The sequence below is a fragment of the Psychrosphaera sp. 1_MG-2023 genome (assembly GCF_030548245.1).
Taxonomy (GTDB): Bacteria; Pseudomonadota; Gammaproteobacteria; order Enterobacterales; family Alteromonadaceae; genus Psychrosphaera; species Psychrosphaera algicola.
Genome location: NZ_JAUORW010000003.1, coordinates 1 through 115,343 on the forward strand (window position 1 = coordinate 1; position 115,343 = coordinate 115,343).

General features: G+C 40.1%; 105 protein-coding genes (1 of these 105 running past the window's edge). 28 read left to right on the forward strand and 77 right to left on the reverse strand.

Annotation, left to right across the window (positions count from 1 at the left end; translation table 11 throughout):
• Positions 1 to 157: 157 nt before the first annotated feature.
• Positions 158 to 4,360, reverse strand: coding sequence for an Ig-like domain-containing protein (locus Q4575_RS02945; RefSeq protein ID WP_303521280.1), 4,203 nt, complete (start codon positions 4,358 to 4,360; stop codon positions 158 to 160).
• Between the two features lie 206 nt (positions 4,361 to 4,566).
• Between Q4575_RS02945 and Q4575_RS02950 the strand changes: the two genes are divergently transcribed.
• A complete protein-coding gene (locus Q4575_RS02950) occupies positions 4,567 to 5,913 on the forward strand; it encodes a dicarboxylate/amino acid:cation symporter (RefSeq protein ID WP_303521282.1) in 1,347 nt (448 codons plus the stop codon).
• A gap of 130 nt (positions 5,914 to 6,043) precedes the next feature.
• Here Q4575_RS02950 and Q4575_RS02955 read toward each other — a convergent pair whose 3' ends face one another.
• Positions 6,044 to 6,433, reverse strand: a complete 390-nt coding sequence (locus tag Q4575_RS02955) for a DUF3192 domain-containing protein (RefSeq protein WP_215962094.1) — start codon at positions 6,431 to 6,433, stop codon at positions 6,044 to 6,046.
• Positions 6,434 to 6,607: 174 nt separating this feature from the next.
• Between Q4575_RS02955 and Q4575_RS02960 the strand changes: the two genes are divergently transcribed.
• Positions 6,608 to 6,889, forward strand: coding sequence for a hypothetical protein (locus Q4575_RS02960; RefSeq protein ID WP_303521283.1), 282 nt, complete (start codon positions 6,608 to 6,610; stop codon positions 6,887 to 6,889).
• A 132-nt stretch (positions 6,890 to 7,021) separates the two neighbouring features.
• On the opposite strand, the gene Q4575_RS02965 is transcribed toward Q4575_RS02960, so the two are convergent.
• Positions 7,022 to 7,450 carry a DUF4124 domain-containing protein gene (locus Q4575_RS02965; protein ID WP_215962096.1) on the reverse strand — a complete coding sequence of 143 codons (429 nt, stop codon included), beginning with the start codon at positions 7,448 to 7,450 and terminating at the stop codon, positions 7,022 to 7,024.
• A gap of 83 nt (positions 7,451 to 7,533) precedes the next feature.
• Between Q4575_RS02965 and pssA the strand changes: the two genes are divergently transcribed.
• Together pssA and Q4575_RS02975 are read left to right on the forward strand one after the other, a co-directional pair.
• Positions 7,534 to 8,313, forward strand: coding sequence for a CDP-diacylglycerol--serine O-phosphatidyltransferase (pssA, locus tag Q4575_RS02970; protein ID WP_303521284.1), 780 nt, complete (start codon positions 7,534 to 7,536; stop codon positions 8,311 to 8,313).
• A gap of 137 nt (positions 8,314 to 8,450) precedes the next feature.
• The gene (locus Q4575_RS02975) at positions 8,451 to 9,242 is read left to right on the forward strand and encodes a TIGR00266 family protein (protein ID WP_215962098.1); all 792 of its coding nucleotides are present in this window, start codon (positions 8,451 to 8,453) and stop codon (positions 9,240 to 9,242) included.
• 88 nt (positions 9,243 to 9,330) lie between these two features.
• Here the strand turns inward: Q4575_RS02975 and Q4575_RS02980 are convergent, their stop codons facing one another.
• The 9 genes from Q4575_RS02980 to glyA form a co-directional block, all read right to left on the reverse strand.
• Complete coding sequence (locus Q4575_RS02980; RefSeq protein ID WP_215962099.1) at positions 9,331 to 9,819, reverse strand: phosphatidylglycerophosphatase A; 489 nt, start codon at positions 9,817 to 9,819, stop codon at positions 9,331 to 9,333.
• Positions 9,820 to 9,825: 6 nt separating this feature from the next.
• Positions 9,826 to 10,797, reverse strand: coding sequence for a thiamine-phosphate kinase (gene thiL / locus Q4575_RS02985; protein ID WP_215962100.1), 972 nt, complete (start codon positions 10,795 to 10,797; stop codon positions 9,826 to 9,828).
• 26 nt (positions 10,798 to 10,823) lie between these two features.
• The gene (nusB, locus tag Q4575_RS02990) at positions 10,824 to 11,243 is read right to left on the reverse strand and encodes a transcription antitermination factor NusB (RefSeq protein ID WP_215962101.1); all 420 of its coding nucleotides are present in this window, start codon (positions 11,241 to 11,243) and stop codon (positions 10,824 to 10,826) included.
• Between the two features lie 9 nt (positions 11,244 to 11,252).
• Positions 11,253 to 11,717, reverse strand: coding sequence for a 6,7-dimethyl-8-ribityllumazine synthase (gene ribE, locus Q4575_RS02995; RefSeq protein WP_215962102.1), 465 nt, complete (start codon positions 11,715 to 11,717; stop codon positions 11,253 to 11,255).
• A gap of 96 nt (positions 11,718 to 11,813) precedes the next feature.
• Positions 11,814 to 12,923, reverse strand: coding sequence for a bifunctional 3,4-dihydroxy-2-butanone-4-phosphate synthase/GTP cyclohydrolase II (gene ribBA, locus Q4575_RS03000; protein ID WP_215962103.1), 1,110 nt, complete (start codon positions 12,921 to 12,923; stop codon positions 11,814 to 11,816).
• Positions 12,924 to 12,942: 19 nt separating this feature from the next.
• The gene (locus tag Q4575_RS03005; protein WP_272179912.1) at positions 12,943 to 13,587 is read right to left on the reverse strand and encodes a riboflavin synthase; all 645 of its coding nucleotides are present in this window, start codon (positions 13,585 to 13,587) and stop codon (positions 12,943 to 12,945) included.
• 10 nt (positions 13,588 to 13,597) lie between these two features.
• Positions 13,598 to 14,737, reverse strand: a complete 1,140-nt coding sequence (ribD, locus tag Q4575_RS03010; protein WP_303521285.1) for a bifunctional diaminohydroxyphosphoribosylaminopyrimidine deaminase/5-amino-6-(5-phosphoribosylamino)uracil reductase RibD — start codon at positions 14,735 to 14,737, stop codon at positions 13,598 to 13,600.
• Positions 14,738 to 14,748: 11 nt separating this feature from the next.
• On the reverse strand, positions 14,749 to 15,249 hold the full coding sequence (gene nrdR, locus Q4575_RS03015; RefSeq protein ID WP_215962106.1) for a transcriptional regulator NrdR: 501 nt from the start codon (positions 15,247 to 15,249) through the stop codon (positions 14,749 to 14,751).
• Positions 15,250 to 15,350: 101 nt separating this feature from the next.
• A complete protein-coding gene (glyA, locus tag Q4575_RS03020; protein ID WP_215962107.1) occupies positions 15,351 to 16,607 on the reverse strand; it encodes a serine hydroxymethyltransferase in 1,257 nt (418 codons plus the stop codon).
• 568 nt (positions 16,608 to 17,175) lie between these two features.
• Here glyA and ettA point away from each other — a divergent pair.
• Entirely contained in the window at positions 17,176 to 18,849 is a 1,674-nt protein-coding gene (ettA, locus tag Q4575_RS03025; protein ID WP_303521287.1) for an energy-dependent translational throttle protein EttA, read from the forward strand.
• Between the two features lie 119 nt (positions 18,850 to 18,968).
• Positions 18,969 to 19,337: a PilZ domain-containing protein gene (locus Q4575_RS03030; protein ID WP_303521288.1), complete on the forward strand. Its 369-nt coding sequence runs from the start codon at positions 18,969 to 18,971 to the stop codon at positions 19,335 to 19,337.
• Between the two features lie 76 nt (positions 19,338 to 19,413).
• Here Q4575_RS03030 and radA read toward each other — a convergent pair whose 3' ends face one another.
• Positions 19,414 to 20,778, reverse strand: a complete 1,365-nt coding sequence (gene radA / locus Q4575_RS03035) for a DNA repair protein RadA (protein WP_215962110.1) — start codon at positions 20,776 to 20,778, stop codon at positions 19,414 to 19,416.
• A gap of 274 nt (positions 20,779 to 21,052) precedes the next feature.
• On the opposite strand from radA, the gene Q4575_RS03040 reads away from it, so the two are divergent.
• Positions 21,053 to 23,596, forward strand: a complete 2,544-nt coding sequence (locus Q4575_RS03040; RefSeq protein ID WP_303521289.1) for a PilZ domain-containing protein — start codon at positions 21,053 to 21,055, stop codon at positions 23,594 to 23,596.
• A 198-nt stretch (positions 23,597 to 23,794) separates the two neighbouring features.
• Here Q4575_RS03040 and Q4575_RS03045 read toward each other — a convergent pair whose 3' ends face one another.
• The 4 genes from Q4575_RS03045 to rluD form a co-directional block, all read right to left on the reverse strand.
• Positions 23,795 to 24,034, reverse strand: coding sequence for a hypothetical protein (locus tag Q4575_RS03045; RefSeq protein ID WP_215962112.1), 240 nt, complete (start codon positions 24,032 to 24,034; stop codon positions 23,795 to 23,797).
• A gap of 131 nt (positions 24,035 to 24,165) precedes the next feature.
• Positions 24,166 to 26,763 carry an ATP-dependent chaperone ClpB gene (gene clpB, locus Q4575_RS03050; protein ID WP_215962113.1) on the reverse strand — a complete coding sequence of 866 codons (2,598 nt, stop codon included), beginning with the start codon at positions 26,761 to 26,763 and terminating at the stop codon, positions 24,166 to 24,168.
• Positions 26,764 to 26,876: 113 nt separating this feature from the next.
• A complete protein-coding gene (gene pgeF, locus Q4575_RS03055) occupies positions 26,877 to 27,626 on the reverse strand; it encodes a peptidoglycan editing factor PgeF (RefSeq protein WP_215962114.1) in 750 nt (249 codons plus the stop codon).
• Complete coding sequence (gene rluD / locus Q4575_RS03060) at positions 27,607 to 28,590, reverse strand: 23S rRNA pseudouridine(1911/1915/1917) synthase RluD (protein ID WP_215962115.1); 984 nt, start codon at positions 28,588 to 28,590, stop codon at positions 27,607 to 27,609. Before rluD ends, pgeF begins: the two co-directional genes overlap by 20 nt.
• A gap of 121 nt (positions 28,591 to 28,711) precedes the next feature.
• Between rluD and Q4575_RS03065 the strand changes: the two genes are divergently transcribed.
• A complete protein-coding gene (locus Q4575_RS03065) occupies positions 28,712 to 29,467 on the forward strand; it encodes an outer membrane protein assembly factor BamD (RefSeq protein WP_215962116.1) in 756 nt (251 codons plus the stop codon).
• Positions 29,468 to 29,553: 86 nt separating this feature from the next.
• Here Q4575_RS03065 and Q4575_RS03070 read toward each other — a convergent pair whose 3' ends face one another.
• The 5 genes from Q4575_RS03070 to Q4575_RS03090 form a co-directional block, all read right to left on the reverse strand.
• Entirely contained in the window at positions 29,554 to 29,856 is a 303-nt protein-coding gene (locus tag Q4575_RS03070; RefSeq protein WP_215962117.1) for a metalloregulator ArsR/SmtB family transcription factor, read from the reverse strand.
• The gene (locus tag Q4575_RS03075) at positions 29,853 to 30,233 is read right to left on the reverse strand and encodes a response regulator (RefSeq protein ID WP_303521290.1); all 381 of its coding nucleotides are present in this window, start codon (positions 30,231 to 30,233) and stop codon (positions 29,853 to 29,855) included. The genes Q4575_RS03070 and Q4575_RS03075 overlap by 4 nt, the downstream gene beginning before the upstream one ends.
• Positions 30,234 to 30,383: 150 nt before the next feature.
• The gene (locus tag Q4575_RS03080; protein WP_303521291.1) at positions 30,384 to 30,752 is read right to left on the reverse strand and encodes a hypothetical protein; all 369 of its coding nucleotides are present in this window, start codon (positions 30,750 to 30,752) and stop codon (positions 30,384 to 30,386) included.
• A gap of 296 nt (positions 30,753 to 31,048) precedes the next feature.
• The gene (locus tag Q4575_RS03085; RefSeq protein ID WP_303521292.1) at positions 31,049 to 31,789 is read right to left on the reverse strand and encodes an enoyl-CoA hydratase-related protein; all 741 of its coding nucleotides are present in this window, start codon (positions 31,787 to 31,789) and stop codon (positions 31,049 to 31,051) included.
• Positions 31,790 to 32,059: 270 nt separating this feature from the next.
• Positions 32,060 to 32,839 carry a HupE/UreJ family protein gene (locus Q4575_RS03090; protein WP_303521293.1) on the reverse strand — a complete coding sequence of 260 codons (780 nt, stop codon included), beginning with the start codon at positions 32,837 to 32,839 and terminating at the stop codon, positions 32,060 to 32,062.
• A gap of 163 nt (positions 32,840 to 33,002) precedes the next feature.
• On the opposite strand from Q4575_RS03090, the gene Q4575_RS03095 reads away from it, so the two are divergent.
• Positions 33,003 to 36,320, forward strand: a complete 3,318-nt coding sequence (locus tag Q4575_RS03095) for an amidohydrolase family protein (RefSeq protein ID WP_303521294.1) — start codon at positions 33,003 to 33,005, stop codon at positions 36,318 to 36,320.
• A 125-nt stretch (positions 36,321 to 36,445) separates the two neighbouring features.
• Here the strand turns inward: Q4575_RS03095 and Q4575_RS03100 are convergent, their stop codons facing one another.
• The 6 genes from Q4575_RS03100 to Q4575_RS03125 all read right to left on the reverse strand — a co-directional run bounded on the left by Q4575_RS03100 (position 36,446) and on the right by Q4575_RS03125 (position 43,757).
• The gene (locus Q4575_RS03100) at positions 36,446 to 37,135 is read right to left on the reverse strand and encodes an outer membrane beta-barrel protein (RefSeq protein WP_272179929.1); all 690 of its coding nucleotides are present in this window, start codon (positions 37,133 to 37,135) and stop codon (positions 36,446 to 36,448) included.
• A 191-nt stretch (positions 37,136 to 37,326) separates the two neighbouring features.
• A complete protein-coding gene (fba, locus tag Q4575_RS03105) occupies positions 37,327 to 38,361 on the reverse strand; it encodes a class II fructose-bisphosphate aldolase (protein WP_303521295.1) in 1,035 nt (344 codons plus the stop codon).
• Positions 38,362 to 38,791: 430 nt separating this feature from the next.
• Positions 38,792 to 39,955, reverse strand: a complete 1,164-nt coding sequence (locus Q4575_RS03110; protein WP_215962124.1) for a phosphoglycerate kinase — start codon at positions 39,953 to 39,955, stop codon at positions 38,792 to 38,794.
• A 40-nt stretch (positions 39,956 to 39,995) separates the two neighbouring features.
• Positions 39,996 to 41,093, reverse strand: a complete 1,098-nt coding sequence (gene epd / locus Q4575_RS03115) for an erythrose-4-phosphate dehydrogenase (RefSeq protein ID WP_303521296.1) — start codon at positions 41,091 to 41,093, stop codon at positions 39,996 to 39,998.
• Between the two features lie 129 nt (positions 41,094 to 41,222).
• Positions 41,223 to 43,214, reverse strand: coding sequence for a transketolase (tkt, locus tag Q4575_RS03120; protein WP_303521298.1), 1,992 nt, complete (start codon positions 43,212 to 43,214; stop codon positions 41,223 to 41,225).
• A 192-nt stretch (positions 43,215 to 43,406) separates the two neighbouring features.
• On the reverse strand, positions 43,407 to 43,757 hold the full coding sequence (locus Q4575_RS03125; protein ID WP_215962127.1) for a VOC family protein: 351 nt from the start codon (positions 43,755 to 43,757) through the stop codon (positions 43,407 to 43,409).
• Between the two features lie 67 nt (positions 43,758 to 43,824).
• Between Q4575_RS03125 and add the strand changes: the two genes are divergently transcribed.
• Positions 43,825 to 44,829, forward strand: a complete 1,005-nt coding sequence (gene add, locus Q4575_RS03130) for an adenosine deaminase (protein ID WP_303521299.1) — start codon at positions 43,825 to 43,827, stop codon at positions 44,827 to 44,829.
• A 21-nt stretch (positions 44,830 to 44,850) separates the two neighbouring features.
• Here add and Q4575_RS03135 read toward each other — a convergent pair whose 3' ends face one another.
• Both Q4575_RS03135 and Q4575_RS03140 read right to left on the reverse strand, forming a co-directional pair.
• Positions 44,851 to 46,101: an MFS transporter gene (locus tag Q4575_RS03135; RefSeq protein WP_215962129.1), complete on the reverse strand. Its 1,251-nt coding sequence runs from the start codon at positions 46,099 to 46,101 to the stop codon at positions 44,851 to 44,853.
• On the reverse strand, positions 46,098 to 46,619 hold the full coding sequence (locus tag Q4575_RS03140) for a GNAT family N-acetyltransferase (RefSeq protein ID WP_303521300.1): 522 nt from the start codon (positions 46,617 to 46,619) through the stop codon (positions 46,098 to 46,100). Before Q4575_RS03140 ends, Q4575_RS03135 begins: the two co-directional genes overlap by 4 nt.
• A 121-nt stretch (positions 46,620 to 46,740) precedes the next feature.
• Here Q4575_RS03140 and Q4575_RS03145 point away from each other — a divergent pair, with 121 nt between their 5' ends.
• A complete protein-coding gene (locus Q4575_RS03145) occupies positions 46,741 to 48,363 on the forward strand; it encodes a response regulator (protein ID WP_215962131.1) in 1,623 nt (540 codons plus the stop codon).
• 37 nt (positions 48,364 to 48,400) lie between these two features.
• Here Q4575_RS03145 and Q4575_RS03150 read toward each other — a convergent pair whose 3' ends face one another.
• Together Q4575_RS03150 and Q4575_RS03155 are read right to left on the reverse strand one after the other, a co-directional pair.
• Positions 48,401 to 48,856, reverse strand: a complete 456-nt coding sequence (locus Q4575_RS03150; RefSeq protein ID WP_215962132.1) for a DUF2919 family protein — start codon at positions 48,854 to 48,856, stop codon at positions 48,401 to 48,403.
• Between the two features lie 54 nt (positions 48,857 to 48,910).
• Positions 48,911 to 49,696, reverse strand: a complete 786-nt coding sequence (locus tag Q4575_RS03155) for a flagellin (protein WP_215962133.1) — start codon at positions 49,694 to 49,696, stop codon at positions 48,911 to 48,913.
• Positions 49,697 to 49,983: 287 nt separating this feature from the next.
• On the opposite strand from Q4575_RS03155, the gene fliS reads away from it, so the two are divergent.
• From fliS to Q4575_RS03200, 9 genes are all read left to right on the forward strand, one after another.
• Positions 49,984 to 50,400, forward strand: coding sequence for a flagellar export chaperone FliS (gene fliS / locus Q4575_RS03160; protein ID WP_215962134.1), 417 nt, complete (start codon positions 49,984 to 49,986; stop codon positions 50,398 to 50,400).
• A 165-nt stretch (positions 50,401 to 50,565) separates the two neighbouring features.
• The gene (locus Q4575_RS03165) at positions 50,566 to 50,901 is read left to right on the forward strand and encodes a hypothetical protein (RefSeq protein ID WP_215962135.1); all 336 of its coding nucleotides are present in this window, start codon (positions 50,566 to 50,568) and stop codon (positions 50,899 to 50,901) included.
• A gap of 63 nt (positions 50,902 to 50,964) precedes the next feature.
• Positions 50,965 to 51,966, forward strand: coding sequence for a UDP-N-acetylglucosamine 4,6-dehydratase (inverting) (pseB, locus tag Q4575_RS03170; RefSeq protein ID WP_215962136.1), 1,002 nt, complete (start codon positions 50,965 to 50,967; stop codon positions 51,964 to 51,966).
• On the forward strand, positions 51,963 to 53,114 hold the full coding sequence (pseC, locus tag Q4575_RS03175; protein WP_303521302.1) for a UDP-4-amino-4,6-dideoxy-N-acetyl-beta-L-altrosamine transaminase: 1,152 nt from the start codon (positions 51,963 to 51,965) through the stop codon (positions 53,112 to 53,114). The genes pseB and pseC overlap by 4 nt, the downstream gene beginning before the upstream one ends.
• Positions 53,111 to 53,812 carry a pseudaminic acid cytidylyltransferase gene (gene pseF, locus Q4575_RS03180; protein WP_215962138.1) on the forward strand — a complete coding sequence of 234 codons (702 nt, stop codon included), beginning with the start codon at positions 53,111 to 53,113 and terminating at the stop codon, positions 53,810 to 53,812. The genes pseC and pseF overlap by 4 nt, the downstream gene beginning before the upstream one ends.
• Before the next feature lies 1 nt (position 53,813).
• A complete protein-coding gene (locus Q4575_RS03185) occupies positions 53,814 to 54,842 on the forward strand; it encodes a hypothetical protein (RefSeq protein ID WP_215962139.1) in 1,029 nt (342 codons plus the stop codon).
• Positions 54,839 to 55,738, forward strand: coding sequence for a DapH/DapD/GlmU-related protein (locus Q4575_RS03190; protein ID WP_303521303.1), 900 nt, complete (start codon positions 54,839 to 54,841; stop codon positions 55,736 to 55,738). Before Q4575_RS03185 ends, Q4575_RS03190 begins: the two co-directional genes overlap by 4 nt.
• Positions 55,728 to 56,765, forward strand: a complete 1,038-nt coding sequence (gene pseI, locus Q4575_RS03195; RefSeq protein ID WP_303521304.1) for a pseudaminic acid synthase — start codon at positions 55,728 to 55,730, stop codon at positions 56,763 to 56,765. Before Q4575_RS03190 ends, pseI begins: the two co-directional genes overlap by 11 nt.
• Positions 56,766 to 56,969: 204 nt before the next feature.
• A complete protein-coding gene (locus Q4575_RS03200; RefSeq protein ID WP_303521305.1) occupies positions 56,970 to 57,950 on the forward strand; it encodes a sulfotransferase family 2 domain-containing protein in 981 nt (326 codons plus the stop codon).
• A gap of 55 nt (positions 57,951 to 58,005) precedes the next feature.
• Here the strand turns inward: Q4575_RS03200 and Q4575_RS03205 are convergent, their stop codons facing one another.
• Both Q4575_RS03205 and Q4575_RS03210 read right to left on the reverse strand, forming a co-directional pair.
• Complete coding sequence (locus Q4575_RS03205; protein WP_303521306.1) at positions 58,006 to 59,304, reverse strand: DUF4910 domain-containing protein; 1,299 nt, start codon at positions 59,302 to 59,304, stop codon at positions 58,006 to 58,008.
• 2 nt (positions 59,305 to 59,306) lie between these two features.
• Complete coding sequence (locus Q4575_RS03210; RefSeq protein ID WP_303521308.1) at positions 59,307 to 60,062, reverse strand: phosphosulfolactate synthase; 756 nt, start codon at positions 60,060 to 60,062, stop codon at positions 59,307 to 59,309.
• 605 nt (positions 60,063 to 60,667) lie between these two features.
• Here Q4575_RS03210 and Q4575_RS03215 point away from each other — a divergent pair.
• The 5 genes from Q4575_RS03215 to Q4575_RS03235 are packed head-to-tail and all read left to right on the forward strand — an operon-like array spanning position 60,668 to position 65,860.
• Positions 60,668 to 62,359: an L-aspartate oxidase gene (locus Q4575_RS03215; RefSeq protein WP_303521309.1), complete on the forward strand. Its 1,692-nt coding sequence runs from the start codon at positions 60,668 to 60,670 to the stop codon at positions 62,357 to 62,359.
• Positions 62,352 to 62,711, forward strand: a complete 360-nt coding sequence (locus Q4575_RS03220) for a 2Fe-2S iron-sulfur cluster-binding protein (RefSeq protein WP_215962146.1) — start codon at positions 62,352 to 62,354, stop codon at positions 62,709 to 62,711. Before Q4575_RS03215 ends, Q4575_RS03220 begins: the two co-directional genes overlap by 8 nt.
• Before the next feature lies 1 nt (position 62,712).
• Positions 62,713 to 64,188 carry an argininosuccinate lyase gene (locus tag Q4575_RS03225; RefSeq protein ID WP_303521310.1) on the forward strand — a complete coding sequence of 492 codons (1,476 nt, stop codon included), beginning with the start codon at positions 62,713 to 62,715 and terminating at the stop codon, positions 64,186 to 64,188.
• A gap of 4 nt (positions 64,189 to 64,192) precedes the next feature.
• Positions 64,193 to 65,596 (forward strand): class I adenylate-forming enzyme family protein, encoded by a 1,404-nt coding sequence (locus tag Q4575_RS03230; protein WP_303521311.1) that lies wholly within the window; start codon positions 64,193 to 64,195, stop codon positions 65,594 to 65,596.
• 24 nt (positions 65,597 to 65,620) lie between these two features.
• Positions 65,621 to 65,860: an acyl carrier protein gene (locus tag Q4575_RS03235; protein ID WP_215962149.1), complete on the forward strand. Its 240-nt coding sequence runs from the start codon at positions 65,621 to 65,623 to the stop codon at positions 65,858 to 65,860.
• A gap of 83 nt (positions 65,861 to 65,943) precedes the next feature.
• On the opposite strand, the gene Q4575_RS03240 is transcribed toward Q4575_RS03235, so the two are convergent.
• From Q4575_RS03240 to fliE, 43 genes are all read right to left on the reverse strand, one after another.
• The gene (locus Q4575_RS03240; RefSeq protein ID WP_303521312.1) at positions 65,944 to 66,738 is read right to left on the reverse strand and encodes an AAC(3) family N-acetyltransferase; all 795 of its coding nucleotides are present in this window, start codon (positions 66,736 to 66,738) and stop codon (positions 65,944 to 65,946) included.
• A gap of 1 nt (position 66,739) precedes the next feature.
• On the reverse strand, positions 66,740 to 68,752 hold the full coding sequence (locus Q4575_RS03245; RefSeq protein WP_215962151.1) for a 6-hydroxymethylpterin diphosphokinase MptE-like protein: 2,013 nt from the start codon (positions 68,750 to 68,752) through the stop codon (positions 66,740 to 66,742).
• 238 nt (positions 68,753 to 68,990) lie between these two features.
• The gene (locus Q4575_RS03250; RefSeq protein ID WP_303521313.1) at positions 68,991 to 69,680 is read right to left on the reverse strand and encodes a phosphoadenylyl-sulfate reductase; all 690 of its coding nucleotides are present in this window, start codon (positions 69,678 to 69,680) and stop codon (positions 68,991 to 68,993) included.
• A 31-nt stretch (positions 69,681 to 69,711) separates the two neighbouring features.
• Positions 69,712 to 71,442 carry a flagellar filament capping protein FliD gene (fliD, locus tag Q4575_RS03255; protein ID WP_215962153.1) on the reverse strand — a complete coding sequence of 577 codons (1,731 nt, stop codon included), beginning with the start codon at positions 71,440 to 71,442 and terminating at the stop codon, positions 69,712 to 69,714.
• Between the two features lie 102 nt (positions 71,443 to 71,544).
• On the reverse strand, positions 71,545 to 71,994 hold the full coding sequence (locus tag Q4575_RS03260; protein ID WP_272179959.1) for a flagellar protein FlaG: 450 nt from the start codon (positions 71,992 to 71,994) through the stop codon (positions 71,545 to 71,547).
• Positions 71,995 to 72,076: 82 nt separating this feature from the next.
• Complete coding sequence (locus Q4575_RS03265) at positions 72,077 to 73,822, reverse strand: flagellin (protein WP_215962155.1); 1,746 nt, start codon at positions 73,820 to 73,822, stop codon at positions 72,077 to 72,079.
• A gap of 239 nt (positions 73,823 to 74,061) precedes the next feature.
• The gene (locus tag Q4575_RS03270; protein WP_215962156.1) at positions 74,062 to 75,819 is read right to left on the reverse strand and encodes a flagellin; all 1,758 of its coding nucleotides are present in this window, start codon (positions 75,817 to 75,819) and stop codon (positions 74,062 to 74,064) included.
• Positions 75,820 to 76,108: 289 nt separating this feature from the next.
• The gene (locus tag Q4575_RS03275; protein WP_215962157.1) at positions 76,109 to 76,720 is read right to left on the reverse strand and encodes a 3'-5' exonuclease; all 612 of its coding nucleotides are present in this window, start codon (positions 76,718 to 76,720) and stop codon (positions 76,109 to 76,111) included.
• Between the two features lie 325 nt (positions 76,721 to 77,045).
• Positions 77,046 to 78,869: a flagellar hook-associated protein FlgL gene (gene flgL / locus Q4575_RS03280; RefSeq protein ID WP_303521315.1), complete on the reverse strand. Its 1,824-nt coding sequence runs from the start codon at positions 78,867 to 78,869 to the stop codon at positions 77,046 to 77,048.
• Positions 78,870 to 78,879: 10 nt separating this feature from the next.
• Complete coding sequence (gene flgK, locus Q4575_RS03285) at positions 78,880 to 80,910, reverse strand: flagellar hook-associated protein FlgK (RefSeq protein WP_215962159.1); 2,031 nt, start codon at positions 80,908 to 80,910, stop codon at positions 78,880 to 78,882.
• Between the two features lie 11 nt (positions 80,911 to 80,921).
• Positions 80,922 to 82,022, reverse strand: coding sequence for a flagellar assembly peptidoglycan hydrolase FlgJ (gene flgJ / locus Q4575_RS03290; protein ID WP_303521316.1), 1,101 nt, complete (start codon positions 82,020 to 82,022; stop codon positions 80,922 to 80,924).
• A gap of 238 nt (positions 82,023 to 82,260) precedes the next feature.
• Entirely contained in the window at positions 82,261 to 82,671 is a 411-nt protein-coding gene (locus tag Q4575_RS03295; RefSeq protein ID WP_215962161.1) for a hypothetical protein, read from the reverse strand.
• Positions 82,672 to 82,704: 33 nt separating this feature from the next.
• Positions 82,705 to 83,799: a flagellar basal body P-ring protein FlgI gene (locus Q4575_RS03300; protein ID WP_215962162.1), complete on the reverse strand. Its 1,095-nt coding sequence runs from the start codon at positions 83,797 to 83,799 to the stop codon at positions 82,705 to 82,707.
• 8 nt (positions 83,800 to 83,807) lie between these two features.
• Positions 83,808 to 84,485, reverse strand: a complete 678-nt coding sequence (flgH, locus tag Q4575_RS03305; RefSeq protein WP_215962291.1) for a flagellar basal body L-ring protein FlgH — start codon at positions 84,483 to 84,485, stop codon at positions 83,808 to 83,810.
• Between the two features lie 65 nt (positions 84,486 to 84,550).
• Positions 84,551 to 85,339: a flagellar basal-body rod protein FlgG gene (gene flgG, locus Q4575_RS03310; protein ID WP_215962163.1), complete on the reverse strand. Its 789-nt coding sequence runs from the start codon at positions 85,337 to 85,339 to the stop codon at positions 84,551 to 84,553.
• 13 nt (positions 85,340 to 85,352) lie between these two features.
• Entirely contained in the window at positions 85,353 to 86,120 is a 768-nt protein-coding gene (gene flgF, locus Q4575_RS03315; protein WP_215962164.1) for a flagellar basal-body rod protein FlgF, read from the reverse strand.
• Between the two features lie 199 nt (positions 86,121 to 86,319).
• On the reverse strand, positions 86,320 to 86,769 hold the full coding sequence (locus tag Q4575_RS03320; protein ID WP_215962165.1) for a DUF2802 domain-containing protein: 450 nt from the start codon (positions 86,767 to 86,769) through the stop codon (positions 86,320 to 86,322).
• A 99-nt stretch (positions 86,770 to 86,868) separates the two neighbouring features.
• The gene (locus Q4575_RS03325) at positions 86,869 to 87,363 is read right to left on the reverse strand and encodes a chemotaxis protein CheW (protein ID WP_215962166.1); all 495 of its coding nucleotides are present in this window, start codon (positions 87,361 to 87,363) and stop codon (positions 86,869 to 86,871) included.
• A gap of 27 nt (positions 87,364 to 87,390) precedes the next feature.
• On the reverse strand, positions 87,391 to 88,281 hold the full coding sequence (locus tag Q4575_RS03330; RefSeq protein WP_303521317.1) for a chemotaxis protein CheW: 891 nt from the start codon (positions 88,279 to 88,281) through the stop codon (positions 87,391 to 87,393).
• A 4-nt stretch (positions 88,282 to 88,285) separates the two neighbouring features.
• Positions 88,286 to 89,053, reverse strand: coding sequence for a ParA family protein (locus Q4575_RS03335; RefSeq protein ID WP_215962167.1), 768 nt, complete (start codon positions 89,051 to 89,053; stop codon positions 88,286 to 88,288).
• Between the two features lie 209 nt (positions 89,054 to 89,262).
• The gene (locus Q4575_RS03340) at positions 89,263 to 90,438 is read right to left on the reverse strand and encodes a chemotaxis response regulator protein-glutamate methylesterase (RefSeq protein ID WP_303521318.1); all 1,176 of its coding nucleotides are present in this window, start codon (positions 90,436 to 90,438) and stop codon (positions 89,263 to 89,265) included.
• A gap of 9 nt (positions 90,439 to 90,447) precedes the next feature.
• Positions 90,448 to 92,583 (reverse strand): chemotaxis protein CheA, encoded by a 2,136-nt coding sequence (locus Q4575_RS03345; protein WP_303521319.1) that lies wholly within the window; start codon positions 92,581 to 92,583, stop codon positions 90,448 to 90,450.
• A gap of 17 nt (positions 92,584 to 92,600) precedes the next feature.
• Positions 92,601 to 93,344 (reverse strand): protein phosphatase CheZ, encoded by a 744-nt coding sequence (locus Q4575_RS03350; protein WP_215962170.1) that lies wholly within the window; start codon positions 93,342 to 93,344, stop codon positions 92,601 to 92,603.
• A gap of 18 nt (positions 93,345 to 93,362) precedes the next feature.
• Entirely contained in the window at positions 93,363 to 93,746 is a 384-nt protein-coding gene (gene cheY, locus Q4575_RS03355; RefSeq protein WP_215962171.1) for a chemotaxis response regulator CheY, read from the reverse strand.
• Between the two features lie 127 nt (positions 93,747 to 93,873).
• Positions 93,874 to 94,596, reverse strand: a complete 723-nt coding sequence (locus tag Q4575_RS03360; RefSeq protein WP_272179967.1) for an RNA polymerase sigma factor FliA — start codon at positions 94,594 to 94,596, stop codon at positions 93,874 to 93,876.
• Between the two features lie 11 nt (positions 94,597 to 94,607).
• On the reverse strand, positions 94,608 to 95,462 hold the full coding sequence (locus Q4575_RS03365) for a MinD/ParA family protein (RefSeq protein WP_215962173.1): 855 nt from the start codon (positions 95,460 to 95,462) through the stop codon (positions 94,608 to 94,610).
• A complete protein-coding gene (flhF, locus tag Q4575_RS03370) occupies positions 95,455 to 97,044 on the reverse strand; it encodes a flagellar biosynthesis protein FlhF (protein WP_215962174.1) in 1,590 nt (529 codons plus the stop codon). Before flhF ends, Q4575_RS03365 begins: the two co-directional genes overlap by 8 nt.
• 27 nt (positions 97,045 to 97,071) lie before the next feature.
• Positions 97,072 to 99,174: a flagellar biosynthesis protein FlhA gene (flhA, locus tag Q4575_RS03375; RefSeq protein ID WP_215962175.1), complete on the reverse strand. Its 2,103-nt coding sequence runs from the start codon at positions 99,172 to 99,174 to the stop codon at positions 97,072 to 97,074.
• A gap of 127 nt (positions 99,175 to 99,301) precedes the next feature.
• The gene (gene flhB / locus Q4575_RS03380; RefSeq protein WP_303521320.1) at positions 99,302 to 100,432 is read right to left on the reverse strand and encodes a flagellar biosynthesis protein FlhB; all 1,131 of its coding nucleotides are present in this window, start codon (positions 100,430 to 100,432) and stop codon (positions 99,302 to 99,304) included.
• A 14-nt stretch (positions 100,433 to 100,446) separates the two neighbouring features.
• Positions 100,447 to 101,220, reverse strand: a complete 774-nt coding sequence (gene fliR / locus Q4575_RS03385; protein ID WP_215962177.1) for a flagellar biosynthetic protein FliR — start codon at positions 101,218 to 101,220, stop codon at positions 100,447 to 100,449.
• A 6-nt stretch (positions 101,221 to 101,226) separates the two neighbouring features.
• On the reverse strand, positions 101,227 to 101,496 hold the full coding sequence (fliQ, locus tag Q4575_RS03390; RefSeq protein ID WP_215962178.1) for a flagellar biosynthesis protein FliQ: 270 nt from the start codon (positions 101,494 to 101,496) through the stop codon (positions 101,227 to 101,229).
• 8 nt (positions 101,497 to 101,504) lie between these two features.
• Positions 101,505 to 102,257, reverse strand: a complete 753-nt coding sequence (fliP, locus tag Q4575_RS03395; RefSeq protein WP_215962179.1) for a flagellar type III secretion system pore protein FliP — start codon at positions 102,255 to 102,257, stop codon at positions 101,505 to 101,507.
• A gap of 4 nt (positions 102,258 to 102,261) precedes the next feature.
• Complete coding sequence (gene fliO, locus Q4575_RS03400) at positions 102,262 to 102,762, reverse strand: flagellar biosynthetic protein FliO (protein ID WP_215962180.1); 501 nt, start codon at positions 102,760 to 102,762, stop codon at positions 102,262 to 102,264.
• The gene (fliN, locus tag Q4575_RS03405) at positions 102,722 to 103,120 is read right to left on the reverse strand and encodes a flagellar motor switch protein FliN (protein ID WP_215962181.1); all 399 of its coding nucleotides are present in this window, start codon (positions 103,118 to 103,120) and stop codon (positions 102,722 to 102,724) included. Before fliN ends, fliO begins: the two co-directional genes overlap by 41 nt.
• 30 nt (positions 103,121 to 103,150) lie before the next feature.
• Complete coding sequence (fliM, locus tag Q4575_RS03410; protein ID WP_215962182.1) at positions 103,151 to 104,221, reverse strand: flagellar motor switch protein FliM; 1,071 nt, start codon at positions 104,219 to 104,221, stop codon at positions 103,151 to 103,153.
• Between the two features lie 27 nt (positions 104,222 to 104,248).
• Positions 104,249 to 104,785, reverse strand: a complete 537-nt coding sequence (gene fliL / locus Q4575_RS03415) for a flagellar basal body-associated protein FliL (RefSeq protein WP_303521321.1) — start codon at positions 104,783 to 104,785, stop codon at positions 104,249 to 104,251.
• Positions 104,786 to 104,960: 175 nt separating this feature from the next.
• Positions 104,961 to 107,054, reverse strand: a complete 2,094-nt coding sequence (locus Q4575_RS03420) for a flagellar hook-length control protein FliK (RefSeq protein WP_303521322.1) — start codon at positions 107,052 to 107,054, stop codon at positions 104,961 to 104,963.
• 242 nt (positions 107,055 to 107,296) lie between these two features.
• Positions 107,297 to 107,746 (reverse strand): flagellar export protein FliJ, encoded by a 450-nt coding sequence (gene fliJ / locus Q4575_RS03425; protein ID WP_215962185.1) that lies wholly within the window; start codon positions 107,744 to 107,746, stop codon positions 107,297 to 107,299.
• A gap of 14 nt (positions 107,747 to 107,760) precedes the next feature.
• A complete protein-coding gene (gene fliI / locus Q4575_RS03430; protein WP_303521323.1) occupies positions 107,761 to 109,089 on the reverse strand; it encodes a flagellar protein export ATPase FliI in 1,329 nt (442 codons plus the stop codon).
• On the reverse strand, positions 109,089 to 110,216 hold the full coding sequence (locus Q4575_RS03435) for a flagellar assembly protein FliH (protein WP_303521324.1): 1,128 nt from the start codon (positions 110,214 to 110,216) through the stop codon (positions 109,089 to 109,091). The genes fliI and Q4575_RS03435 overlap by 1 nt, the downstream gene beginning before the upstream one ends.
• A 41-nt stretch (positions 110,217 to 110,257) precedes the next feature.
• Positions 110,258 to 111,298, reverse strand: coding sequence for a flagellar motor switch protein FliG (fliG, locus tag Q4575_RS03440; RefSeq protein WP_215962188.1), 1,041 nt, complete (start codon positions 111,296 to 111,298; stop codon positions 110,258 to 110,260).
• A complete protein-coding gene (gene fliF, locus Q4575_RS03445) occupies positions 111,291 to 112,988 on the reverse strand; it encodes a flagellar basal-body MS-ring/collar protein FliF (protein WP_272182521.1) in 1,698 nt (565 codons plus the stop codon). Before fliF ends, fliG begins: the two co-directional genes overlap by 8 nt.
• Before the next feature lie 62 nt (positions 112,989 to 113,050).
• Positions 113,051 to 113,404 (reverse strand): flagellar hook-basal body complex protein FliE, encoded by a 354-nt coding sequence (fliE, locus tag Q4575_RS03450; RefSeq protein WP_303521326.1) that lies wholly within the window; start codon positions 113,402 to 113,404, stop codon positions 113,051 to 113,053.
• A 244-nt stretch (positions 113,405 to 113,648) separates the two neighbouring features.
• Here fliE and Q4575_RS03455 point away from each other — a divergent pair, with 244 nt between their 5' ends.
• The 3 genes in view from Q4575_RS03455 to Q4575_RS03465 are tightly spaced (at most 44 nt apart) and all read left to right on the forward strand, a layout consistent with a single transcriptional unit that may run on beyond the window.
• On the forward strand, positions 113,649 to 114,143 hold the full coding sequence (locus Q4575_RS03455) for a peptidylprolyl isomerase (protein ID WP_215962190.1): 495 nt from the start codon (positions 113,649 to 113,651) through the stop codon (positions 114,141 to 114,143).
• A gap of 44 nt (positions 114,144 to 114,187) precedes the next feature.
• Complete coding sequence (locus Q4575_RS03460; protein ID WP_303521327.1) at positions 114,188 to 114,922, forward strand: UDP-2,3-diacylglucosamine diphosphatase; 735 nt, start codon at positions 114,188 to 114,190, stop codon at positions 114,920 to 114,922.
• A 37-nt stretch (positions 114,923 to 114,959) separates the two neighbouring features.
• A protein-coding gene (locus tag Q4575_RS03465; RefSeq protein ID WP_303521328.1) for a Zn-dependent hydrolase crosses the window boundary here: on the forward strand, positions 114,960 to 115,343 show its 5' portion. It continues 1,293 nt past the right edge of the window; 384 of the gene's 1,677 nt are visible here — the first part of the coding sequence; the start codon lies at positions 114,960 to 114,962; its stop codon lies off the right edge, out of view.

The following is a 115,343-nucleotide window of genomic DNA, read 5'->3' on the forward strand; positions in this document are numbered from 1 at the left end:
GTTAATTTGTTAATTTGTTAATTTGTTAATTTGTTAATTTGTTAATTTGTTAATTTGTTAATTTGTTAATTTGTTAATTTGTTAAAACAATAAAGTCACAAACAAAAAAATCCCTGCAACTGCAGGGATTTTTATTTGTAAAAACGTTGTCCAACTTTTAATTGACCGTGGAGCAAACTCCATCACTACCAAACAAATTAGGTGTCGGAGGTGAATCCTCGTTTGTCACATCGCCAGATGAATAAGGTAATACAAGCGGAACGGCTTGCATATATTCGGTCCCACCCACTTTCGCTTTGACGACCAAATTAATCTTAACCCAAGCACCATAGCTTTCTGCGTAGCGGATGTTGACGGTCGTTGCACCGTTTTCATCAGTAATTAGATCCCCTAAAACGGTAACAACATTACCAGGCTCAAGAGTACCATTTTGATTTCTATCTTCTGTAATACCATTGGTGTCAGAAATACCGTCGTGATTAAAATCATGTTCAACAACATCTAAATTTCCATCGCCGTCGATATCTTCAAAAAGTCCAACTTCAATTCCTTCAATTTTTTCATTTCCATCGAGATCTCGTCCAGCAATACCATCATAATAGTCTGGGTAGGTGTCTAGATAACCATCGCCATCTTTGTCTTCCGCTCCATCCGGCACACCATCGCCATCTAAATCAAGAATACCGTCCAATTTGCCATCACCATCGACATCTTCATTAACTCGATCAAAACGACCATCACCGTGATTACCGCCATTATTTACGTGAGCAATAGCATCTGCCAATGTTGCAGTAGTCGCTTCGTTAATATCAATATCATAATCCTGATGGCCTGCATCGCCTGTCACTCGTTTAGTATCCAGATCTTCAGTTAAATCCAACAATCCGTCGTTGTCTCGATCTTCACCGTCATCAAGTTTACCGTTACAGTTTACATCTTCGCCTGTATCTAAATTACCATCGTTGTTCAAATCGATATTACGGGCATCATCTAATGAACATACCCCTGCAACATATTCGTAAAATAAATCATGGTTATTATCGCCATCAATATCTTCATCGACGTCAATGTTAAGGTCTCCATCAAGATCTTCGGCAATATCCAACACTCGGTCACCATCAACATCTTCGTTAAATGTATCTAAACGACCATCACCGTCTATATCTTCTTTATACAGATCAAATTTGCCATCACCATCAATGTCTTCAATCTGATCTAAATAGCCATCTCGGTCAATATCTTCATTTGGACACTCTCCAGCAGCAAACGGAACGTACTTATCAAACTCCCCTTCATCATTATATGCAATTGCCCAAAAACCTTCGATATATGACTCCGGTACAGCCGAAACCGATAGTTCGACCCCTTCTACAGGATTAGACTCAACATCAGTTACAATAACCGAGAATGACTTTTGATATTCTATATCACTAGCTGAATCCAAAGTATTGCCAGCACCGACCGCAATAAACAACTCTCTATCAGCGACAGTGAGTTTAACCTCATCGTGAACACAACTATCACTTTCTTCGCAGTGAAAAATATCATTTCTACGATTTTGGTCAGTAATATCATTCGGCTCAGTTAATACATTTAAGCAATCCCCAGAATCTTTGGCAACATCCGTACATGCCGCGACCACCACGCCGTCCAGCGCAGAGATACCATTTGAGGTATATACCGTTGTTGCAAGTCCATTGCTGTCTGTAATATCAGACTGTCTTGAAATCGACCCATTACTCACATCATAAAGCGTAAAGTTAACGATTTTATTTTTAACAAAGTTACCTAAGTCATCTACAACAACAGCACTAACCGTCGATTTTTGACCATTTGGACCTAATGAGAATGGCGAAGCCTGAACTTGCAATAAGTGCGCGATTTCAGCCACAAACTCCACATTAAAACTCGCTGATAATCCGTCAGCTTTTGCCGTTATAATAGCAGGGCCGGCGTCAGTAGAAGTCATATTAACGCAAATTTGACCAGACGCATTTGTCGTATTAGATGCAGTTGTATCGTCTGCACAATCAACTGCGACTATATTACCGCGTGTTGAAGAAAACAAAACGTTGCCTACATTTGGCACATCATCTTTCTGCCAAGTTAGGGTTAATTGCCCACCACTAAGAGGAACTTCATTCGTACTGTTATTTGCAACATACGCGGCGCCATCAAATACTTTCAAATCTGAAATGACAAAACTATCTGGCGATACCGACAATGCAAGCTGTCCTGACTCGCCAAGTGCCTCTGCCGTTAACGTATCTAAACCACTATTATCTGCCGTCAATCTAAATGTCGCACTACCTGTAGAGTCAGTCGTGACATATTGGCTAACGGTTCCGTCCGCATTGTCTATTTGATTTAAAACGTTGCCGTCACTTTTAGTAAACGTATTACCAGCTTGTGAACTAATTATAATGTTTCGTTGTGCTATGCCATTCCCGTCTGAGTCAAGCATAACTACCGTCATATCTACTGTGTCACCAGTAACGATAGAGTTATTGCCAACAATTTTAATTGTAGTGCCTGATACTTCAATTGTGACTGACGCACTTTTATCGCCAACAAAAGCTGAAGCACTGATGGTTCGAGATTCTGGGTTATTTAATGTTTTTAATAATGCGGTTGCCACACCGTTCGCTGCCGTACTAGGCTCGGTTACCTGGATAACCCCAGTATCCGAACTAAAGGAAACTTGAATATCTTCCATCAAGTTGTTTTGACGATCTTTAACTAACGCTAATAATTCAATTACATCTGAACCAGAAGAAGCTAATTGCACACTACTAGCCAACAACTCAATACTACCAATTTCTTTTACCGGCTCTTGATTACCGTCACCCAATGACTCAAAAGCAATAAGTGATGTCTTACCGTCATCAAAAGTCACTTGAATATAACCGGCTCCACTTACGTCTGTGGCGATTAAGTTGATAGACGCAAAACCATTGCTGTCTGTTAAATCTGAACCTAAGTCATTACTTAACGTTGCCAATCGATTTGCATCACCAACAAGGCTAATTGTTACTAAGCTACGTGAAATAGGAGTGCCATCCGCTTGCGCCAGCTTTATTAAGATTGTTCCCGGTTGAGCAGATGAAATCGTTGTTATACTCGACACTGATACACCCGCATATAACTCATACGTTGTACTAGAAGGAATTAAAAAGACACCGTAACTGATTTCATCACTACCTGAATTAATTACACCTAGTGACGTAAAACCTAAATTAACTTTATTTACGGAGATATTGGATGCCGGTACATCTACGGTTATTGTTCCCGTCCCTGCTACATTTGCACCTGTGAGTGTTATAGTGGCGACACCTTGATCGTTCGTCGTAATACTCGTACCTGACAATGAGGCAAAGTTATTATTAGTCGAAGTAAATGTGACGACCTCACCCGCAAGAGCAACACCATTATTAGTTAACGTTGCATTTACGATCAGGTTTTCGCCAGAGGACAAAGTGGAATCAACTTCGTTATTAGTATTGACCATAGATACGATTAGACTGTAATTTGCCGCTTCACCTGAGTTACCTTGACCAATTGATTTAAAAGTAATTAGGGTTTCGACGCCATCATCGAAGACAACTTTTAGATAACCAGCCCCGCTTAATTCTGTTGCATTAATTTTAAAGAATGCAAAACCGTTATCATCTGTTAAATCTTTTCCAAGATCGTTACTTAAAGTTGCAATTTTTTCTGCATCGTCCACTAATTGCAATTCAACTAAACTATTTGAAATTGCATTCCCATCTGCATCTGAGTATTTAATTAGTAACGTTGCAGCTTGAGTCGTAGATATTGTGTTTAAAGAAGAGCTTGTGATATTTGCATAATCGGCATAAACCGTCGTGGCAGGAACCAAATAAACGTCGTGGTTAAACTCACCATTACGAACCGTTTCACGTCCTTCACTAGAAAAGTTAAGCGCAACATCTGCAACGTTTAGGGTTGAGTCATTTGCTGATACAGTAAGAACCCCTTCACCGGCTGTTACTAAACCAACAATTTCAATTTCGGCAATACCGTCACCGTCAGTAACTGCAGAGCTGCTCGACAAAGAAGCTAATAAACTGTTAGAGCTGCTGAAGTTAATTGTTTTTCCGGAAACTACTTCACCACTGTTCGTTAGTGTCGCTCGAACAATGAGTGTCGACCCCTCAGTCAAATTTGAATTTGCAGTTTCAGATGAAGTGATTAATGTCGCCACTAACGTATAATCATCAGTCGTTGTTTCATCAGTGTCGTCTATAATATCGCCACCGCCTGAACAAGCAGCCCCAACCAACGAAAATAATCCAATCAAAAATAATTTTGAAAGGCGCTTGAATAAGGTGGGTACCATGCAACTTCTCCCTAAAGTCAAAAACTATACAGTTATGTGGTTTTCACACACGTTAGGTGTACGTTAATAAATATCAAATTATTTAACAAACCTTTTCTTCAAAAATTAGGTGTTATTTCCAGTAATGACAAGGTTTTATGATGAATTCAACAGAAAAATAGGTATATACTTATGTTTATATAAAATAACGATAAGAACTAATAGTAATGTCAACGAACTCTTCAAATCGAAAACTCGGGCTCACAGCTCGCATATTAATAGGTTTATTTGCCGGTATCGGTACTGGTCTTTTGTTAAAACTCATTTTTGGTGAACAGGGTGATTTAATTATCCCATTGGGCTTTACCTCTCTATCGATCAAATCGCTTTTTGTCGATGGATTATTCCATGTCGGTGGAAGTGTTTTTGTCTCAAGTTTAAAAATGATTGTCGTGCCTTTGGTTTTTGTTTCCTTGGTAGTGGGCACCTGTTCATTAAATGACGCCAGCAAATTGGCTAGATTAGGCGGCAAGTCTATTTCTATGTATCTACTAACAACGGCAATTGCCATTACGCTAGCAATATTGTTTGCGTTATTTGTCGGGCCAGGCACTGGCGTAGATATTCCAACAAACCAAGTATTTGAAGCCAAACAAGCCCCAGGGTTTGCTCAAGTCCTGATCGACATGTTCCCAACCAACCCATTTAAATCAATGGCCGAAGGCAAGATGTTGCAGGTTATTGTTTTTGCGCTTTTATTTGGTGTCGCTATGGCACTATCTGGAAAACCGGGTGAGCGACTCGCAAGTGTTTTTTCAGACTTAAACACCGTAATTATGCGACTCGTTGTTATCTTAATGAACTTAGCACCGTACGGTGTGTTCTGTCTTTTAGCTAAGCTATTCACAACACTTGATGGTGGCACCATATTTAGCCTTATAAAATATTTTGCACTCGTTATATTTGTTTTATTACTGCACGGGTTTGTAGTTTACGGTTCACTATTAAAACTGTTCACAGGCTTGAGCCCGGTTATCTTTTTCAAAAAAATGCGCGATGCAGCGTTATTTGCATTTAGTACATCGAGTTCAGGTGCAACGTTGCCGGTAACAATGGAAACAGCCACCAAAAAGTTGGGAGTTAAAAATTCAATCGCTTCTTTCACCTTGCCAATGGGCGCCACATTAAACATGGATGGCACAGCAATTATGCAAGGTGTAGCAACCGTCTTTATTGCTCAAGTATTTGGAGTCGACTTGTCTATCTCTGATTACCTAATGGTCATTCTCACCGCAACACTAGCTTCAATCGGTACAGCTGCAGTGCCAGGTGTTGGCCTCATTATGCTAGCTATGGTTCTGCAACAAGTTAACTTGCCAGTTGAAGGCATAGCATTGATTATCGGTGTTGACCGTTTATTGGATATGACACGCACCGCTGTTAACGTTACGGGCGACTGTATGGTGAGTTGTGTTGTCGCAAAATCAGAGAAAGAACTTGATGTTGATATGTTTAATGACGTTAACGCAGGCATCGATATGGAAAATGTCGACATCCATAATTTGAAAAGTTAATAATTGAGATAAGTTTTTTCTTTATCTATTCCGCCTGAAATTTTTTTACACTTTTGGATTGGGAAAATTTAACATTAAAAAAGGGCCATTTGAATTGGCCCTTTTTATATTTTAGATCGTAACTTTACTACTACAGCTTGTGGTAGGCTTTTTGACCCCAAGAAGTCAACAATCCATCGACAAAAATAAGTGGTGTGCATTCATCCTTTGTTGTCTCACCATCAGAGTGTTGGTGATTTGTCCGGTAGAATATAACCTGTACTTCTTTGCCTTCACTTTTAAACGCTTCGTTAAACTCAGGTGTTCCCATCAACTCACGTACATTGGAATAAGTCGCACCAACTTTTAGATCAGCAATTTTTTGTTTATTAATACGTTGCTCTTTTTTCCAAGAGCTTGTTCGGTCTGAACTTCCTATCCAATCAGCTTCACGACCTTCATCGGTAGAAACAATAATGCAGCCAGTAAGAGAAAATGTTAGGGGAATTGCGATAAGAGCCATTTTAAAAGTACGGTTCATGATAACCTCGTCGTTGTTGTAAATTATGTTATATAATATTTTGCAAAGAATAAGGCAAGTTGAGTTCCAATGTTACTAACTTATTGTTTTAATTAGCAATAAATAACAAAGGCTTGATTTTCGCCCGTTTTGAAGTCGTCAAATAAAACAAATTATAGTGAGAATAACTAAATAATGAGTAGCTCCGAGATCGCCCGTATTTGTGCCAAGCTTGTAGCCGATGGTAAAGAGCCAACGGTCGCTTTAATAAAAGGGAAGCTGTCGACCAAAACAGCATTACCACTAATTATTGATGGCCTAAAGCGTTGGAAAAATAATCCAAACGCCTCACTAGAGCCAGAAACAACTGAACAGAAACAGCAACAACCAATAAGTTTGGACCAAAGAGTTAGCGACTTAGAAGCATTGGTTGGGCAATTAACAAATGAAATTAGTGAACTGAAGAAACGGCTTTAATTGTAGAATAAGTTTTAAATTTAAGCTTATTAAGTTATGCGCGATTGTCTCGATCGAGGATGCTGGAAAGGTCTATACTGCCAAGTGTATTTCGAATAACACTTGGCATTAAATGAGGTTTGGCTTTTTACGCTATTCGTTACAAAAAAGTTCGACTTGGCGCATTGCCAATCGTCTTTGTTCCATTACATCTTTTTTGTCTAAAACTGTAGGTTGGCCTGCTTCATTAAGCACCCGAACATTTTTAAATGTTTCTAACACATTGAGGTTATGTTTGGCCTTTTTACAATATTCATTCGCTTTTTCATTTAATTCTTGCACAACATTATCGTCAACTTGTTTTCGACCTAAAGTCGATAAGTTGTAATCGACTTTGCCACTTTTACCACCAACGACTCTATCGCCTTCAATCTCTAGCTCGACATAGTCATCTTGAGACGGGCGATATTCACTAAATGTAACGACACCATTCTTATCAACCCACTTGTAAACCTTTATTTTACTGGCGTTGGCTTGATTAGCAACGACCATCAAAATGGCGATTGCAATTAAATTCTTCATCAAGTCTCCCCTTTTTTGTTTCTTTGCTCTATGGTATTTAACTGTTATATCCTGATTTTAATAGAAAATAAAAAGAAAACTACATGAGCCTTCAAAAAAATCAAAATCAAAACACGAATCGTGGCATTTATTTACTGCCAAACTTATTAACAACCGCCGGACTTTTTTCCGGTTTTTACGCCATTATTGCGTCGATAAACGGCGCATTTGAACCGGCAACCATCGCAATTTTTGTCGCCATGATATTCGATGGGCTTGACGGCCGAGTCGCTCGAATTACCAATACACAAAGTGCTTTTGGTGCTGAATATGACTCTATGGCCGACATTGTATCATTTGGTGTGGCACCTGCACTACTTGCTTTTAGTTGGGCATTGTCTAGCTTAGGTAAATTGGGTTGGTTAGCAGCCTTTATCTATGTTGCCTGCGCAGCTCTTCGACTAGCACGTTTTAATGTACAAACTTCCACCGCAGATAAGCGCTATTTCCAGGGACTTGCATCTCCGGCCGCCGCGGCTCTAGTTGCCGCAACAGTTTGGGCCGGGGTTGATTTTAATATTGATGGGCATGAGTACAATATTGTAATGGCTATACTCATGGCGTTATCCGGTTTATTAATGGTAAGTAATTTTAGATACAGTTCGTTTAAAAGTATCGAATGGAAAGGTAAAGTTTCTTTTATCATGATCCTCGCTGTCGTTTTAATATTTGTTTTTGTTGCGGCTCAACCAGCTCAAGTATTATTCGCTGTATTTTTGGGATATGCATTGTCGGGGCCAATAACGACGTTTAAAGTCGAAAAAGAAATTAAATTGGAACACGTCATTGGTGACGATTCAGATGCAGATTTTGATGATAAATGAACGGTATAAATACATTGGTTCAAAAGTTTAAACACGATAGTTTATTTTACTAATACTCAAAGAACGATTTTTAGAGCAACTCAAATTAGAGCGACTCGTTTGTGGCAAAGCAAATAAAATTGATAAGGACTAAATAAATGAAATGCGACGAAATTGATTACGAAATCATTGGTGAAAGCATGCAGATGGTTGAAGTAGAACTTGACCCGTCAGAGGCTGTTATCGCCGAAGCTGGCGCAATGAACTATATGGAAGATGACATTGAATTTGAAGCCCGTATGGGGGATGGTTCAAACGTTGACCAGGGTTTTATGGGGAAATTATTTAGCGCCGGCAAACGAATGATCACTGGTGAGTCCCTCTTTATGACTCATTTCACTAACCGAGGAAATAGTAAACGTCGATTAACCTTTGCTGCACCTTACCCTGGGTCAATTATCGCTTTAGATTTAGCAACGCTCGGAAATGAAGTCATTTGTCAGAAGGATTCATTTTTGTGCGCCGCAATGGGAACAAAAGTTGATATTGCATTTAATAAAAAGCTTGGCAGTGGATTTTTTGGTGGTGAAGGATTTATTCTTGAGAGGCTCGTAGGCGACGGAATGGCATTTGTTCATGCTGGCGGAACAGTTGTAGAGAAGAAATTGAATGGCGAGACGTTAAGGCTCGATACGGGCTGTTTAGTGGCAATGGCTGGAGATATAGATTACGACATTCAAATGGTTAAAGGTTTTAGAAGTATGTTTTTTGGTGGCGAAGGATTATTTCTTACAACGATAAGCGGCCACGGTAGCGTATGGATCCAAAGCTTACCATTCTCGAGATTGGCTGACCGCATAATCCAACATGCGCCATCGGTAGGCGGCAAACGTCAAGGTGAAGGTTCTGTTTTAGGTTCGATTGGTGGGTTAATAGACGGCGACAGATAAAACGTTTTATTGAATCGTTGTCGCGTCTTAATATATGTTGAGGGTTTTAATGAAAGGCTAGGAGCTTCTGCTTCTGGCCTTTTTTAATTTACAAAGGCAATGTCGCCAGAGTTGGCAACAATAAATATAAACATAATCCAGCAAATAGACCTGCAACAACATCATCAATCATGATCCCTAGACCACCATGCACGTATTTGTCTAAATAAGATATTGGCCAAGGTTTAACAATATCAAAAAACCGAAACAAGACAAAACCCGCAAGCACATTTACGAAACTAAATGGCACAAAACACATCGTGATAAAGAAACCAGCAAACTCGTCCCAAACAATCGCTTTATGATCGTGGACACCAATATCTTCAGCGGCCTGTCCACATATTTTTGGACCAACCAAACAAACGAGTGCGGTAAAAATAAAAAACCAAATAGATGGGCTATAAACAAACATCAAATAAAACGGGATCGCTGCAATTGTGCCAAATGTTCCCGGCGCAAATGGCGCTAGACCACTACCAAAACCGGTAGCCAGTAAGTGCCATTTATTACATAGATTAAATTGCGCAGGTTTTGTCATTGTGTGTTACTCATTGCCAAAATGTTGATAACCCGATGTTATAACGTCAGTATAACACTCGCCATTTTTCAGCATTTTTATGCCTTGCCCTGACTTTCTAATTTGACCAACTTTAGTAAATTTAATTCCCATTGCCGTCGCATTTTGTTCGATATAACCTTTCTTTTCTTCAGGCACGGTGAATATCAACTCGTAATCTTCTCCACCCGTCAACGCTAATCTTTCAGCTTCTAAACGGTCAACTGACGCTAAAACGTTTTCATCAATCGGCAATTTATCGATATACAATTCAGCACTCATATTCGACGCCGTTAATATATGTTGAAGGTCCTGTAAAAAACCATCCGATACATCAATTGCTGAAGTTGCTGCGTGTCGTAAAACTTGACCTGCCGCTAAACGAGCAGATGGAAAATTAAATCGCTGTTCAATGTTTCTTAAATAAGGGTTATCGAGTTTAAAACCGTCAATTTTTGATTTAACAGCAAGTGCCGAAGCTCCCAATTGCCCAGTAACACAAATCCAATCACCTGCTTTCGCGCCACTGCGCTTCAACGCTTTTTCTTCCGTCACGAATCCTTTCAAACTAATGGTAACTGAGAGCGGTCCGCGGGTCGTATCGCCGCCAATGATCTGCACATTATAGTAATCCGCAATTTCAAATAGGCCGTCGGAAAAACCTTGCAGCCATTCTTCATTAATTTCAGGGATTGTTAAAGCAACTGATGCCCAAGCGGGTTCTGCGCCCATAGCAGCAAAATCGCTTAGATTTACTGCTAATGCGCGATGGCCAATTGAACGAGGAGATGAGTCTGGAAAAAAATGTACATTTTCAACCATAGTATCTGTCGCCACAACCAATAATTGGTCCTGTGGTACTTTTGTCAAAGCCGCGTCGTCGCCAACACCTAAAATCACGTCCTTGCGCTTAGGCCCACGCCCAGCGAAATAGGTTTGAATTAATTCAAACTCTTTCATATTTTGCCTATAGAGGTAAAGTATTTTTACTGCAGTGGGATCCGCAAGTCTTTAACAGCTTTGTCTAACACACCATTCACAAATTTATGACTGTCATCTGCGCCGAACTTTTTCGCCAGCTCAATGCCTTCATTAATTGCAACTTTATACGGTACGTCGATGCGAAATTTTAATTCAAATGCAGTTAAACGCAAAATTGCACGTTCAATATGATCTACATCGTCATAAGGTCGTTCAGTATACGGCGTTAACGCTGTATCGAGTTCTTTATAATGTCCTGCAACACCGCGTAGTAATTCTCTAAAAAATTCCACGTCAATTTTACTTACATCATTATCTAACAACATTTGTTGTTCAATGTCGCTGATATGATTTTGGCTCATCTGCCAGGAATAAATTGCCTGTACTGCCAATGCTCTTGCTTTTCTACGCGCTGCTGGTTTCATCGTCAATACCTAAAGCTGTGCCATTACATTAACCATTTCCAATGCACCTAAAGCCGCTTCAGCGCCTTTATTTCCTGCTTTGGTTCCTGAACGCTCAATTGCTTGCTCTATTGTATCCGTTGTAATAACACCAAATGCAACTGGGATATCAAACTCTAACGATACATTAGCTAATCCTTTGTTACATTCGCCTGCAACAAAATCAAAATGAGGTGTGCCGCCACGAATTACCGCGCCAATTGCGATTATCGCTTCATACTGACCTGATTTTGCAATCTTTTTAGCGGCCAAAGGCAACTCATATGCACCTGGTACATAAACAATGGTGATATCGTCTTGATTGACTTCACCATGACGCTCTAATGCGTCAACCGCGCCTTCCAATAAGCTGTCTACAACAAAATGGTTGAAACGAGAAACAACAATTGCGAATTTTTTGCCAGTGGCTCGGAAGTTACCTTCAACGACGTTCATTCAAAAACCTTTCTTTAAATAAAATGGATGATAAAAATTTTGCGCGATAATACCACAAGATTTTAATAGTTGTTAGGCCAAGTTGTTTGCTCAGCCCTACTCACTTACATATTCTGTTACTTCTAAACCGAAGCCAGACAGTGCATGATAATTTTTAGGTGAGCTTAATAAACGCATTTTAGTTACACCTAATTGAGCCAATATTTGACTACCAATACCGACATTACGAGACGTACCCTGCCATTTTGCCGGCGCTTGATGTTGACCCGAGTCTTCAGCTTCAAATCGTTTCACTAAATTAATCAGATCTGACGTTTGTTCCTGTTTCCCTAAAAGCACAAAAACGCCACCGACTTCAGCAATTCGGCTTAACCCGTCATCGATAGAAAAGCTGCGGTTCACAGAGCGGTCAGAACCAAGTAAATCAGAAAAGGTGTTCTGTAAATGCACGCGAACAAGTGGTTGTTCAAGTTTAGCTAAATCACCTTTTACTAACGCAAAATGAACTTGTCCATCTATCGTATCTTTAAATGTATGTAAATCAAAATCACCATGTTGAGTTGGTAACTTACATTGTGCAACAAGCTCGACCGTTGTTTCGTTATGATTTCTGTATTCTATTAAATCGGCGATAGTGCCAATTTTTAAATCGTGCTTCTTAGCAAAGATTTCTAAATCTGGGCGACGCGCCATTGAGCCATCATCATTAAGTATTTCAACAATAACACCTGCGTCAGTTCTACCTGCTAAACGGGCTAAATCGACTGCTGCTTCAGTGTGGCCTGCACGTGTTAAAACACCGCCTTTTTTTGCCACTAACGGAAAAATATGCCCTGGTTGAACGATATCGGCCGCGACCGCATCTTTTGCAACGGCAGCTTGAATGGTTCTGGCTCGGTCTGCCGCACTTATCCCTGTTGTCACTCCCTCAGCCGCTTCAATAGAAACCGTAAAGTTAGTGGCAAATTGGGCATTATTATTATCGACCATTAACGTAAGATTTAGTGCTTCTGCACGTTCAATTGTCATCGGTAAGCAAACTAATCCACGAGCATGCGTTACCATGAAATTAATATGCTCAGGTGTTAGCATATCCGCGGCCATAATAAGGTCACCTTCATTTTCGCGGTCTTCATCGTCCATCAAAATCACCATTTTTCCATGGCGGATGTCTTCGATTATCTCTTCTGGCGTATTCAATTTCATTTTACAGACCCACTAATTCTTATTTCAAAAAGCCACTGCGCGCGAGCAGTGACATAGATACGCCTTCATTAGAAGACGGATTTGCCAATTTTTCTAGATATCTGGCTATGATATCAATTTCAATGTTAACAGACGAGCCTGTAACCGCATTTGAAAGTGTCGTTTGCGATGCCGTATGTGGCACAACTGTCAATTTAAATTGACCCGCTTCTACGTTGTTTATGGTCAAGCTGATGCCATCGACTGTAATCGAACCTTTTGTAATGACATATTTTAATAAAGCTGCTGGGGCATTTATCCAAATGTCTTTGGCTCGTCCATTGTCAATTATCGCAGCGATCGTAGCAATACCATCGACATGCCCACTAACTATATGACCGCCAAAACGAGATGTTGCCAGCATGGCTTTTTCTAAATTAACTGCTTGCCCTATTTGGTAATGTCTAAAACCGCTGTTGGTGATCGTTTCATTTGAAACGTCGGCAACAAAACCATTTGATAATTTCTCAACAACCGTTAAACAAACGCCATTGGTAGCAATACTGTCACCTAATTTTACGTCAGACATATCCAAATCAGAACTTTCGATGGTGACTTTTAGATCTCCTCCCAGTTTAGACAAAGACTTTATTTTTCCTGTAGCTTCAATAATTCCGGTAAACACGTGCCCTACCTTAAATTGTATTAGACAATATGACTTTTAGATCCGAGCCAACGGTCATTGTTGACTGCACCTGTAGTTCTTTAACATCCACCATCGACTCAAATGGACCAATGGGTAATAATTCTTGTGCGCCCGCGCCCATTATTTTTGGGGCAATATAAACAACTAATTGATCAAATAAATCTTGTTCGATGAAACTTGCTGACAATCTGCCGCCTGCTTCTATCCACAAATTATTTATTTCGTTCGCGCCACACCAAGAGACAAGCTCAGATAAATGAAACCCGTCAACATCGTCGTAACTTATGACTAACTCAGTAACATAATCGACGTTGGAAAAGTCATTGGATTTCGATGGTCTAACAATAATCACGTCTGTTTTGCCGTCAAATAACGCTAATTGAGCAATTGATTTTGCAGTAATCCGATTTTTGCCATCTAATATGATCTTAATCGGCTGTCTAATTTCACCGTCGTATTGATCTAGTGGGTAATCAAAGTTCAATTGTTCACTACGTACGTTCAACTTGGCGTTATCACGGATAACGGAAACGGCAGAACTGAGTATGGCGCAACTCTGCGCTCGAAACGTTTGAACGTCACTGCGGGCTTTAGGCCCCGTAATCCACTTACTTTCGCCATTTTTCAATGCCGTTTTACCGTCTAATGACGAGGCTAATTTAACGCTGATAAACGGCCTGTTTTTTTCCATTCGGGATAAAAAACCTAAATTAAGCTGACGAGCTTGAGACTCTAATAAGCCGGTTTTGACTTTAATCCCTGCTTGTTCAAGCAGTGCAACCCCTTTTCCTGCCACTAAGGGGTTGGGATCTAACATAGCTATTACTACGGTTTTAATACCAGCTTCGATTAATTTTCTGGCACATGGTGGTGTTCGCCCAAAATGACTACAAGGCTCCAATGTTACATAGGCCGTTGCGCCTGAACTTTGTTCAATATCAAGATCAACTAAAGCATTTACTTCTGCATGGCCGGTGCCGGCTTTTTTATGCCACCCCTGGCCTAAAATTGTGTTGTTTTTGACAATAACACAACCAACATTAGGATTAGGTGTCGTTGTAAATCGACCTCTAGCCGCTAATTCAATGGCGAGTGTCATATATTGATGATCAGATTCTGTAAACAACATAGATCAAATTCTTATTCAAACAACTTGGATTGTCTGGTGGTGATTTCTTTTTTCTTATCAGCTTGTTGACCAATTTTGGCAATTTCTTCACCAAATTCTTTAATGTCTTCAAAAGAGCGATATACAGAGGCAAAACGAACATAGGCCACTTTATCGTATTGTACTAGTCCATCCATTATAAGATTACCAATAAACTCTGAACTAACTTCACGTTCACCCGTCATTCTAATTTCTTTTTTGATTGCCAATATAAGTTGGTCAATTTGTTCAGTACTCACAGGTCGCTTTTCTAGCGCCCGCAAAATACCGGCAGACATTTTGTCTTCATTAAATGGTTCACGTTTACCGTCTCGTTTTACCACTTTTGGCATAACAAGTTCGGCACCTTCAAAGGATGTAAAACGTTCGTTACATTGATTACACTCACGCCGACGCCTAACTTGAGAGCCGCCACCGACAAGTCGTGAATCTATTACCTTCGTTTCAGTTGCTGAGCAGAATGGGCAGTGCATAAAAAATGTCCGTAAACTAGTTAACTAAAAAAGCCGCGATAAACGCGGCTTTCGATCTTATCATAATTCTGCTAATGCTAGCGAGAACAAGATTTTACAGTTTAAGCATAAACAGGGAAACGTGCACAAAGTGCTTTGATTTGTTGCTTAACGTTTTCAATATTAGCATCATCTTCAATGTTGTCTAATACGTCACAAATTAAGTTAGTTAATTCAACCATTTCAGCTTCTTGCATACCACGACGCGTTACCGCAGGTGTACCTAAACGCAAACCAGAAGTCACAAACGGTGAACGTGGGTCATTTGGCACAGAGTTTTTGTTTACTGTGATAAATGCTTTTCCTAACGCAGCGTCTGCATCTTTACCTGTAATGTCTTTGTCGATTAGATCAACTAAGAATAGGTGATTTTGAGTGCCATTTGATACAATTTTGTATCCGCGTTCTTGCATGACTTCACACATTTTCTGAGCGTTTTTAACAACTTGTTGTTGGTAAACTTTAAACTCAGGTTGTAATGCTTCTTTAAATGCGACCGCTTTAGCAGCGATTACGTGACATAAAGGACCACCTTGACCACCTGGGAATACCGCACTGTTTAGTTTTTTATAAACGTCTGCGTCACCGCAGCCAGAAATAATTAAACCGCCACGAGGACCCGCTAGAGTTTTGTGTGTCGTAGTAGTAACAACATGAGCATGTGGAACAGGGTTTGGATATACGCCAGCTGCAATTAGACCAGCAACGTGCGCCATGTCAACAAACAAGTAAGCACCAATTTCATCCGCAATTTTGCGGAAACGAGCCCAATCAACAATACCAGAGTATGCAGAGAAGCCAGCAATGATCATCGCAGGTTTATGTTCACGTGCCAAAGATTCCATTTGCTCATAGTCAAGCAAACCAGTTTCTTCATTTAGTCCGTACTGGATAGCATTGTAGATTTTACCAGAAAAACTAACGCTAGAACCGTGAGTTAAGTGACCGCCGTGCGCTAAGCTCATACCAAGTACAGTATCACCTGGTTTAACTAAAGCTTGGAATACCGCAGAGTTTGCTTGTGATCCAGAGTGTGGCTGAACGTTTGCATAATCTGAACCGAATAGTTCGTTTGCACGGTCAATTGCTAATTGCTCAGAGATATCAACATACTCACAACCACCGTAGTAGCGTTTTTGCGGATAACCTTCAGCATATTTATTGGTTAACTGAGTGCCTTGAGCTTCCATAACTCGTGGACTTGCGTAGTTTTCAGACGCAATTAACTCAATGTGTTCTTCTTGACGAATTGTTTCTTGTTGAATTGACGCCCATAGTTCTGGATCGAAATCAGCGATGTTCATATCACGCGTTAACATATTTGCACCTCGGCACTCTGACTAAATTATTAAAAAAAGAAGGCCGTATAATACGCGTTTATTATGTAAAATCCTATATCAAATCTGCGTTAGTTAGTGAAATTTAGCATTAGAAATATTTATAAGTTAGTTAATTAAATCAACCCAATGTCGACTTAGTTACATTCACACCAAATTGGTTTTTGGCGTTTCGTTAAGTGTAGTCAATGTTTAGTAGCATTTGTAATTCGTACCTATGGTGCCATTGTCACAACATTAACAGTTTCAACACCTGTTACTGAGGGCGTTAACTAATAGGTAAAAAACGACTTTGGTATTTCACTTAAATCTAATTAATGGAAAATCAAAGCGATTTGTAGCACAGTCTATTTGCTACTTTTCCTAAAAGTATTTTTAATCAAATTGTTAGAGCAACAAAAATTCAATTGAACATTTGTATGAGCAAGCGAGAATATTGCGATTAAAACAATAAAACAGAAGTTAGATATAAATTGAATTGCTGTTTGCCTATCGTGGTGTATGTCACTTAAAATAGCGGCATCAGTTCTAAACATTAAAAAGGTTTCCTATGGCATTGCCAGATAAATTTATTTTTTCAATGAATCGTGTGAGTAAAGTTGTTCCACCAAAACGCACGATCCTCAAGGATATATCACTTAGCTTTTTTCCTGGTGCAAAAATTGGCGTGCTTGGACTAAATGGTTCAGGTAAGTCTACGTTACTTCGAATTATGGCTGGTTTAGACACCGAGATCGAAGGTGAAGCAAGACCAATGGCCGGGATTAAAATTGGCTATTTACCGCAAGAACCACAAATGGATTTGTCTAAAACAGTTCGAGAAATTGTTGAGGAAGCCGTTAGTGATGTTAAAAATGCACTTTCAAGACTTGATGAAGTCTACGCTGAATATGCTCTAGAAGACGCCGACTTTGACGCTTTAGCTAAAGAGCAAGGCGAGCTAGAAAGTATTATCCAAGCAAAAGATGGCCACAATTTAGATAACCAACTAGAAGTCGCCGCTGACGCGCTTCGTTTACCAGAATGGGATGCAAAAATAGAACACCTATCTGGTGGCGAGCGTCGCCGGGTGGCAATTTGTCGATTGCTATTAGACAAACCTGACATGTTATTACTCGACGAACCGACCAACCATTTAGATGCAGAGTCGGTTGCTTGGTTAGAACGATTTTTACATGAATACGAAGGAACTGTCGTTGCTATAACCCACGATAGATATTTCTTAGACAACGTCGCAGGTTGGATCTTAGAGCTAGACCGTGGCGCGGGTATTCCATGGGAAGGCAATTACTCTAGCTGGTTGGAACAAAAAGAAGTACGTTTAGCACAAGAAGAACGTAGTGAAAACTCACGTCAGAAGTCGATTCAATCTGAATTAGAATGGGTACGAACCAATCCAAAAGGTCGTCATGCAAAATCTAAAGCCCGTATGGCTCGATTTGAAGAGCTTCAAAGTAACGATTACCAAAAACGAAATGAAACCAATGAGTTATATATTCCACCAGGGCCAAGACTCGGTGATAAAGTAATTGAAGTCAGCAACGTCAACAAAGGTTTTGGCGACAGAGTCTTAATTGACAACCTGTCGTTTTCTGTTCCTAAAGGCGGCATAGTGGGAATTATAGGCCCAAATGGCGCAGGTAAATCAACACTATTTAAATTAATTAGTGGCGCAGATACGCCGGATTCTGGCGAAATAGTTGTCGGTGACTCAGTATCACTTTCATCCGTTGATCAGTTTAGAGATTCAATGAACGACGGCAATTCTGTTTATGAAGAAATATCTGAAGGCAGTGATATTATTCAAGTTGGCAACTTTGAAGTGCCATCGCGCGCTTATGTAAGTCGATTTAATTTCAAGGGCTCAGATCAACAAAAGCGCATTGGTGATTTATCAGGTGGTGAACGAAATCGAGTGCATTTGGCTAAGCTGCTAAAAGCAGGCGGCAACGTTTTACTGCTCGACGAACCAACCAATGACCTAGACGTTGAAACGTTACGTGCACTTGAGAATGCCCTACTGGAGTTCCCTGGTAGCGCAATGGTCATCTCGCATGACCGCTGGTTCCTAGACCGGATTGCGACTCATATTTTGGATTACCGTGATGAAGGTAAGATTGAATTTTTCGAAGGTAACTATTCAGATTATGAAGTTTGGTTGAAAAAAACCTACGGTGCTGCGGCCGCAGAACCACATCGTATCAAGTACAAACGTTTGAAATAATAAGCCTATTTGGTCTGACTTTAATTAGCGGTGAAAACATTCACCGCTAATTAAGCTTGATTTTTCTTCAATAAGTTCCATGATAAGTAAATAATCTTTCTATATGAGTGGTAAGTAAAATGGAAGACAAACGGCGATTTACTCGTATTGTATTTTCGGCCCCAGCAACCCTGACAGTTAATAATATCGATTACCCAACGACACTCGTTGATATATCATTAAAAGGTGCATTAATTGCACAAATAAAAGGGATTGAAAATCTTGTTAAAGAAACGTGTCTATTAAAGTTTTGCCTTAACGAATCCGATGTTGAAGTCGAATTGACGGGTCATATTACCCATGTTGAAAAAGAACATTTAGGAATTCACTGCGATAAAATCGATTTACAGAGCGTGAGCCACTTGCGTCGATTAGTAGAATTAAACGTCGGCAGTTCAGAACTGCTTGATAGAAATTTGAATTCGTTAACATTTCCAAACCCAGAATAATCCTTGCCAGCGGATAAAGTCATGGTTGTCACCAAATTTTAAAATGGCGACAAACCCGTGACTTAGTATAGTCACTTTAAAGGTGTTCTAACGCCTCAACTAAGCGCGATATACCAATCACCTTCATATTGGCAATTGTATCTTTAGGCATATTGTTTTTGGGTACGATTGCACGTTTAAAGCCATGTTTCGCGGCCTCCCGCAAACGTTCTTGGCCATTTGCAACCGGTCTTATTTCACCAGCGAGACCAACCTCTCCAAAAACAACAAGCTCACGATCCAACGGGGAATCTCGAAAACTTGATACCATGGCCAACAACAGCGCTAAATCTGCACTCGTTTCACTAACTTTTACGCCCCCAACAACATTAACAAAAACATCCTGATCGCCAAGCATCAAGCCGCCATGTCTGTGTAGTACAGCAAGTAACATTGCCAGCCGGTTTGAGTCTAATCCGACAGCAACGCGCCTGGGGTGCCCCATTTGCGAGTGATCAACCAAGGCTTGAATTTCGACCAACAACGGGCGAGTTCCTTCCCATAAAACCATAACAGAGCTGCCAGACGAGTCCCCTTCTGCACGATTTAAAAATATTGCGCTTGGATTACTGACTTCTTTTAACCCCTTGTCCGTCATTGCAAACACACCAAGTTCATTAACCGCGCCAAATCTGTTTTTAGTGCCTCTTAACGTTCGATATCGTCCATCTGTGTCTCCATCTAACATGATGCTAGCATCGATACAGTGTTCCAATACTTTAGGTCCTGCCAAATTACCGTCTTTGGTGACATGGCCAACCATAATCACCGCAACATTATTTTGTTTCGCAAAACGTGTTAAATACGCTGCGCCTTCACGTACCTGAGATACACTCCCCGGCGCAGATGCAATTTCAGCCATATGCATCACTTGAATTGAATCAACAACCATAATCGAAGGTTTGATATTTTGAGCATGAATACAAATCGCTTCTACACTTGTTTCTGCCAATGCGTTTAATTTATTGGTTGCTAAACCTAGTCGATTAGCTCGCATCGCAACTTGTTGCAAACTCTCTTCCCCCGTCACATATAGGGTAGACATATGCTCGGCCAAAAAGCACATTGTTTGCAGCAATAAGGTGCTTTTCCCTGCACCTGGACTTCCGCCAATTAGTATTGCAGAACCAGGCACTACGCCGCCGCCTAATACTCGGTCAAATTCTCCATAACCAGTCGTAAACCTAGGCAGTGCTTCAAGGTTAACCTTATCCAAAGTTTGAACCTTGTTCTCAGCTGCTCCCGCATAACCTTCATAACGGCTAACAGATGCCTTAGTCTTAGCTGCAACACGGAATTCAGAAATCGTATTCCAAGCATGGCAATCTGTACATTGTCCCTGCCACCGCGGATACTCTGAACCACAATCGCTACATACATACGCTATTTTTGATTTCGCCATAATTTCTCTGCTTGTTATACTAATGTCACAAGTCCGTGGCATAATTATTGCTTCATCTAAAGTAATAAAATATACACTTGTTTAAATTTGTATTTGACCCGAACTATTGATGTTAGAGCTAAATGCTCTATATTTATGAATAAATAACAAAAAATTAAATAAACTAAATTGTTACTCAATTGAAAATTATAAATGATTTATAAATAATTGTATTCATTTGTGAGGTGGGTTTTAATTGTTTTGTATTAAAAATTGCAGGTAATCAAATCTTTATATGGCAACCGAATTACACGATTACAACAACATAATTGAAGATTTAAAATCTGCGGTCAATCACGCGGACTTTGATAAGCAATTTAAATCTAAAGTATCGAGTGTACCTAAGGCCAAACAGTTTCTTATAAAAATGGAGTTGAAGAGACTTGGGCAACCTTGTAACCGACTCTTAGATTTACGTGGCCATGTTGCTGGCGAACCTACTGCATTTGAATATAAGGGACAGATCCATTTTCTAGATGAAGTCGCTAAACAAATTTTTAAAGATCAAATAGAAAAATTTGGTCAATACACCATTGGTTGTTACGAAGCCGTGCTTAATGCGGAAAACAACCATAGGGTAATGCATAAAAAAGAGCAAGAAGCGCGTCTAGTTGAAAAAGCTCGACAGGAAAAAACCCCACGAGCCTCTACTAGTGCAGATGCTGAACAAGTAAATAAAGCCCCAGAAAAACCCAAAATCATTTACGGTGCAAATCTTGTGCACTTTACCCAATACGGAATTCGAGCAGAAGAGCGAATGAATTTCAGTATCGCTATTGAAATGCAATTTGCAATTGGTGATACATTAAAAGCAGTCAGTAGTGACCTCTCGGTTAGTGGGATAAAAGTAAAAGTGCCTTCTGCGAGAAAGTTTGTTAAAGGTCAAAAAATTGCAATTTACCTAACAGGTTTAGAGCAAGAGTTTGAATTAGGTCTCAAAGACGGTATTCAATATGAAGTCGTTGGCATCGATAAAATCAATATCGCCAATAATTACATTAGAATGAAAAGAACATTCACTGAGGACATTGCAGCCTTTGATGATTTCCTTGGCAATTTTATAAACGGCAATAAACGTCGCTATAAAGTGAATTTGGACAATACGCTTGAAGCTGTAGCGGTTAAGGGGTATGAGCAGTATTACCTACCACGGGTTACCACCTTACCCGTTTATATCCGTCAAATTAATGACCGTTTGTTGCCTACATTGGCGCTCGCGACCGAAAACAATCGTTCCACACTTGGCTATTTTAGTGACGAAAGTAAAAATTTGGTATTTCAACAAATATTGGATATGCCAAGACTTGAAAATATGCTGCTCAGTGATCGCGGCATTAAGGAGTCTTTACTTTATTGCTTTACCCATGCTCGTAAAGGAAAAGTATATTTTTACTCTGCAACCACTGAAGAACTCGATGCATCGCCAGAATTGCGGTCAACGTTTTTGCATTTTGCGAGTAAAAAAGACAGTTGGAAAGTTTTCAAATTACAGTTAGTACCGGTATCAGAACATGATGCCCATATTCCTTTGTCTGTTCCAGATTCCGCAGGTAAAGAGATTCAACGCTACAATCAAATACCGTCACCAAAAGTCCAAGGGTTATTGCAGAATTTAAAATTCATTGTTTATATGACTCCGATTTCAAATCCAGATCAAAAAGAAGCCTATCAAAAATATCATGAGATGACTGCGCCAGCCGCACAATTGAACAAGTTTGGCCACCCTAAATTAAAACGTTACATAAATATGGAAGTCGAAACCATTGAATACGTTAATTTAAGGTCAGAGGAGCGCTATTTATATAAGACAGAGGTCTCTGTTGCCCTCCCAGGCCAAGAAGAACGAGCAAAAGGTACGACACGTGACTTTTCAAGTCACGGCTTACAGCTTGTCATTGAGCAAGGTTGCCCGTTTACAAAAGGCGATATTATTGTCATTGGTCTGCCTGAAATGCAGCGTGTAACTAACAAGTTTAATTTAACTAAATTAGCATACGAAATCGTGGCTATTTCGCGCGACAAAACAGTTATGAATTTACGAACCTTTGAACCTAAAGGTGTGCATCATGGTCGACAATTTTTCAAAAAACTAATTGTGCAGAACAAAGCCAAACTTACCCCTGCAAAAATGGAAAGTCGCTATCCGGGTTTATCTAAAGCGCTAAGAAACTTGTGCGCTAAACACGTTTGCAACACACCTATTTATATCGACAAAGAAGGAACAAAAGTTGACATAAATTTGGTGGGGAAGAGCTGCGAAGCTAACTTGATTTTGCACTTGTTGAGTAAACATAAACCTGAACAACATGATATTAGTCTATACCCTTTGCTAAAAGACAACGCGGCAAACAATGTGTTTGCTCCTCTCGTTGCCGATATGGAACGGGCAGATACACCTAAAACAGTGGAACTGTTTATTCGTTATCGTACCGATCAAAATACAGAAGCTCGCTCGTTTATATGCCATTACGCAGATCAGTTTTTATCAACCGAAATGTTAACGAGCTTTATCAAAGCCAGTACCAAAGCCGATGTGTTTTTTGCTTTTAGAATTTATATTTCGAAAACTGGGCGTCCTGACATGGATTATATTTCCAGAGAGTTAAGTTACATTGGAAATTATTCCCAACATAGAGCAAAAGAACTTGAAGGCCGGTTGTGGAATGTTACAGGTGTTGGCGATATGGTTGATATATCTGAAGAAGTATTAACCAGATTTGGTTACTCTGTTGAAGAAATCCAAAAGCAATTGGAACGCCGTTACAAATTATTAAACTAGTTATCAAGTTGCGGCCTGCTGAAGTGCTTCCACTGGAAATTCTCTAGTCCAAAGTCCCCCCAGAATCAAAACAAGAAACGAGAAACGGATTACATTATATATGAGTAACCCTCCCATATATTTAAATGTCGACTCGCGATAGTTGCTATTACACAAGTCGAACAATAATGCACTGATAAAACCAATAGATATAACGAGTTATTTATCGTCTGGAAGCTGTTCAAACTCACTGCGTTTTTGATCAAAAAATTCTTGCAATTTTTCTGGTTGTTGCATTAACGCCATCACTTTTTGCATCGCTTCTAAATGTTCAGGATCTTGTTTTTGAAACATTTCCATGCCGTGCATCTTACTTTTTTCAGCCATTTCCTCGAATGTTTCAGCTTGAAATTTAAGGTCGCACGCACCGCCTAATTGCTTACATGTCATCGTTTTCATTTATCATTCCTTTCTAAATTATCAATTTTTGGTAAAACGTCGGCAATGGTTAAATAGCTACAAACGAACCCAATAACATTGCCGAACTTTATTACTGTCAAAATACAACAGATGGACACTGAACTCTATTTTTAAACATCAACGGACTGAATATTTAACGTAAATTCACCATCAATCACATCTAATTCAATCTTGTCTTTCGGTTTAATTTCGCCTGACAACAAAGCTTGTGCAAGTTTGTTTTCAACATACAATTGAATTGCACGTTTTAATGGCCTTGCACCAAACACTGGATCAAAACCCGCTTCCGCTATTTGATCTAATGCCGCTTCCGTTAAGGTCATTTCTACTTCTTGTTCAGCTAATCGTTTTTTCAGCCCCGTTAATTGAATTCCGGCAATCTGTTTAATTTCAGCAGAATTCAACGGATGAAATACCACAGTGTCGTCAATTCGATTAATGAACTCTGGACGGAAATGTTTACCGACAACTTCCATGACCATAGCCTTCATCGATTCATAATCGGCAGGTTCTTTACCTACATATCCTGATTGAATTAAATCAGAGCCTAGATTTGAGGTCATAATAATAACGGTATTTCTAAAGTCGACGGTTCGACCTTGTCCATCTGTTAACCGACCTTCATCTAACACTTGTAACAATATATTAAACACATCAGGGTGGGCTTTTTCAACCTCATCTAGCAAAACAACAGAGTAAGGTTTTCGGCGAACAAGTTCAGTTAAGTACCCACCTTCTTCATAACCCACATAACCAGGAGGCGCACCAATTAGTCGAGCGACCGAGTGCTTCTCCATAAACTCAGACATATCTATACGAACCATAGCGTCGGTTGAATCGAATAGAAAGTGAGCTAAAGATTTAGTAAGCTCGGTTTTCCCTACTCCCGTTGGGCCAAGGAACAAAAACGAGCCATTTGGTCGGTTTGGGTCTGACAGCCCAGCTCGCGAACGACGAATTGCATTTGCTACAGATCTGACCGCCTCTTCTTGTCCTATGACTTTAGCGTGCAGCTGTTCTTCCATTTTCAACAATTTATCACGTTCACTTTCAAGCATCTTAGTGACCGGGATCCCCGTCCAACGTGATAAAACCTCAGCAATTTCTTTTTCTGTCACTTTATTACGAAGCAATGTCATGCCTTGCATTTCTGCCTGCGACGCCAAATCCAACTGTTTTTCAAGCTCTGGAATTCGCCCATATTGCAGTTCAGACATACGTTGCAAATCGCTTGCTCGTCGCGCTGTATCAAGGTCCATTCGGGACTGTTCAAGTTGCTCTTTAATATTTTGAGTGCCTGACAATGCAGCTTTTTCAGCTTTCCATACTTCTTCGAGCTCTTGGTATTTTTTATCTAATATATTGATCTGATCTCTGATCAACATTAATCGATTTTTACTGGCTTCATCTGTTTCTTTTAACAGCGCATTATCTTCAAGTTTTAATTGAATGATTTTCCGTTCCAATTTTTCCAATTCTTCTGGCTTGGAATCGATTTGCATTCGAATACTGGAACCCGCTTCATCAATAAGATCAATCGCTTTGTCAGGTAATTGTCTGTCACTGATGTAACGATGAGATAAGCTGGCCGCTGCTACGATTGCAGGGTCGGTAATATCAACAGAATGATGCAATTCGTAACGCTCTTTTAATCCACGTAAAATTGCCACTGTATCTTCAACGTTTGGCTCATCAACCTGAACCTTCTGGAAACGACGTTCCAATGCAGCATCTTTTTCAATGTATTTACGATATTCGTCTAACGTTGTGGCACCAACACAATGTAACTCGCCTCGGGCTAATGCCGGTTTAAGCATGTTACCGGCATCCATTGCGCCATCAGATTTACCGGCACCAACCATAGTATGAATTTCATCGATAAATAGGATGACCTGCCCTTCTTCTTTCGCAAGTTCATTTAATACCGATTTAAGTCGTTCTTCAAATTCACCACGAAATTTCGCGCCCGCAACTAAGGCACCCAGATCGAGCGACAACACACGTTTGCTTTTAAGTCCCTCAGGCACTTCACCATTGATGATCCGTTGCGCTAAGCCTTCTACAATGGCTGTTTTACCAACACCAGGTTCACCAATTAACACAGGGTTGTTTTTTGTACGGCGTTGCAATACCTGCACAGTGCGGCGGATCTCTTCGTCTCGCCCAATAACAGGGTCTAGCTTACCTTGTTCAGCGCGTTGAGTTAAATCAACTGTATATTTTTCAAGAGCTTGACGTACATCTTCCGCGTTGGCATCTTCAACTTTCTGCCCACCACGCATCGTATTTATCGCTTCTTCAACTTTTTGCTTTGTCAAACCGAGTAATTTTAGTATTTTACCGGCAGTACCATTATCGTCGACCAAAGCGAGTAGGAATACTTCACTGGTTATAAATTTGTCTTTCCGCTGTTGCGCCAGTTTGTCACACATATTTAAAATTTGAGCCGTGCTTCGAGACAATTGAATGTCGCCACCAATTCCGGTCACGGTAGGGATAGCTTCCAACTCTCTTGATATTTTTGAGCGTAACTCTGCGGCGTTCACTCGACAATGATGAAGCAAGGTAATAACCGAGCTATTTTCTTGATTAATAAGAGAGTTGAGAATGTGAACAGGTTCTATATATTGATGATCACGACCAACAGCTAATGACTGTGCATCGGCAATTGCCTGTTGAAATTTATTTGTTAATCGATCTAATCGCATTACATACCTCGAAAATAGAAACGGACTTAGTTACTTATAAAAGTTTGGTCTAATTCGAATTTTTCAATGACAAACAGTAAAATTAATTGTTCATACCGATTTAAAAAGTCAACCTAGTCAATCCAAATAATGGAAACCATGCGTCCGGTTTGGCCATCTCGACGGTAAGAGTAAAATTGGTCATTCTGTTCAAATGTGCAATGTTCGCCCCCCGAAATAAACTTAACGCCCAATAACTCTAGTTGAATTTTTGCAATTTCGTATATATTTGCAGAATATTTTTGGGGGATTTTTTTTGACTCAAAACACCTGCTAAAAATAGGATTAAGTTGTTGGAAGTAATCAAAAACGTCTTGGCCAACTTCAAATGCGCTTTGGCCTATTGCTGGCCCCATATAAACGTGTAAATCCTGTGCCTGAGCGGTAAATTTTGCAAGGGTTTTAGCGATAATACCATTGGCTAATCCACGCCACCCAGCATGAATTGCGGCTACTTGAGTGCCGGTATTGTCAACTAACAATAATGGTAAACAATCTGCGGTCATTACCGCGCACAGTGTTTTCGTCAAGAAAGTGTAACTTGCATCTGCCTCTAAATAAGGCCGGTACTCATAAGGTAATTCCACAACAGTATTTGTGTGGGTTTGATTTAGCCAATATGGCTCAGAGGGAAAATTAAGCTCTTCGCGTAACAAAGCTCGATTGGCCATCACAGAAGATAAATCGTCGCCGACATGGGTGGCGACGTTAAGTCCATTAAACGGAGCTTTTGACACTCCGTCCAATCGCGTACTCGTGCCAGCACAAATACGTTTTTTAATTTTACTGCTTAAATTTGGAAAATCAGCAGAAATCCATTTCATCTTGATGTTCCGTTGCGTCGTTGTTTAATTCACTTAATAACTGAATAAAATCGTCTGGCAGTGGTGCTTCAAATGTCATTTCTTCGCCACTTATTGGGTGGTGAAAACTCAACATTGCCGCATGTAATGCTTGGCGTTTAAAACTTCTTAAGTATTGAATAAACTGCTCAGACGCACCTTTTGGCGTATGCACTCTGCCGCCATATTGAATGTCACCCACTAATGGATGTCTAATATGAGACATATGCACACGAATTTGGTGTGTCCGTCCGGTTTCTAGCCTTAAACGAATATGCGTGTGAACTCGAAACTTTTTGATCAAACGATAATGAGTCACTGATTCACGACCCATATTGGTTACCGCCATACTCGTGCGTTTGGTTGAATGACGACCAATTGGTTTATCTACCGTTCCGCCGGCAGTTAGACGCCCTAAACAGACAGCTTCATATTCTCTGGTCACTTCTCTGTTTTGCATATCTGATACTAACTGAGTTTGGGCGGGTACCGTTTTAGCAACAACCATTAACCCTGTCGTATCTTTATCTAGACGATGTACGATACCAGCTCGCGGAACTAGATCAATTTCTGGAAAATGATGCAGTAAGGCATTCAAAATGGTTCCAGACTGATTACCAGCCCCTGGATGTACCACCAAATTCGCCGGTTTGTTGATAACTAAAATGTCATCATCTTCATAAACGATATCTAATTTGATATCTTCTGGTTGGTGATGGACCTCTACCTCAAGCTCAGCTGAGATATGAATTTCTTCATCGCCCATCATCTTTTCTCGAGCTTTTGAAATTATTTCGCCATTAACTTGAACTTTTTCATCTAAAATCCACTCTTTAAGACGACTTCTTGAATATTCAGGAAACAAATCAGCAATTACTTGGTCTAAGCGTTTGCCAAAATGTTCTTCTTTAACGTGTGCATGTAGTTCTATTGTTTCTTTGTTCATGATAAATAGTTTGAATTTGCCAGTGCATGTCACTAAGGACTGAGTTAGAATGCGGTCGATATTGCCTATTCTACTCGAAAAATGGTTTAACGAGAAAAGAAAACTCTTCAGGTTGTAATTAATGTTTAATTTTAAGTCTAGATTTCGATTTACCTTACTGATTGCTATCAGTATTTTTGTTTCTGCTTGTACTTCAGCACCGGACCAAGATGTAGAGCGTTTACCCGATCGTTCACCTCAGGCTCGCTACCAAGAAGCCAAACAGCACCTTAACAACAATATGTATACCCGTGCGATTGGTATATTAACAGATTTAGAAAGCCGTTACCCATTTGGGCCGCTTTCTCGTCAAGTACAGCTTGATTTAATGTTTGCCTATTATAAATCAGGCAAATATGAAGAAGCGTTACCAGCTATAGACCGCTTTATTCGGCTAAACCCAGATCATAGTAATCTTGATTACGTGATTTATATGCGTGGGTTGGTGAATATGGATACCGGCGAAAACGCATTCCAAAACTTCTTTGGTATTGAAAATGCGGATAAAGATATGGAAGGTTCTCGTGAAGCCTTTAAAGACTTCAAGAAACTAGTAATCAAGTACCCAAATAGTAAATACAGTGAAGAAGCTAAATCACGAATGAAGGTTTTACTTGATAAACTGGCCAGTCATGAAATCGTTATTGCCGAATATTATATGAGACGTTCATCTTATGTGGCGGCCGTTAATCGTTGTAAATATGTCTTAGAATATTATGGTCAGAGCGGCAGTGTGAAACGTGCACTAGAAATTATGATTGAAGCATATGACAAACTTGAATTACCAGAGATGAAAGCGGATACGGAAAAAGTATTAGCTGAAAACTTTTCAGATTAGCCCCCCCGCTAATCAAAAAGCGCTTAATGAAATGATCCCAACGATTGGCATGTCCAACTATAGGGTTATTTCATTAAGCGCTTTTTTTATGGCGTTTTAGTTGAATAAAGTTGATGGAGCAAACTCATTATTTGTTTAACTTCATCACCACTTAACGAATAATAGACGGTCTGTGAGGCTTTACGAGTCGCAACGTACTCTTCATTCCGCAGAATTGCTAAGTGTTGTGACAATGCTGACTGGCTAAGCCCAACACGTTCAGCTAACTCATTTACTGATAATTCTCCATCAAGCAAATTACACAGAATAAAAAGGCGTTTTTCGTTTGCCATTGTTTTAAGTAAAGCCAAAGCTTGTGGCGCGCACACACGCATTTCTTCTAAATTCATTTGTTCTGCATATACCTTTTTAAAACCGAGCGGATTTTTTGTGATGTAAACGGTTTAACAACAAAACCTGAAGCGCCTAATTCTATTGATGTTTTTACATTATCAGCACTCGAATGCGCAGAGACCATTACAACAAATGCATTTGGCTTAATTAATCTCATTTCTTTCAATATTTGTTGGCCGTTTGATTTAGGTAATTCTATATCTAAAAAAATAATATCTGGTAAGTTTTTGTTAAAGGACTGCATCCCCCCCTCACCTGTCGAAGCTTCAAAAATACTGTTGGCCCCCATGTTAACTAATGTTTGACGTAAAAAATCACGAACCATTGCCACATCGTCAACAATCAAAAAAGACAAATTGGTTATTGCAACCATCTAAATTTTTACTCCGATTAAGCTTTATTAGCTAATTTATATTACCTTATAATTTATATACTTATAACCCAAACTAGTTTAGTAGTTAACGACGATTATTGATTAAATTGTTAGATTTTGTGTATTTCAAACTCAGCTCTAGTGTGGCAGCTATCCAAATTTTAACTGTCGGCTTCTTTTTATCGCTCTCAAAAAAACAATATATATACCAACCAAAACAGTTAACGTTGCAAAAGAACTCGTCAAATTTGAACCAAACCAGGTATAAAACATTACCCCGAGTAAAATAAGCAAAAATGGCTTCAACTCATATAAACCAAGCTTTGACTTTGAATCAAATAAACGAAAGTCATCAAATCGGCGATAGTTCGATCGTAAAATCCAAATCAACGCCCCTGCAAAAAAGAACAACAGACCTGAACTTGTAGTTAAATATGATTTGAAGTAGCCAATTTCAGCTACCCCAATAGACATGTAAGTATATGGCAATATTTCATATAGCGTTTTAGGTAAGATCATACTTCCCCCTAACCAATGAAAAACAGAACCAGATTTGAGTATAGTAATTGCTGGCGTTTCTACCAACTATTTAACATTTGGTGATCAACAACACATTTAAGTGGAAGAAACAAAAAGAAACAAAACCGATGTTTATCAATCTAGAACAAGGTTAAAAAATAGAACATGAGTTATGACGTGGGGGTTAAATTTAGGGGAAACCAGGCGACTTGTTTAACCGACAAAAATCATGACATCCATAGTTGTAAGTGCAGTTAATGCCAATTCACAAACATGATGAATTGGCAAAAGGTGTTTTATTTATTAAAAAATGACGACACTCGCTTTTGACACTCATCCGACTTAAGTAAACTTGAGAAAGCCCCCAATTCTTGGGCTATAGACGCATTTTGCACTTGTCGTAAAGGTAACTTCATTAACCTTTTACTTTCAATCACGGCTTCAACTGGCAACAGACTTAACGTTTCAGCGATTTGACTTGCGACATTTATCACATCACCGGGTTCAACCACTTGATTAATCATCGCCATATCTAACGCCGTATCCGCGTTAAAAGGTTTACCTAAAACTAAATACTCAAAAGCTCTTGGATGACCGGCCATATATGGCAACAACAAGCTTGAGCCAGCTTCTGGGCACAAACCAAGTTGCACAAATGGCAGTTGAAATTTACTATTATTTGCCGCAATAACCATATCACAATGTAATAACATCGTCGTACCAATACCAACTGCAGGCCCAGCAACTGCTGCGACAATTGGTTTTGAAAAGTTGGCCAGTAACTTAATAAACTTTACGGTTGGATGACTATCATCTAAAACACTTGAATTCATAAAGTCTTTTAAATCGTTGCCAGCACTAAAACAACTCGTAGAACCGTATATTAAACCAACATGTAAATTGTCAGACGAATCCAAATACTCAAATGCCTCAACTAACTCTCGATACATTTCAATAGACAGCGCATTTTTAGCTTGTGGCCGATTTAATTCTATATGAAGAACATGACCAATGTCGCGGGTAACAATTTCATTCATCTTATCTCAACCTTTTTAAACGTCAGATACAAAAACGCCCAGCAATGCTGGGCGAAAATTTAAAACGGTAAACGTATTATAACTGAGTTGCTAGTGTTACAACGGCTAGTAAAACAACCAAAACACAGACATGGCCAAGGCCAATACCTTTACTATAAGAATTAGAATACATGCGTATTTCCTTTATTATTGTTTTTATTGAAATAATCAATCGCACAAACAGTGGATTTACTCAGTCTATTTAAAGCGGAAAAGGAATTCAACTAATATTTAGATTATTCGCTCTAATAGCCAAAATAGACCTAAAAATCCAACAATAACAGACAATGGGAGCTGAACAAATGCCCTATAACTCGGCGCACGACTCCATTTATAAAATAAGGTCATTAAAATAGCGATTACAAATAACTGTCCAAGCTCGACGCCAACATTAAACGACACTAATGAAACGGCTAAATTATTGTTGCTAAGTCCAAATTCGGATAATACAAAAGCAAAACCAAAACCGTGTAATAGGCCAAAAATAAAGGTCACTAGATATCGACGTTTTAAGGTTTGTTCAGTCCGTATATTTTCTATGGCTACATAGATAATACTAAGCGCAATAAGCGGCTCCACTATACTCGCCGCTAATGATATCCCCCAGATAGTAGCCAATGCTAACGTAATGGTATGTGCAAGCGTAAAAACCGTGACTTGCCAAAATAGAGTAGAAAACACTGTGGTTGATAAAAATAAGGCAATAATGAATACAATGTGATCTAAGCCCATTGGGACAATATGTAAAAAACCAGAAACGAGATATTTCTCTACTCTTTGTTTTGTTGTCAGGTTGGTAACTTGGCTTTGCTCTACATTTTTAAAGGCGTCGAGCATTTCTTTAGACGGGGTCCGTTGCGCCATGCCCGAAGATTTCTCCGCATCCAAACTTGCATTAACACTTGAGATGTTATCCGTTATGGCGTTTCCAATTTGACTATCATCACCAGCATAAACTGTACTTAACGGACTCATTAATAAAACAAAATATAAAGTTAAAGTTTTAAACATCATTTACCCCAGTTCTAAATTATTTACATTATATCCTTAATTAAACGTAACTTTGTTGCGAATTAACTGGGCTTTTTGCGCTTTCATCGCAATAGTGTTTATCCTGAACTAAAGGTAAGTACACTAGACTGAAAATCGTCAACCCTACGCGCTGGAGAAAATAATGATATTAATAAGTAAGCGCTCAGTTAATCGTGCAGTTTTAGCACTCTCGTTGATTGGCTCAACACACGCTTTTGCCAACGACACAACTGAGCAAGAAAAATGGGATGTCAGTCAACCGACTGGTGAAGTCCATACGGTAAAAATTGATACAACAGAATCAACATGGTCTAACCTAGACGTCCACCCAAATGGTGACACCATTATTTTTGATATGTTAGGTGATCTTTATACGATGCCAATTTCGGGCGGCGAAGCAACCCCATTATTGGTTGGTTATGATTGGAATATGCAGGCAACTTACAGCCCAGACGGTAAAAAAATTGCATTTTTAAGTGACCGTGATGGCATGATGAACATATGGGTCATGAATGCAGATGGCACAGAGCCGATGCAGATATCTAAAGAAACTGCCAATACCATTCATACCCCTACATGGAGTCATGATGGGCAATATATCGCAGCAACTCGTGGGGTAATGAGTTCTCGTTCTATAGCAGCCGGTGAAATTTGGATCTACCATCATACTGGCGGCAGTGGCAGTAAAATAAAAGCAGGGAGTCACGGTGCATTTAATCAAAAAAATATTACCGACCCCAAATTTTCTCCAGATGGTAAATATCTTTATTATACGCAAGATGTTACTGGCGGCCGAGTTTGGCAGTACAACAAAAATTCGACATTAGAACTCTTCAATATTATTCGCCATGATCTAGTTACGGGCGAAGAAGAACGTTATATCGGCGGTGCTGGCGGTGCGGTAATTCCAACCCCATCTCCAGATGGCAACGCGATGGCCTATTTAAAACGTGAAGACAATAAAACGGTTTTATATGTCAAAGATCTCAAATCAGGAATTGATACACGCTTATATACTGAAATGGAAAGGGATAACCAAGAAACGTTTGGAACCGAAGGTAACTACGCCTACTTTGATTGGACACCGGACGGTAAACAAATTGTATTTTGGACCAACGGCCATTTTCAAAAAATTTCAGTCAAAGACAAGTCTGTTAAACAAATTCCATTCCACGTAAGTGTTGAAAAGAAAGTACAACAAGCAGTTCGTGTAGCTGTTGATGTCGCACCAGATGAATTTAAAGTCCAACAAATACGCTGGGCAACTATGTCACCAAAAGGTGATAAAATTGTTTATCAAGCGCTCGGAAAATTGTACATCCGCGATGTAAAATCGGGTAAAACTAAACGCTTAACGAAACAAAATAAACACGACGAATACTACCCAAGCTTTTCTCGCAATGGCAAATATATAGCTTATACGACTTGGGATGACAAAAAGCTCGGCACCGTAAGCATTGTTAGAAGTTCAGGTGGTAGAGGTAAAGTCATTACGACCGAACCTGGCCATTATATCGAACCTCGATTTTCTCCCGATGGCGACCATGTTATTTTTGATCGTTTTACTGGCGGTTATTTATTATCACCTGAATGGTCAATGGAACCTGGTTTATATATTGCCGATGTTAAAGGCAAATCAATGAAACGGATTTTAAAATCTGGTCACAATGCCCATTTTGGTGCTGACAACAACCAAATTTTCTATGCTGATTACCAAGATAAAAGCTTTGGTACGAAGAAAAAATTGATGACCGCCAATATTGATGGATTAGAGCAACGTGAAGTCTTATTGGGTGATGACATTACTGAATTCCGAGTTTCGCCAGACGGTAAATGGCTTGGGTTTGTTTATCAATACAATGCCTATATCGCGCCATTCGCCAAACTAGGTAAAGTGATGAGTATTGGCCCGAAGTCCACTTGGGTGCCGGTTAAGCAAGCTTCTAAGGCCTCAGCATCAGAACTCCATTGGTCTGCTAAATCAGACACTTTACATTGGTCAAATGCGTTCACCTTATATTCACGAAAACTGACGGATACGTTTGACTTTATCAAAGGTGCGGCAATTGAATTACCTGAGCCAACGGATAACGGTATTGATTTAAGCTTCACAAAAAAGGCCGATATTCCTGAATCAACCATTGCGCTTATTGGTGCTGACGTCGTTACAATGAAAGATGCCGATAATCAACAAGAAGTCATCAAAAACGGTGTGGTAATCGTATCTGGTAATCGAATTGTTGCCGTTGGCAAACAAGGTGACATTGAAATTCCTAGAGGGGCTAAAACCAAAGACCTCACTGGTTATACTATTGTCCCTGGTTTAATTGATGCCCACGCGCATGGTTCTCAAGGCAGTAATCAAATCATTCCACAACAAAATTGGAAGAACTTCTCGTCAATTGCATTTGGCGTAACAACAATCCACGACCCGTCTAATGATAGCCGAGAAATATTTTCAGCCGCAGAACTGCAAAAGTCAGGAAAAATACTAGCGCCTCGAATTTTTTCTACAGGTAAAATTCTATATGCCGCTTATGCACCAGGGTATACAGCAAAAATAGATAGTCTAGATGATGCTCGTTTCCATATTAAACGAACAAAAGAAAATGGTGCAGTCTCGATAAAAAGTTACAACCATCCAAGACGTGATACACGCCAACAAGTTTTAGCAGCGGCAAAAGAGCTTGGCGTAAATGTCGTACCAGAGGGTGGCGGTAAGCTATACCAAAATATAACAATGGTTATTGACGGTCATACCACACTTGAGCATTCGTTAAATGTGCCAAAAGGTTATAGTGATTTGACACAACTGTGGAGCCAAACCGAAACCGCCTACAACCCTACATTAGTAGTTGCTTATGGTGGTTTAACAGGTGAATACTTTTGGTACGATCGAACAAACGTTTGGGAAAACGAGCGACTAATGCGTTACGCACCTCGCTATATTATCGAGCCGACTTCAATTCGTCGTTATAAAGCGCCCGATGATCATTACAATCACTTTGCCGTAGCAAGCTACGCTAAAACTTTACGTGATAATGGTGTTCGGGTATTAATCGGTGCCCATGGACAACGTGAAGGTTTAGCTGCACATTGGGAAATGTGGATGTTGCAACAAGGTGGATTTACGCCGTGGGAAGCGTTACGAGGCGCAACGTTTGATGGCGCTAAAGCATTAGGAATGGACAAGGATTTAGGGTCTATCGAAAACGGTAAATTAGCTGACTTTGCCATCATAAAAGGTGATGTCTTAAACGATATCCGTCAATCGGAAATGGTCGACTATACAATGATCAATGGTCGACTATTTGACACTAAGACAATGAAAGAAGTCTTAACTGGTGACTTTGAACCAGAACAGTTATTTTTCGACAGATTAGAAATTAATGCTATGCCAGCAGCGACTGCACAAGAGCAAGAACAAAAATCTGAGAAATACCATTGGAGTCATCATTAAAAATAGCAGTAATTAACTCGCTTTAATGATCTATAAAAAACCATCACTTATCGTGATGGTTTTTTTTACGTTGCCAATCAGACTCTAATAGTCTTGCTGTAAATAATCTTTTGATAACGTCTGCATTAAAAATTGTATAGAAGCCCTAGATTAAAAGAAGTCGCCGTTTCTTCATCAATTTGATATTTTTGAAGTTCAGCAAATACATCAATTCCAGATAAATGATAACTTAAGCCGAGGGTGTAAGTAGAATCGCTACCATCTAAATTTTCTGAACTCGACTCGCTGCTGCTTTCACTAATATCCATCGCTTTAATCTCAGCCACAACAACTGACTTGCTTATAACTTCACCAGACCAATTGAATAACCCGGCTTTACCATAAATATCGAGTGCGGCAGAAAGCGGAAATTGAGCTTTTAAAGCAATATCAAATGCCGTTATTTCAGCTAGCGATGTGAGTTCACCACTTACATCGAGTATCTCACTAGAAATTGGTTCCTGATAACCAAATTGGCCTTCTAGTCCAAATTTGCCAAGTTGGTAATAACCCACTTCCACCGAAACATTCTCAGTAATTGAATAACCCGCAAACAATTTAAATCCAGTATCACTGTCTTTAACATTAAAATTACCAAATCCACCTTCATTAAAAGAGTCATTGATATCATCTAAATCATCGTCTATTGCGTATGAGACTGAATTGATGGCCGCGCCTAAATAAACATCTTGAAATAGATCTGAGGCCAATGCTGTGCATGGAGTGATAAGGGAAATTGTCGTAATAAGTAATGTTTTATTGATAGTGTTTTTCACTATTGAGCCTTGAATTTTAACGTTTTAATTTACGTTAGCTATCTTAATTGCTTAAACAAACAAAGTCTTATATTTATTAACCTAGCATTATACTTATTCATATTTTTTGTAAATATTAAACCACAAAAAAAGCGTACAAATTGCTCTGTACGCTTTTGGTCACATTGGTTTATAACGTTAAAAAACTGTATTTAGTAACGTGCAACCATATTTTCTAATGAAATTACTTTAATCTTATCCGCCTGCCCTGCTGTGCCAAAAGCATTGTATCTATCAACACAAATGGCCGACATTGCATCAATGGTTTTAGCCAAATATTTACGTGGATCAAACTCAGCAGGATTTTCTGCCATAAACTGCCTAATGGCCCCTGTTGAAGCTAATCTAAGATCGGTATCGATATTCACTTTACGAACACCGTTTTTGATACCTTCAACAATTTGTTCAACCGGAACACCATAAGTTTCGCCAATCTCACCGCCAAATTTGTTAATCGTCGCAAGCCACTCCTGAGGGACGGAACTTGAACCATGCATAACTAAATGGGTATTGGGTATACGTTGATGTATTGCTTTAATTTGGTCAATTGCCAAAATGTCACCCGTCGGCGGTCGAGTAAATTTGTAAGCGCCATGAGATGTACCGCAGGCAATTGCTAATGCATCTACACCCGTTTTTTCAACAAAGTCCGCAGCTTCATCTGGATTAGTTAACATCTGATCCTTTGACAAAACCCCCTCTGCACCTACGCCATCCTCTTCTCCAGCCATACCAGTCTCTAAAGAACCTAACACGCCTAACTCCCCTTCTACAGATACACCACACGCATGAGCTAACTCAACTGTTCTGCGAGTCACGTCAACATTGTATTCATAAGTAGAAGGCGTTTTGCCATCTTCTAATAGCGAGCCATCCATCATCACTGACGAAAACCCTAATTGGATTGAGCGTTGGCAAATTGCCGGTGACGTTCCGTGATCTTGGTGCATACAAACAGGGATATGAGGAAATTCTTCAATCGCTGCTAATATCATGTGACGTAAAAAAGGCGCGCCGGCATATTTTCTGGCACCCGCTGAGGCTTGCACAATAACTGGACTATTAGTCTTATCTGCAGCCGCCATAATTGCTCGCATCTGCTCGAGATTATTTACGTTAAACGCAGGAACACCATAATTATGTTCTGCTGCATGATCTAATAATTGACGCATCGAAATTAAAGCCACAAGTCACTCCAAAGGAAAAGTTAACAAAATTAATTTATTATGTAACAAAGGTTGTAATGTTACATAACAACAAACAAAAAGTCTTGTAAGTATTTCTATTAAGTTTTAACAATAAAAATAATCCGACTGTAAAACCCGTAATTAACGCCTTTAAAACCACTGGATAAAAACAAACTCATCTAAACTTTGAAAAACTTACAGTTTAAGAAAGAACTATTACAATACAATTTTAACAATTGGAGTGGTTTACTGTAGTCATGTTCAGTATTATCAAATACAAAACATTGGCTTTAGCCGTGTTTTGGGAACAAGGTTTCTAAAGGTTTGGCCATCGTTTTTCAATCTAGAGCGGAGGCTTGAGTAGAATAATTTGGTACAAAAAAAACCACGCAAAGCGTGGTTTTTTTGATGTTTTAAAACGGTTTTAAAATTACTTGCCAGCGCGCTCTTCTAAAATTGCCACGGCAGGTAAAACTTTACCTTCAACAAATTCTAAAAATGCACCGCCACCGGTTGAGATATAAGAGATCTTATCGGCAAGTCCATATTTATCAATTGCAGCCAAGGTATCACCGCCGCCAGCGACCGAAAATGCGTCGCTTTGCGCGATTGCTTGAGCTACGACTTCTGTACCTTTAGAGAAGTTGTCAAATTCAAATACGCCACAAGGACCATTCCATAGTATGGTTTTAGCGTTTTTCAAAATGTCTGCCATTGCCTGCGCAGAATCAGGACCCAAATCCATAATCTCTTCGTTGTCTAAAACCGCATCAACAGGTTTTATTGTTGCTAGAGCCGTTTCTGAGAACTCGGTACCAATACGCACGTCTGTAACCGCAGGAATATCAAGATCATTCATTAGTTTCTGTGCTTGAGGAATTAGATCGGGTTCGTACAGAGACTTACCAACATTATAGCCACGAGCAGCAACAAACGTATTTGAAATACCGCCACCAACAATTAACTGGTCGCAAATTTTAGATAATGACTCTAATACCGTTAGTTTAGTTGATACTTTAGAACCGCCAACAACCGCAACAAGAGGTCTAGCTGGGTTATCAAGCGCTTTACCTAATGCTTCTAACTCACCTGCTAAAAGTGGGCCTGCACAAGCTGTAGGAGCAAACTTTGCTACACCATGGGTTGAACCTTGGGCACGGTGAGCCGTACCAAATGCATCCATAACAAAGACGTCACATAAAGCGGCATACTGCTGAGCAAGTTCATCTGAATTTTTCTTTTCGCCGACATTAAAACGAACGTTTTCAAGGACGACAACTTCGCCTTCATTAACAGTAACACCACTTAAATATTCTTTTTCCAAACGAACTGGCACTGATAAGTTTTGGTTTAAATACGTTACAACCGGTGCCATTGAATATTCATCTGCATATTCGCCCTCTGTTGGACGACCTAAATGGGACATTACAAGCACTTTAGCGCCCTTTTCCAATGCCAATTTAATCGTTGGGATAGAGGCGTCAATACGAACGGCTGAAGTCACTACGCCATCTTTAACAGGTACGTTTAGGTCTTGTCTGATAAGAACGGTTTTACCTTGCAGATCTAACTCTGCCATTTTCAAAACTGTCATGTTCGTTTCCTTAATAATGTAAAAACTAATAATTTAATAACTAATGATTTATATATTTTTTTAATTCTGCAGTGGTGTCCAACATACGGTTAGCAAAGCCCCATTCGTTGTCACACCACACTAATAATTTAACCAATCGTTTGTGGCTTACCCGTGTTTGATTGCCATCAACAATGGCTGAATGCGGATCATGGTTAAAATCAATTGAAACAAGTGGTTCTTCGGTATAACCCAAAATACCAGAAAGACCATTTTGTTGTGCAGCCTGAATCGCTCCGTTTACCTGTATAATGTTAACGTCCGAATTTAACGTTAAACTAACATCCATTGCGGTCACATTAATCGTTGGAACGCGCACGGCAATTGCCTCAAAACGACCTGCAAATTTGGGCATTATGCGTTCAATACCCACTGCAAGCTTTGTATCAACTGGAATTATGCTTTGACTCGCAGCTCGTGTGCGGCGTAAGTCATCGTGATAGGCGTCGATAACTTGCTGGTCATGCATTGACGAATGTATGGTCGTAATTGTGCCACTGTCGACACCAAATGCGTCGTCTATCGCTTGAATAACCGGGACGACACAGTTTGTTGTGCATGAGCCATTGGAGATCACATTGTGTTCCGCCGTTAACGTATGATGGTTAACACCATAAATTATTGTGTTGTCTACATCTGGATCCGCAGGGTGCGAATAGATGACTTTTTTAGCACCAGCTTTAATGTGGGCTTGACCATGTGCTTGGCTGTGATAAACGCCAGTGCAGTCGAGAACCACGTCAACTTGTAATTCACGCCACGGTAAGTCGGCAAGTTCTTCTTCATGCAATAGTTTTATATTATTGCCAGCCACCGCCATCGTTGAATTTTCGGTTAACGCTACGTCAAAACCAAATCGACCATGGGAGGTATCGTATTTTAATAAATGGGCAATACCTTCTGGTTTTGCCAATTCGTTGATCGCAATAATTTCAATTTCATCGTCGCGTCCGGTTTCAAACAATGCTCGCAATACGTTACGACCAATCCGACCAAAACCATTTAATGCCACCCTTATTTTATTAGGTTGCCCATCGATAGGATCGGTATTCAAAGTCCTAGCGTTTGTTGGGCTAGTCTTTAATGGTTGGTTAGACATAATACTCCAGGTTTGTTCGATACCACTTGCATGACACAAATATTATTTACTAACTTTAAAAGTAAATAATAAAAATAAAAAAAGCGGGCATATCATACCCGCTTTATTTTATTTGTTAAGTGTTCTGTATTAGAGCGCTTTAACCTTACTAACAACATTTTCGACTGTAAAACCGAAGTGTTTAAGTAATGCGCCACCAGGAGCAGATTCACCAAATGTGCTCATGCCAACAACATCACCGCCAAAACCAACATATTTAGTCCAGAAGTCAACGTGAGCCGCTTCAATCGCAACACGTTTAGTCACGGCTGCAGGTAATACTGACTCTTTATATTCAGCATCTTGGGCGTCATATAAATTAGTACAAGGCATAGAAACAACACGTGCTGCGATGCCATCGGATTTTAATGCCGCCGCCGATTGCACAGCCAAATCAACTTCAGAGCCTGTCGCAATTAAAATAACATCTGGCGTACCATCTGTATCAACTAGGATGTAACCACCTTTAGCAATATCAGCAACTTGCTGTTCAGTTCGCGATTGTGCCGCTAAACCTTGACGTGAGAAAACTAATGCAGAAGGACCTTCTTGGTATTCTACAGCTTCTTTCCAAGCTATTACTGACTCAGTACCATCTGCTGGTCTCCAAGTACGTAAATTTGGCGTTAGACGTAAATTTGCAACCTGTTCAATTGGCTGATGCGTAGGTCCATCCTCGCCTTGACCGATTGAGTCGTGGGTATATACAAAAATGTTTTGAATGCCCATAAGTGCTGACATGCGAACCGCATTTCGAGCGTATTCCATGAACATTAAGAATGTCGCGCCGTAATTAATGAAACCGCCATGCAATGAAATACCATTCATGATCCCGCTCATTCCAAATTCACGCACACCGTAATAAATGTAGTTACCAGCGGCATCATCTTGGATCCCTTTCGAACCAGACCATAACGTTAAGTTTGAACCCGCTAAGTCGGCGGAGCCGCCTAACATTTCAGGTAAAAGCGGACCAAATGTTTCAATTGTGTTTTGCGATGCTTTACGTGAAGCGACATTTTCAGATTTGTTCTGAGTCTCCAGCGCATAGGCATATGCTTTTTCAGAAAAATCTTCTGGCAGTTCACCAAGAATGACACGACGCTCAAATTCAGCGGCTAATTCTGGATGAGCGTTTTTATACGCAACAAATTTTTCATTCCATTCGTTTTCAGATTGTGTTCCAGCTTCTTTTGCATCCCAAGCAGCATAAACATCAGCAGGCACTTCAAATGGTGCATGTGGCCAGTTCAACATTTCACGAGTAGCAGCAATTTCTTCGGTACCTAGAGGCGCACCGTGACAGTTATGTGTACCTTGTTTATTTGGAGAACCAAAACCAATCGTTGTTTTACAGCAGATCATAGACGGCTTGTCAGTAACCGATTTTGCTTCTGCAATTGCATTTGCGATAGCAACAGGGTCGTGTCCATCGACATCGGCAATTACATGCCAGCCGTACGCTTTAAAACGTGCTGGTGTATCATCACTAAACCAACCTTCAACGTGTCCGTCAATTGAAATACCATTGTCATCCCAAAATGCAACAAGTTTTCCTAGACCTAAAGTACCAGCAAGAGAACACGCTTCATGAGAAATGCCTTCCATTAAACAGCCGTCGCCTAAGAAACAGTAAGTAAAGTGATCTACGATGTCATGACCTTCACGGTTAAACTGCGCCGCTAGCGTTTTTTCAGCAATTGCCATTCCGACAGCATTTGATACGCCAGCGCCTAGAGGGCCAGTCGTCGTTTCAACACCTGGTGTATAACCATATTCAGGGTGGCCCGGAGTTTTAGAATGTAACTGACGGAAGTTTTTCAACTCACCAATTGGCAAGTCATAACCAGAAAGATGTAATAAAGAATAAATCAACATCGAACCGTGGCCATTAGACAACACAAAGCGATCTCGGTCCGCCCAATTTGGATTGGTCGGATTGTGTTTTAAAAAGTCACGCCATAATACTTCAGCGATGTCGGCCATCCCCATAGGTGCGCCTGGGTGTCCAGAGTTGGCCTGTTGAACCGCGTCCATACTTAATGCTCGAATAGCATTCGCTAAATTTCTTTTCGACGTCATGTTATTACCTGTTATTTTATAATTTTTGATAAAAGTGGTGAAGTTGCCCTATTTGACCTAAAAATGAAAAGTAAAGCAATCACTCTACGGGATTAATTTAAAATCATAAAACGACAATTAATAACGATAATTTCTAACGAAACTGAAAAAAACAGTACTAATTACTATTTTAGTCCCATTTTGTTCGTTTTATTATTCGGACCAAACCGCAAATTCGTTGCCATTTGGGTCTAGGAAATGAAACCGTTTACCGCCTGGGAATTCAAAAACGTCTTTGCAAATAGTGCCACCAGCGGCAACAACCTTTTGTTCAGTCTTTGGTAGTGACTCGCTGTAAAAAACGATAAGTGCCGCGCCATTCTGTGTTTTTGAATTAAGATCTGACTGATAAAAGCCGCCATCAAGTCCTGCTTCAGGACCAAACGCTATGTACTCTTGACCATAGTCAGTAAACGTCCAATTAAACACTTGGGTAAAAAATTGTTTGGTTGCGGACAGATCTGTTGCCGGAAATTCCACATAATTTATTGTCTCTTGTTTCATCTAACTGCCCTTTTTGATTTATACTAGCGCCATTATTTACAGTAACTAAAAGCACCATAGAATATTTATGATCAATCCTACATTACCGCTTGTTGATTTGCATCGCCACCTCGATGGCAATATTGCGCCAAAAACAGTTTGGGAACTTGCCCAACTTCATAACATTACTTTACCAGCTGAGTCTTTAGAGCAATTTGCACCTATGGCTCAAATTCAAGGGCAAACCTCAGATTTAATGGCGTTTTTGACAAAATTAGATTATGGCGTGTCCGTATTGGCCGATTACGACAGTGTATATCGAGTTGCTCGCGAAAATGTATTTGATGCATTAGATCAGGGATTAGATTACGTAGAGTTGCGTTTTTCACCTTATTATATGGCAAAAACTCACAACCTAGACCCGCAAAAGGTCGTTGAAGTAGTAATAGATGCAACACAAACGGCGAGCAAAGAAACCGGTGTGGAAACGAACCTCATTGGCATATTAAGTCGCACATTTGGAGTTGAGGCATGTACGATTGAGCTCAATGCATTATTAGCACATAAAGAACATCTTGTTGCGTTGGATTTAGCCGGAGATGAAATTTCTTTTCCAGCGCAATTGTTTGTAAACCACTTTAAACAAGCCCGCGATGCTGGATTACAAATAACCGTACACGCTGGTGAAGCTGACGGTCCAATAAGTATTTGGAATGCAATTAACTTATTAGGCGCAACGAGAATTGGGCACGGCGTCGCAGCAACTCAAGATCCTAAGTTAATGGCTTATCTTGCGACCAACAATATTGCGATTGAGTCATGCCCAACGTCTAATTATCAAACGGCAACAATTAACGATATTCGTAAGCACCCTTTAAAACAATTTTTAGATGCTGGCATTACCGTGTGTTTGAACACTGACGATCCAGCTATTTCTAATATCACGTTAGCCCACGAATACGATTTGGTTAAAAACATACTTGGCTTGACCAATCAAGAAATCGAACAGGTTCAAAAAAATGGAGTTGAAGCGGCGTTTATGGATGCCCAACAACGCCAACGATTATATGCCAAAGTAGCAGCACGAGATTAGGCCAGCTCGGTCAAGTACAAGCTACTCTTTTATTTTGACACTAAATTGGCTGTTTTGAATTTTAAACAGCCAATATTGAAACAAACCAAGCGCCAATAAAAAGAAGCCAGCCGACATATAAATCGGTAACGTAGAATCAAACATCAATAAAATACCACCAACGATTGAAGCAAAAACATTTGCCAAACAAAATGTCATCGTTAACAACCCCATCGTTGCACCATGCCCTGAACTAGGTTCATTTTCACTGACATAAACGGGCAACATACCATTAAATATGGCGATTAATATGCCGCACATTGCAAATAACAAATGGGTTTGGAGCCCTTCTGAACTTGGCACTATTAATAAGGCACAAGCCAATAACGCCATGGCAAAACGCATTGGAGCGGTTAAGCCGAACTGTTTTTGAAAATACGTTACTAACAACACAGATGATAACGTCATAAATAGTGTCATATTGGTGGTGGCTAAGCCGATATCGAGAGACCCATAATCTTGCTTATCGACGAGCCAAATTGGGTAAAATTCATAAAAAAGATTAATCGCTAAGGTATAGATAAAATAAGCGTAAAATAACTTTCTTATCCATTGGCTTCTTAACAAATAAAACGAATTTTCTTGTCGTACCGCCTGCCAAACAGATAATTTACTGGCATAACTCACAATTCGGGTTTCTTGTAAAAAGGCGGTGACTAAGACATAACAAACAAACGCACCAAAAGCCGCGGCCAGCATCGCATAATACGATTCAACCTCGGCTAAAAGTCCACCAATCAGCGGGCCAAGCAACCATCCGAGAAAAACGGCACTATTGATTAATGATATTGCAGCCGTTTTTGATTGCGCAGACTTTTCGTCTCCTGTCTCACCAATGTCCAACGCAATAGCACGTGCAATTGCGACATTACCTTCCGTGATCCCTGTTAAAAATCGACTGACCAGCAATAATAGATAATTTTGTTCCATCAGTGCATAAGCAGATACCCAATAGCCGATAAAACATATAATGAGTGTTTGGCCCAGAACTTTTTTACGCCCAAATCGATCAGATAAGGCTCCAATAAAACTGCTTCCGATAAAAATACCGAGTGGATAAACCGCGATAATGATGGTCAACAAGACATTACCAGAAAGCCCGGCATATTGGTTTAACGCTGTAGGCTCAGCCCCAATAAATAAAGGCGTTAAAACAGGGTACGGTAGCGATATCCCCATGCTAGCAAGTAAAGTAACGCAAAGTGCAACTAGCAACTTCTTATTTAGGATCATGCTGAATGTAACCGCTTAGTAATTTCAAAATTAACAACCTGGTGCCCTTGGTACAAATCAGTTCCAAGGTTGGTAAACCCTAGATTAGCCAGAATACTGAGCGAACCAGAATTGTCGGGCATTGCCATTGCAATGACTTTGGGTAACTTTAATGTTTCAAAACCATATTCTAAACATGCCTTGGCCGCTTCCATGCCCAAACCTTGCCCCCAGTATTGAGGCAACAACCGATAGCCAAGGTCGGGTAGTTGCTTCTCCTCCAAAAACTTAAGGCCACAGAAACCAATTACTTTATTATCTTTCTTATGAACAATGGCATATCGACCAAAACCGTATTTTTCATAATCTGAGAACCAAACTTGAGTGATAACATTTTTAGCGTCGTCTAACGTTTGCACATTACCCGCATCGCCAGTGTATTTAGTGACTAACGGATCAGAACTAAATTCCAATACCGCGGGTGCGTCAGATAAGGTAAAATGGCGGAAACCTAGCCTAGGTGTTTCAATCAATAACATTAAATATTGCCTTGCATATTTTTGATTTTATTCTAATAATCATAATACCAAGCATCTAAACTCAATCCATTTATTTCTTTAAATTGGTGGTGATTTCTATTTCGACTGGGTCAAAATAAAAATGGATTTAACACATTCTTTGCAAGCTGCATTAGTGATAGAACACCAAGCATTAGCGCAAAGTCACATCAAATACTCTTTATTAAATCTTGGATTTAAAACCATCGAGTTTGCTGATCGCGCCACCATGGCGATAAAAGCATTGCATAAGTCACATTTTGATCTAATCCTCTGTGCCTACGATTTAAATCGAGGCGCCGATGGATATCAGTTATTTGAGCGAATAATAGAAGAAGGCCTGTTAAAATCCACTACTGCATTTGTTTTTATGAGTTCAGAAAATGATCTTCCTTTAAGCCAAAGTATTATTGAATTAAAACCTGACGATTTCATACTGAAGCCTTTCACTGCCAAAGAACTTGAATTGCGTTTAAAACGTATCTTAAGCAAAAAACTGACATTACGACCTGTATTTGAAGCTATCGATGACGATGAGTTTGACGCTGCCCTGAATTTACTTAACGAACAACTGGCCAAAAATGCAAAACCCAAATGGGTCCCTTATTTGTTGAAACTAAAAGGGGAATTGATCACTGCCAAACAAGACTGGCATGACGCAGAAGTGTTCTACCAAAAAGTGCTATCAATCAAAGAATATGCCTGGGCCAATATTGGATTAGTGAATAGTTTACTCAATCAAAACAAAGTTAAGCTCGCCGAAGAAAAGCTAAAGTATCTTGTCACCAATCCAGCGACGCGTCTTGCGGCTCTGGATATTCTAACTAAGATCTGCAAAAACAAATTCGATTTTGAAGAAGCCATTAACCATTTGAAAAACGCTGCGACAATCGCTCCGCGCAATGTTAATAGGCAACAAGATGTAATTTCACTGGCCCGCATAACTCATGACTTTGAAACCCAATTTAATGCCTCAAATAAAATAGTCGAGTACATTAAAAACTCAGTCCATGACACCCCAGATGCCTATTTAGGCGCAGTGCGTTCAACTATTGACTACGGTTTGACGTCACTTAATGATGATGAAATTAAGAGCTTGGCTCAGACCGGCGAATCTATTCTTCGTCAATTGAAAAAACAATTTCCCGACACCCCTTTAAACGACCAGATCCGAGTCGCAAAAGCACGAATTTATAATATGAGTAATGACAAAGAGAATGCCAAAAAGCTCATACAAGAAAATATGGAGGACGAAAATTACTTAGTTGATGATTTAGAAGATGCTCTAGATAAAGCTAAAGCATTCCATGAACTTGGTTTTCATGCAAATTCGGAAAAGCTATTTGAATTGATCGCCACCGAATGTAAAACCCAAAGTAAAGATGAAGTATTTAATCAATATATTGATAAAGAAAAACAGTTAAGAATTGAAATAAAAGAGTCGCCAAAAGTACTTAATAACAAAGCGGTTCAGCTATATACCCGCGGGAATTATCAAGCCGCATTAAACGCGTTTTTGTCGGCTTTTAAGGTGATGCCCAAAAACCCTTCTATTTCGTTAAATTTATTACAAACCGTTGTAGATTGTAATTATCAAGAATCACATCCTGAAGAAGCTGATGAGATTGTTACTAAGTGTTTAAAAAACTTGAATGCAACTGACCTAAACAAAGAGCAAATTTCTCGACTAGAGGTTTATTTAGAAAAACTCAAAAAACCTGACTAGCAAATAGAGCTTAGTTTCATAAATTTTTGAAATCGGTCTATTGCTCAAGCCAATGGGTGAAAAAACGTTTTATCCGTTTTGATTTCCACCAATACCAACATAAATAAACACCACTAATAAATTGTACGACCTGCATTGGATGAATATAAATCGCACGATTGATAATACTCATTAACTGTAATAACAAGTCGAGTAAAAATGCAATGAGCAGAAACACTCTCAGTTGTTTCCAAACAGCTTGATACCAACCTTTAGAGACTTGCTTTTTCATACTAAAAAAGAAAAAGGTCACCATAGCCGGTAATCCAATTAACAAAGTAATAACAAATAAAGAATGATCTGGATAAAACAGAGAGAGAATAAAGCTTCGGTCTTCGCTATAAGTCAGGCTTATCGCCCAGAATACATACGCCCTGAGCAAATACAAAATTGTTAAATTAAAACCGAGGGGGACTTGGATTTTTCCATCTAAGTCAAAATCTTGCGACAACATTTCTGGATGTCCTGGGGCAAATTACCCGAAATTGATATACTCCATTAATGGGTATTATTTCAAAAGGTTCAATGCCTGAAAGTCAGAAAAGTTAGCTTGAGCTTGCAACGCAATGGCAACTTGGCTTTGAATACCATTAGCGGTTTGGTCACTAACAGCCTTTGCATAGTCGGTGTCAACAATTTGACTACGGCTCGATTGGCTGTTGATATTTTGGTTTGTTAGATTACTAATACTGGATTCAACACGATTTTGAAAAGCCCCAATGGAACCACGGCTTGAATCTACTTGTTCACGAAACGATTGTGCGGCACCTATTGCCGCCTGCGCGCCAGCTTGTGTTGTGACATCGATATCACCAAGAGATTGATTGCTAACACCAAGTTCTATTGTTTGGTTAGAATTTGCCCCAACTTGAAATTCAACTGAGGAGCCAAATACCTGCTTGTCACCAAACCGAGTGTTTGAATAAACATCTTCTACGTGGCCCTGTAATTGGGTAATTTCCTGTTGAATTGCTTTTCTATCACTCGGCGAAAGCGTGCCATTTGCAGCTTGGATTGAAAGTTCTTCAATACGAAATGCAGCGTCAGAAACACTGCTTAAAGCGCCCTCAGCTACCTGTGCATAAGAAACACTATCGTTCGCATTCCTAATCGCTTGGTTTTGACCATTAATTTGAGATGTTAATCGGTTAGCTAACTGTAATCCAGCCGCATCGTCCTGAGCTTTTTGGACTTTCAGTCCAGAGGACAGTTGCTCGAAGATCTTCTTTTGCTGCTGCTCAATAACAGACAACGAATTTGAGTTGTTAAAACTACTACCAGCCCCAATTCTCATAATCACTTCCCACCAAGCTAACAAACTTAACAATCAGTATACGACAACAATTTTAATTTGCCATTAATCTGTACACAATTAAGGAATTTCCCTACCTTTAATAAAGATGTCTGCTATATAAAATTAAAAATTTAAGAAAATAGGTTAGTAACCGATATAAATATCACTAAGCTTTAACTATTACCGCTAAAATTAAACCTTCTTAACGATTTAATTTGAAGTTGGTATCCTAATTGCTAGAACTATTTGCTTAGATTAAGCTGTATCAAGATTATTTGGAGTTTCTAATGGCAAGACTATCAATAAAAAAATATCAAGACATGAAGATAAACAGCGCTAAAAACGCTGACCCATATGAACTTGTTCAAATGGTGTTCAAGGCAATTCTTGGTAAACTTACGGCAGCGACAGTTTGCATTGAGCAAAACAAAATAGCCGACAAAGGGCAATTAATTTCCGAAAGCATAACACTAATCACCTCACTCGCTGAAAGTCTGGATATGGAAAAAGGCGGTGATATTTCGCAAAACTTAAGCGCACTATATGAATTCTGCACATCTTACTTAGTGCAGGCGAATAGTGAAAACGATATTGCTAAAGTCAACGAAGTGCATACCATCATCACAAATATAAAAGAAGCTTGGGACAGTATCCCTAAGCAAGCTCGCGACGAGCATTTAGAGCAACGCGCCGCAGTCGGCTAACAATCCTCTCCTAATATCTTGTTTTATAACTATGTTTGGTTGAAGTTTAGACATTTGAGCTAGATCCAACCAAGCATATTTGCAACCAAGTCACATTTACGTTACAACAAACATAACCATGTTGACGCTTAGTCAATTACGGGTTTGTCTATTCTGGAGAGACCAATGACAAATCATGAAGTTGAAGCACAATGCAATCAATTAATTCAGCAAATCGAACAGATTAATATAAAACTGAACGAGGCTAAATTTAGCCTTGAAACCGATGATGAAATTGACAATACAGAATTGATCAAACAGCGTCAGCACCTTCTTGAAAACCTGTTTTCAACAGACCACTCTTCGTGGTTACAAAACAATGAGTCGAAGCTGTTAGCAATTAAAAAAGAAGTTGATCAGACAACGGCTAAATACCAAGATTGGCTTGAGACAGTAAAAAGCCAATTGTTAAAAAACCAAAAATCAAAAAAAGGCCTTAAAGTTTATAAGAATATTCTTTAGTGGCCTAAAAATTGGATAACAATTTGTATCCTGAGTTCGACTCTTAAATAGAAGATGAATGTTATGTTTGATAATAAAACCATTTTAATTACCGGTGGCACAGGCTCTTTTGGTAAAAAGTATACTGAAACGCTATTAAGACTTTACCGTCCAAAAAAAATAATCATCTTCTCTAGGGACGAGTTAAAGCAATTTGAAATGCAGCAAACCTACAATGACTCTTGCATGCGTTATTTTATTGGCGACGTACGAGATAAAGAAAGATTAAATATGGCTATGCGTGGGGTCGATTATGTCATTCATGCAGCGGCTTTGAAGCAAGTTCCAGCGGCCGAATATAACCCGATGGAATGCATTAAAACCAATATCAACGGCGCTGAAAACGTCATTCATGCGGCCTTACATAATCAGGTTAAAAAAGTCATTGCCTTGTCAACCGACAAAGCCGCAAGTCCGATAAATCTATATGGCGCCACTAAGCTCGCTTCAGATAAATTATTTGTCGCCGCAAACAACATTTCGGGTTCTCAAGACACTCAATTTTCAGTCGTCCGTTACGGCAACGTGGTGGGTTCTCGCGGTTCTGTTGTGCCATTTTTCAAAAAGTTAATCGCCGAACAAACCGACCATTTACCTATTACCCATTTAGAAATGACTCGTTTTTGGATAACTCTCCAACAAGGTGTTGATTTTGTATTAAAAAACTTTGCAAGAATGTCAGGTGGAGAAATTTTTATTCCTAAAATTCCGTCAATTAAGTTGACCGAATTGGCAAAGGCCATTGCTCCTGATATCCCGATCAAAGAGATAGGTATTCGACCAGGTGAAAAATTACACGAAGTTATGTGTCCACAAGACGACAGTTACCATACCTTTGAATTTGAAGACCACTTTGTCATAGGGCCAACAATTCGTTTTTACAGTCGTTCAAATGACTTCTCCACCAATCAATTAGGTGAGACAGGCAAACCTGTTGAACATGGATTTGAGTACAACTCATTAACCAATGAAGACTTTTTGAATGTAGAACAGATTGCACAATTAAATGAAAGTTTAGGTATATGATCTCCTACGGTAAACAACACATTGAACAGGCTGATATAGATGCCGTTATCGACGTACTAAAGTCAGATTTTTTAACGCAAGGACCTGCGGTAGCTGCTTTTGAAAGTGCATTTGCAAGCTATACAGGTAGCACGTATTGCGTAGCTGTTAATAGCGGCACATCGGCACTTCATATGGCATGTAACGCACTTGGTGTTGAACAAGGTAGCCTTGTTTGGACTACACCAATTTCTTTTGCCGCGTCTGCCAATTGCGCCTTATATTGCGGTGCTACCGTAGACTTTGTGGACATTGAGCTTAATACCGGTCTTATGTGTTTAGACACACTCGAACGTAAATTGTTAAAGGCAAAGCAAAATTGTGATTTGCCGAATGTGGTCATTCCGGTCCACTACGCAGGCCAAAGCGTTGATATGGCAAAACTAAGAGCACTGGCTGACGAGTTTGGATTTGGCATTATTGAAGACGCTTGTCATGCTACTGGGGCTAAGTATAACAATGAACCCGTAGGCAACTGCCAATATTCAGACATAAGCGTATTTAGTTTTCACCCCGTTAAAAATATGACGACTGCAGAAGGTGGCGCCGCAACGACAAACAACGCCACAATAGCGCAAAGTATGCAGCAGTTTCGTACGCACGGTATCACCAAGTCACCGGATGTAATGTTAGATAAAGATCCTGCGCCTTGGTATTACGAACAACATGATTTAGGTTTTAACTACCGTCTTTCAGATATCCATGCCGCCCTTGGAATTAGTCAATTGGCGCACTTAGATGACTTTATAGAAAAACGTAATCAAATAGCGGCTCATTACGACTCCCTTTTTGAATCATCAACAAACGTTGCGACGATTAAAACACATTCGTTTAATCGTTCAGGTTTTCACTTGTATCCTATTTTATTGCAAGACGAAGCAACCCGCAGAGAGGTTTACGATTCACTGCGTGCCAATGACGTAATTTGCCAGGTTCATTATTTGCCCATTTACCAACTGCCCTATTACCAAAATCTAGGTTTTAAATCTGGTTACTGCCCAAATGCAGAATCATTTTACAAACGAGAGCTATCCATTCCAATTTTTGTCGATTTAACCTATGAACAACAAGAACTTGTTGTGTCTCTAATAAAGCAGGCGATATCGTGAAAATTGCAGTGATCCCAGCCCGCGGAGGCAGTAAACGGATTCCGAAAAAAAACATCAAATTATTTGACGGATTGCCTATTATTGCATATTCGATAAAAGCGGCGATAGAATCCAAACTCTTCGACCGTGTTGTCGTTTCGACAGACAATCAAGAAATAGCGGATGTTGCTTTGAAGTACGGCGCTTCTGTTCCATTTCTACGCCCTGATGATTTATCTGACGACTTTACGGGTACTAGACAAATTGCGAATCATTGTCGCCTTTGGTATGAAAAACAAGGTATTGACGTAACTTACACCTGTTGCCTTTACGCCACAGCCCCTTTTGTTACATCAGCTGATCTCACTTCATCGTTTCATCAATTATCGACAAATGCAGATAAACATTATTGTGTTGCCGTCACTGAATTTGAATACCCGCCACAGCGAGGATTTACCATTGATTCAGGCGCTCCAGAAATGATAATGCCACAGCACCTTGACACTCGTTCGCAAGACTTGCCCTCTGTTTTCCACGACGCTGGGCAGTTTTATTGGACCAAAGTCACACCTGAATGGAAAGACGAATCGATGCTGGCCTCTGCACTTACACTGCCATTTTGTTTACCTCGGTATCAAGTTCAAGACATTGATACTCAAGATGATTGGGTAAGAGCTGAAGCAATGTTCCAAGCTCTGAAAACCATTAAACGAGTTTAAATTGGCTAACAAACATGTCTTATTTAGGTTTGACGTTGGCGGTAACGTTGGTGCCGGTCACTTTGTCCGTTGTCAACTTATTGCTAGGCAACTAGTCAACTCAGGTATTACTTGCTTAGCGGTGATCAGTGCTGATTCAGAAATTCCAAACATTAATGAAAGATCAGCATTTACTAAAACGTTAACATTAGCAAGCCCTGACGATGGCAAAGAGCTAACTGAGATTTGTCATGCATTACAGATTACGACTCTCTTTATTGATCACTATCATTGTGACTATGATTACCAAAAGAAGTTATTAGAAGCCGACGTAAAATGGGGCCAATTTGACTATTTTTGTTCCGGCCATTATCTAGGACAGTTTGTCGTAAATATTAATCCTAGCCGCACTGCTGAAGATTATAGGCATTGTATTTTAGGGCAAAAGACCGAAATATTATGCGGACTTGATTATGTGGTTATCCGCGAACAGTTTTGTCAGTTACCCCACAGCGACTTACCTTCTCGAGACAACTCTCACGGCGCGACGGTTTTTGTTAGCTTTGGTGCCGGCACAACGGCCCCATTTGTCCTAGATTTATTGCAAACGATGCAAAAATCAAAAGCGGTAAAACAAATTCATTTTTTGACGACCTCACTCAATAGCCAGCTGCCAAAATTAAAACAGATCATTGACGATAAAAAGTGTCAAATTTGGGTTGACCATAGTGATGTCGCAACACTTTTAGGTGAGTGTCATTATGGCGTCATCAGTTGCGGAACAATGAGTTACGAATTGGCAAAATTAGGTGTGCCTTTTACCGCTGGCTATTTAGCCGATAATCAAAAAGTTTTACTTACTGGATGGCAACAAAGCGGATTAATTGATAGCGTAGGATTTTGGCCAGATGTCGATTTAAAACAACTGCTTTTTGATTTACAAAAAAATCTGGCGAATATCGAATTATTAACAAAACGAAGTCAAAAGCTACGTTTGGCTGTTGACGGCTTAGGTGCTCAACGAATTGCGGAAAAACTAATTTCAATATGACTTTTAATATTGCAGCTGTCTTGCCTGAGTTTGAAACTCAATTAATTGGCGACATCGGCCTACTCAAAAATGTAAAACAAACGGCATTTGCCTGGAGCAATACCCCGTTTTCTATCGCTTTGGCAACCGGTCCAAAATACTTTAAACAAGCTCTAGCAAACCCAAATATAATTGCCATCATAACAACCCAGATATTTTCTGAAGAAACGCATAATAAAACGGTGATTAAAACGGCCAATGCCGATGAGTTATTCCATGTGATCCATAATCGTTTTCCACCTGTGATAAACAATACAAAAGCTTATATCGGCGAAAACTGCAAGATATCACCCCAAGCGACGATTGAAGACAATGTCCGGATTGGTAACAATTGCCATATCGAAGCCGGCGCCTATATTGGCAGTAATACGGTGATAGAAGATGATTGTTACATCGGGCCAAATGCCACGATTGGCACGCAAGCACTGTTAAGTAAAAAAATTAATGGACAGAACCGCCATATTGAACATTTAGGTGGTGTACTGATAAAAACAGGCTGTGCCGTTCATGCCAGTAGTAACATTTCAAAAGCGGTTTACAGCAATCATGTGACACATATCGGCGCTCACTGCCAATTGGGTATCCAAGTGAATGTATCCCATGACGCCTATCTTGCAGATAACTGTATATTAAGTGGCAACGTTTCAATTACTGGCCGCGCAAAACTAGCGGAAAATGTGTGGGTTGGGACGGGGTCAACAATATCAAACTGGGTCGTGGTAGGCGCAAATGCACTTATTCGCGCTGGCAGTGTCGTGATACAGGATGTTGGTGAAAACCAAGATGTTTCCGGTAACTTTGCAAGTCCACATGTTAAACGACTAAAACAACACATCGAGCAAACTCATGCTAAATAAATCGATTAATGTCAACGGTAGGGAAATTAATGAGCAGGCTTCGCCGTATATCATTGCGGAAATATCCGGCAATCATAAAGGCGATAAAGAGCGAATGTTCCACTTGATGCGCGAAGCTGCTAAAGCCGGTTTTGACGCAGTCAAAATCCAAGTATTTAACGCCGATGATATGACGTTAGATAAACACGACGATGAATTTGTTATCTCATCTGGCCTTTGGCAAGGACGTTCTCTATATGATGTCTATCAAGAAGCAGCGACTCCAGAAAGCTGGTTTGACGAATTATTTGCCGTTGCCCGTGAAGAAAACATAACCCTCTTCCCATCTATTTTTTCAGAACGTGGCCTTGCCTTGATGGAGCAGTATCATTGCCCGATCTACAAAATTGCGTCTTTTGAAGCAATGGATATCCCGCTGATTGAAAAAGTTGTTGCCACCGGAAAACCCGTCATTATTTCAACCGGGATCATTGACGACAATCAAATAGACGATCTTTTTACACACATTCCTAATGCCAAAGAACTTATTTTATTGCATTGCATTAGTAACTACCCAGCTCCGGTAGAGAGCTTTAATTTGTCTACAATGACCGACATTAAACATCGATTTAACTGCTTAACGGGATTGTCTGACCACAGTGTCGGCAATACGGCGGCTGTTGTCGCGACTGCTCTCGGTGCAGTCGCTATCGAAAAACACATCACGGTTGATCAAAATGATGGGGCCATCGATTCTGAATTCTCGCTACCGATTGCCAAATTTAAACGCTTTATACAAGATATTCGAGATAGTCATGACAGTTTAGGGCAAGTTGATTATTCTAGTACTTCACCTAGGAAGAACTATCGTTCCCTTTATGTAGTATCTAATATGAAAAAGGGCGATACGATTACCTACGACAATGTAAAAAGTATACGACCCGGTCATGGTTTAGCGCCCAAACATTTAGATGAAGTTATAGGCCAACCTGTTAATCAAGCGATTCAGCGCGGTACACCTTTAGATTGGTCGCATATCAAAAGCTAACATAAAGCCCGGTATGATTTGTGCTTAACTTAATCTACTGCAGTTGCTTTATTTGCATGATGAATCAGAGCGACTCTAATAACAATTACGTTCCCGCTATCAAATAAGCACTAGCGGCGTTTATCAATAATTGCAAACGATAATCAAATAAATAAAACCGAGTTTAAGTTCAAACTTGGTTCGACAGAAAATTAAGGATGTTCCATGCCATTTCAAACCGAATTGCAGGATTTAGTAAAACAAGTCAACCCTGAGCTCAATTTCTATAGCAGTTTGATGAACGTCAATCGTGATTCAATCAAACCGATATTTCTTTATCATGTACCTAAAACTGGTGGCTTAAGTTTTCAAACGGCAATTGAGTGGGCGCGCTTAAACCTTATAACCGCACTTAAACTTAAAGGCATCGATAATCCGTTACCCCTTGTTGCTCGCACTGCAAACCCTGATGAACTTAAAAATTTAAATCATAATTTTTTCTATTTACTCAGTACCCATTTACCTTATGGCTCACATTTTTTGCCCAAAACGAGCGACTTTGAATTAATGTGCATTTTCAGAGATCCAATAGATAGAATCAGCTCGGCATTCAGCTACCAATGTATGCGCCAAAATATTATTCCTACGCAGGAAAATTTCATCAAGTTTTTCCGTAATCCAGAAAACATAAACCGGTTCTGCAAACAATTACACCCGAATGCGATTAACGAAGAAGTTGAAGATAGTAAGGCGGTGATAAAAAATCTAGATGAAAACTTCTCTACGGTAGTGACCTTAGATACATTACATGATGCCATAGAATACTATTTATCTTTGTTTAACTTACCGAATGTTTTGCAAAAAAGAACGAACCGAACATTAAAGCAATTCAAAATCGATACGACGCAATTTACAGACGAAATTAATGAACTGAACGAAGAAGATTTGCTCCTTTATCAAGATGTTAAAAGTAATAGCAAAATTCCGGAATTAAAAGACCAAGAAAGTAACGCCATCAACAATATAACTTCAATTATATTTGAGCAACAATCTACAAAAAAGGTGGCAACTCGAGGCATACCGATTGAAACAAAAGGATTTCAAAAGAAGATGCAAAAGATAGTTAATAATTCATTAACGCCATTCGATTTGATGTTAATGAATTTTCCACAAATTATTGGTGAACAGGAAGGCATTAATAAATAGAAAATACATAACTTGATATGTAGCGTGACAGCAGGTTGTATCCTGCTGCTGCGCTTTATTCATACGAAAGTAAATCTACGGCTTTTAGTTTTTCAACATAACCATATAATTCTGCAAATGGTACATTTATGATTTCTGCTATGTCCAACAAGCTGAGTTTGCCGTCACAATAAGAGATCATGTTCATCATATTTCGAACCGTCGCAACTGAGCCTTTAACACTCATGTTTGGATAAAGCCCGCGTTTTCCTAATTGCGGCTCGCCTAACACTAACATTTTTGGCGTACCGTTTAGCTCTAGTATTTGCAACGACTTGATAACTGCATCAGCGCCACCCGCTAACCCTTGTGGAGAAATAAAATCTAAGTTATCCAAAGATGTATGATATTGAGGATAAGCGCCATATTTACTGCGCATTATTGTTGCAATCGGTAGGTCGACACCGGGAGCACAATATTGTCGTTCATCACTGCCCCGTTGAAGCCATGTATATTGTTTGTAGTCCGGTGCAATGTGATGCATGACATGTTTCACGATACGGTCAGACAAGGTGTCTCCGGCGCGGGATGGCAAATAGGAATAAGCATTGTCATCACCAATGCAAGTTAGATTGAACCCAGCAAAAACGTGTTGCTGCAAATGTGCAAGGTGCTGACTTAAATACGTAATCGAGCCGATTGTTTCTGGTATAAAAACAATTCGATAGGTGTATTTTAAGCTTTTTTGTTGCATTAGCCATTGGCACACTGCGGCTGTAACTGTCGGCCCTGACAACTCATTATTTGCCATAGACGGGTGACAAACATAAGTAGATATAAACACCTCTTCGGATGACTCACCGGGAATAACGAGCTCACCATAATTCAGTACGCCGGGTCCTAGTTCTGAGTCAACCACAACTTGATAATGACCTGGAGCAAGCAACTCCCTTTGGTTATGAGCTAAACAAAATCCCCAACGTTTGGAATAATAACTGGTCACATATGGAATCGCATCGGGTTGCTCCGGTAGAGAATACAAATGTGGTTGTAATTGTTCTAACGTTAACGTTTCGTTTGTCGGAATTGAATAACCAACGACATGAAGGTTGTTATCTTTAAAATCAACAACCTTTTGGCCATCAGGACCCAAAATATAGGCATCTTTAATTTGCCACTCATCTGGTACCGTCCAGTCAAATACCTGCGTGCCAGATGGCACAGCATGTATTGTCAAACCTGGCAGCAAATCTTGCAAATAAGTTAGTGTTTGTCGGGTACCCGGGCCGGTAATACTTCGACAAATCGGAAATAAGTCTTGGCACCATTTATAAATTTTTTGCCCTAGCGCATCAATGTCGGCACCTGACAACATAATTACTTCCCGCCGTGAAAGACTTCTAACGTGTCGGCTCTGAGACCTAACCGCAATGTTTCCAGCGAAATAACGTCTTCAAGCGCAATATTTCCCATATTCACATTTGCGCCATATTGCTTTAATAACCAGACTTGTTGTGATTTTTGCGGTGCTTCAAAAATAAGATCGGCAAGCGTAAGCCCAGACTCAAAAATATCATCAACCAAGCCCATTCTAATTTCGCCATCACCTCGGTAAAGTCCGCTAGTGCCACTTTCTCGGCCTTCCAAAATAACTAAGGATGCGCCGGCTGCACGTTCATTTTTAATCTGCCTTACCCATTTACTTGGTGACATTATGACGGTTTCGTCTTTACTTCCCACTTCAGAATAAACGGTAAAGTCTTTAGCTAACTTTTCGATTATTGCGCCCTTTTCCTTTTCAGGAATTTCAATTGCACCGTCTGAAATTTCAATAATTTTCAAGCCTTGGTCTTTAACGTAGGCAATAAATTCGTCTATCTTATTTGTCATATAAGCATATTCAAATAAAGTTCCACCTAAGCAAATTTCAACGTCGTAGCTTCGATATAACGCTAACTTTTCAGCTAAATTTTGAGTCACTAGGCTAGTTCCCCAGCCGAGTTTAACGACATCAACAAACTGGCTTCCTGTATCTAAAATACCTTTGATATGTTCTAAACCATATCCTTTATCAAGTAAATTGGTACGGCCAATCGGTCTTGGTTTTGCTTGTCTAAATTCTATAAGACTCATAATGCCTCTCTCATTCGTTTGCCCTAACTAGGGTGTTTCCTTGAAACAATGGTTTAAACTATCTTATTTGCCAAAATAACAAAATTTATTCATTTTTAACTTGTTACGCTACGGGACAACTTAGTTATCAGTGAAGAAAGCAATTATCGCACCTACTTTTCTTAATCTTCTCTAAATGTAATTTTTGGTACGGTAAGTGCTACACCTATTTCAATTAATATACTAAATCGATATGTGGTCTTCGTTATAAATCAACGAGTATGCCATTAGGTTTCTACACCAGTTGTTTATAACAATGAACCATATTTAGTTTACCGAGTTCACCTTGGTATTATAAACTTAGTTTTACGCCAATTATGAAGTTTAATCATTTAGTATCAGATAGTTAAATTAAAAAATAGTACTATACGTTAGATTAAAACATTCAACTGCGTAATTTGACTATAAAATGTGTCAACTAAAACTCAGTAATTTAATTAATTAGTAAAGCCCCAGTAAACATATAAACTATTGTATAAAAAGATGATAAACCAACTAATGGCAATTAACTCGTTAAATCTTTAGCTTTATCGATAAGTTAATAAAGATAAGTCAACAGGCGTTAAATGGATAAGAAACAGCAAGTCATGCAGCAACGAGCTAAAGCATACGATGTTATAATCGTTGGGGCTGGATTGTCTGGACTCGCAGCCGCTGTGACCTCTAGCGAACAGGGGCTAAGTACGTTAGTTATTTCTAAAATTCCCTCTCTACATAGTCACTCGGTCAGTGCGCGTGGCGGTATGAATGCCGCTATTGAAGAACCTAATTCTGAGCAACATAAATTAGATACAATAAAAAGTGGTAAACACTTAAGCACCCCAAAACAAGTGGACTTTTTATGCACCGAAGCCCCCAAAGTAATTAAATGGATGGAGCAGCTTGGGGTTAAGTTTGACCAGCAGGACAACCATTACCGTTTAAAAACATTTTCCGGCAATAGCTTGCCTAGGGCTTGTTATTCAAAAGGCCGCACCGGTTTAAATTGTGTCAAGGCATTACTGGCCCAGGCGAAAAAAAATGGTGTCGAATTTAACGAACACTTTTATGTTGCTGATTTAGTTGTTGATAATAATAAAATCATTGGTGTGGAAGGTATAGATAGACGAACAACTGAAAGCCAAATTGTAGTTTCTCCGCAAGTTGTTTTAGCTACCGGTGGTGGTTTAAATTTTTACCAGTTATCGAGTAACGCGACATCAAGCACTGCCGACGGTCTTGCCATGGCTTTAAGAGTTGGTGCGCAATTGCATAATATGGAGTTTGTACAATACCACCCACTCGGCCTAGCCCACAATGGTATTCAATTTCCGGAACCCGTAATCAACGCAGGTGCTCAACTTTTTAATTCAAACAACGAGCGGTTTATGCTCACTATTGATAAACAAAACGCTGAGCAAGTTAGTCGAGATGTACTTTCAATTGAAATTGAGAAGCAACGACAAAACGGACAGAAAGTTTATATCGACTTCAGTCATGTGCCAGAGGAACAAAAGTCAACTTGTGCAGAAGCTGAACTCATAGCTAAAACCTATACGAGTCTTGCATTATATAAGGATAGATTTGAAATCGCGCCATCGGCGCATTATCTAATTGGTGGTATTTTGGTTAATGAAAACTGCCAAGTAATGACGTCAAACGCTGTAATTGAAGGGCTCTATGCGGTAGGTGAATGTGCTTCAGCTGGTGTTCATGGCGCAAATAGGTTAGGTGGAAACTCATTAGTTGAAACTCTTGTTTTTGGTCGTCATGCGGCAACGCAACTAAAAAAAATTGATTTGGAAAACAATGTCTCTGCGCCTAATAACAGCTCAATTTCAGAAGTAATTAGTCGGTTATTAATGAACAATTATCAGACCGCTTGTTCAGTTTCTAGTATGTCGCTTAAGCTTAAAGTGGGAATGTTCAATAATGTGGGCGTCATTCGGGATCAGACCTCATTGCGAACGCAACTGGCTCAACTAAACGAATGGTTTGAACAACTTAGTTTAATTGGCGTAAAATCACAGTCAAAACTTTACAATGACGAAGTTGTTGAATATTTTGAATTGAAAAACATGCTACTTGTCGCTAAATCAATATGTATCAGTGCGCTACATAGAGAAGAGTCACGTGGCGCGCATTATCGTCTAGACTTCCCGACAACCTTAGCTGAAAACAAGGCAGTTCATAGTTTACTGCGCTTAAAACACAACCAGCTTTATTTAACACATAAATCAGTCGCGACAGAGAAAAATATTGAGGTTGTTAATGGCTAAAGTGAAGCTAAATTTATTTAGGCTTGATCTATTTAAAGCGGCTGATGGATATTTTGAGACAGTCACGGTCTCCTATTCTCCAAATGAAACCTTGTTAGAAGTTTTACAGCGATTTAGAGATCAACAGGATCCGAGTTTTGGTTACGACAAAAATTGTCGCTTAGGCCTGTGTTTAAGTTGCCGTATGAAAATAAATGGCCGCCCCGGTTTGGCTTGCCAAACTAATGTCCATGCACTTGTAGAAAAGTCAGGTCAATTGATCCAACTTGAGCCCATAAAATTAGAACATGCGGTTAAAGATTTGATAGTAGACGCCGATTTAGCCAGCTCGTTAAAAGAGAATAAACGTTAATATGAAAAAAGAATTTTTAGGTGCGAACTCACGCTTTAAAACACCGCCTAGTGAAAGTTTAATAAATGGTGCATTTGCATACGAATTAGAAGCAAGTAAGTATCTATATCAAGGCTTAAGTTTTGCTGACCTAGCCCACGTCGCCGCCCTAAAAAAAGGAGGCATAATCACAGATGCAGTATATTCAGAATTGGTCACGAAACTCGTCGAATTTCACCATGTAAAATTAGAGCAATTAGATTTTGACCCCTACATAGGAGATGTTTATAACAATCGAGACGAAATTTTAAAACAACACATTGGCGATTTAGCAGGTTATATACACATTGGTCGAGCTCGTAGAGAAGCAAGCACCATAAGCTGGCAGTTGTGTTGTCGTGAAAAAATAACCGGCCTGATTAAGCAAGTTGTAAACCTAATTTCAAGTTTCGAAACTGTTTGCAAGTCTCATAAATCCACCTATATGTCAGACTTCACTTATTTGCAACATGCACAACCAACGACATTAGAGCATTACTTATTAACCTTTGTCATGCCGTTAACCCGTGACTTAGAACGTTTAAAAACGGCACTACAATTTGTCAATAAAAGTCCAGCCGGTTCAGGCAGTGTTAATGGTTCCCAACTTAATATTGACCGTGAGTATTTAGCAGATCTACTCGGCTTCGATGGGTTAGTTGAACACACTCGTGACGCGATGTGGGCACCGGATATGGTGCTTGATATTATGACCCCTGTCATCAGTATCATGACCACGCTCGATAGGCTTTCAGAAGAGTTTATTATTTGGGGAAGTAAGGAATTTGATTACATTGATTTTTCAGATCAAACGTCCCGCACTAGTGTGATCATGCCACAAAAGAAAAATCCATACGGCCTAGCCTACATTAGAGGGCAAGCTCGATCATTAACTGGCGTATTTATGTCATTGATCAACACTAATCAAACAATAAGTGGCCAACCAGACAACCGTATTTTTGCCTATTACGAAGTGCCACGAGCGCTTGATTATGTGATTACTTGTGTTGACCTGTTTAACGACGTATTAACACAATCGACGTTTAATAAAAAACAGCTTAACGCGGCTGCTGGCGAAGGTTTTACCTACAGCACAGATATTTGTGACATGTTGATCATGGAAACCAACCTAGACAATAGAAGTGTACACAAAATTGTTGGATTGGCAGTTAGGCAATGTATTGATAACCACACTTCTGAGTTAACTTTAGATGATATATATCAAGCGGCACAAAAATTAGATATTAGTTTGCCCAAAATTAATCCTGACAAATTTGCCCAAAATATAGACCCGCAAAGTATTGTAAATAATCGCCAAGGAATAGGCAGTGCAAACCCAGAGGCGATACAAACAATGTATATCAACATTAACTCTGCGATACAAAAGACGGTAGGTTATGTCGATTCGTTACAATTGGAATCATTCGAGCAATCATTTTTTACTAAGTTGGCTAAATAATAGAATGTTAAATCTGTACTCTGAAATCAGTAACTCTTCCCCGGAACATTTAGCAATCATCGGGGAAGATAAGCAACTCACTTACGAACAGTTGCATAATCAAATTGCTTCGTTAGCATGTAAACTGGTATCCGATGGCGTTACCCAGGGGAACCGAGTTGGCATCCATTCCGTTTCTAATGTCAATTTATTGATATCCTATTATGCTTGCATGGCGGTAGGTGCGGTACCCGTCCCTTTTCCATTTAAAGATGAAGAACGTATCGCTGGGGCGCTGGAAACGGCAAACATTCAATATCAAATTGATCCAACAATAGATATCGAAACACTGCCAAAACAAGAAAACTTAGATCTAGCCTATTACTCCGAAGCCATCGTCATCTTCACTTCGGGAACCACGTCATCAAAACTCAAAGGTGTGCGCTTAAGTCATGAAGGCATTTCTTCGATTTGCCAATTTATGAATGACGAAATGGAAGTTGATGCCAATATTGTTGAGTGTGTCTATGCTGCAATTGATCATGCCTATGGCTTTGGCCGATGTCATAGTGTGTTTAAAGTAGGCGGCACCGTTGTTTTACCCAAAGCAATTAAAGGGTTTGTGAACTTATTTAGTTTATTACACAAACATCAATGTAATGCGTTAGCAATCGCCCCTTCTATGCTGTCGTCAATACTGCAAGTGGCCCACGAGCACTTAAATGAACTGAGTCATCAGATTAAATGGATCCAAACCGGTGCGATGAAATTTGATCCTTTCTTTCGGGAAAATTTAATTAAAAGCCTGCCAACGACAAGAATATTTTTACACTATGGGCTATCTGAAGCGATGCGAGTAACATTTTTTGAACTCAATCGTCACTTAGATAAATCCCATACAGAGGGCAAGCCATCTAGGGGTTGTGAATTACAAATATTAAATGAGAACAATCAACCATTAGGCAATAATTGCCAAGGAACGATTGCTATCAGGGGAACAAATTTGTGTTTAGGCTATTTAGATGACGCGTTATGGCAAAGTAATTTGGTAGATGGTTGGTATAAAACGTCCGATCAGGGCTTCATAGATGACGCGGGTTATCTCGTATTTGGTGGCCGCGCTGACGATGTCATTAACTGCAACGGTGCCTTAGTACACCCTGATGAAATTGAGTCAAAGCTGGTTAATTTAATCAAAACCAATGCGTTCTCTGTAGTCGGGATACCAGACCCTAAAAAGCTAAAAGACTCAATAGCGGTAGTTTGTATAGAGGGAAAATCCACCTTGTCCATGAGGGATATTGTTGACCATTTGAAATCGACAGATGCGGCTTTGATACCCAACCAATTAGTTCATATCGAGTCGTTACCTAGGACTAGGTCTGGTAAAATAAATCGGAATGAACTGACAAAAATTATAAGTCTATAAATCGAAAGCCCTTCGGAATAAAATATGAATATAAAACAAAAAGTTACAGATATAATTTTACAACAAAATAGCGACGCCCATATTGAGTCGGAAGCAGACTATCAGTTAACCTTTGCACAAATAGGACTAGATTCGTTAGATTCTATGACCGTTATCTTAAAGGTAAATAAAGAATTTAAAATCGAAATTTCTGACGATAAAATGGAAGAGTTAAATACGATTAATTCACTAATTGTAGAAATAGAAAAACAAACCGCAGTCTAAAACTTATCAGAATATTGAGTGAACCAGGACTAAACACTCTGGTTCACTGGATTCTATACTGGATGCAATTTAGCCCATAAAAATCAGTTTTGATATGGTCGCTTTGTCGGTGGGGTTTGTAGCCAACTGTATATATCCTGTGACATCAGTTCCGTAGTCGATTGATAAAAAGACTTCATGTTAAACGCCCAACACGTACCCTTACCCATCGAGACTTGATGCAATTTGTGCTGCTGCTTAAAATGTTCAAATATTTTAATATTTTTATCACGAACAATGTCGCAATCTAAATAAGTGACTAAATGATAAAAGGGTTCAACACTTACCCGGCCATCTCGAATAACCTGATGCATAAACTCTTTGTTATATCGGTAAGGCACCCCCATCTCCAACTCGCACTGATGCACTAAACTGACGATTTGTCGCGGTTCGATTCCAACACTTATAAATAAGGCATCAAGCTCAAGCATTCTCGAAAATGGTGTATGCCCGCCATAGCTGTGTCGTGAATTATGTCCACAAATATATTCGGCCTTGGCACCTATTGCCGTGCGAGAAAAAAACGGATGAAAAGAACGCACGGAACCCTCTAATAAACGAACGTATTCACTAAAAGGCCCCATTTCACTTTTGGTTAACGCTAAGTCAAAAATTTGATCAGTATTACAAATAGAAGCGCTGTGGGTAGGCACAACTATAGTTCCCTGTTCGCCTAATATTTGCCAAAGCGCCTGTAAGTGACGCTCAAACAATTCCACCTTAGACACATCAAGCGACACACCTAAGCGACCAAAGTTGCCAGTTAAATAAACAACATGTCCAGCCTTTACGCCACAAGCTTGATAACTCGTAACCAAATCATTAACACTGTATGGCAAACTATTTTCTCTCTTCCATAAATTCACTTTCAAAAATGTATTTCATTTCTTGCAGATATTCATGAAGTAAAGCAAGTCCTTCTTTACCAAATTCTGTTCTCAGTTCAGGGCTTTTAAGCGTAAATAAAAATCCTAATATGGCAATTTGTATATAGGTCAATGACCCAGTCGCCATACGCATACCAAAGATCTCTTCACTGCCATCGTGCGACATCAAATGCATGTAATTTCGATTCATTATTTCAATAATGTTTTTAGGCGTTAGCTCCATTTCTAAAAACCGTTCATCGGTAAAAAAGTCTATCATGTCACATAAAACTGTACCGCGCTTTTGTAATGACCGACTAAGCGTGTCGTACTTTACGGTACTTTTAAATTTCATGTTTTTAACCAAGGAAACAAACTTATTTTTATCAAATTCATAACCAAAATTAATGTCGTCAATTTGTAACGGCTCAGCACCAATGATCTTCGCCCCGTCTGAACAGTTAAAACAATCGCCGCGACTTGTTTTACGCCGTAAAGCGTATTCCATACTGGTTCTGGCCCAATCAAATACATGATTTACAAACACCGTACCGCCAAAATTAGCCTCTGCAGTTTTTTTCGAATTAAAACGCTTGTGGTTTACTTTATCTTTTAGCTCATTGTAATACGCACTGTCTTTTGAGTGATGCTGATTCGGATCTTTGTATCCCAAATCAACCCCAAACAAATAAACTTCTTTTGCGTCTAAATAGTTACAAACCGCTACCGCACTATTGGTAACTGTTGGGTTAGAGCCAAATAGATGGGCAATATTATTTTTGGGATGTGTTACTCGAATAAGGTCAGTGCCGCCATCGTTTGGTTTCAAATACAATAAAGTTTGACCAAATTTTTCAACCACTGTCGACATTACATTTTGCATTGCAATCAGTGTAATTTTAGAAAAATATTCAGGATCATCGATCGTGTCTAAAAATTCTTTAACACCTTTTGTTCGCTCTACTTCAATATGAAAATCTGGCACGATGCCAGCTTTATGAAATACTTTTAATGCTGTACCACAGGAAACAACTACCGCTTTTTCTTGGTTGTTTTTAATAAAATCAATTGCATCATCAATGGATGGCCCTGAACCACAAACAAATACTCTAGGTCTTAGCTCTTCATTAACTTTAAGGTTTTCTGGTAAAAAATCAGGCTTTAATTTAACGTTTGCTAATGTATTGCGAACTGACAATATTTCATCTTCAAAAAAGCCAAAACCACCATAAATAGCGACAACATTTTTAAAGAAGTTTTTCATCACTTCATCAGACTCTTCACTTGCGTAATGCTGATAAACCGGAAGGCAGCCTGCTTTAAACAAACCGAACTTGTGGAAAAGCTTCTGAAATCCTTCAAGATATTTTTCGAAAGGAACCCCAACTAAAATAGTAATACTTTTGTTTGCCTCAGTGAACTTACCTACAAGCCACTCCCAATCTGTCGTAAACATAGAGGCATAAAACATATCTTCATTAGGCTCATAAATGTATAAATGACCAATATCTTGTTCAGCCAAATATTCCAAGTGATACCCTAGCCCAACGCCAACTACAGAGAAAAATGGATAATAGTTTAATGGGTCGTAACGAAGTTTATATTCGTTTCCCATTTTAACGTACTTCTGGGCAATTTCTGCGAGTTTATTCAAATACAAAGGGTGTAAAAAACCCATCGGATGGCGTCGCATTCTGTCATTTGCATCTAACGGTGAAATTCGATAAACACTGCGAGTCGGTTTAGACAAAAACAATTTCGCCTGATCTATACTGGTCTTTTTAGGATCATCTTGATAAATAAAATTACCGTTACCAGCTATATTTAAATTGCCTTTAGGATCTAGTTCCAATCCATAATTTTGCGCTTGATAGTCTTTGAAACGCTTAAACAAGTGGGGGAACTGTGTACGAAAAAACGCTAAATTTTTATTGAATGTGAGTTGTAATACACTTCTTAGCATTTCTACATTTTGATTGTCTGACATTGTAAACTCGATAATGTTGTTCTAAACATATGCATTGACCAAACTCCGCAGAATAAGATTCAATAAACATATTCGCTAAATATGGACTTGCCCTACATAAACATATTTTTGTAACACATTCAAAGTATTGACGGCAAAAATCCTAATACATTGAATGTAGCAAGGAATATTCCATAGGCAACGGAAAAATTAAATAAAATGAAAATAAGAAAAGTAGGATGCTTAAATGGGACAAAAACTAGGCGTGTAGGCCGCATTCACGTTTAAAACCCATAAAGCGAGTATCACTTGGATCATCAACCTCATGCAACGATTGAGTCGTAACAGTATCACCAACCGAAAGATAGCCTTCAGCTTCTAGCGGATGTCGGGGCAAATGATTTTTAACCATATACTCATGCACCATTTTGTCAGTCCAATCTAACATTGGATGGATTTTTGCTGTATTGAAACGCTCTACAGCAAATAACATGTTTTGCCTTTCTTGCGATTGCTGTCGTCTTACACCACTTAACCAAATAGTGGGCTTAGTTTTCGCTAATGCTTGCTGCAACGGTTGCAGTTTCGTTAACGAGTTAAATTGTTCAATACCTGTAGCACCATTTAACCAAAGCTGGCCGTATTTATTTTCTATGGTTTTAGGACTGAGTTTGGGTTTGATTTCAACGACATTTAAATCTAATTCAGATTTGAGGTATTTGGCGTAGGTGAGTGTTTCTTTAAAAAGGTAACCTGTATTCACAAAAAAAACAGGGGTTGATGGCCTGACGACTGACATCAGATGAAGTAAAACGGCTGATTGTAACCCAAAACTGGAAGACTGGATAATAGTATCAGCTGGCCCAAGAGTATCTAAACAAAACTCAATCCGTTGGTGAATATCAAGCTTAGGGAAATGTTCGTTGACTGTTTTAAGCAATGTCGACATAGGGCCTCCAACTTATGGCAATCGCTAAATGTTAGTTATTGGACTTATTTAACGAGGACAATTGCTCAGTTAAATAATCACCTGTAGATTGCAGTTGCGCAACTTGTAAGTCCATTGCTAAAAATTGCGAATACAATCTGGCTTCATAAGCCGTCATTTTAATTTCGTGTTTTTCTTTGTCTTCATCCAGTCGCGTTATATTGTCATTAAACGTATCGATTTTCTGATCAACTACTCCGCCGGTATTCTCATATTCACCAACTCGGTTGTAAAGGGTCGTCGCGACCCCATCATCTCCAGTAAACAAGGCGCTAAAATAGTCAAAGTTTGTCTCAATTTGATTATCCAACTCTTCCGCGTCTATTTCTAAAGTGCCATCTTTGGTCGTTGTAATCCCAAGAACAGACAAACTTAATGAAACTCCAGGCGCTACTTCGACCGCATCACCGATAGAACGTCTAAATTGACTTAACATAGTTCTAAGCGAAGACTCCGACACTAAGATACCAACTTGTAAGGCGTCTTCTTCATCGGATTCTTCATCCTGTTCAATACTAGTTAAAGCATTTACTGTTTGAATCATCACATTATAATCAGCAACAAATTTCTCAACTTTCTCTTTTGTGCCGTCAGTATCAAGGGTTACAACAACAGTGTCTGACTCACCAGGTTCGTGAACTTCGGTTGCAACAATACTTGTTCCTAATACGGCATTTTCAATGGTATTAGACGAACTTGTTACCGTAATACTGCCATCAATAGTAATTTTTGCATCTACTGCTTCATTCACAACAGAATAATTTCCTGTGAAATAATCATGAGCTAACTTACTTAGTCCAAGTGCGTCAGTATCGTCACCATCATCGTCGCTTACTATCGCTATACTCGCCTTATTGTCCGGGTAATCATTTTGCGACTCTAAAACAAGCTTAAATCCACCACTTCCATTATCCTCAAGGGTCGCCGATAAATTTAAGCCAGCTGAGTTGATATTCGCGACAATGGTTTCTATCGTGTCGGTATCGGTAATGGCGATATCTAAATCGGTTAAGCCGTCAGAAACCGTAATAGATCCATTAGAACCTAGTACTTCTGCTGCGCTAAAATCTTCCGCCAAAACGGTTTTTGAAGTATCAAATGCTAACCTTGATAGACCGGAATCATCATGTAAATTACCATCGTCATCAGTGACTTCTATCTTTAATACTTGATCTTCACCTGTTTCAGACGCCGCTAATACAAGGTATTGACCATCATCACCATTAACAATGTTTGCCACAACGTGGCCATCGTTAACCGTATTTTCGTTAATTGCGTTTTTGATGTCATCTAAGGTATCTTCAGCGCCGACGGTTAGGCTAAATGAACCGCTTCCTACTGAAATATTAAGATTACCAGCACCGATAAATTGACCATCAGTAAATGCCTGAGTGGCGACTTTATGTGCTTCGGCCAACTGATCCACGGATACATCAAACGAACCTGGTGAGGCAGCACTACCTGCTGAAACTGAAAATACAGTAGCTTCACTGGTCGCATTTCTTTGGGAAAAGGTAGTTGGCAGTTTAAGATCGAATAACGAATCTTCAAGTGTCGCTAACGCACTTTTAAGCTGCCCCATTGCAGTAATTTTATTTGAATTAGTTTGTAACGTGTAATCATAGTTTTCGTCAAAAGGTGTTCTTTCGGCGGCAACAAGCTCTGTCACGATACTGTTTACGTCTAGACCTGAGCCTATACCTGTAGATGTGATTGTTGCCATGATTTACCTCAATACTTGACTGTTATAAAAACTAAGTACGCTACTCTATACAAGTGTAGTGCAAAAACCTAACGACCTAAACATCGTTATCAATCGTTCTGCCTAAACATCTTCGTTAAACAAAATGCCAGTGGTTTTGCCTAAACTTTTAATTAGGTCTAACACTTCTTGGGATGGAATTTGTCTAATGACATCACCTGATAGTGAATCTTTGACCGTAATCACATTCCTATTGGCTTCATCGTCTACAGAAAATTCGATTGAACGATTTAGTGACTCAACAAAACTTTGCAAAGACTGAGCCATATTGGTCATTTGTTCCTTTGACAAATCTGATTCAACCGTTTCGGCTGTTTCCTGTTGAGTATTTTGATCATTTTGATCATGCCCAATTTGCTGCTTAGTATAGACGTCAGTTTGAGGAGCCGCACCTGAATTCTTATCAACAGCCACAATGAGTTCATTCTCATCCGTGTTATTCAATACATCTGGCACATTACTTTTTGTAACTGCCGATGTCTCAGTGTGGCCGATAGGATTTAGAGTATTCATGTCAAATCTCCGATTTTAAAAACGAAAAAAGCAAAAGGGTTTTGACACGCCTTTTGCTTTCCATTGTGTCTAGCTTGAAATATTACCCAAGTAAACTTAGCGCCGACTGCGGCAGCTGGTTTGCCTGTGCAAGTATTGAAGTACTTGCCTGTTGCAATATTTGGTTCTTCGTCAACTGCGCTGTCTCAGTAGCAAAGTCCGTATCACGAATTCGTGAACGTGCTGCCGATGAGTTTTCTACAACGTTAGTTAAGTTACTAATTGTTGATGTTAGACGATTTTGAATCGCACCTAAACCTGCACGTTGACTGTCGATGTAGCTTAATGCACCGTCAATGATATCAACCGCTTTTTGAGCACCAATCGCTGTACCGATATTAATATCGTCAACAGTATTTTTCTCAGACAAAGTTGCTGTATTCGCAGTACCTTGCAAGATATGCGCATTCTCATTCATTGCAGTTGTAGTATCAACAAATTTCATTTTGAAATCGTCATTTGATTTCATATTTACCACACCAACAAACTCTGCATATACGGCGTTTGTCTGAGTGAAACCAGTTTCAGTTGTACCACGTGATATCAACCAACCCTGTGCGATAACGTCTTTATCGTTTTCAACATCACCTTCATATGTGTAGGTATTTGCACGGATAGCCGCCAAACTTGCTAGGTCGCCAGAAACTTGCATGTTCTCAATACGGATATTGTCGCCACGTTCACTCGTTAGAACAACACGTCCATCACCAGTAAGTGAGGCTGAAATACCAGTCTCAGAAGCTGCTTCGTTAATTGCGTTAACAACTGAACTAAGTTCTTCTGTTTTTTCCAAAGTGAATTTAACACCTACGCCTTCGTCTTGATTTTGCCCTTTAAGGTCAAATGTGAAGGTTACGCCGTCTAACTCATTTGTACTTGTATTTAAGAAGATACCTGTATCTGTAGAACCGTGCCAGAAGTCTAACGTAACTGTGTTACGTGCGTCGGCATCAACACCAGTTTTAGTTGCAACTGATTGGATTGCACGCTGAGTTTCATATGCGCTACCAAACTCGTCTAAAAGTACAGCGTTTGCACTTCCTAAGTACCCTTTGATACCTAGCTCAACAGTTTCACCTGAGTTAGCTAAAGATTTGTACGGGTCGGTAACAGCTTGAGAAGTAGTGCCATAAAAACCAACTGAGAAATTACCTAAACCAGCACCTGCACTTAATGTTGTAGCTGTATTAGCAAAGGCCGATAAACTACCAGAACTCACTGCTGATTTTGTTGCAATAGTATGATTCGAGTTGTACGCACCTAATTCATAAGATTCATTACCCATGTCTTCTGAGTAAAATGAACCTACGCTAACCGCAATGGTTTCAAATGAACGAGCGCCAACTTGGAATTGCTCTGTACCGAATGTACCGTCAAGTAATTTACGGTCACCGAATGTAGTAGAACTAGCGATACGGTCTAACTCTCGTTGTAACTGAACCACTTCTTCTTGAAGAGCAGAACGGTCACCGTCAGAATATGTACCATTGGCTGCCTGAACAGACAAGTCACGCATACGATGTAAGATGTTTGTGCTTTCTTGTAACGCACCTTCAGCGGTTTGCGCCATTGAAATACCATCGTTTGCATTACGAGTCGCCACATTCAAACCATTTATTTGCGATGTTAAACGGTTTGAAATCTGCATGCCCGCAGCATCATCTTTCGCGCTATTAATACGCAAACCTGATGACAAACGTTGCATAGATGTTTGTAAACTTTCACCTGATTTACTCAAGTTTCTTTGAGCATTCAACGAAGTTGGGTTTGTTTGAACGGTTAAAGCCATGATAATTCCCCTTCCGGTTTATCTTTTTTAAGCTAATTTTTAAGCCTGTTACCTTCTATTTCGGAAGGTTCTACGAATTCTTTAGTAAAAATTTAAAGTTTTTTTTATTTCTTTAAATTTCTCTATCAAGGTATTTATCGACGGCTAATTAGAAAACTTAATAAAAAAACTCAAAAAAAAACTCTCCAAGGGCCTTGGAGAGTTTAAAATGAGGGATAAACAAGGGGTTAGGGCAAAAGTTAACCACCCAGTAGTGATAGAGCAGACTGCGGTAACTGATTAGCCTGGGCTAAAATAGACGTACCGGCTTGTTGCAATATCTGATTTTTTGTCAGTTGCGCAGTTTCTACAGCGAAGTCCGCATCTCGAATTCGACTTCTAGAGCCACTGGCATTTTCAATAACATTTGTTAAATTCGAAATAGTACTGGTTAATCGGTTTTGTACCGCACCTAAACCTGCACGTTGACTATCTATGTGTGACAAAGCACCGTCAATAATATCGATTGCTAATTGCGCACCGATGGCAGTACTGATATTAATGTCGTCAACCGTTTCTTTATTAGAAATTGACGTCGTACCTGCGGTACCTTGTAATATCATCGCATTGTCATTCATCGCAGTAGTCGTATCGACAAGACTCATTTTGAAATCATCATTGGAGCTCATTCGAACGACACCAACAAATTCCGCATAAACCGAGTTTGTATCAGTAAATACAGACTGTCCATTACCAGCACTGACTAACCAACCCTGAGAAATTGCGTCTTTATCATCCGAAACTTCACCTTCGTATGTATAGGTCGTCGCTCTGATAGCAGCTTGACTTGCCAAGTTACCTGAAACTTGCAGGTTTTCCATGCGAATATTGTCGCCACGCTCACTCGTTAGAACAAGTCGCCCGTCACCTGTTAATGAAGCGGAAATACCCGTTTCACCAGCGGCTTCATTTATAGCGTTAACTGCTGTAGATAAATCTTCAGTATTTTCAATCGAAAATTTAATACGTGCCGGATCATCATCCATCCCAGAGTTTAAACCTTTTAGGTCAAACTGGAAGGTGACAGCGTCTAGCTCATTAGTATTGGTATTCATAAAAATACCAGTGTCTGACGAGCCTTGCCAGAAATCCAACGCTACAGTGGTTCTTGCATCTGCATCAACCCCTGTCTCAGTTGTAATCGCCTGAACAGAACGTTGTACATTGTAGGCACTACCAAACTCATCTAGTAATACCGCGGTCGCGCTACCTAATGAACCTTTAACACCTAGTTCAACTGTAAGACCAGAATTTGCTAGTGCATTAAACGGATTAGAAACAGCACCCGATGTATTCGAATAAAAACCTACCGAGAAGTTACCTAAACCGGCACCTAAACTCAACGCAGACGCCGAATTGGTAAAGTTTGATAAGTTGCCAGAACTAGTCGCCGCTTTACTGCCTACCGAATGATTTGAATTATACGCACCGAGTTCATAAGACTCACTACCCAAATCTTCCGCATAGAACGAACCAACGCTTACCGCGATGGTTTGGAAAGCTTTTGCGCCTACCTGGAACTGTTCTGTACCAAATGTACCGTCAAGCAACTTACGATCACCAAACGTTGTGGTTTCCGCAATTCGGTCTAGTTCTCGTTGCAACTGTGTCACTTCTTCTTGAAGTGCCGCCCGGTCGCCGTCAGAATAGGTACCATTGGCTGCCTGTATCGACAGATCTCGCATACGATGCAAGATGTTTGTACTTTCTTGTAATGCACCTTCCGCTGTTTGCGCCATAGAAATACCATCATTAGCATTTCGTGTCGCAACGTTAAGGCCATTAATTTGCGAAGTTAATCGGTTTGATATTTGCATACCAGCCGCATCGTCCTTCGCACTATTGATTCGTAATCCCGACGAGAGTCGTTGCATAGATGTTTGCAACATTTCTGTCGAGTTATTTAAATTCCGTTGCCCATTAATCGAGGCAACGTTTGTGTTAATAAACATACCCATTATGTTATCTCCTCAATGACAAAATTTTGCCGTTACACATAGTGAGCAACATGCGTGCCAAAGTTAAAAAACAAAAATGAAGTCGATTTATTTATACTCAAGTCTAATATATTTCGATTTGAATAATAAGTTTTATTCTTTATATAACAGTAACTTAATTTAAAATTAAGAAAATAAACAACAGAGATCTTTATAGGTTTAGTGTGAGCTGGCTTTAACTAGCAGATTATTGACGTCTGAGAAAGTAATGGCAATCAGTTGCCGTTTAATTTGTGTTAGGGGAAAACTATTAACAATTTTCGACGGGATCTAACAAGTTGATGCTAATCAGATTTTCTTTGACCAGGCGATCTACAGTGGCCACAATACTATTTACGTCGTGTAATGCGTCATGAACATGACCTTTGAGTTGTATGCCTATTTGTTTATGTAACAAACCACTGCATACTTGAAAGTTATATTTCTCTATTTTACGCAGCGGCACACTTAAATCGATGTGTTCAAGTAACTTCGGCGCTAATCGAATTCCATTTAGCTCAGCATTTTCTGCTAGGACCTTTTGATCATTACCCCAACTTGCCAGTTTAACGTCATCGCCCTGGCAAAATTTGTTAAAATCATAAATCGCCGCCGGAAAACTGACGCCTTTTTGATCGATCAATGTTTGAGTTATTCCAGTTAGGTCAATCACGTATTGACTTAAGGTTGGATTTATAATTGGCTTTATATGTCTAGAAAAGGACTCTAAAATTTGACATCCCGTGTCGCAAACTTCAATTTTAAGTGCCGCCAGCTGGATAAGTTCTCTATGCTCCCAAGGTTCTGACCAACGTCTTGCCATTGAGCCTTCCCATGCGGTGAACTCAGTGTCGTAGATTACAAATAACAAATGAATATCCATTACCAATTCTGATGAAATTACAGATTAATAATGCCAATAATTTATAATTTGGCAAGGATTGAATTGGGACTAAAACGATTAGGTAATGAAAGTAGTCGATACTAAAAAATATTGGTAAAAATATGAGAGATATAAATGATTAAAAGGACAGAAACAAACAAACTGAGACTTGATGGCTTTGCCGACATGATTCTAATTCGTTTAGCGTTTTCGTAGCGCATTCGTTAAGCTTATTAGAAGTAGAATTAGATTTGAAGGCAACGTAATGAGGGATGAAACGTCATGTTAACGAGAATTAAATGATTCATTAACATGACATTATACGTTAAAGGTAATTAAATAAACTTAGGTTTTGAATTTTAACAAAGGATTGTTGAGCTGCTTGTAGTGCAACTTTCGACGTTTCTAAATTGTTTACCGCTTCGTAAATATCCACTTCTTCTAGCGTCGCCAATGTTGAAATCGTAATCGATTGGAAATTTAATTGGGCTTGTTCCATATTATCGACAATATTCAGACGAGAGCCAATTTCAGAACGAGTATTACCGGTAGTTACAAGTCCTTGATCCAACTCATGTAATAACATACCTAACACCTCTACTCGGCGCGAGTTTTCTGGCCGAGCGACTTCAAACGTATCTCCTACTGCTGGAGTACCTGTGACTTCATATTCGATACCCGCAACAACAATTGCTTCACCTGGGGTGAATTCCGTATCAAAACTTTGACCTTCAGGTTGCGGTTTAATTCGTTTTGTAACTGGATCAATTTCATCCATTCTAACACTATCTGCAACCCCATCGCCGATAGTATCGATAAAAGATATCCTAAAATCACCAATGACATTATCTTCAGGATACAAAACAATGCCCCCCGACAGTATTCCGGTACCAGTGTTTGCCGGTATTACCATCGAACCTGAAGTTCCCGGAGTGTATAAAGGATGATCCGGTGGTAACAGATCACCAGGAGGGGTGTTTAAATCTACAGAATTGAGAGCTTCATCATTAGCTGTTGCTACAAATCGCGAGCCATTAATTGTCATGCTATTGGATGCTTGAGACATAACCCACTGCGTGTTTTTTGTTGGTTCACCAAAAGTAAAACTTGTGCCAACAGCTGGTAATGCGGCGGCTGGATCAGATGGGAACTTACGCCCTCCCCACTCGATGGTATCTCCCATTACAAATGGTACTGGACCAGCCACAACCTTGTTTCTATCTAAATCAACAATTTCATACTCGCCTGCAGCAGTAAAATTAACTTCAAAGTTTGATAACTCAGAATCTCGCTGTGGTGACAGGTCTATAGTTTCGCCCGCGACTGGAGGATTTGAGCCATTAGTTTGAAACGTGATCCCTTGAACGGTTATTTCGTCTCCAGGCAAATAACCCGTCACCGAATCTAAGACTTGATTCGCAGGGTCTAGGCCTAGGTCTATTATATCGTAGCCATCACCCGTTGCATTAAACTGAATTTGATAGGTTGTTTCTGGAAATGCTGGCGACCTGAAAGCCGAAGGGTTGGTAACTGTCCCCGTGGATAATTTGTCTGAACTTGGCGTAAAATAACCATAATCTGACGTTAAATTATCCACAAATGCGTTGCCTGTTGCATTTGCATCTACGTAAGTATTCGGGGCGATAAGCAAATCTCTTATCCCTTCATCCCCTTGGTATTGAGCAAAACCAAATTGATCGATTTCATAGGCAGGTGAAGTTGTCTGGTACCCAGAAAATATGTAATCCCCTGCTGAATTTGTTGCATTTACTTGCCCCATAAATTCACTAACCCTAGCGCCAATTTCATTGCCTAAAGCCTGCAAGGCAGCAGAATCATAAGCTCCGTTTATGGCTTGGGTTAACAATTCTTGAGAACGGTACAAAGTATTAGTCATGGAATCTAACTGAGTCTCAGAAACACTATTGTAGCGACGAGCACTATCTTGCGATGCTAAATATCTATCGCTGACCTGGATCTCTTTTTTCAGTCTTATTACCGTATTTGCCCCTGTTGGATCATCCGACGGATTAATGATCTTCTTACCCGTGGATAATTCTAACTGAGCTCTATCAAGGTTTGCTTGACGCGTTTGCAACTGAGCAACGTTTCGTTGGAAATAATTTGCTGTTGCTATTCTAGTGGCCATAAATTACCTCCTAACCTGCCGCTGATAAGAGCGTTTGGAACGTCTCACGAGCAACGGTAATGATCCGCGCTGATGCTGAATATGCTTGTTGGTACTGAATTAAATTTGCCGCTTCTTCATCTAAATTAACCCCTTGAACTGCGGCTAATCTTGCGGATGAACCACTTAATAAGGTTTGATAGGAATCCCGGGCTATTTCTGTACTTTTAGTGTCTACACCTACCGCTGTTACTAGATCTGCATAACCCTCAGAGAAACTATTTAGTCCATTATCCATGGTCTTTTTACTCTGAAAGTTCAACATGCTTAACATATTAGTGTTATCACCCGGCCCAAACTTTTTGTTGTCATTTGGTATCAGATCATTATCTGCATGGGTTAAATTAAACACTTCATTGCCTGCCAACTCACCTTCAAATTGCATGGTAAATCCAGGGCCGTTTATAATTTTATCTGCAGCAATATCTTGAAACCCACCATTAACGGAGTTGCCCGCACTATCTTGAATATCGTACTGCGTGCCGGTTGCGTCTACTACTATTTGCAGCATAGGATCCGGTAAAGGTGGAACATTGTTCGGTGAAGGATAACTGGCATTGCTCACATTATTAATTTCATAAAGTGACAAGCTCACGTTATTTGTATTGGTCACAGAATCTATTTCAAAATAATTATCTGCCGCAGCAATGAGCTTTGGATCTTCAATCACAATATCAATTTTACTTGCGCCATTCTTCAAGGCATTGATTTGCCACCTATCGCCCGCTGTCATATTGTCTGTATCAATGGCCATAGACAAACCGGTATTGCCGATTGTTAACTCAGTGCCTGCATTCATTTGTGCGATCTGCGCAGGATCAAAACTCTCGATAACATTGCCTTTTGCATCAGACACGATAAGATCTGTACCGTCATAGTCTAGATCATAAATATCGGTTGTAAGTTGGCTGGAATTTCGAATATTGATTTCAAATTTAGATTCAACTGGGTTAGTGACCGCACCAAAGGTTCGACTTAGCACTAACTGTGGATCATTAATATCGCTAAATAAATTAGACCCCACTTCGCCATTTAAATCACGCCCTAGTGACTGTTGCCGGTTGAACGAATCTGCAATAACGATAGCAAGTTTCCCTAACTCCCTTATCGCTGGCATTATCATTTCATCGCGGACATCGAGTAAACTAGACACAGAACCGCCGCTTAATTGGTCGGTAACAATTGATTTTGATTCGGAATCTTCTTTGGTCGAAACGCCAATCTCTAAAATACCAGAATCAAATTCATTGCGAATAACAGACATTGGCAATGCAAAGGCACCAGTAACCAAAGTTACGCCCTGGCCAACGGTGACATTCACAGTGCCATCATCTAGCTGTATTGTGTCGACCTGCGTCATCTGACTTAGTCTTTTTATTAGTTGCTCGCGGCTATCTAGCAGATCATTCGGGGCAAAGCCCTCAGATCCAACAGCATTCTCAACCTGAATTTTACTGTTTAATAGTGCAATTTCAGAAGTAATAGAATTGATTTCTGAAACGGATGTATAAATCTCTTCATTAATTGACCCCATATGCTGAACAGCTACTTCTTCATAAAGAGTATTAAAACGTTTTACTGTATTTTCAGCCGTCGACAAAACGACATTTCTAGCTGAGATTAATGTTGGCTCTTCAACAACACCGTTAATGCCATTAAACATTTCTTCAAATGTGGCGGTTATGCCAGTGTCAGGATCGGCCAGTAGGTTATCTAATCGACTGGCGTTTGTTAGTCTTGTTTCATTATAATTGTATTGGCTTTCGTTAAAGATAACTTCATTGTAATTAAATTCATTAAACGTTCGGGTAATGGCAGCTAATTGAGTTCCATTGCCAAGAAAAGTAGAACGAAAGGCGTTACCTACCGTAGACTCAGTTTCAACACGTTGTCGGCTGTAACCTTCGGTATTAACGTTAGCAATGTTATGACCTGTTGTGTCTAACCCAAATTGAGCTGCTGCTAACCCCGATACACCAGTACCTAAAATGCCACTAGCCATTTTCTAACCCCTTATTCGACTTGCGGTTTAACGTCCAAATCGCCAATCATTGTTTTAAAACTGTTGCTTTGCAAAATGCCAAGGATCTTGTCTGCATAATTCGGATCCGTTGCATAGCCTGCCTTCTGTAAACTATGCAAAAAGTGTTCCGCATTGCCAGTACGTTCTAATGCCTCATCGTATCGGCCGTTGCTTTTTAGAAAATTGACAAAGTCGTCAAACGACTCTGAAAAATTGTCATAGACACGAAACGGTTCAATTTTTCTTACCGGTAAGCCATTTTCAAACTCCAAAGTAGATTGTGCAGCTTTAGCGCCTTCCCAATCTCGATGCGCTTTAACGTTAAATAAGTTAAAACTCGACTCACCATTTTTATCTTCGATAATATGTTTACCCCAACCTGTCTCAAGCGCCGTTTGAGCAACCATAACTGCGGGGTTAAGACCAATTTCAGATGCCGCTTTTTTGGCATAACTCCAAATTTGACTAACAAAATCTTTCGGTGTATCAAATTCCGCCGGCTCTTTTTTCTGCTGTTGGGCGATATCTGTTGCCACTGGGTTGACCGTAAGACCGACATGTTTAAACGCATCATCGACCATTTGGTTGAAGTGATTTTTAACGCCGTTCGGAGATAGCAACGCAGGGTCTAAAAATGATGCGCTTAGAGGCAACTTATCCGTAGGATATTGATTTAATGGATCTGTAGTTTGAGCGTTTGTTTGAGAGGTATTCCCAAATTCATGGCGCTCGAATGTTGCGTCGTTTCTCAGTGTCGTGCCATTACGATATCGTTCGGGATCATTGGACAGCTGTTGCACGATAAGTTCTGAAAGGCCTAAACTGCCTTTACTGGCCATGTCAGTAGCAAGTTGTTGGTCATACATATCACGGAAAAACTTAGTCGTGTTTGAATGCATGGGGTTACCCTCTTCAAACGCGGCGTTCGCTTTTCGCATCGACTGCAACATCATATTGATGAAAATAGACTCAAAGTGTTCAGCAGCTTGCTTCAACGCTTCTTTGTCATCAGGGTTCGCTCCCGCATGCGCTTTAAGCTGCTGGATCCCCGCTATGTCTAGATAATTACCTGCATCGCCTAACTGATTCATATGACGTTATTTTGACATTAGTTAATAATAACGTGATTACTTCAAGAAACGCGCCAACTCGTTAGAAGCCTTATTTAAGTCGCTTTTGTTAAGCTTTGGATAATCTAATTTGTCATAACTAAAATTTTCTAGTTACTAATGCTGGGATTGAGATTGAGATTGAGATTGAGATTAAGATTGGAACTCAAACGTCAAAAGCCGCTTTTGCGGCTTTATAACAGGATATATAACGAGGTGATTAGTGAGCTAAAGTAAAATATTTACCTAATTCATTTTGCATTTCATCATTCAAATTACCAATGAAACATACACGAGATTTATCTGGTACACGCGAAAAAACCTCTTCGATTTGCGCTGCAATGCCACCTTCGGCTAGCTCGATTTGCTCAGCAAAATACTCAGAATCTTCTTCATCTTCAATATTGGTAAGTGCTTCAAATGCGCCAAGCCCAACCGGTGTAAATTGAATTTCATTATCTTCAATTACGCCACCTGAGAGACAGCAAAATATCTGTTTTTCAAAGTAAGCAACTTCATAAACATGGTATTGAACCTGTTGGTCTTTGTCCAATTCTAACATCTCTAGAATTGCATGATTTGTATCTTGATTCGCAGTTACATTTGTTAATAATACTTGGGCGAAACTCATATCGATCCCCTTCCTGTTTTTTATTTAGTTAAATTAAATTACAACCAATTGCCCGTCAATTGCGCCAGCTTGCTTTAATGCCTCTAATATTGCCATTAAGTCACCTGGAGCAGCTCCCACTTGGTTTATCGCTCGAACTAGGTCGTCAAGGTTAACGCCTGGGTCAAATACAAACGCGCGGGTATCATCACGAGCTACATCTATAATGGTTTGGTTTGTTACCTGAGTTTCACCATTTGAAAGCGGCTCAGGTTGATTTACGTCTTGATTCTCTGCAATGGTCACCGTCAAGCTACCATGCGTAATAGCAGCAGGCTTAAGCTTAACGTCTTTACCTATAACGATAGTGCCTGTTCTTGAATTTACAATAATTTTGGCGGACGTATCGGCTGGCGTAAATTCTAAGTTTTCTAACGTTGATAGATACGCAACACGCTGTCCAATATCTCTTGGCGCTATTACTCTGACAGAAACTGAGTCCAATGGTTTTGCCGTATTAGGACCGACTAGGTTGTTAATTGTATCAGCTAACCTTTTAGCTGAAGTAAAATCAGCTTCGTTTAAATTGAAAGTGATATAATCCCCGTTTCCAAATGGCGTTGGAACGGTTCTCTCAACGGTAGCGCCATTAGGAATACGCCCCACTGTCGGAATATTGACTGTGACCGAAGAACCATCTTGGCCTTGAATGCCTAGACCGCCAACAACCAATGACCCCTGCGCAACGGCGTAAATATTGCCGTCAGCACCTTTTAACATTGTCTGTATTAATGTGCCGCCTCGCAAACTTCCGGCACTGCCAATTGACGATACGGTAATATCTATACTTTGTCCTGGTTTCGCAAATGCTGGTAGATCAGCGTGGACGGCAACCGCAGCAACATTTTTAATTTTAGGTTTTAAATTTGGATCCAATTGAATACCAAAGTTACCTAACATCGCTTTAAAGCTTTGTTCCGTAAATCGTGTTTGTTCACCGGTGCCTGGTAAACCAATGACTAACCCGTAACCTACGAGTTGATTAGACCGAATACCTTCGACCATCGATACGTCTTTAATTCGTGTTGCTTCTGCTTGCATCGAAACGACACCAATTAAGCAGCTAAATAGCAGTATTAAACCTTTCATATTTGCTCCTAAAATGGCCACATCGAGCTCATAAAAAATTGTGATATCCAGCCAGCTTCATTGCTTTCTGCCAAGCTGCCTTTACCACTGTACGAAATTCTTGCATTCGCAACGCGGGTTGAATCAACAGTATTCTCAGAACTGATGTCTTCTGACCGTACAATGCCTGTCAATCGAATAAATTCTTGTCCGGTATTTAACGTAAGCCATTTTTCGCCACGTATTATTAAATTTCCGTTTGGTAATACTCTTAAAACATGGACAGTAATTTGGCCACTTAAGCTATTACTTTGATCTGATTTGGCATCACCTTTAAAAGTGCCATCGGAGCCTATCCCCATCTGCAGCGTATTACCGCCAATGGTTGGTGCAAGACCGTTTAATCCAACTAACGGTGATAAACTCGCGTCTGTTTCTTTTTTAGTTTCTGTTTTAGCTGACTTAGATGCCTGAGTATTTTCCATTAATAAAACTGTGATGATGTCACCAACACGGCGTGCCTTAGTATCTGAATATAGGCCATTTGACCAACCACTCTGATACAAACTCCCCGTTGCAACAACTTCATCAGATTTGATTTCAGGCATTATAGGTGCGAAAAACGTATCTTCTTCTTCAATATCATGATTCACCGCACAGGCTGATAAATAAACAACACATAATGACGCGGCTAATGCTTTTGACATGCGTTTGGTAAACTGAACCTTGGGTTGTTTTGCCGTGAATAACATCATAATAAATCTCCAGAACTCTATAGCTGCTGAGTAATAAAGCTAAGCATTTGGTCAACTGTCGAAATTACTTTTGAGTTCATTTCATACACACGTTGACTCTCAATCATGCTAACTAGCTCTTCAGTTACGTTTACATTTGACGTTTCTAGAGCGCCCTGTACGATGATACCCAAACCGTTAACCCCTGGGTTACCTTGAACCGGGGCACCACTTACTCCAGTTTCAATATATAAATTTTGACCCGTTGGCTCTAAGCCGGCAGGGTTAATAAACTCTGAAATGGTCAACTGTCCAATAACAACACCAGCACCTTGACCCGGTACTTGAACTGAAATTTCACCTTGCTGGGAAATTGTTATCGACTGCGCTTCAGCCGGAATTGTTACTTCAGGCTGCAATGGGAAACCGGCCCCAGAGGTTACCAATCGTCCATTTTCATCAATTGAAAACTGGCCATTTCGAGAATAAGCTAACGTTCCATCTGGGCGTTGGATTTCAAAAAAACCTTTACCTTGGATCATAAAATCCAGGCTGTTTTCAGTCGTTGTCATATTCCCTTGCGAGAAGTTCTTTTGAGTCGCGACAACTTTAGTACCAGCACCGAGCATCAAACCATTTGGCATTTCAGTGTCCTGGGACGACCGACCACCAGGTTGGTTAATGTTTTGATAAAGTAAGTCTTCAAATACGGCTCGACTCTTTTTAAATCCGATAGTACTGGCGTTGGCCAAGTTATTGGATATTACCGCAATTTCAGTTTGTTGAGCGTCAAGCCCAGTTTTACTAATCCACAATGCCGGATGCATACGCGCCTCCTAATTAAAATATTCTGAGAAGTTGATCTTGTGCACGGTCTATTTCTTCCGCTTTTTTCATCAACTTAATTTGTAATTCATATTGTCTTTGATGTGCGATCATCGCTGTCATTTCGCTTACTGGACTCACATTACTAAGTTCTAATGCGCCACTTTCGATACCGATATTAGGCGAAGCGTCACAAAATCCACATAAGTCATTGGTAAGTACCGATTCTTTTGAACGAAATAAGCCATCATTACCTTTAGTCATCGAATTAAGACTTGGCGGTTCGATCAACTTTATTCGATCGACCGTTTCAAGAAAATTTGCCGGAGCGCCGGAAGGCCGTATCGTGACAGAGCCATCTGGGCCTATTTCTATTTTTTCTATTGGCAAAGGGATAACAATTGGGCCACCCTCTCCCATCACAGGAGCGCCACGTGCTGTCGTTAACAACCCTTCTTTGGTAATTTGTAAATTACCTTCCCGGGTATAAGCTTCAGAGCCTGTTCTGTCCTGTACCGCCAACATACCATCGCCTTTGATAGCGATGTCCAAATCACGACCCGTTGTCGCTATTGAACCATGGTTCATTTTAGAACCTGGACGTTCGGTTACCGCAAATACTCGCGTTGGATGCCCTTCACCAAATGCTTGCATGGAGCGCTGCTGTTCAAAGTCAGCACGAAATCCTGCGGTCTTCGCATTTGCCAAGTTATTGGCATTCATCGATACACCGATCAAATTTTGTTTCGCGCCAGACATGGCGACATATAACATCTTATCCATCTATAGCCTCTGTCAATAATTCGACGATGGTTATTTTGGTTTTAATACTGCATGAATTGTGCCAGAGAATATTGGCGCTTGTTAAAGGGAGGTATTTATTAGGACAGTAATGACTAAAACAGTAGCTTTGGTAACGATTTTATCGATTACATTTATTAAGGGGCTTAGTTTTGAATAGATTAGAAAAACGTTATTATATTTACTGCTTCGCAGATAGTGAAATAAGTAATTCAGCCTCGGTTCGGCTAATACCACATTCATTAATGATTTCTTCAATGTCAGCGCCTAATTGAATTAACTTTTTAGCTCTAACGTAGAGTTTATCTTCTTGCCCTTCACTTTGAAGTAATTGAATATCATTTCGCAACTTTTCAGTGGTCTCCTGCAATTCGAGCAATCCTTGTTTATTCGACTGCATTTCGTTATTTTGCTGAGATTGTATTTCAATTATTTTTGGAATTTGCTGTATCGACGTTTGAATGTCGTCAATGAGGTGGTTAACATGAGATTTATCATTAAGAGCTTGCGACTCCATCAACTCTATTTTTGCAGTCTGATTTACAATCTTTTTAGATAGTATTAGCAAGGCTACAATCAGCGATGCTACAGCAACAAACAAGATGATTATTGCAATAATAGGTAATGACATGTGACCTTTCTTAAAAAATAGAACAATTAAGCAGACTGAACTTCAACTAATTTAGTCTCCATTCAGCCAGCTAAGATGATTGACGCTATGCAGATTGACTTAGATGTCTGCAATATCATCCCACTCTTCATCTGTCATCAGTTTATTTAAGTCTACTAATATTAATAATTCGCCATCACGGTTACTAACACCTTGAATAAATTTAGCGCTTTCATCAGTACCTACATTAGGTGCACTGTCGATTTCAGACGTTTTTAAATAAACAACTTGGGTTGCACTATCTACCATAATACCAATAACCTGTTTTTCAGATTCGATTATGATTATTCGCGAATTATCACTTACATCGCCAGGCATTAACCCAAAGCGGGCTCTTGTATCAATAACGGTTACGACGTTACCACGCAAGTTAATGATTCCTAGCACATAGTCAGGGGCACCAGGTACGGGAGCAATTTCAGTATGACGTAGTACTTCTTGAACCTGCATAACGTTTATACCGTAGGTTTCTTCCTCTAGTTTAAACGTGACCCATTGCAATACTTCGTCATTGCCATCCGTAACGTGATTGACTGGGGTTCTTTCTTCACTCATATGAGCAACTCCTAAATTGAATACTGACTAAACTTGTCTTGCGTCTATACCTTGTTCAAGCATGGCAATTAAATCACTTACATGCAACAAAGCACACATTTTTTCTTTAATCGTGCCCATCAACCAGGGACGTTTATGTGCATTTTTTCGCCACTTAACTGCATCTGGTGTAATTGACTCTGTTTCAACCAAACTTTCGGCTGCTAATCCCCAATTACTCTCACCTAACATGATGAGATAGCGATAGTTAAGCGACTCTTCCATGGCTTGGTTATACTTTTCAGGCATAACCCAACGCGCAGAATCGACAACATTTAACTTCTTATCTCGATTTAGCATCACGCCTTTAAACCATGCAGGCTTGCCAAACAAAGTACTTAATTCTGTTAAATTATGGATCCCACCAAGTTCCTTCAACGGCACGGCTAGTGATAAACCCGCAACGCTAAAAAATAACGCTTGAAATGGTTCATCTGGGAAACTTTCAATAACCTCTTTTTCAACCTTAATTGGCGGTTGTAGAGCTATTTCTTGTTTTGTTTCAACAGAAGGTGGCGCGATGTCTTGAGATACACTTCTTACTAGATCGACAGTTTTCTGACGTTCTTTAGCTATTTTTGCATCTTGTTTTAAATTTACTTGTTCCAGTAATTTAGCGACCGTACTTGTTTGCGGTGCGGGTAACTCAACTTCTGGCTCTTTAAATGGTTTTGCTGCTGGACTTTTATGGGAAACTTGAGGTTTTTCACGCGCGAGTGGTGTCGCCATAATATCGTCAGATAGTATCGCAGGGCGTGATTGTTTTTCTGCCGTCAAAGATCCGCGATGCGTATTTGCAACCGTGTTAATGTCATTTTCTTCTTCGTCACTTAGTAGCTGGTCGAAATACTCCAGCATGACTTTTTCACTTGCAAACATCGACTTAATTATTCTCTAATGATTTTAATAATTCGTTATAGGCGTATACGCCTCTTGCACCTTTAGCATAAATAGGCAATGGCAGTTTTTCCATCGACGCATTTCTAAATTTTGTATCAATTGGGATAACCCCTTCCCAAACCTGATCGCCATAAGTACTTTGCAACTCTCGATACGCTACGATCGACGCTCTTGTACGTTTATCGTACATAGTCGGAATGATGCAAACATCGTATTTTTTCGCCTGAGAGGTCTTTATCAATTGCATTGTACGATGCATGCGTTCCAAGCCCTTTAAAGCCATACATTCGGTCTGTACTGGGATCAATACTTTGTCACTTGCGGCAAGCGCATTGACCATCAAAACACCTAATACCGGCGGACAATCTATTAAAACGTAATCGTAATCAGATGCAAATTTGTTTAAGGTTTTTTTAATAATTAAGCCCATACCAGACTTTTTACTCAAAATACCATCTAATGTGGCCATTGCCATCGTGGCGGGAAGAATACTTAAATTTGGTACTGGAGATTGCCAAACACACTTTTGCCAATGTTCCTGATCCATAGAGTCTGAGTGCAAAAATACATCATAAACGCTATGCGTTAATTCTTCTGAATCAATGCCAAAATAATAAGAAAGTGACGCATGGGGATCGGTGTCTAACATAAGGACTTTTTTACCTTTCAGCGCCAATATTGCGCCTAAGGTTATAACAGAAGTCGTTTTACCTACTCCACCTTTCTGATTTGCAACAGTCCAAACCTTCACATATTCACCTAGTTATTATTATTTAGTGGTTACTGTTTAGTTTATCTAAAACGTTTAACACGCCATCAAATTCGATTAAAAATCGTTCGCGCAATTAGAAGTTATTAATAGTATCAGCTATCTAATGAGATTAGTGCTTTTATTTTAACGAGCTGCGGTTTAAGTGCTTTACCTCTGGATCTAAGTTCAGGGAACACATAAACTGCAATTTAACGTAAATTAAATTCTTTAAGAATGGAAGGGCCAATTTGCTCTAGTGAAATCGACTGTTCTGAAACACCAGCACTTGTTACCGCTTGTGGCATACCATAAACCACACAAGATAATTCATCCTGCGCCCAAATCTTAGCGCCACGTTGTTTCAACATTCGACTGCCTTCGCGGCCATCCGCTCCCATGCCAGTCAAAATAATTGCCAATACATCACCACCATAAACTTTCGCAGCACTGCCAAATGACAAATCAACACTTGGTTTATAAGTTACACGAGCTGCCTCATCATCCATAATTTTAATCGTCCCGTAACCAGGTCGACCTTCAATCAACATTTGCTTACCGCCTGGTGCTAAATATGCCACACCTGGTCTTAATGGCTCGCCATTAACTGCTTCTTTTACCGAAATATTGCATAACGTATTTAAACGAGAGGCAAACGCTGGGGTAAAAGCTGCTGGCATGTGTTGAACAAGAATAATCGGGACGTTAAAGTTTGCAGGTAATGTTGTAAGTACTTTTTGCAACGCAACGGGTCCGCCTGTTGACGTACCAATCGCTAATAATTTATATGACTTTCCAGACGAGTTTCGAATCGCCGACGTTGCCTGCCGTTGAGGTGCCGCTTGACTCGTTTCAGTTGTTCTTCGAGTTGATGAACTTTGCAGGCTGCTACCCAGTCGCGAAGATATTGTTGAAGTAGAGGTCGCTGGTTTAACTATTGCTCGTTCTGACACTTCAGAACGAATTGGACGACGTCGAGCTAATATACTGGATTTCGCGCCTAATGCTTTAACTCGCTCCTGCAGTAAAGCGGTTCCTTCTTTTTTATCTTTTGCTATGTCTTCAAATTTTTTCGGAAGAAAATCAAGGGCACCAGCTTCAAGTGCATCTAACGTTGCAGTGGCCCCATCGTGTGTTAAAGATGAAAACATAATAATAGGCGTAGGTGTCACTGCCATTATTTTTTTGACGGCTGTAATGCCATCCATGACAGGCATTTCGATATCCATCGTGATCACATCTGGACGTAACTTTGCGGTTTGTTCAATTGCCGCTTGCCCATCAGCTGCATCCCCAATAACTTGTAAGTCAGGGTGCGAGTTCAAGATTTCTGTTACTCTACGTCGAAAAAACGCAGAGTCATCTACAACCAATACCTTTATTGTCATTTTTAAATACTACTTAAACCTTAAGTTAGACCGTTTAGCATAATGTTTTAACAAGTTCGGTACATCAAATATAAGCGCGATACCACCATCCGATGTAATCGTCGCCCCTGCCATTCCCGGAGTTCCTTGCAACATAGCGTCCAATGGTTTAATGACAACTTCTTCTTGTCCGATTAATGAGTCCACAACAAAACCAACTTGTTGTACACCAACTTGAATAACAACTACATGGCCTTTACCAACAACTCGGTCAGCTGGGTTATTGCCTTTGATCAACCAGTCTTCTAAATAAAATAGTGGGATCGCTTTTTCTCTAACGATAACAGTCTGCTGGCCGTCAACTATATTTGTCTTTGTTAAATCCAGATGAATAATTTCATTTACCGTTGATAGCGGCAATGCAAATATCAACTCACCAACAACAACCATTAAGGTTGGAAGAATTGCTAGTGTCAGTGGTACTTTAATTTCTAGTGTAGTGCCAACGCCTAATTCAGACTGGATATCGACAGAGCCGTTAAGCTGAGTGATTTTGGTTTTAACCACATCCATACCAACGCCACGACCAGAGATGTCTGATATTTCTTCTTTCGTTGAGAAGCCCGGAGCAAATATTAAATTATATGCTTCAGTGTCTGACAATCGAGCTGCAGCATCCGCATCGAGAACGCCTTTATTTACGGCTATATCTTTAAGCTTTTCAGGGTCCATTCCTTTACCGTCATCTTCGATGACTAACAAGATATGATCGCCTTCCTGTGACGCCGATAAACGAACTGTACCGACTCGGCTCTTACCAGCGTTTTCACGTTCGTCCGGCATTTCAATGCCGTGGTCTACGGAATTTCTAACTAAATGCACTAGCGGATCCGCTAGAGCTTCTACTAAATTTTTATCTAAATCGGTTTCTTCACCGAGTAATTCCAATACAATTTCTTTATTTAAACTTCGAGCCAAATCTCGAACAACCCGAGGGAATCGACCAAATACCTTTTTAATCGGTTGCATACGCGTTTTCATTACCGCGCCTTGCAGGTCTCCAGTTACAACATCTAAATTAGATATTGCTTTGGTCATCGCTTCATCAGATCCTAAATTAACCCCTAAGCTCACCAACCGGTTACGGACTAAGACAAGTTCACCAACCATATTCATAATTTCGTCAAGGCGTTTAGTGTCAACACGAACAGTTGTTTCAGCTGCCGGTGGTGGTGGTGCCTTTTTCTCACCAGGTTTAGGTGACTTAGCCGGCGCAGCTTTAGCAGGAGCGGGTTTAGCCGCTACAGGCGGTTTTGGTGCCGGTGCTGGCGTCGCTTTTGGCGCTGGCGGTTCGGGTGGTTTTGGTGCCTGAGCTTTTGGTTTACTTACTGTTGGTGACGCGCCTTTGCCATGTAATTCGTCTAACAAAGATTCAAATTCGTCATCACTTATCTCATCACTTTCATTTGAAAACGAGACAGGTTGTGCTGGAGCCGTTGGTGCAGCATTACCAGCCGAAGATTTTGATGTTTCAAACGACCCTTTTCCATGTAATTCATCTAATAATGCTTCAAATTCATCGTCTGAAAAGTCATCACCACTACTAGCAATTGCTGACGACGTGGGAGAAGCAGGTGCTGGCGTCGCTGTTGCGGCCGGCTTACCATGGAGTTCGTCTAATAATGCTTCAAATTCGTCTTCTGATATTTCATCTATATCGCCGCCAGTCAAATTAACGTCTGGTTCGACATCTGCAACCGTTTCAACTACTTCGGCCTCCGGATGACTATAACGATGTAGACGTTCTAACAGTTGTGGATCAGCAGGAGTTGGGTCTTCACCGGCTTGAACTTGAGCAAACATTTCGTTGACGGTGTCGAGCGCTTGGAGAATAACATCCATCAATTCAGGTGTTACGCTCCGTTTGCCAGTCCTCAGAATGTCGAAAACATTTTCTGCACCATGACACGCGTCCACCAAATGCGTTAACGCTAAAAAGCCAGCGCCACCTTTGACGGTATGAAATCCACGGAAAATGGAATTCAAGAGACCAGCGTTTTCTGGGTCATTTTCCAGTTCAACTAGCTCTTCTGATAGTAATTCTAAGATTTCTGCAGCTTCTATTAAGAAATCTTGTAATATCTCTTGATCCACTTCCAACGCCATTCGGCAGCTCCCCTAACTTAAAAGCCTAAACTAGATAATAGGTCGTCAACTTCATCTTGATTCGAAACAGCGTCTTCACGTGTTTCAGCATCGATGATTGGACCTTCTACACCATTGTTATCGACAGCAGCCTTAACTTCATTAATAGATTCTCTACTAGGTTCACCAAATACTGTCAGTAAGTGAATTAAACTATCTTCAACTTCTTTGACTAACTCGATAACACGTTTGATTACCTGACCAGTTAAATCCTGAAAGTCTTGAGCCATCATGATTTCAGTCATATAAAGATGAATTTGGGCTGCGTCTTTTTCTGCAGTCTCCATAAACTCATTCACTGAAAAACATAAGGTTTTAAATTCGCCCAACTCAAGTTGGCGCTGCATTAATTTATCCCACTCAGGTTTTAAACTGGAAATATCGCTATTAATTTTGTCAGCTAACGGCAAGCTAGCGTCAACGGCGTCCATTGTTTTATTGGCAGCCTGTTCCGTCAAACTCATGACGTAACTTAATCGTTCTTTTGCATCAGGGATATCATCTGTCGCCAAATTTGCAATTTTCGGATCTAATTGAAAACTAGAAAGCGAATCATGTAATTGACGTGTGAGTTTTCCAACTTCTGCAAATAATTCTTTTTGCTCAGGTGCAGCAATGCCCATTAAAATGGTGTTTGCTGTTGTATTGTCACCCGACTCTAGCGCAGCTACTAAGGCTTTAGCCTCTTCAAGGCTAATCTGCGGAGCAGTCTCTAAAGACATAGTGTACTCCTAGTTAGATTATTCTAAGCGCTCGAATATTTTTTCTAATTTGCCCTTCAACGTCGCTGCAGTAAATGGCTTAACAATGTAGCCATTAACACCCGCTTGAGCGGCGGCAACAATTTGTTCTTTTTTAGCTTCTGCAGTTACCATCATGACAGGCATATGTTTTAGGCTTTCGTCTTTACGAATCTCACGTAATAAATCAATCCCTTGCATACCTGGCATGTTCCAGTCCGTAACAACAAAATCAAAGTCACCATTTTGCAACATTGGTAATGCAGTACTTCCGTCATCTGCCTCTGAAACATTGGTAAAGCCCAAATCTCTCAATAGGTTCTTGATGATTCTTCTCATTGTTGAGAAGTCGTCAACAACCAGAATTTTCATATTCTTATCCAAAGCGTCCTCCAGTGAGGTTTTGTTAGTTCCCAATCCAGTTTCACTTATAGTAGTTCGTACCGGCTTGAAAATACATGATTAACGTAAATAAATATTATTAATAAAAATTAGGAAGTTACAAGTTTTATTATAACCATTCCTTTAATCGAGCTCGAAGCCGCACCATAGCTTGGCTATGGATCTGGCTAACTCTCGATTCACTCACGTTCAAAACGTTACCAATTTCACGTAAGTTTAGCTCATCATCATAATATAGCGAAAGAATTAGTCCCTCTCGCTCGGGCAATGACTTAATTGCCTTTATCATTGATGATTTAAAATTGTTTACTTCGACACCGTCATAGACATCGTCCGAACCGTCAGTATGTTTTGTCACCACATCTTCCGCTACACCTAAGCTGTCCAAATCGAGGACACGGCCTGCGCTCGTCTCTTTTAACATTTGGTGGTATTGGGCAAGTGATATATCCAATGCAGCAGCGACTTCTACATCTTTAACGTCGCGTCCAAGTTCAGCTTCTAACGCTGATATTTTATTGGCAACTAATCGGGTATTACGGTGTACAGAGCGGGGAGTCCAGTCGCCACGTCGAATTTCATCCAACATGGAGCCTCGAATTCTTATGCCAGCATAGGTTTCAAAACTCGCCCCTTTTGACCCATCAAAATTCTTTGATGCTTCAATAAGACCAATCATACCTGCTTGGATGAGATCATCAACTTGGACACTGTCGGGCAATCGCGCAGCCAAATGGTGGGCAATTCGTTTCACTAACACCCCATGTTTGTTTACAAGGCTAGTGAGCGATTGTTCTTTAGCCTCGTAGGCTGCGGCAACTTTGTTGTTCAAACGAGCGCCTCTTAATTTACTAACTGCTCTAGAAAAAATTCTAAATTACCAGTCGCGTTTGTCGGCGTCGGCCAGTTATTTATTTTGGCAGCTAAAGTTTTAAATGCGACAGACGATGGCGATCTTGGGAAAGCGTCCACAATTGCCCGCTGGCGTCGAACCGCTTTTCTTAAATTGTCGTCAAATGGAATTATCGCAGTTAACTCGAGTGTGACGTCTAAAAATCGGTCCGTCACTAAAGATAATTTTTTATATAGGTCCTGGCCTTCTTTCATCGAACGAACCATGTTCGCCACGACTTTAAATCGATTGACACCATGGTCACGATTAAGAATTTTGATGAGTGCATAGGCGTCAGTAATTGACGTTGGCTCATCACAGACAACAACTAATAATTCTTGGGATGCGCGTGAAAAGGACAATACCATGTCTGAAATGCCTGCCGCAGTATCAACAATAAAAATATCCACTGGTGTTCGCATTTCACTGAAAGCTCGGATAAGTCCGGCATGCTGGGTAGGAGAAAGGTCGACCATATCTACAGTACCTGAAGTTGCCGGTACTATTTTAATGCCGTACGGCCCTTCAACTAAAATATCGTCAAGTTCAGCTTCACCGGAGATGACATGTGATAAGTTTTTTTCGACACGTAAACCTAGCATAACATCACAGTTAGCTAAGCCTAGGTCAGCGTCTAGCACTAACACTTTTTGCCCGATTTGAGCTAGGGCTATAGCGGTATTTAGCGAAACACTTGTTTTGCCAACGCCACCCTTTCCGCCTGTAACAGCGATTACTTTGGTTTTATTTGCTAAAGACATATTTCTTAAGCCACTAGCCTGGTCAGATGAACTTGCTTTAATCATACATGCCTACTGCTTTTGGCACTACCTTATTATTTTCGTTAGTTACTTTTTGCTTTAATTCAAACAATTGATTAGCTTTTTGCACAATTTTTCCTGAATTTGCAACTCTAATGTCCTCTGGGACGCGTTGACCGTTGGTTAAATAACCAATTGGCAACCTATTATGAATTGCAACACTCATTAACTCTCCCAAACTTAAAGATTCGTCTATTTTTGTAAATATACAACCCGAAAGTGGAATTGTTTTAAAATGTTGTACGCTTTCTTGCAATACACTCATTTGTGAAGTGGCTGATAAAACTAAATAATTTTTAATGTTAACACGTGATCGCGTTAACAAATAATTTAATCTTTCTGTCAATTTAATGTCACGTTGACTCATGCCAGCTGTATCGATCAAAACTAACTTTTTGTTTCTTAGCTGATAAATGGCTTCAGACAACTCTTCAACATCTTTTGCTTGTTTAAGCGGGCACCCTAATATTTTGGCATAAGTTGCCAATTGTTCAAGTGCGCCGATACGAAAGCTATCAGTCGTAATTAAGCCAACTTTGTCGGCACCATACATTTGTGCATAACGAGCCGCTAACTTAGCTATTGTCGTAGTTTTACCAACGCCAGTTGGACCGACCAATGCATAGACTCCACCACGTTTGATAATTTCGTTATCTGTTGTATCAAGTTGTTCAGTTAACAACGCTAACATTTTAGGCCAAACATCAGAGTGTTTAGTGTCTTCGCCAATAAAATGCGTTAAATGCTCTGCGACTTTAACTGATAAACCCATTTCTTTTAATTTGCTAGTTAACATCGCTTTTACAGGTTGACGACGATTGACGTCTTGCCACATTAAATTTGAGACTTGATGTTCTAATAATTGCTTAATTGAGTTCATCTCGGCCTTTAATGTCGCCAACTCACTAATAGAAGCAGAAACTGGAGCCGAGTGTGGATCAGACAAATCATCACCATCTAACTGTGCTTGGTGCGCTTCATTTGTATTTGAGTCATAACCAATATCATTATTTAGCGAGTTAAAATCAACCTGAGAAGGTGCTGACTCTTCGGCAACTTTATCTCGGGCTTTAGATAACCATTGTTCAAATTCTGATTCTGCTTGTTGTGATAGTGCCTGGGTCATAGTCCCGACTGGATTTTCATTTTCTTGTAAAGCTTGAACAGGCTGTGACTGACGAGGAGCAACAGTCGCTTGAGCAGGCTTACTAAAGTTGCTTTGACGCTTTAATAATTCGTCTAACGAGCTGGCCACATTAGTTGCAGGCTGACTTTGCGTTTGTGCACCTTCTGGCTTATTCATCAGTGCTTGAATTGATCCACTAGCACCGGCCATTTGTTGGTTGTTCACTCGTTGATTTGATACCGATTGCTGCGTTTCGGCTTCACTTACCGGTTGTGTAGAAGGTTTAGTTGTTAATTCTGCATCAGAATCTACCGCTGCAACAAGCTCTATACCTGTTGCCGTCTTTTTGTTTGACATGATGACTGCGTCTACACCTAACTCTTCTTTTACTTGAGCTAGTGCTGTTCTCATATCTTTTGCATAATAACGTTTTATTTTCATTCTAAATCTCCGTCAAAGTTCTGACAACTAACCAACCGAACTGACAATTTTAATTTGTTTCTCTTCTGGTATTTCTTGATACGACAGAATTACCAAACCAGGGACACTGTGTTTTAGGAAACGAGACAACACACTGCGTAACATGCCTGACGTAAGAAGAATCGAAGGTTCACCCTGTAATTCTTGATTCTTATGTGCTTCTGCAAGTGACGTTTGCATACGTTCAGCAAGTCCTGGTTCAATACCAGCGCCTTCGTTTCCAGTCGACTGCATAGACTGTTGCAACATCTGTTCCAGCTCTGGCGCTAAAGTTATGACGGGTATTTCTGCCACCGAACCAGCGGTGTCTTGGACGATGAATCTACGAAGTGCGATACGACACGCAGCCGTTAACACATCGGGGTCTTGGCTTTTTGGAGCATACTCAACAAGGGTTTGTAAAATAGAACGAATATCTCGAATTGGCACACTTTCATTTAATAAATTTTGCAGAACTTTTGTAAGTACCGACAAACTCATCATTTCTGGCACTACACCATCGACTAGTTTTGGATAATTTTTACCAATCATTTCAAGAAGATTTTGCGTTTCTTCATGACCAAGAAGCTGCGCTGCGTTATTAGTTAACAATTGGCTTATATGCGTTGCAACCACAGTAGCTGGGTCAACAACCGTATAACCTAATGACTGTGCTTTATCTCGATTTTTAGCTTCTATCCAAACGGCCTCTAAACCGAATGCAGGGTCTATTGTTTCGATACCATCGACCTTGCCAAACACTTGGCCTGGGTTAATTGCTAACTCGCGATCATGTCGAATTTCAGCTTCACCTATTGTTACCCCCATCAGGGTAATACGATATACATTTGGATCTAAATCTAAATTGTCACGGATGTGAACCGCTGGCACTAAGAAGCCAAGCTCTTGGCTAAGTTTACGGCGCACACCTTTTATACGTGACAGCAATTCACCGCCTTGGGTTTTATCAACAAGAGGGATCAAACGGTAACCAACTTCTAAACCTATGGTATCGACATGGGCAACATCGTCCCAACTTACGTCTTTGTTCTCAGCCGCTTCAACAGGATCACGAGCCGGCGCTTTAACAGCTTCTTTTTTCGCTTCTAATACCGCTTCCGCCGCCCGTTTATTAGTGATATAAGCTGCGCCAAGTAAAATCGCACCAAATCCTAAAAACGTTAAGTGTGGCATACCTGGCACTAACCCCATCGCAACCAATAAACCACCAGCAACGTATAAAACTTTTTCGCCGCCAAGCTGCGATGTAACCTGAGATCCCATCGCTTCTTCAGTGTTTTGTCGAGTAACTACAATCGCCGTGCCAATTGATAATAACAGTCCTGGAATCTGTGCAACCAGACCATCACCGATGGTTAGAATGGTATAAATCTCTACTGCTTCACCAAACAACAAGTCGTGTTGGATCATGCCGATAAACAAACCACCAATGATGTTTATAAATAAGATAATAATCCCAGCGATAGCATCACCTTTAACAAACTTAGACGCACCATCCATTGACCCGTAGAAGTCAGCTTCTTTGCCAATTTCTTCACGGCGTGCTTTTGCTTGTTCTGGTGAAATAAAACCGGCATTTAAGTCGGCGTCGATAGCCATCTGTTTACCAGGCATTGCATCAAGTGTGAATCGAGCGGTTACTTCAGAGATACGACCTGCACCTTTTGTAACAACCGCAAAATTAATGATAACGAGAATTGCGAAGACCACTAAACCGACGGCATAGTTACCACCAATAACTACGGAACCAAACGCCTCGATGACTTGTCCAGCGGCGTCTCCCCCTTTGTGTCCTTCTAGTAAAACGATACGGGTACTTGCAACATTCAGTGCAAGTCGCAGTACGGTCGCGATCAAAATAACGGTAGGGAAAACGCCAAAATCCAACGGTTTTAGGGTGTAAACCGTTACGAGTAAGATGACTAATGCAAGGGCTATGTTGAAAGAAAACAAGATATCCAGCATAAGCGATGGCAGCGGTAAAATAACCATTGCAAGCGCGGCAAGAATAAACAAGGGAGCACCTAAGCCACTAATATACTTGTTGTTTTCTTTAGAAAAAACCTGATTAAATTTTGCTACCAGTTCCATAAGATGACCGAATAAACCTTCTGATACTCTGTAAAGAGCAAGGATTAGGCCAAAGTAACTGACAATATTCTGACAAAGGATTTACCTCTGAACATTAAATTTGAAAAACGTGATCCCAAAAATAGAATTAGTGCCGCATTTCAGGCGGGATCTGCAGGTTTTTAGCCAACGGCTTGGGTTTTTGCCCCTTACCTTTCTGATGTTGATCTAATTGATAAACGTAGGCAAGAACTTGTGCGACAGCGACAAATAGCTGCTCAGGAACTTGTTGATTGATGTCTGTTGTATAGTAAATTGATCGAGTCAGCAATGGTGTTTCGACAATAGCTACGTTACGTTCTTTAGCTATGGTTCGTATGTGCATGGCTATAATGTCCGCACCTTTGGCAACCACGTAAGGGGCACTGGATTTTTCAACGTCGTATTTAATAGCAACTGAATAGTGCGTAGGATTTGTAACAACCACATCCGCATTAGGGACTTCAGCCATCATCTTACGTTGGGATATTTCACGCTGAGCTTGCCTAATACGGCCCTTAATTTCAGGGTTACCTTCGGTATTTTTATACTCGTCTTTTACTTCCTGTTTACTCATTTTTAACTGCTTAGTGTGATTGTAGACTTGATACGGTACATCAACTAAAGCAATAATAATGGTGGAGCAACATAGGCCTAAGAATATCCACGCCAACATTTCTGTCGCGTCAAAGGTATTATTTGGTAGGTCTTGAATGCTCAGGTATAAAATATCAAAAAGATAGACTTTGATAAGTAAAACGGCGACCGTAGCAACAACAAGTACCTTTAACACCGACTTAACCAACTCGACGACTGCCTGCAAGCCAAACATCCGCTTTAATCCTTTTAAAGGGGACATCTTATTTAATTTAGGGGCCATCGCCTCCCAACTAAAATTAATTCCCCCTAGCAAACTGTTGGCAATAAATGCGGCCAACAAAATAATTGCAAAGATGCCGGCTAATGGCGCGCTAATGTTTTCGATAACGGCGCCAAATACAGAAAATACTTTTTTTGGGTCAAATGCGTCGTCTCGTTCTAACTGAAATTGAGATTGCATTACTTCCATCAAGGAAATACCCAACTTATCACCCAACATGATTAGCGCTACGGCACTGGCAATTAGAACACCTGTGGTGCCTAATTCCTTCGAACGGGCAATTTGACCTTTTTTTCGAGCGTCTTCTAAACGCTTGGCTGTGGGGTCTTCTGTTTTTTCATTGTCGCTATCGTCTGCCATTGAAGTACCCTAAGTTAACAACCGATCAGTGTGCACATCATTTCTAATGAGCGTTGCCAGTTTTTTTCAAAGTGAAAGACAAAGTTCTCCATCGTGATCCACATGACGATCAATCCAGACATCATAGTAAATGGAAAACCAATAGCAAAAATATTCAACTGAGGTGCTGCTCGGGTCATAATTCCAAAGCTTAAGTTGATAATTAGCATACCGACAATCGGAGCTAAAGCTAATACTAACGAGGCAGCAAACATCCAACCACCAAAATCGACTAACTCTCTGAAACCACCAGTGGCGTACCAAACTTCAGTGATCGGCATCAAATGAAAACTTTGCACGACCATTTGCAACATCACAATGTGACCATCGATAGCCCAAAACATTAACGTCGCTAGGATCAGATAAAATTGACCTACCGCCGGTACGTTCATACCATTTGTCGGGTCAACCATCGAGGCAAAACCTAAACCAGCCTGCATTGCAATAGCTTGGCCTGCAATAACAAATACTTGCAAAAATACCGTGGATACAAAACCAATTGCGGTACCAATTAAAATTTGTTGCCCGACTCTGATCACCATCTCAAATGAAAATAAATTATTAAATGGTGTTGGTGGCAAGACAGGCATAACCATAATAGTAAATGCCACAGCGTAGGCGGTCTTAATGGGTGTGGGGATACCTTTGCCGCCCATACCAGCCATTACCATTAACATCGCTGATATGCGGGTTAAAGGAAGCAGAAGGTCTGCTTGGTATTGCAACAGGGTGTTGAGTAGGATTTCCATAACGGATCAGCCTATTACTGATGGTATTCGATTTATTAGCTCAAACGTAAAGTCCATTATCTTACCAATGATCCAGTGGCCTGAATACATAAGTGCCAATAAAGTCACTATTAATCGAGGCAAGAAACTTAGGGTTTGTTCATTGATAGACGTGGCCGCTTGGAAAATAGCAACCATTAAACCAACTAATAAACTTGGTACAACAATGGACGCGACCAGTAAAATGATCAACCAAAGTGCTTCACGCAGAATATCAACAAAAACCTCAGGAGACATACGTTATCCTATGTTCCTAGACCAAAACTTTTAGCCAATGTTCCCATTACTAACGTCCAACCATCTACAAGCACAAACATCATTAGCTTAAATGGCAGTGATACAATCATCGGTGATAACATCATCATACCCATTGCCATCAAGACCGAAGCAACCACTAAGTCTATGATCAAAAATGGTATGAAAAACATAAAACCGATTTGAAAAGCTGTTTTTAATTCAGAGGTGACAAACGCAGGAATAATAACCGTCATAGGTAACTCTTCTGGCGCATTGAGTTGAGTATAGCCGGCGATTTCAGCAAAAGACTGCAGATCAGAAATTCGGGTTTGGCCTAACATAAACTCTCTCATGGGCAGTTTCGCTTTTTCGAAAGCCTGCAATGACGTAAGTTCTTCGCTTAAATAAGGCTCCACCGCTGTTTGATTAATTTCGTCAAATACAGGGGCCATAATAAATAAACTTAAAAATAGCGCCATACCAATAAGCAATTGACTGTTTGGTGTTTGTTGTAACCCCATGGCCTGTCGCAATATAGCTAATACCACGATGATTCGAGTGAAAGAGGTCATCAACATGACAATTGCTGGAATAAAACTCAGCGCTGTCATCATCGCCAATACTTGCAATGTTACGCTGTATTCTTTTGAACCATCGGGGTTATCAACAACAGTGACAGCTGATATACCGCCGTTTTCGGCTAACGCCTCTGGTGCCAAAAATAGCAATATGGCAATGGTAATTGAAACTAAAATGCGCATTAACTCATCCGTTCTTCTGCGTAGAATTTGCGTCTGTTTGCGGTGGTGTATACCCAAACAATTTATTGATTTTATTAACCAACGTCGAGTTGGCCATAGGCAATGTTTTTGATTCTATGGGATTTTCAAGAGAAAACAAATGATTTACATTTTGCGGTGTCACGCCAATGGCATGTTGTTGCCCTTGAACTTCAATAATAATGATCCGTTCTCGGCCACCTAGTGACATACTTGAAACAAGCTTAAAGTGCCCTGTATTGTTTGGGGTCAAGTTAAGTTTTTTCGCCACAAACGCAACAACAATTATAATAAAAACCACTAATAACAAAGCCAGCAACATAGGCATAAGCGCGTCGCTGGCTGGTGTATTTGCCGGTGTTTTCGATGCAAAGTTTTGTTGTTTTACAACCTCTTCAGCAAACGCCGTTTGGCTGATGACAGCAACAAAACTAAAGCATAACCGTTTAACGTAACTTTTTAATACGTTCAATTTGACTGATAACATCTGTAAGTCGAATACCAAATTTGTCGTTAACAACGACCACTTCGCCGTGAGCAATCAACGTGCCATTAACTAATACGTCAAGTGGTTCACCCGCAACACGGTCAAGTTCAACAACGGAGCCTTGATTTAGTTGCAATAAGTTACGAATACTAATTTTACTGCGGCCAACTTCCATTGAAATATTAACCGGAATATCTAAAATTGTTTCTAGCTTACGCGTCTCATCTTCATTTAAGTTGCTTCGTGCTTCTGTTAGTTCGTCGAGTTCAGCAGTTTGAATACCGTCATCGCCACCACCATCTTCAGCTTCGGCTAGGGCTGCTGCCCACTCGTCCATAGTATCTTGATCATCACTCATAATCATTTACCTTAAAAAATTTATAACGACTTATAATTCCAAATCGTCTTCTAATGCTAATAATTCGGAATCGTCGTCTAGTCGACGACCACCTTTGGTCAATACGTTCATTTCTGACTTAGCAGATTCTGGACGTTTTATCTTCTCTGAAATCTGGATCGCGACATTGTCACGACATTGTCCTAATTTAGCTCGGTACGTTGGCAGACCTTCGACAAATACCGTAATGTATTCTGGCATTTCAATTGGAATAATATCGCCGTCTTTTAGATTCATAACTTGATGTAATGGTAAGTCCATTTCTAACATCTGAGTATGTAAATCAACATACACATCCATTATTTCGTCTCGAAGTGCCTTACTCCAACGATAGTCCGTATCTTCTCTATCACTTTGAACACCAGCATCTAACAGCTCACGAATGGGTTCTAACATTGAGTATGGTAGCGCTACGTGGAAGTCTCCACCGCCGCCGTCAAGCTCAATATGGAATGAACTAATTACGATAACTTCAGTTGGTGAAACAATATTTGCCATCGCTGGATTCACTTCAGAATCAAGATATTCGAAACTTACGTCCATGACCGGCGACCAAGCTTCTTTGTAATCTTCGAAAATGAGTTTCAGCAACATCTGAATAATTCGACGTTCTGTTGGAGTAAATTCGCGGCCTTCTATTTTTGCATGGTAACGACCGTCACCTCCAAAAAAGTTATCCACTAAGATAAATACCAGACGTGCTTCCATGGTGATTAAGCCAGTACCTTTTAACGGTCTGAATCGAACCATGTTTAAGCTAGTTGGTACAAACAAGGTGTGAATATATTCACCAAACTTAATCATTTGTACGCCGTTTATTGACACTTCAGCAGTACGTCTCATCATGTTAAACAGACTGATCCGCATATGACGCGCAAAACGCTCATTCACCAACTCAAGAGTTGGCATACGGCCACGCACGATCCGATCCTGCGAGGAGAAGTCATAGTCTAGGGTACCGGCTTCACCGCCGCCACCGCCTTCCTCTATTTCTTCTTCTTCGACATCATCGACTCCGTGGAGCAACGCATCAATTTCATCTTGTGACAGAAGATCAGTCATATTAGTTCTCTTATTATTACCTGCCGGTTATTGCATTACAAAACCAGTAAACAATACTTCCTCTACAATTTTCGAGCCAGTTATATCAATTACTGCTTTTTGCACGTCTTTGGCTGCTTTTAACTTCAATGCATCTTTACCTGCAGTGGTGGCCAAATCATCGGCTGTAGCAGTGCTGAAAGCCTTTAACAACGTGCCTTCAATCAAAGGTATATGTTTCTGCGCTAACTCTTGATTGTTGTCGCCGCGCACCATTAATTGTACACGAATTTGAACGAGTCTATCGCGAGTTGTACCAGGTACGTTAAACGTAAATGGTCGCGGCATCGTCACATATTTGGCGTTACCCATTTCAGCTGGTTGAGAAGGTTCGGCGTCAGCAACACTTTCTTCCGTTGTCTGTTCGCCTTCGGCAACAGGTGCTTCGTCATCACCAGATAACAAAAAGAATGCTGCGCCAGCGCCAATTAAAACAACAGCTACAATAATAATGATTAACATCATCTTATTGCCACCTTTGCCCTGTTCTTCCTCTAACGTTAAATCACTTTCTTCTTCAGCCATTATTATGTATCCCAAATTACACGGTATGGTAGCCATGTTATTGCGCACAGTCAGTTAACGCAACGATTTAAGTCTTTAATCTGCAATTCGCTTATCTGTTGAACAAAAAGCACAATAATTAATGTGTTTACGCCAATATTTTTAAACCGCTTTACTTTTTAACCGTCCAAAATTGCTATGCATAATAATCAACTTTATAAGGAGACGGAATATCAACGACCACTTCAGTTGCATCACCTAAATGTTCGTCGGTGCTGTCCTCGCCTTTTGTACCAGCATGATGCGTTTCAGCTCCAGCCTCTGTTCCACCTTGACCACTTTGCTCATGTTGAACGTCGGAATCAGCCAATTCCATGCCCTGTTGCTCTAACATCTCTTTTAACTTAGGCATCGCGTTTTCTAATGCATCTTTGGCCTGTTGACTCGACACCATAAAACTGACAGCAGCTTGATCACCATTTAACTGCATTTTAATTCGAATTGACCCTAACTCAGGCGGGTCTAGACGAATATCAATAGACTTCATGTTTCGCGCCATCATCATGCCGACTTGTTGCTGCACATTGGCTGCTAATTCTTGTTTATTAAAGAGAACATTTTCTTTAATGATAACGTCATGCTTAATTTGAGTTTGTATATCGAGCTTAGCCGCCATCATTGTTTTTTCTAGCTGAACGGCCCCTAGCTCAACGCGGGCTATACTGTCTGCCAATAGGCTACCGGCTTCGGTGCTACCTAATGCTGTACCTGCATTCAAGACCGTTGCCACTGGGCTAGTGATGTCTCGAGAAGCGAGTTTTTCTTCCCCTGCTAGTTTAGCTAACAGTTCATCGTGGATTTGTGATTCAGATGTTAATTTTGATCCATCAACGCTTTGGCTAACATTGTTGTTCTTACCAGCTGCATTTTCATCCATATTGTTTTTATTAATAACATTTGCCAAGGCCGCCGCTGTTGTGTTGCTATTCGTTACACTAACAGGCTTTGTTGTTTCACCTGCTGCAACATTATTTTTGTTAAGCTCAGCTTCAATTGCCGAGGTAACTGCATTTAACGCCTGCCCTTGAACCTTAACCTGTTGCTCGTTTTCACTTGCCGTGGCAGAAGCGTCTGCTCCTACAGATTGTCCGGCTGTTACCTGCAATTCATTTGAAGTCGACTTAATGTCATTGGTATCAATTTCTGCTTCACTCAGTTGTAGCGTTTTCAGTTGTTCATTTAGACCTGCGGCATCTTGAACTGCAGCATCGATTTTCGTTTGATCAGCTTCGATAGCTGCATCCGACTCAGCCGTAACTAGGGCGTTTTCGCTTGTCTCGGCACTTTTGAATGATGCGATGAGCTTAGCAAATTCGTCGAGTTCATTTTGTCCCGCTGTGGTTAATTCATTATCGGCATCAGCGGCATCTACTTTTGAAATTGCTTTTTCATCACTGGATTTATTGGCATTTTGATTTGCTAGTTGCATTATACCGTCGAGCCAGCTTGCTTTGTCATTTGTGGATATCTCTTTAAGTGACTGCTCTAGCTTCTGCGCATCAGCTTTTAGATCCTTTACTACGCTTATTTGCGGTTCGAGTTTAGTATTTAAACCGGCCGAATTCTCACCTGCCGCACTAACTGTTGCGACGCTCTTAGCAAGTTCATTTGCGCTTTTGGTCAGCTCAGCAGTGGTTTTTGCTTCGCTCAATTCTTGTTGTACGGCTATCTCACTACTTCCATTCGTCACTTGCTGGAACAAAACTTTTGCTTGCTCTGCGGTAAGATGAGTCGTACTTATTTTTACTGACTGTTGCTCGTCTGTGCTAGTTGAAAAAGCCTCTATTTCTGAAGCAACCGATTGATAATTTTTTTCTGTTTCTAATTTTTGACTTTGTAAATACGCCTCTTGTTCTGAATCGGATAACGGTTGCTCTATACTTTTTTCAGCTTTATCGCCTTTGTTTGTGTCAAAAGGTTGGGCTGTTGTCGATTTATCACTACGGCTGATCTGTGCATGTTCTGCACTTTGAGATGTTTCTACGCGTTTATTTTCATTTTTACTTTGCAAATTTTGGTCTTGTTGACGTTGCAGCCTGATGTCATTTTCTTTTGCTAATGCTTTTGAACGCAAATCGTCAGTTTGAGACTGACGTTGCTTGTTTTCATCTAACATACGTTCAAATTTAGAATCCGCAGCCTGCACTTGTTTTTCTGTGCGATCCGCAATTGCCCACAGCGCTTTGTCGTCTATAGTTTTCGATTGCGTGAGTTGTAGGTTATTTTGCAAAATTTATACTCCACTACGACAACGAATATATGTTGTCTTGATTACTTGCTGCATTAAATTACGGTTCCGTTGTTTTTGCTTTTGGCTGAAACGAGTGAGAACCGAAATTGTGCCAACTCTCAAATGATTACGATAAGGCGACTTTTAAGGCGCGAAACATTGAGATATAAACCTTTCTATAACCTGTTTATTCAATATCCGTTCCAATTCGATTTTTAATCGTCGTTTTGAACTAAATAGGGTTAAACATGTTGTTGTCGAACAAACTTTTGAAGTGCAAACTCGTCATTATCTGCCTGTTCTAATTTGTCCATAACCAGTTGCTTTTTCGCTCTTTTATTGGCTAAAACCGTTTCAACGGCCTGGGTTTTTGACCTTTGTTCTAACCAAATAGCGCGACGTTGTTGAACAACTTGTTTGGCAACATCCACAGCATGGCACTGGGCAACAATGCCTTCGTCTAGTTGAACAATAAAACGCTGAAAGTGCATATAGTTGCCACCCTGTAATCCGGCATTGCCTCTTTGTTGCAACTGACGTAAATAGTCCAATTTGTAACCCTCAACTTCTTTCAGTTTTTGAATGTTTAATTGGTAAAACGACTGGGCAGAATTGAGATCTGTGGCATAGCCTTGTTCTTTATCTTTTTCAATTTTGAAGAGGGTTTCTAGTTGTCTAAAATCATCGGCCATAACAAGTCCCCGCGTTATTTAATCTGCTGAACAAGCGCTTGTAACTGCATTAAGGCTTGGTCGTAAGGGACAACGTCATCCATTCGCTGTTGCAAATAGGCGTCAATTACAGGTTTTAATAGGATCGCTTTATCAACAATAGGGTTACTTCCCGCCGCATACGCGCCGATTGAAATAAGATCTTTATTTTGTTCATAAGCTGAAAGTAATTTTTTAAACATAAGCGCCATGTGTAAATGTTCAGGACTGGTCACCTGAGGCATAACACGACTAATTGAACGGCCAACATCAATGGCCGGATAATGCCCTGAGTCAGCTAAATCTCGTGATAATACGATATGTCCATCTAATATAGCGCGACTTGCGTCGGCTATTGGATCTTGTAAATCATCCCCTTCTGACAAAACGGTATAAAATGCAGTAATCGACCCTTGGCCTTCGCCACCATTACCAGCTCGTTCAACTAATGCTGGCAGTTTGGCGAAAACCGAAGCGGGGTAACCTTTGGTTGCCGGAGGTTCGCCTATCGCTAAAGCAATTTCGCGTTGCGCTTGAGCATAACGGGTTATGGAATCGATGAGCAATAATACGTTTAGTCCTTTGTCACGAAAATATTCAGCAATTTGAGTGGCCGTTTCACACCCTTTAAGACGACGAATAGGTGACATGTCTGCTGGTGCTGCGACAACCACAGCGCGTTTGCGCCCTTCATCTCCCAATATTTCGTCGATGAACTCTTTTACTTCTCGTCCACGCTCACCAATTAAGCCAACAACGATGACATCGGCTGTTGTGCCTTTGGTCATCATACCGAGTAAAACGGACTTACCGACACCAGAACCGGCAAACAACCCCATTCTTTGTCCCTGGCCAACAGTAATGACCCCATTTATGGCTTTAACTCCCACATCAATCGCTGTTTTAACAGGGCGTCTTGATAATGGGTTGATTGGTTTTGTGCTTTGATTGGCATCTGAGTCGGTATCAATTGCGCCAAGATCATCCAGCGGTTGACCGCTTGGGTCAATTACTCGTCCTAATAAACTTAGGGATAACGGCAACTTGTTAGAGGCGTGAGAAACTGTAACTCGACCACCGGGCAATACGCCTTGAACTTTATCGAGCGGCATTAAATAAATTTTATCATTCTCAAATCCAACAACTTCCGCGTCGACATCACCATTTGCGGTTTGCACACGGCACTGCCCACCTAAAGGCGCAGAACACCCGACGGCTTCAAGCGTTAACCCTGCCACTTTGGTCAAACGACCAGAAACTTCAGGTTTGGCATCAACCACTTGATTTTTATACTTGGCGATTCGCTCTAATAATTCGGTTGTCACTAGTTTGACTCCGTATCGTTATCAACGTCATCCACCGCATTTACGTCGGTATTTTCGGAATTTGAAGGCTCAATTGCGCCTGTTTGATTGTTTGTTTTTTGTTTATTCTGTTTCTGCTTTTTATTATTTTTATTCTTGTTTTTTTTCTGCATCGGTGATCCAGGCTGCTCATCAACTGCATTAGCGTCTGACGTTTCTTCAACTTGATTTTGGTCACTTGCAGCTTCAGAACCAGCGTCTGAATTTTGGTCTGTCGACTCTGACATATTTATCCCAGGGGCTAAATCACCAGCTAATGGGATCGGTGAATTTGCATGCTCTTTTTCAAGAGCAGCAGCTTGAACAAAGTCACCAATGGTTTGTTTCATTCTTTGTTTTACGGTGCGGTCGATAAGCGAATTAGGGGTGCCGACGACTAAGTCACCTTGGGTATAAGCTGGTTCTTCTTTTAAGATCCACTTACGTTCAATTAACGTATCTTCGTCATAGATGCTTTTTATAGTTTCGATGTCACTTGGATGAAGGTGCAGTTCAGCAAATTCGGTGTTAAAAGGCAAAGACGCGACGGACTCATGCAGAATGTTGAGTAAAACATCTTGATTCATCTTAGTTTCAGTGCGAATAACCCCTTCTGCGAGTGCTACCGCGAGTTCTAAAAGTTGCAACTCAACGGCTTTATCTACCCGTTTAATGGGCTCATACAATTGGTCAATTAGCTGCTGCCATTGCATCGCTAATTCTTCTATTTTTTGCTGACCTTCAGCTAGACCTTGCACATTGCCTTCTTCGATACCAATAACCATACCTTCTTCATGGCCTTTGGTTTTACCTTCTTCAAATCCAGCTTCAAAACCGTCTTTTTTACCCTGCTCTATTCCTTCATCATATGCATCTTGGCGAATTTTTTCGATTTCTTCGGCCGTAAGCTGTGGCAATTCCTCAACGATTTCTTCTTCTTGTTTTTTAAGGCGAGAATACATTTCGTTGATAGGAACGCCCATAAAATTAGTCTTGCCTTTCAATTCCTCACGTTTAATCGCGGTAACGTCAGGTGCAACCCAATCTTTAAGAAGTTCCAACATGTCATCACTAGGCGTGACGGGATTGTTAGATAATTTATCAGACATTTAATACCTCAATAATGCTGTACGTGCGTTGTATGAGATGACTATAGGAAGTCATCTCCACCGCCACCGCCTAACATAATTTCACCGGCGTCAGCCAATCGTCGGGCAATTGCCAAAATTTCTTTTTGCGCCGTTTCAACTTCTGATACTCGAATAGGTGGCATCGCCTCTAAATCGTCAGCCATCATATCGGCAGCACGTTTAGACATGTTTTTCAGGATCTTATCTTTTAATCCATCATCGGCGCCTTTAATTGCTTTCATCAAGGAGTCTTGTTGTACTTCACGTAAAATGGCCTGGATACCGCGGTCGTCAACATCTATGAGGTTGTCAAATACAAACATTAAGTCTTGAATTTGTTGCGCCATCTCTTCGTCGTGTTCACGCATAGCATCCATCAATTGCCCTTCAATGTTGGTATCTAAGAAGTTCATGATTTCTGCAGCCGCCTTCATGCCGCCCATTTTCGCTGCTTGAGCACCAGCTTGACCAGCAAACTGTTTCTCCATAATTTCATTTAGTTCTTGAAGTGCCGCAGGTTGTACTTCTTCAAGGTTCGCGATACGCATTGTTAAATCAATGCGGACTTTATCTGGGAACTGACCCAAAATTTCAGCCGATTGATCTGGCGCTAAATAGGCCAAAACAATGGTTTGGATTTGTGGATGCTCGTTTCGGATGATATTGGCAACTTGTTTTGAGTCCATCCATTTAAGTGAATCTAAACCTTTTGCTCCGCCACCCAAAATAATTTGGTCTAATAGCGTAGCCGCTTTTTCTTCACCTAATGCGGCAGTTAATGCCTTTTTGATAAAGTCTTCAGATTGGAAACCAATCGTACTGTAATCTTGTATTTGGTCGATAAACAGTCGATGCACTGCTGATATCTTGTCTTGACTTAAATCATCAAGTTGCGCCATCGCAATACCGACTTTTTGAACTTGTTTTGGCTCAAGGTGTTTCAAAATTTGAGCGGCGTCTTCCTCAGACAAGCTGAGCAACAAAATCGCTGCTTTCTCTACACCTTCCAACTTATCAACATCAAAGCCGGCCTTCGCTGGTTGTGCTACGACATCATTCATCTTCTAATAACCACCCTTTAACAACTTGTGACGACAACTCTGGTTCATTGGCAACTAATGCTCGGATTGCTTTGAGCAAGTCCTCATCACCATGTAAGTCTGGTAATTGTAGTGAACCATCCGCTGCAAAACCAATGTCTTTTTCGTCAAATTCAGTATTGAGCATATCTAATGTTTCGTCGCCCAAATCTACGCCACCTAAAGCATCTTCTTCATATTGGTCCGACGTTTCTTCCGGATTCATTAATTTTTTCAGCATTGGTCTAACTAAGAATAGGATAAGAACAACAATAACCACCATAGACGATACAGTTTTAACAAAGGGTTGGAACCAATCTTGTTGATAGTATGGCTGTTCTACAGCCGTCATATCATCAATTTTATTAAATGGAATGGTAACCACTTCTAATGTATCACCTCGGTTTAAATCAAAGCCCAAACCACCTTGCAATAGACGGCGAATGTTAACTAGGGCTTGAGAAGAACGCGGAGTTGTTTGAATCGTGCCATCTTCTGCTGTTGTTCTGACATAATCAACTGCAACCGACACACTTAATCTGCGCATCATGCCAGTTTGATTTTGTTTGTGGCTGATAGTTTGGTCTAGTTCGTAATTTCGAGTTTGCTCTTTATGACTACGACCACTTGCACCGCGTGATTGTCCGTCTGTGGCCTGCTCTGGGATATTTGAATCTAGTGGTGGTTGGTTAGATAATGCACCTGGAATTCCTAATGCACCATTGCCCGTAGAATTATCTTCTATTAATAACTCACTGCGAATAGCAGGTAAGTCTGGGTTAAATGTTTTTTGTGTTTCCTGAACGCTGGTAAAATCCATTGTAACGTCAACTTGTGCGGTAAAGTTTTCAAGACCTACCACTGGTGACAAGATAGAATTAATTTTGGCTAAGTATTCATCTTCACGTTTACGTTCAATTTCAAATTGCTTGCGTGATAATGCTGATAGAGAATTTTGAGACCCTGAATTTAACAAACGGCCATTTTGGTCAGTCACCGTAACTTTAGCCGGTTCCATACCTTGAACGGCTGAAGCAACGATATCGACAATTGAATCAATTTCTTCTTCGGCCATCATACGACCACGCTTTAAAGTAACAACCACTGTAGCTGAAGGTTTTTTACTATGACGTGCAAAAATATTTTCTTTTGGGATAGCAAGTAGTACTCGGGCACGCCCTACTGAGTTTAGCTCTTCGATGGTTCTTGCAAGTTGTTGTTCACGGCCATGTTTTAAACGTTCCGTTTCCATTCTTTGGCTAACGCCAAATCCAGAATCTTGCATTAAGATCTCAGAGCCTTCATTCGGTCCCTGAGTTAATCCACCACGGGCAATAGATAATTTAACGTTTTGGTATTGATCCGCAGCAACCAAAATTGTGTTTTGATTCAGTTCATATTCAATTTGTTGGCTGTCTAAATAATCCAATGTCTCAATCAACTCGGCAGTTTCAAATTTACCGATTGGACGTAATTCAGGTTCTTGTGACCAAATGATAATGAAAATTGCGATTGCTAAACAGATGGTTAACGCAACGATCATCGCCCCTTGTCGCATAACCTCAGCGCTAGAGATTGAGCTCATAAAGCCAGATTTTTGTTCCTCGACACCTTCACTCGCGTCCGTATTTAACGTAACAAGGTCGCTGGAAACATCTTGATTTGGTGCCACTTGGGTGGTTAATTCATCTGCCACAATATTGTCCTATTAATACTTGTTAATGCTAATTGAGGTTAAACAGGCATACTCATGATGCTTTTGTACGCTTCAACAAGTTTATTTCTAACTTGTACCGTTGCTTCAAACGCGATGCCTGCTTTTTGCGACGCTATCATCGTTTCAGCCAACGTTACTGAGCGGTCACCGGTTTCTAACGCATTTTTAAGCGCTCCAGCGTTTTGCTGTATATCATTAACATTGTTAAGCGCTTGACTAAGCAAGTCACCAAAATTTGCAGATGACGGGTTTGCTACTCTATCACTTGCTTGAAATGGACTAATTTCAGCATTCGGCCGTATCGTTGTCCCAGAAACCTGAGAAGCCATGGATTGAAGTTCGGCATATAAGTTGTTGGCTTGAATATTCATTGCATCACCTATTCGACATTCTTTTTCAATTGTCATTTATGTGTGTAATAAAGCATTATCAATGCCAAAGTGTAAGATGTTGTATTTGCTAAATATTATTTTCAAATATGGCCATTTCCCAAAATGTCATTAATTTGACTCGACTAAAAAACAATCGGTCTCATTAATTAATTTAAAGTGAACTGTGTCAAACAGATAGAAATTCGCTACAATCGCTGCAAATAGCATATTTGAGGAATATATCATGGTTGTATTAACAACAAATTTTGGTCAAATTAAAATAGAACTTTTCACTGAAGAAGCGCCGATCACAACCGCTAACTTTATTGAATACGTGAAATCTGGATTTTACAATGGAACGATTTTTCACCGCGTAATCCCTGGTTTCATGGTTCAAGGTGGCGGCATGTTACCTGGCATGGAAGAAAAAGATGGCAACGCGACAATTAAAAATGAAGCCAACAACGGTTTGAAAAACGACCGCGGGACTTTAGCAATGGCTCGCACAATGGAACCACATTCGGCATCGTCTCAGTTTTTTATTAATAGTGTAGATAACGGTTTCTTAAACTTCCGTGCTGAATCTTCAGAAGGTTGGGGATACTGTGTATTCGCAAAAGTTGTTGAAGGCATGGACATTGTTGATAAAATTTCAGCAGTTAAAACGGGCCGTTCTGGTTATCACCAAGACGTCCCAACTGAAGATGTCATTATTGAAAAAGCTGAAATCGAAGAATAATAAGAATTGGCGCTTTGGTTTTCAAAGCGCTAAGACTAAATCCGATGACAAACAGCTCATTAATTATTGCCGATCTGCACTTAAGTCCAGAACGCCCAGACATAACATCGTGTTTTTGCGAGTTTCTAGTCGATTCTAAAAACAAACATGATTCATTATATATTTTGGGTGATCTTTTCGAAGCGTGGATTGGCGATGATGACATCTCCCCTTTTACAAATACCATTGCCAACGTCATTGCAGAATTTGCAGAATCAACCCCAGTCTACTTTATCCATGGTAATCGAGACTTTCTACTTGGAAAACGATTTGCAAAAAAAGCAAAAATGACATTATTGCCGCAACAACATCGTATCACCGGCTACGGCTATAACATTTTATTTATGCATGGTGACCAACTTTGTACTGACGATATCTCTTATCAAAAGTTTCGCCGCAAAAGTCGCACTTGGTGGTGGAAGTTCTTAATCCAATGCTTACCTCTGAAACAACGTCGCCTTAAAGCAGAAAACTATCGTAAGATTAGTGTTGCGCAACAAAAGCATAAATCATCTGACATTATGGACGTCAATCCGACCACCGTTGATGCTGTCATGGCAAGTGAGAATGTAGATTTACTTATCCATGGTCACACCCACCGACCTGAAATACATTCATTGCCAAATAATAAAATTAGAGCGGTAGTTGGCGATTGGTATACCCAAGGTTCGGTACTTACTTTATCTCACCAACAACTTGCGCTATCTTGTATATCGTTCAATGCCAAAAATGGCATATAAAAATTATAACGACAAAACTCTACACTAAGGACAAAACGTGAAATTATCTTCAATCACATTGGCGATTTCACTCGCGGCGCTTAGCCTCACGGGCTGTAACAAACAACCAGAAAAACAAACTCAAATGACTCCAGAAAAGAGCGCGAGTACGTTACAAGCCGTTGACGAGTACAAAAACAAATTTGATATCTACACACCTGTCGCATTAACAGCCGATTTATCCACATTAAGTGACGACCAAAAACGAATGGTCGGCCTGTTAATAGATGCATCAAAAATAATGGATGACTTGTTTTGGAAGCAATCATTTGGAGAAGATAAAGCCGAATTTTTGGCTCGGATAAGTGACCCAGATGCACGTCGATTTGCTGAAGTAAATTATGGACCTTGGGATAGGCTAAATGGCGATAAACCATTTTTA

What these genes read in the sequence shown, in the direction of transcription:
- Q4575_RS03455 (WP_215962190.1), top strand. Translation starts at nt 113,649, where the DNA reads ATGGTTGTATTAACAACAAATTTTGGTCAAATTAAAATAGAACTTTTC.
- Q4575_RS03070 (WP_215962117.1), bottom strand. Translation starts at nt 29,856, where the DNA reads ATGAATTTAGAAGAAATGCGTGTGTGCGCGCCACAAGCTTTGGCTTTA.
- Q4575_RS03095 (WP_303521294.1), top strand. Translation starts at nt 33,003, where the DNA reads ATGATATTAATAAGTAAGCGCTCAGTTAATCGTGCAGTTTTAGCACTC.
- Q4575_RS03045 (WP_215962112.1), bottom strand. Translation starts at nt 24,034, where the DNA reads ATGAAAACGATGACATGTAAGCAATTAGGCGGTGCGTGCGACCTTAAA.
- flgH (WP_215962291.1), bottom strand. Translation starts at nt 84,485, where the DNA reads ATGTCAAAAGCATTAGCCGCGTCATTATGTGTTGTTTATTTATCAGCC.
- Q4575_RS03345 (WP_303521319.1), bottom strand. Translation starts at nt 92,583, where the DNA reads ATGGCGTTGGAAGTGGATCAAGAGATATTACAAGATTTCTTAATAGAA.
- nrdR (WP_215962106.1), bottom strand. Translation starts at nt 15,249, where the DNA reads ATGCACTGCCCATTCTGCTCAGCAACTGAAACGAAGGTAATAGATTCA.
- Q4575_RS02950 (WP_303521282.1), top strand. Translation starts at nt 4,567, where the DNA reads ATGTCAACGAACTCTTCAAATCGAAAACTCGGGCTCACAGCTCGCATA.
- Q4575_RS03210 (WP_303521308.1), bottom strand. Translation starts at nt 60,062, where the DNA reads ATGAGTCTTATAGAATTTAGACAAGCAAAACCAAGACCGATTGGCCGT.
- fliO (WP_215962180.1), bottom strand. Translation starts at nt 102,762, where the DNA reads ATGTTATCAGTCAAATTGAACGTATTAAAAAGTTACGTTAAACGGTTA.
- pgeF (WP_215962114.1), bottom strand. Translation starts at nt 27,626, where the DNA reads ATGAAATGGATTTCTGCTGATTTTCCAAATTTAAGCAGTAAAATTAAA.
- Q4575_RS02945 (WP_303521280.1), bottom strand. Translation starts at nt 4,360, where the DNA reads ATGGTACCCACCTTATTCAAGCGCCTTTCAAAATTATTTTTGATTGGA.
- Q4575_RS02980 (WP_215962099.1), bottom strand. Translation starts at nt 9,819, where the DNA reads ATGACAAAACCTGCGCAATTTAATCTATGTAATAAATGGCACTTACTG.
- Q4575_RS03435 (WP_303521324.1), bottom strand. Translation starts at nt 110,216, where the DNA reads ATGTCTGATAAATTATCTAACAATCCCGTCACGCCTAGTGATGACATG.
- Q4575_RS03350 (WP_215962170.1), bottom strand. Translation starts at nt 93,344, where the DNA reads ATGTCTTTAGAGACTGCTCCGCAGATTAGCCTTGAAGAGGCTAAAGCC.
- Q4575_RS03080 (WP_303521291.1), bottom strand. Translation starts at nt 30,752, where the DNA reads ATGATCTTACCTAAAACGCTATATGAAATATTGCCATATACTTACATG.
- fliR (WP_215962177.1), bottom strand. Translation starts at nt 101,220, where the DNA reads ATGGAAATCCTACTCAACACCCTGTTGCAATACCAAGCAGACCTTCTG.
- ribBA (WP_215962103.1), bottom strand. Translation starts at nt 12,923, where the DNA reads ATGAAATTGAATACGCCAGAAGAGATAATCGAAGACATCCGCCATGGA.
- add (WP_303521299.1), top strand. Translation starts at nt 43,825, where the DNA reads ATGATCAATCCTACATTACCGCTTGTTGATTTGCATCGCCACCTCGAT.
- ribE (WP_215962102.1), bottom strand. Translation starts at nt 11,717, where the DNA reads ATGAACGTCGTTGAAGGTAACTTCCGAGCCACTGGCAAAAAATTCGCA.
- Q4575_RS03040 (WP_303521289.1), top strand. Translation starts at nt 21,053, where the DNA reads ATGGCAACCGAATTACACGATTACAACAACATAATTGAAGATTTAAAA.
- Q4575_RS03155 (WP_215962133.1), bottom strand. Translation starts at nt 49,696, where the DNA reads ATGAGAATTGGGGCTGGTAGTAGTTTTAACAACTCAAATTCGTTGTCT.
- Q4575_RS02975 (WP_215962098.1), top strand. Translation starts at nt 8,451, where the DNA reads ATGAAATGCGACGAAATTGATTACGAAATCATTGGTGAAAGCATGCAG.
- tkt (WP_303521298.1), bottom strand. Translation starts at nt 43,214, where the DNA reads ATGACGTCGAAAAGAAATTTAGCGAATGCTATTCGAGCATTAAGTATG.
- fliE (WP_303521326.1), bottom strand. Translation starts at nt 113,404, where the DNA reads ATGAATATTCAAGCCAACAACTTATATGCCGAACTTCAATCCATGGCT.
- Q4575_RS03225 (WP_303521310.1), top strand. Translation starts at nt 62,713, where the DNA reads ATGAAAAAAGAATTTTTAGGTGCGAACTCACGCTTTAAAACACCGCCT.
- Q4575_RS02965 (WP_215962096.1), bottom strand. Translation starts at nt 7,450, where the DNA reads ATGAAGAATTTAATTGCAATCGCCATTTTGATGGTCGTTGCTAATCAA.
- Q4575_RS03215 (WP_303521309.1), top strand. Translation starts at nt 60,668, where the DNA reads ATGGATAAGAAACAGCAAGTCATGCAGCAACGAGCTAAAGCATACGAT.
- flhB (WP_303521320.1), bottom strand. Translation starts at nt 100,432, where the DNA reads ATGGCAGACGATAGCGACAATGAAAAAACAGAAGACCCCACAGCCAAG.
- fliQ (WP_215962178.1), bottom strand. Translation starts at nt 101,496, where the DNA reads ATGTCTCCTGAGGTTTTTGTTGATATTCTGCGTGAAGCACTTTGGTTG.
- Q4575_RS03300 (WP_215962162.1), bottom strand. Translation starts at nt 83,799, where the DNA reads ATGAAAGGTTTAATACTGCTATTTAGCTGCTTAATTGGTGTCGTTTCG.
- fliN (WP_215962181.1), bottom strand. Translation starts at nt 103,120, where the DNA reads ATGAGTGATGATCAAGATACTATGGACGAGTGGGCAGCAGCCCTAGCC.
- Q4575_RS03220 (WP_215962146.1), top strand. Translation starts at nt 62,352, where the DNA reads ATGGCTAAAGTGAAGCTAAATTTATTTAGGCTTGATCTATTTAAAGCG.
- flgF (WP_215962164.1), bottom strand. Translation starts at nt 86,120, where the DNA reads ATGGATAAGATGTTATATGTCGCCATGTCTGGCGCGAAACAAAATTTG.
- Q4575_RS03245 (WP_215962151.1), bottom strand. Translation starts at nt 68,752, where the DNA reads ATGTCAGACAATCAAAATGTAGAAATGCTAAGAAGTGTATTACAACTC.
- Q4575_RS03230 (WP_303521311.1), top strand. Translation starts at nt 64,193, where the DNA reads ATGTTAAATCTGTACTCTGAAATCAGTAACTCTTCCCCGGAACATTTA.
- Q4575_RS03065 (WP_215962116.1), top strand. Translation starts at nt 28,712, where the DNA reads ATGTTTAATTTTAAGTCTAGATTTCGATTTACCTTACTGATTGCTATC.
- Q4575_RS03295 (WP_215962161.1), bottom strand. Translation starts at nt 82,671, where the DNA reads ATGAGTTTCGCCCAAGTATTATTAACAAATGTAACTGCGAATCAAGAT.
- pseB (WP_215962136.1), top strand. Translation starts at nt 50,965, where the DNA reads ATGTTTGATAATAAAACCATTTTAATTACCGGTGGCACAGGCTCTTTT.
- Q4575_RS03190 (WP_303521303.1), top strand. Translation starts at nt 54,839, where the DNA reads ATGACTTTTAATATTGCAGCTGTCTTGCCTGAGTTTGAAACTCAATTA.
- Q4575_RS03165 (WP_215962135.1), top strand. Translation starts at nt 50,566, where the DNA reads ATGACAAATCATGAAGTTGAAGCACAATGCAATCAATTAATTCAGCAA.
- Q4575_RS03365 (WP_215962173.1), bottom strand. Translation starts at nt 95,462, where the DNA reads ATGATTAAAGCAAGTTCATCTGACCAGGCTAGTGGCTTAAGAAATATG.
- Q4575_RS03250 (WP_303521313.1), bottom strand. Translation starts at nt 69,680, where the DNA reads ATGTCGACATTGCTTAAAACAGTCAACGAACATTTCCCTAAGCTTGAT.
- Q4575_RS02960 (WP_303521283.1), top strand. Translation starts at nt 6,608, where the DNA reads ATGAGTAGCTCCGAGATCGCCCGTATTTGTGCCAAGCTTGTAGCCGAT.
- Q4575_RS03150 (WP_215962132.1), bottom strand. Translation starts at nt 48,856, where the DNA reads ATGTTGTCGCAAGATTTTGACTTAGATGGAAAAATCCAAGTCCCCCTC.
- Q4575_RS03090 (WP_303521293.1), bottom strand. Translation starts at nt 32,839, where the DNA reads ATGTTTAAAACTTTAACTTTATATTTTGTTTTATTAATGAGTCCGTTA.
- rluD (WP_215962115.1), bottom strand. Translation starts at nt 28,590, where the DNA reads ATGAACAAAGAAACAATAGAACTACATGCACACGTTAAAGAAGAACAT.
- fliL (WP_303521321.1), bottom strand. Translation starts at nt 104,785, where the DNA reads ATGGCTGAAGAAGAAAGTGATTTAACGTTAGAGGAAGAACAGGGCAAA.
- Q4575_RS03265 (WP_215962155.1), bottom strand. Translation starts at nt 73,822, where the DNA reads ATGGCTTTAACCGTTCAAACAAACCCAACTTCGTTGAATGCTCAAAGA.
- Q4575_RS03205 (WP_303521306.1), bottom strand. Translation starts at nt 59,304, where the DNA reads ATGTTGTCAGGTGCCGACATTGATGCGCTAGGGCAAAAAATTTATAAA.
- Q4575_RS03030 (WP_303521288.1), top strand. Translation starts at nt 18,969, where the DNA reads ATGGAAGACAAACGGCGATTTACTCGTATTGTATTTTCGGCCCCAGCA.
- pseC (WP_303521302.1), top strand. Translation starts at nt 51,963, where the DNA reads ATGATCTCCTACGGTAAACAACACATTGAACAGGCTGATATAGATGCC.
- Q4575_RS02955 (WP_215962094.1), bottom strand. Translation starts at nt 6,433, where the DNA reads ATGAACCGTACTTTTAAAATGGCTCTTATCGCAATTCCCCTAACATTT.
- pssA (WP_303521284.1), top strand. Translation starts at nt 7,534, where the DNA reads ATGAGCCTTCAAAAAAATCAAAATCAAAACACGAATCGTGGCATTTAT.
- ettA (WP_303521287.1), top strand. Translation starts at nt 17,176, where the DNA reads ATGGCATTGCCAGATAAATTTATTTTTTCAATGAATCGTGTGAGTAAA.
- Q4575_RS03110 (WP_215962124.1), bottom strand. Translation starts at nt 39,955, where the DNA reads ATGACAGTTTTGAAAATGGCAGAGTTAGATCTGCAAGGTAAAACCGTT.
- Q4575_RS03340 (WP_303521318.1), bottom strand. Translation starts at nt 90,438, where the DNA reads ATGACAATAAAGGTATTGGTTGTAGATGACTCTGCGTTTTTTCGACGT.
- fliD (WP_215962153.1), bottom strand. Translation starts at nt 71,442, where the DNA reads ATGGCAACAATCACATCTACAGGTATAGGCTCAGGTCTAGACGTAAAC.
- flhA (WP_215962175.1), bottom strand. Translation starts at nt 99,174, where the DNA reads ATGGAACTGGTAGCAAAATTTAATCAGGTTTTTTCTAAAGAAAACAAC.
- fliP (WP_215962179.1), bottom strand. Translation starts at nt 102,257, where the DNA reads ATGCGCATTTTAGTTTCAATTACCATTGCCATATTGCTATTTTTGGCA.
- fliJ (WP_215962185.1), bottom strand. Translation starts at nt 107,746, where the DNA reads ATGGCCGATGATTTTAGACAACTAGAAACCCTCTTCAAAATTGAAAAA.
- flgJ (WP_303521316.1), bottom strand. Translation starts at nt 82,022, where the DNA reads ATGAATCAGTTAGGCGATGCAGGTAATTATCTAGACATAGCGGGGATC.
- flgK (WP_215962159.1), bottom strand. Translation starts at nt 80,910, where the DNA reads ATGGCTAGTGGCATTTTAGGTACTGGTGTATCGGGGTTAGCAGCAGCT.
- Q4575_RS03270 (WP_215962156.1), bottom strand. Translation starts at nt 75,819, where the DNA reads ATGGGTATGTTTATTAACACAAACGTTGCCTCGATTAATGGGCAACGG.
- Q4575_RS03330 (WP_303521317.1), bottom strand. Translation starts at nt 88,281, where the DNA reads ATGTTTGCAAGTGAAAAAGTCATGCTGGAGTATTTCGACCAGCTACTA.
- flgL (WP_303521315.1), bottom strand. Translation starts at nt 78,869, where the DNA reads ATGGCCACTAGAATAGCAACAGCAAATTATTTCCAACGAAACGTTGCT.
- glyA (WP_215962107.1), bottom strand. Translation starts at nt 16,607, where the DNA reads ATGTTAACGCGTGATATGAACATCGCTGATTTCGATCCAGAACTATGG.
- Q4575_RS03260 (WP_272179959.1), bottom strand. Translation starts at nt 71,994, where the DNA reads ATGAATACTCTAAATCCTATCGGCCACACTGAGACATCGGCAGTTACA.
- pseI (WP_303521304.1), top strand. Translation starts at nt 55,728, where the DNA reads ATGCTAAATAAATCGATTAATGTCAACGGTAGGGAAATTAATGAGCAG.
- flhF (WP_215962174.1), bottom strand. Translation starts at nt 97,044, where the DNA reads ATGAAAATAAAACGTTATTATGCAAAAGATATGAGAACAGCACTAGCT.
- radA (WP_215962110.1), bottom strand. Translation starts at nt 20,778, where the DNA reads ATGGCGAAATCAAAAATAGCGTATGTATGTAGCGATTGTGGTTCAGAG.
- Q4575_RS03145 (WP_215962131.1), top strand. Translation starts at nt 46,741, where the DNA reads ATGGATTTAACACATTCTTTGCAAGCTGCATTAGTGATAGAACACCAA.
- Q4575_RS03235 (WP_215962149.1), top strand. Translation starts at nt 65,621, where the DNA reads ATGAATATAAAACAAAAAGTTACAGATATAATTTTACAACAAAATAGC.
- Q4575_RS03200 (WP_303521305.1), top strand. Translation starts at nt 56,970, where the DNA reads ATGCCATTTCAAACCGAATTGCAGGATTTAGTAAAACAAGTCAACCCT.
- thiL (WP_215962100.1), bottom strand. Translation starts at nt 10,797, where the DNA reads ATGAAAGAGTTTGAATTAATTCAAACCTATTTCGCTGGGCGTGGGCCT.
- ribD (WP_303521285.1), bottom strand. Translation starts at nt 14,737, where the DNA reads ATGTTGTTTACAGAATCTGATCATCAATATATGACACTCGCCATTGAA.
- fliS (WP_215962134.1), top strand. Translation starts at nt 49,984, where the DNA reads ATGGCAAGACTATCAATAAAAAAATATCAAGACATGAAGATAAACAGC.
- Q4575_RS03460 (WP_303521327.1), top strand. Translation starts at nt 114,188, where the DNA reads ATGACAAACAGCTCATTAATTATTGCCGATCTGCACTTAAGTCCAGAA.
- fliM (WP_215962182.1), bottom strand. Translation starts at nt 104,221, where the DNA reads ATGACTGATCTTCTGTCACAAGATGAAATTGATGCGTTGCTCCACGGA.
- Q4575_RS03275 (WP_215962157.1), bottom strand. Translation starts at nt 76,720, where the DNA reads ATGGATATTCATTTGTTATTTGTAATCTACGACACTGAGTTCACCGCA.
- Q4575_RS03085 (WP_303521292.1), bottom strand. Translation starts at nt 31,789, where the DNA reads ATGAATGAAATTGTTACCCGCGACATTGGTCATGTTCTTCATATAGAA.
- clpB (WP_215962113.1), bottom strand. Translation starts at nt 26,763, where the DNA reads ATGCGATTAGATCGATTAACAAATAAATTTCAACAGGCAATTGCCGAT.
- Q4575_RS03135 (WP_215962129.1), bottom strand. Translation starts at nt 46,101, where the DNA reads ATGATCCTAAATAAGAAGTTGCTAGTTGCACTTTGCGTTACTTTACTT.
- flgG (WP_215962163.1), bottom strand. Translation starts at nt 85,339, where the DNA reads ATGCATCCGGCATTGTGGATTAGTAAAACTGGGCTTGACGCTCAACAA.
- Q4575_RS03140 (WP_303521300.1), bottom strand. Translation starts at nt 46,619, where the DNA reads ATGTTATTGATTGAAACACCTAGGCTAGGTTTCCGCCATTTTACCTTA.
- Q4575_RS03325 (WP_215962166.1), bottom strand. Translation starts at nt 87,363, where the DNA reads ATGAGTGAAGAAAGAACCCCAGTCAATCACGTTACGGATGGCAATGAC.
- nusB (WP_215962101.1), bottom strand. Translation starts at nt 11,243, where the DNA reads ATGAAACCAGCAGCGCGTAGAAAAGCAAGAGCATTGGCAGTACAGGCA.
- epd (WP_303521296.1), bottom strand. Translation starts at nt 41,093, where the DNA reads ATGTCTAACCAACCATTAAAGACTAGCCCAACAAACGCTAGGACTTTG.
- Q4575_RS03075 (WP_303521290.1), bottom strand. Translation starts at nt 30,233, where the DNA reads ATGGTTGCAATAACCAATTTGTCTTTTTTGATTGTTGACGATGTGGCA.
- Q4575_RS03125 (WP_215962127.1), bottom strand. Translation starts at nt 43,757, where the DNA reads ATGAAACAAGAGACAATAAATTATGTGGAATTTCCGGCAACAGATCTG.
- Q4575_RS03320 (WP_215962165.1), bottom strand. Translation starts at nt 86,769, where the DNA reads ATGTCATTACCTATTATTGCAATAATCATCTTGTTTGTTGCTGTAGCA.
- fliG (WP_215962188.1), bottom strand. Translation starts at nt 111,298, where the DNA reads ATGAATGATGTCGTAGCACAACCAGCGAAGGCCGGCTTTGATGTTGAT.